General features: G+C 70.7%; 68 protein-coding genes and 3 pseudogenes. 19 read left to right on the forward strand and 52 right to left on the reverse strand.

Annotated elements, in window-relative coordinates:
- Positions 1 to 272 precede the first annotated feature (272 nt).
- The 5 genes and pseudogenes from ACH41F_RS27540 to ACH41F_RS27560 form a co-directional block, all read right to left on the reverse strand.
- Complete coding sequence (locus ACH41F_RS27540) at positions 273 to 1958, reverse strand: RNase J family beta-CASP ribonuclease (RefSeq protein ID WP_391232367.1); 1686 nt, start codon at positions 1956 to 1958, stop codon at positions 273 to 275.
- Positions 1959 to 2111: 153 nt separating this feature from the next.
- Positions 2112 to 3011: a 4-hydroxy-tetrahydrodipicolinate synthase gene (gene dapA, locus ACH41F_RS27545; RefSeq protein ID WP_398837924.1), complete on the reverse strand. Its 900-nt coding sequence runs from the start codon at positions 3009 to 3011 to the stop codon at positions 2112 to 2114.
- Between the two features lie 211 nt (positions 3012 to 3222).
- Positions 3223 to 3672, reverse strand: a pseudogene (gene thyX, locus ACH41F_RS27550) (FAD-dependent thymidylate synthase); the annotation flags it as partial.
- Positions 3673 to 3675: 3 nt separating this feature from the next.
- Positions 3676 to 4602, reverse strand: a pseudogene (locus ACH41F_RS27555) (HNH endonuclease); the annotation flags it as partial.
- Positions 4582 to 4872, reverse strand: a pseudogene (locus ACH41F_RS27560) (FAD-dependent thymidylate synthase); the annotation flags it as partial. The pseudogenes ACH41F_RS27555 and ACH41F_RS27560, both read right to left, overlap by 21 nt.
- Before the next feature lie 200 nt (positions 4873 to 5072).
- Here ACH41F_RS27560 and ACH41F_RS27565 point away from each other — a divergent pair.
- Positions 5073 to 5312: a hypothetical protein gene (locus ACH41F_RS27565; protein WP_391232369.1), complete on the forward strand. Its 240-nt coding sequence runs from the start codon at positions 5073 to 5075 to the stop codon at positions 5310 to 5312.
- Positions 5313 to 5436: 124 nt separating this feature from the next.
- On the forward strand, positions 5437 to 5991 hold the full coding sequence (locus tag ACH41F_RS27570; RefSeq protein ID WP_391232370.1) for a hypothetical protein: 555 nt from the start codon (positions 5437 to 5439) through the stop codon (positions 5989 to 5991).
- A gap of 122 nt (positions 5992 to 6113) precedes the next feature.
- Here ACH41F_RS27570 and ACH41F_RS27575 read toward each other — a convergent pair whose 3' ends face one another.
- The 5 genes from ACH41F_RS27575 to rpsO form a co-directional block, all read right to left on the reverse strand.
- Complete coding sequence (locus tag ACH41F_RS27575) at positions 6114 to 6566, reverse strand: hypothetical protein (protein WP_391232371.1); 453 nt, start codon at positions 6564 to 6566, stop codon at positions 6114 to 6116.
- 7 nt (positions 6567 to 6573) lie between these two features.
- Positions 6574 to 7326 carry a 4-hydroxy-tetrahydrodipicolinate reductase gene (gene dapB, locus ACH41F_RS27580; protein ID WP_391232372.1) on the reverse strand — a complete coding sequence of 251 codons (753 nt, stop codon included), beginning with the start codon at positions 7324 to 7326 and terminating at the stop codon, positions 6574 to 6576.
- 42 nt (positions 7327 to 7368) lie between these two features.
- Positions 7369 to 8748 carry an insulinase family protein gene (locus ACH41F_RS27585; RefSeq protein WP_391232373.1) on the reverse strand — a complete coding sequence of 460 codons (1380 nt, stop codon included), beginning with the start codon at positions 8746 to 8748 and terminating at the stop codon, positions 7369 to 7371.
- A complete protein-coding gene (locus ACH41F_RS27590; RefSeq protein WP_391232374.1) occupies positions 8745 to 10967 on the reverse strand; it encodes a polyribonucleotide nucleotidyltransferase in 2223 nt (740 codons plus the stop codon). Before ACH41F_RS27590 ends, ACH41F_RS27585 begins: the two co-directional genes overlap by 4 nt.
- A 330-nt stretch (positions 10968 to 11297) precedes the next feature.
- A complete protein-coding gene (rpsO, locus tag ACH41F_RS27595) occupies positions 11298 to 11585 on the reverse strand; it encodes a 30S ribosomal protein S15 (protein WP_015657483.1) in 288 nt (95 codons plus the stop codon).
- Between the two features lie 265 nt (positions 11586 to 11850).
- Between rpsO and ACH41F_RS27600 the strand changes: the two genes are divergently transcribed.
- Entirely contained in the window at positions 11851 to 12132 is a 282-nt protein-coding gene (locus tag ACH41F_RS27600; RefSeq protein WP_391232375.1) for a DUF397 domain-containing protein, read from the forward strand.
- A gap of 121 nt (positions 12133 to 12253) precedes the next feature.
- Here ACH41F_RS27600 and ACH41F_RS27605 read toward each other — a convergent pair whose 3' ends face one another.
- Together ACH41F_RS27605 and eccD are read right to left on the reverse strand one after the other, a co-directional pair.
- On the reverse strand, positions 12254 to 13750 hold the full coding sequence (locus ACH41F_RS27605) for a PQQ-binding-like beta-propeller repeat protein (RefSeq protein WP_398837929.1): 1497 nt from the start codon (positions 13748 to 13750) through the stop codon (positions 12254 to 12256).
- Positions 13751 to 14010: 260 nt separating this feature from the next.
- Complete coding sequence (gene eccD / locus ACH41F_RS27610) at positions 14011 to 15522, reverse strand: type VII secretion integral membrane protein EccD (RefSeq protein WP_398837931.1); 1512 nt, start codon at positions 15520 to 15522, stop codon at positions 14011 to 14013.
- Between the two features lie 475 nt (positions 15523 to 15997).
- On the opposite strand from eccD, the gene eccCa reads away from it, so the two are divergent.
- The 4 genes from eccCa (at position 15998) to ACH41F_RS27630 (ending at position 23515) form a co-directional block, all read left to right on the forward strand.
- Positions 15998 to 19978, forward strand: a complete 3981-nt coding sequence (gene eccCa / locus ACH41F_RS27615; protein ID WP_398837933.1) for a type VII secretion protein EccCa — start codon at positions 15998 to 16000, stop codon at positions 19976 to 19978.
- 216 nt (positions 19979 to 20194) lie between these two features.
- The gene (locus tag ACH41F_RS27620; protein ID WP_398837934.1) at positions 20195 to 20641 is read left to right on the forward strand and encodes a hypothetical protein; all 447 of its coding nucleotides are present in this window, start codon (positions 20195 to 20197) and stop codon (positions 20639 to 20641) included.
- A gap of 5 nt (positions 20642 to 20646) precedes the next feature.
- On the forward strand, positions 20647 to 22863 hold the full coding sequence (locus ACH41F_RS27625) for a hypothetical protein (protein WP_398837935.1): 2217 nt from the start codon (positions 20647 to 20649) through the stop codon (positions 22861 to 22863).
- On the forward strand, positions 22856 to 23515 hold the full coding sequence (locus tag ACH41F_RS27630) for a hypothetical protein (RefSeq protein ID WP_398837936.1): 660 nt from the start codon (positions 22856 to 22858) through the stop codon (positions 23513 to 23515). Before ACH41F_RS27625 ends, ACH41F_RS27630 begins: the two co-directional genes overlap by 8 nt.
- A 654-nt stretch (positions 23516 to 24169) precedes the next feature.
- On the opposite strand, the gene ACH41F_RS27635 is transcribed toward ACH41F_RS27630, so the two are convergent.
- From ACH41F_RS27635 to eccB, 6 genes are all read right to left on the reverse strand, one after another.
- Positions 24170 to 24472, reverse strand: coding sequence for a WXG100 family type VII secretion target (locus ACH41F_RS27635; protein WP_391232385.1), 303 nt, complete (start codon positions 24470 to 24472; stop codon positions 24170 to 24172).
- A gap of 76 nt (positions 24473 to 24548) precedes the next feature.
- On the reverse strand, positions 24549 to 24890 hold the full coding sequence (locus ACH41F_RS27640; RefSeq protein WP_391232386.1) for a WXG100 family type VII secretion target: 342 nt from the start codon (positions 24888 to 24890) through the stop codon (positions 24549 to 24551).
- A gap of 95 nt (positions 24891 to 24985) precedes the next feature.
- Positions 24986 to 26080 (reverse strand): S8 family serine peptidase, encoded by a 1095-nt coding sequence (locus ACH41F_RS27645; RefSeq protein WP_398837938.1) that lies wholly within the window; start codon positions 26078 to 26080, stop codon positions 24986 to 24988.
- 1893 nt (positions 26081 to 27973) lie between these two features.
- A complete protein-coding gene (locus tag ACH41F_RS27650; RefSeq protein ID WP_398837940.1) occupies positions 27974 to 28408 on the reverse strand; it encodes a hypothetical protein in 435 nt (144 codons plus the stop codon).
- Positions 28409 to 28818: 410 nt separating this feature from the next.
- The gene (gene mycP, locus ACH41F_RS27655; RefSeq protein WP_398837942.1) at positions 28819 to 30051 is read right to left on the reverse strand and encodes a type VII secretion-associated serine protease mycosin; all 1233 of its coding nucleotides are present in this window, start codon (positions 30049 to 30051) and stop codon (positions 28819 to 28821) included.
- Positions 30052 to 30086: 35 nt separating this feature from the next.
- Positions 30087 to 31610, reverse strand: a complete 1524-nt coding sequence (gene eccB, locus ACH41F_RS27660) for a type VII secretion protein EccB (RefSeq protein WP_398837944.1) — start codon at positions 31608 to 31610, stop codon at positions 30087 to 30089.
- Between the two features lie 198 nt (positions 31611 to 31808).
- Here eccB and eccE point away from each other — a divergent pair, with 198 nt between their 5' ends.
- From eccE to ACH41F_RS27675, 3 genes are all read left to right on the forward strand, one after another.
- Positions 31809 to 33125 carry a type VII secretion protein EccE gene (eccE, locus tag ACH41F_RS27665; RefSeq protein ID WP_398837945.1) on the forward strand — a complete coding sequence of 439 codons (1317 nt, stop codon included), beginning with the start codon at positions 31809 to 31811 and terminating at the stop codon, positions 33123 to 33125.
- Positions 33122 to 33907: a hypothetical protein gene (locus ACH41F_RS27670; protein WP_398837946.1), complete on the forward strand. Its 786-nt coding sequence runs from the start codon at positions 33122 to 33124 to the stop codon at positions 33905 to 33907. The genes eccE and ACH41F_RS27670 overlap by 4 nt, the downstream gene beginning before the upstream one ends.
- A 325-nt stretch (positions 33908 to 34232) precedes the next feature.
- Positions 34233 to 38075 carry an SCO5717 family growth-regulating ATPase gene (locus ACH41F_RS27675; protein WP_398837947.1) on the forward strand — a complete coding sequence of 1281 codons (3843 nt, stop codon included), beginning with the start codon at positions 34233 to 34235 and terminating at the stop codon, positions 38073 to 38075.
- A 99-nt stretch (positions 38076 to 38174) separates the two neighbouring features.
- Here the strand turns inward: ACH41F_RS27675 and ACH41F_RS27680 are convergent, their stop codons facing one another.
- The 9 genes from ACH41F_RS27680 to rimP all read right to left on the reverse strand — a co-directional run bounded on the left by ACH41F_RS27680 (position 38175) and on the right by rimP (position 50422).
- On the reverse strand, positions 38175 to 39122 hold the full coding sequence (locus tag ACH41F_RS27680) for a bifunctional riboflavin kinase/FAD synthetase (protein ID WP_398837949.1): 948 nt from the start codon (positions 39120 to 39122) through the stop codon (positions 38175 to 38177).
- A gap of 124 nt (positions 39123 to 39246) precedes the next feature.
- On the reverse strand, positions 39247 to 42843 hold the full coding sequence (locus ACH41F_RS27685; protein WP_398837951.1) for a serine protease: 3597 nt from the start codon (positions 42841 to 42843) through the stop codon (positions 39247 to 39249).
- Positions 42844 to 43426: 583 nt separating this feature from the next.
- Positions 43427 to 44332 carry a tRNA pseudouridine(55) synthase TruB gene (gene truB / locus ACH41F_RS27690; RefSeq protein WP_391232395.1) on the reverse strand — a complete coding sequence of 302 codons (906 nt, stop codon included), beginning with the start codon at positions 44330 to 44332 and terminating at the stop codon, positions 43427 to 43429.
- Complete coding sequence (gene rbfA / locus ACH41F_RS27695) at positions 44329 to 44775, reverse strand: 30S ribosome-binding factor RbfA (protein ID WP_391232396.1); 447 nt, start codon at positions 44773 to 44775, stop codon at positions 44329 to 44331. Before rbfA ends, truB begins: the two co-directional genes overlap by 4 nt.
- A gap of 33 nt (positions 44776 to 44808) precedes the next feature.
- Entirely contained in the window at positions 44809 to 45102 is a 294-nt protein-coding gene (locus ACH41F_RS27700; protein ID WP_391232397.1) for a DUF503 family protein, read from the reverse strand.
- A gap of 136 nt (positions 45103 to 45238) precedes the next feature.
- Positions 45239 to 48364, reverse strand: coding sequence for a translation initiation factor IF-2 (gene infB / locus ACH41F_RS27705; protein ID WP_398837953.1), 3126 nt, complete (start codon positions 48362 to 48364; stop codon positions 45239 to 45241).
- A 163-nt stretch (positions 48365 to 48527) separates the two neighbouring features.
- Entirely contained in the window at positions 48528 to 48809 is a 282-nt protein-coding gene (locus ACH41F_RS27710) for a YlxR family protein (RefSeq protein WP_398837955.1), read from the reverse strand.
- A gap of 126 nt (positions 48810 to 48935) precedes the next feature.
- The gene (gene nusA / locus ACH41F_RS27715; protein WP_391232401.1) at positions 48936 to 49922 is read right to left on the reverse strand and encodes a transcription termination factor NusA; all 987 of its coding nucleotides are present in this window, start codon (positions 49920 to 49922) and stop codon (positions 48936 to 48938) included.
- Between the two features lie 2 nt (positions 49923 to 49924).
- The gene (rimP, locus tag ACH41F_RS27720) at positions 49925 to 50422 is read right to left on the reverse strand and encodes a ribosome maturation factor RimP (protein WP_391232402.1); all 498 of its coding nucleotides are present in this window, start codon (positions 50420 to 50422) and stop codon (positions 49925 to 49927) included.
- A gap of 217 nt (positions 50423 to 50639) precedes the next feature.
- Here rimP and ACH41F_RS27725 point away from each other — a divergent pair, with 217 nt between their 5' ends.
- Genes ACH41F_RS27725 through ACH41F_RS27735 form a run of 3 tightly spaced genes read left to right on the forward strand, consistent with a single transcriptional unit; the run spans position 50640 to position 52561 of the window.
- Complete coding sequence (locus tag ACH41F_RS27725) at positions 50640 to 51158, forward strand: hypothetical protein (RefSeq protein WP_391232404.1); 519 nt, start codon at positions 50640 to 50642, stop codon at positions 51156 to 51158.
- Positions 51155 to 51640: a DUF4439 domain-containing protein gene (locus tag ACH41F_RS27730; protein WP_391232406.1), complete on the forward strand. Its 486-nt coding sequence runs from the start codon at positions 51155 to 51157 to the stop codon at positions 51638 to 51640. Before ACH41F_RS27725 ends, ACH41F_RS27730 begins: the two co-directional genes overlap by 4 nt.
- Before the next feature lie 24 nt (positions 51641 to 51664).
- Positions 51665 to 52561: an aminoglycoside phosphotransferase family protein gene (locus ACH41F_RS27735; protein ID WP_398837958.1), complete on the forward strand. Its 897-nt coding sequence runs from the start codon at positions 51665 to 51667 to the stop codon at positions 52559 to 52561.
- Positions 52562 to 52734: 173 nt separating this feature from the next.
- On the opposite strand, the gene ACH41F_RS27740 is transcribed toward ACH41F_RS27735, so the two are convergent.
- The 7 genes from ACH41F_RS27740 to ACH41F_RS27770 all read right to left on the reverse strand — a co-directional run bounded on the left by ACH41F_RS27740 (position 52735) and on the right by ACH41F_RS27770 (position 62453).
- Positions 52735 to 54438, reverse strand: coding sequence for a proline--tRNA ligase (locus ACH41F_RS27740; RefSeq protein WP_398837960.1), 1704 nt, complete (start codon positions 54436 to 54438; stop codon positions 52735 to 52737).
- A gap of 268 nt (positions 54439 to 54706) precedes the next feature.
- Positions 54707 to 55273 (reverse strand): GNAT family N-acetyltransferase, encoded by a 567-nt coding sequence (locus tag ACH41F_RS27745; RefSeq protein WP_391232410.1) that lies wholly within the window; start codon positions 55271 to 55273, stop codon positions 54707 to 54709.
- An 82-nt stretch (positions 55274 to 55355) separates the two neighbouring features.
- A complete protein-coding gene (locus ACH41F_RS27750; protein ID WP_391232411.1) occupies positions 55356 to 56204 on the reverse strand; it encodes a GNAT family N-acetyltransferase in 849 nt (282 codons plus the stop codon).
- 215 nt (positions 56205 to 56419) lie between these two features.
- Positions 56420 to 57577 carry a flavodoxin-dependent (E)-4-hydroxy-3-methylbut-2-enyl-diphosphate synthase gene (gene ispG, locus ACH41F_RS27755; RefSeq protein ID WP_391232412.1) on the reverse strand — a complete coding sequence of 386 codons (1158 nt, stop codon included), beginning with the start codon at positions 57575 to 57577 and terminating at the stop codon, positions 56420 to 56422.
- A gap of 170 nt (positions 57578 to 57747) precedes the next feature.
- Positions 57748 to 59040 carry a site-2 protease family protein gene (locus ACH41F_RS27760; RefSeq protein ID WP_391232996.1) on the reverse strand — a complete coding sequence of 431 codons (1293 nt, stop codon included), beginning with the start codon at positions 59038 to 59040 and terminating at the stop codon, positions 57748 to 57750.
- 8 nt (positions 59041 to 59048) lie between these two features.
- On the reverse strand, positions 59049 to 60254 hold the full coding sequence (dxr, locus tag ACH41F_RS27765) for a 1-deoxy-D-xylulose-5-phosphate reductoisomerase (protein WP_398838124.1): 1206 nt from the start codon (positions 60252 to 60254) through the stop codon (positions 59049 to 59051).
- 267 nt (positions 60255 to 60521) lie between these two features.
- Positions 60522 to 62453: an acyl-CoA dehydrogenase family protein gene (locus ACH41F_RS27770; RefSeq protein ID WP_398837962.1), complete on the reverse strand. Its 1932-nt coding sequence runs from the start codon at positions 62451 to 62453 to the stop codon at positions 60522 to 60524.
- A 563-nt stretch (positions 62454 to 63016) separates the two neighbouring features.
- Between ACH41F_RS27770 and ACH41F_RS27775 the strand changes: the two genes are divergently transcribed.
- Positions 63017 to 64030 carry a substrate-binding domain-containing protein gene (locus ACH41F_RS27775; RefSeq protein WP_391232414.1) on the forward strand — a complete coding sequence of 338 codons (1014 nt, stop codon included), beginning with the start codon at positions 63017 to 63019 and terminating at the stop codon, positions 64028 to 64030.
- A gap of 233 nt (positions 64031 to 64263) precedes the next feature.
- Positions 64264 to 66312: a TIM-barrel domain-containing protein gene (locus tag ACH41F_RS27780; protein WP_398837963.1), complete on the forward strand. Its 2049-nt coding sequence runs from the start codon at positions 64264 to 64266 to the stop codon at positions 66310 to 66312.
- A gap of 132 nt (positions 66313 to 66444) precedes the next feature.
- Here the strand turns inward: ACH41F_RS27780 and ACH41F_RS27785 are convergent, their stop codons facing one another.
- From ACH41F_RS27785 to ACH41F_RS27815, 7 genes are all read right to left on the reverse strand, one after another.
- Positions 66445 to 67170 carry a hypothetical protein gene (locus ACH41F_RS27785; protein ID WP_398837965.1) on the reverse strand — a complete coding sequence of 242 codons (726 nt, stop codon included), beginning with the start codon at positions 67168 to 67170 and terminating at the stop codon, positions 66445 to 66447.
- A gap of 42 nt (positions 67171 to 67212) precedes the next feature.
- On the reverse strand, positions 67213 to 69606 hold the full coding sequence (locus ACH41F_RS27790; RefSeq protein WP_398837967.1) for a glycosyl hydrolase family 95 catalytic domain-containing protein: 2394 nt from the start codon (positions 69604 to 69606) through the stop codon (positions 67213 to 67215).
- A complete protein-coding gene (locus ACH41F_RS27795) occupies positions 69603 to 71570 on the reverse strand; it encodes a beta-galactosidase (RefSeq protein ID WP_398837968.1) in 1968 nt (655 codons plus the stop codon). The genes ACH41F_RS27790 and ACH41F_RS27795 overlap by 4 nt, the downstream gene beginning before the upstream one ends.
- Positions 71570 to 73780, reverse strand: coding sequence for a 1,4-beta-glucanase (locus ACH41F_RS27800; protein WP_398837969.1), 2211 nt, complete (start codon positions 73778 to 73780; stop codon positions 71570 to 71572). Before ACH41F_RS27800 ends, ACH41F_RS27795 begins: the two co-directional genes overlap by 1 nt.
- 124 nt (positions 73781 to 73904) lie before the next feature.
- Positions 73905 to 74840, reverse strand: coding sequence for an ABC transporter permease subunit (locus ACH41F_RS27805; protein WP_391232420.1), 936 nt, complete (start codon positions 74838 to 74840; stop codon positions 73905 to 73907).
- Positions 74837 to 75862, reverse strand: a complete 1026-nt coding sequence (locus tag ACH41F_RS27810; RefSeq protein WP_398837970.1) for an ABC transporter permease — start codon at positions 75860 to 75862, stop codon at positions 74837 to 74839. Before ACH41F_RS27810 ends, ACH41F_RS27805 begins: the two co-directional genes overlap by 4 nt.
- 26 nt (positions 75863 to 75888) lie before the next feature.
- Entirely contained in the window at positions 75889 to 77580 is a 1692-nt protein-coding gene (locus ACH41F_RS27815; RefSeq protein WP_391232422.1) for an extracellular solute-binding protein, read from the reverse strand.
- A gap of 328 nt (positions 77581 to 77908) precedes the next feature.
- Between ACH41F_RS27815 and ACH41F_RS27820 the strand changes: the two genes are divergently transcribed.
- Positions 77909 to 80743 (forward strand): glycoside hydrolase family 3 C-terminal domain-containing protein, encoded by a 2835-nt coding sequence (locus ACH41F_RS27820; protein ID WP_398837971.1) that lies wholly within the window; start codon positions 77909 to 77911, stop codon positions 80741 to 80743.
- Positions 80744 to 80952: 209 nt separating this feature from the next.
- Here the strand turns inward: ACH41F_RS27820 and ACH41F_RS27825 are convergent, their stop codons facing one another.
- The 3 genes from ACH41F_RS27825 to ACH41F_RS27835 all read right to left on the reverse strand — a co-directional run bounded on the left by ACH41F_RS27825 (position 80953) and on the right by ACH41F_RS27835 (position 86789).
- Positions 80953 to 82398 (reverse strand): aldehyde dehydrogenase family protein, encoded by a 1446-nt coding sequence (locus tag ACH41F_RS27825; RefSeq protein ID WP_391232424.1) that lies wholly within the window; start codon positions 82396 to 82398, stop codon positions 80953 to 80955.
- Positions 82399 to 82575: 177 nt separating this feature from the next.
- On the reverse strand, positions 82576 to 84222 hold the full coding sequence (locus tag ACH41F_RS27830; protein WP_391232425.1) for a PucR family transcriptional regulator ligand-binding domain-containing protein: 1647 nt from the start codon (positions 84220 to 84222) through the stop codon (positions 82576 to 82578).
- Between the two features lie 149 nt (positions 84223 to 84371).
- On the reverse strand, positions 84372 to 86789 hold the full coding sequence (locus ACH41F_RS27835; protein ID WP_391232426.1) for an ATP/GTP-binding protein: 2418 nt from the start codon (positions 86787 to 86789) through the stop codon (positions 84372 to 84374).
- Positions 86790 to 87053: 264 nt separating this feature from the next.
- Between ACH41F_RS27835 and gabT the strand changes: the two genes are divergently transcribed.
- Together gabT and ACH41F_RS27845 are read left to right on the forward strand one after the other, a co-directional pair.
- Positions 87054 to 88388, forward strand: a complete 1335-nt coding sequence (gene gabT / locus ACH41F_RS27840) for a 4-aminobutyrate--2-oxoglutarate transaminase (protein WP_391232427.1) — start codon at positions 87054 to 87056, stop codon at positions 88386 to 88388.
- Positions 88389 to 88696: 308 nt separating this feature from the next.
- Positions 88697 to 89533 (forward strand): phosphatase PAP2 family protein, encoded by an 837-nt coding sequence (locus tag ACH41F_RS27845; protein WP_398837975.1) that lies wholly within the window; start codon positions 88697 to 88699, stop codon positions 89531 to 89533.
- Here ACH41F_RS27845 and ACH41F_RS27850 read toward each other — a convergent pair.
- The 8 genes from ACH41F_RS27850 to ACH41F_RS27885 all read right to left on the reverse strand — a co-directional run bounded on the left by ACH41F_RS27850 (position 89472) and on the right by ACH41F_RS27885 (position 99174).
- Complete coding sequence (locus ACH41F_RS27850; RefSeq protein ID WP_391232428.1) at positions 89472 to 91265, reverse strand: carbohydrate binding domain-containing protein; 1794 nt, start codon at positions 91263 to 91265, stop codon at positions 89472 to 89474. The two genes, ACH41F_RS27845 and ACH41F_RS27850, sit on opposite strands and share 62 nt — an antisense overlap.
- 88 nt (positions 91266 to 91353) lie before the next feature.
- Complete coding sequence (locus ACH41F_RS27855; RefSeq protein ID WP_391232429.1) at positions 91354 to 91803, reverse strand: hypothetical protein; 450 nt, start codon at positions 91801 to 91803, stop codon at positions 91354 to 91356.
- 143 nt (positions 91804 to 91946) lie between these two features.
- Positions 91947 to 93374: an FAD-dependent oxidoreductase gene (locus ACH41F_RS27860; RefSeq protein WP_391232430.1), complete on the reverse strand. Its 1428-nt coding sequence runs from the start codon at positions 93372 to 93374 to the stop codon at positions 91947 to 91949.
- Between the two features lie 49 nt (positions 93375 to 93423).
- Entirely contained in the window at positions 93424 to 94224 is an 801-nt protein-coding gene (locus tag ACH41F_RS27865) for an ABC transporter permease subunit (RefSeq protein WP_391232431.1), read from the reverse strand.
- Positions 94225 to 95154: an ABC transporter permease subunit gene (locus ACH41F_RS27870; protein WP_391232432.1), complete on the reverse strand. Its 930-nt coding sequence runs from the start codon at positions 95152 to 95154 to the stop codon at positions 94225 to 94227.
- Positions 95154 to 96335 (reverse strand): polyamine ABC transporter ATP-binding protein, encoded by a 1182-nt coding sequence (locus ACH41F_RS27875; RefSeq protein ID WP_391233003.1) that lies wholly within the window; start codon positions 96333 to 96335, stop codon positions 95154 to 95156. The genes ACH41F_RS27870 and ACH41F_RS27875 overlap by 1 nt, the downstream gene beginning before the upstream one ends.
- Positions 96336 to 96337: 2 nt before the next feature.
- A complete protein-coding gene (locus tag ACH41F_RS27880) occupies positions 96338 to 97585 on the reverse strand; it encodes an extracellular solute-binding protein (protein WP_391232434.1) in 1248 nt (415 codons plus the stop codon).
- Positions 97586 to 97638: 53 nt separating this feature from the next.
- Positions 97639 to 99174, reverse strand: a complete 1536-nt coding sequence (locus ACH41F_RS27885) for a gamma-aminobutyraldehyde dehydrogenase (protein WP_398837979.1) — start codon at positions 99172 to 99174, stop codon at positions 97639 to 97641.
- 179 nt (positions 99175 to 99353) lie between these two features.
- On the opposite strand from ACH41F_RS27885, the gene ACH41F_RS27890 reads away from it, so the two are divergent.
- The gene (locus ACH41F_RS27890) at positions 99354 to 99941 is read left to right on the forward strand and encodes an NADAR family protein (RefSeq protein ID WP_398837981.1); all 588 of its coding nucleotides are present in this window, start codon (positions 99354 to 99356) and stop codon (positions 99939 to 99941) included.
- Positions 99942 to 100028 lie beyond the last annotated feature (87 nt).

Raw genomic sequence — 100028 nt, forward strand, 5'->3', positions numbered from 1 at the left:
CTTCGGTCTTGCGTTTCCGACTCTATCAGACCGTTTCCGGTTCCGATTTCCTCGGTGCTTTCCAGGTTCCCGCTCTCGCGTTTCCCTTTCCGGCGGTTCCGACTTTATCAGAACTTCTGAGTCGGAATTCCCGCCCCCTTGGGGACTGGTTCCGGCGCACGAGGCGGCCGGGTTCCCGTTCAGGCGGAGCCGTAAACGTACTGGAGCGGGCCGCCCCGATGCAAATCGAGGCGGCCCGCTCCAGGTTCACGCGTACGGAGTCCGACGGGTCGTCAGACCTCCACCACCACCGGGAGGATCATCGGCCTGCGGCGATAGTTGTCGGAGACCCACTTGCCGAGGACGCGTCGCACCAGCTGCTGGAGCTGGTGGGGCTCGACCACGCCGTCCTGAGCCGAGCGCTCCAGGACTTCCGTGATCTTCGGGATCACGTCGCTGAACGCGGAGTCCTCGATGCCCGAGCCGCGGGCCTGGACGTGCGGGCCGCCCGTGATCTTGCCGGTCGACGCGTCGATGACCACGAAGACCGAGATGATGCCCTCGTCGCCGAGGATCCGCCGGTCCTTGAGAGCCGGCTCGCCCACGTCGCCGACGGAGAGGCCGTCGACGTACACGTAACCCGCCTTGACCTTGCCGGAGATCTTGGCTTTGCCCTCGACCAGGTCGACGACGACGCCGTCCTCGGCGATGACGATCCGGTCGTGCGGGACGCCGGTCATCGCGCCGAGCTCGGCGTTGGCGCGGAGGTGGCGCCATTCGCCGTGCACCGGCATCAGGTTCTTCGGGCGGCAGATGTTGTAGAAGTACAGCAGCTCGCCGGCCGAGGCGTGTCCCGAGACGTGGACCTTGGCGTTGCCCTTGTGGACGACGTGGGCGCCCCAGCGGGTCAGGCCGTTGATGACGCGGTAGACCGCGTTCTCGTTGCCGGGGATCAGGGACGACGCCAGGATCACCGTGTCGCCGTTGACGATGCGGATCTGATGGTCGCGGTTGGCCATCCGGGACAGCGCGGCCATCGGTTCGCCCTGGGAGCCCGTGCAGACCAGGACCACCTCGCGGTCGGGGAGGTCGTCGAGCGTCTTGACGTCGACCACCAGCCCCGGCGGGACCTTCAGATAGCCGAGGTCCCGTGCGATGCCCATGTTGCGGACCATCGAGCGGCCGACGAAGGCGACCCTGCGGCCGTACTCGTTGGCCGCGTCCAGGATCTGCTGGATGCGGTGGATGTGGCTGGCGAAGCTCGCCACGATGATCCGCTTGCGGGCGTTCCCGAAGACCTGGTGCAGGACGTTGGAGATGTCCCGCTCGGGCGGGACGAACCCGGGTACCTCGGCGTTCGTGGAGTCGGAGAGAAGGAGGTCGATGCCCTCCTCGCTCAGACGGGCGAACGCGTGCAGGTCCGTGAGGCGGTTGTCCAGCGGGAGCTGGTCCATCTTGAAGTCGCCGGTGTGGACGACCATGCCGGCGGGGGTACGGATGGCGACCGCCAGGGCGTCCGGGATGGAGTGGTTGACCGCGATGAACTCGCAGTCGAAGGGGCCGATGCGCTCGCGGTTCCCTTCCACCACTTCGAGGGTGTACGGGCGGATGCGGTGCTCCTGGAGCTTCGCCTCGATGAGGGCGAGGGTCAGCTTGGAGCCGATCAGCGGGATGTCCGGCTTCTCGCGGAGCAGGAACGGGACGGCGCCGATGTGGTCCTCGTGGCCGTGCGTGAGCACGATGCCCTCGATGTCGTCGAGGCGATCCCTGATGGACGAGAAGTCCGGCAGGATCAGGTCGATCCCGGGCTGCTCCTCCTCGGGGAAGAGCACGCCGCAGTCGACGATCAGCAGGCGACCGCCGTACTCGAAGACCGTCATGTTCCGGCCGATCTCGCCGAGACCGCCGAGTGGGGTGACCCGCAGGCCGCCTTCGGGGAGCGGCGGCGGCGGACCGAGTTCAGGATGCGGATGACTCAAAAGACTCTCCTCACCACACACGCCACGTACCGGTGGGGCACGTGGCGCGCATGACGTTCGTGCGTGTAGCAGTTGTCGTTGTGGGTGCAGGCCCGGTGGCCTGCTTATTCAGTTGTGAAGTCTGGCGCGCGCCGGGGCGCGCGAAGTCTGTTGTCAGAGCTGTACCCCGCCGGCGGCGAGATCGAGCTTGAGCTGCTGGATCTCCTCGGGGGCGAGTTCCACCATGGGGGCGCGCAGCGGTCCGGCGGGCAGGCCCTGGAGGGCGAGCGCGGCCTTGGTCGTCATGACGCCCTGGGTGCGGAACATGCCCGTGTAGACCGGGAGCAGCTTCTGGTGGATCTCGGTCGCCTTCTGGACGTCGCCGGAGGTGTAGGCGTCGACCAGGGCGCGCAGCTCGGGCGTGACCACGTGGCCGACGACCGAGACGAAGCCGACCGCGCCCACGGAGAGCAGCGGCAGGTTCAGCATGTCGTCGCCGGAGTACCAGGCGAGGCCGGAGCGGGCGATGGCCCAGCTGGCGCGGCCGAGGTCGCCCTTGGCGTCCTTGTTGGCGACGATGCGCGGGTGCTCGGCGAGTTGGACCAGCGTCTCGGTGTTGATCGGGACGCCGCTGCGGCCGGGGATGTCGTAGAGCATGACCGGCAGTCCGGTGGCGTCGGCGAGGGCCGTGAAGTGCCGGTACAGGCCCTCCTGCGGGGGCTTGTTGTAGTACGGCGTGACGACCAGGAGGCCGTGGGCGCCCACCTGCTCGGCTCGGCGGGCGAGTTCGAGGCTGTGGTGGGTGTCGTTGGTGCCGACGCCCGCGACCACGTGGGCGCGGTCGCCGACCGCCTCCAGCACGGCTCGTACGAGGTCCGATTTCTCCGCGTCGCTGGTGGTGGGGGACTCACCGGTGGTGCCGTTGATGATCAGGCCGTCGTTGCCTGCGTCCACCAGGTGGGTAGCGAGCCGCTGCGCGCCGTCGAGGTCGAGTGCGCCGTCCGCCGTGAAGGGCGTGACCATGGCGGTGAGGACCCGCCCGAAGGGGGTCTGCGGAGTCGAGGTCGGAGCCATGGGTAACACGCTACTCGCTGCTCAGGGCCGGGTCTGCCCTCGGGGGGCGGGAAAAGTCATGACAAAGAGGGAGCCCGGCACTGCCTGCTCGGGGGTTCAAGCAGTGCCGGGTCCGTTTGATCAGGCTAGATGAACTTCTCCAAATGCCGCAATACGGACACTTCGCACGACTGACCCGTACATCTGTGCCCGGAGGGAGAACGCGGGGGCGCTACGGCGCCACACGACCGTTCGCGTTGAAGGCCGCGTAGGTGAGCGGCATGAGCTTGGCCCACTCCGCCTCCATCTTCTCGCCGACCATCTCGATCTCCCGCTGTGGGAAGGACGGGACCTTCGCCAGTTCGTGCTGGGTGCGCAGACCGAGGAAGTGCATCAGCGAGCGGGCGTTGCAGGTGGCGTACATCGAGGAGAACAGGCCGACCGGGAGGACGGCGCGGGCCACCTCGCGGGCGACGCCGGCGGCGAGCATCTCCTGGTAGCGCTCGTATGCCTGGATGTACGACTCCTGCATCGAGCGTTCCATGATCTCTTGCTGTGCTTCGGTTCCCGCCACGAACTCGTACTTGCCGGGGCGACCCTGCTGGACCAGCTTGCGATCCTCGCCAGGCACGTAGAAGACCGGCTGCAGTTCCCGGTATCGGCCGGACTCCTCGTTGTACGAGTTGTGTACGACGATTCCGTTCGCCAGGAAGTTGTGCCAGGGGCCCTCCACCGAGAGGTCGTACGTCATCTCCTCGCCGTCCGCCTCGATGGCCACGACGGGGTCCGGAACCGCCTTGGCGATCTTGCCGCCGCGCTGAGCCAGTGCTTGTTCCCCGCCACTCTTGGCGGTGTGGCAGGGCTCGCACGCCGGAGCGAGGTTCTTCTCGTCGAGGGCGCGGGTGAGGTCACCGGCCACCGGAACAACATGGTCCAGGGCCAGCTGTTCGCGCGCGAAGTCCTGCCCGCACAGGTGGCAGGTGTCCGTGTCCTTGATCAACCGCTGGCGCTGCATGGAGGTCCACACGCCGATACCTCGGCGCAGGCTGGGGGGGATCAGCGCCTGGGAGGGGCTGGGGACGGTTCCTTCGGCCATGACGGCGTCACCCACGGCGAGTTCGCCCGCCTTGACCCAGCCGTCAGGCGTGAAAATCGCATGGTCGACCGTGCAGCGCAGAGTCTTCCCGGAGGCGGTCGTGATCTTGATCAGCGGCTTGACGCCCGACTCGATCACGTCGACGATCCTGGCCCGCTGGGCGAGCAGGGTCTCTTCGTCGTAACAACGGACGTGGTTGCGCCGTACCGATTCGAGCTTCCGCAGGCGCGTGCTCGGATGCTGTTCACGGAACTCGGCGACGGCCGACTCCGCCGCCTCCCTGTTGTCGTACAGCCCGAGGTAGTTGTTGGTCTCGCCGCGACGTACCTGAGCCATCCACTTGCCTGCGCGGCTGTGCCAGGTGACGCCGCCCGCGGAGTGAGGGAGGCGGTCCTCGACACCCAGATGCCAGAGCTTGTGGAGTTCGGCGATGGTGTGTCGACGGAGATTGCCCGCCTCGCTCTCCAGCGTGATCTCGGTGTCACCCGCGATGCACCAGCCCACGCGGTGCCGCATGAACTCGCGGAAGACGAAGATGGGGGCGCTGATGAAGAAGGTCATCGAGTTGTGCTCGAACGGGCTGCCGTGCCGGTCCCGCATCAGGTAGTTGATGAGGCCCTTGGAACGCTCGGGGTCCTTCTGGAGCTCCTCGAGGGACTGCTCGCCGGCGGTGGAGACGCGCGCGGCCCACAGCACGTCGGAGTCGGCCGCGGAGTGCTTGACCAGCTCGACGGTCACGTCGCTGCGGAAGCTGGGCTTGAGGTCGTCGGCGGGGGTGTCGGTCACGGCTCGGAGGGTCCTTCCATCACGTCTCTCGGGCGGCGCCCACTCTACGGCCCGGCACTGACATCAGGGCGTTCGGTGCCGGGACGCGACATCTTCGGTGAAGTTCTGTGAATTCGGGGCATCAGGGCACCTTTTGTGGCACTCGTGCGTCTGTACCAACGACAGTGATGCATTCGAGCCCCGAAAGGAGCGTCACCTCGATGTTCCACCGGCGTGAGCCCGTGCCGTTCGCCTTCGTCGCCGAGGCCGACAGGTTCCGCAGCAATGTCGCTCCCCCGCCCCCGGAGAAGGCCTCGGTCGGGCAGATAGCCGGGCGTTGGCTCCTCGGGGTCACCATCATCGCCGCGCTGATCGGGTCCCTGGTGATCGGGATGCCGGCGCTGACGCTGGACCACTCGGCCACGGGCACCCAGGAGTCACAGGCCTCCCAGGGGCGCTGACTCTCCCCCACTGCCCCAAATGGCGTGGGAGGGACCCCCATGGGCGCCCAAGGGTGGCTCCTGAAGACACCGGCGGATAGCCTCACCGGGCACAGCCCACGCATGGAACGAGTGAGGACCAGCCGTGCCCCTGCCCTTCCTGACGGCCGACCGCGCATTCGAGACAGCCGACGACGTCGCGCTGCCCTTCGACGACCGTGAGCACTGGCGGCGCCCCTACCGGCCCGGGCCCTACCGGGTGGGCGCGGCCGCGCTGGTGCTGCTCCTCGCGTCGTACGTGCTGTTCGCGGCGGTCATCATCGCCCTCACCGGTTCCGTGACCGAGGGCGGTGTGGTCTTCGGGATCGCGGTCGCCATGATCGCGGTGGCGCTGCGGCTGCTGCGCATGGGGGTGTGGGTGAGCGCTCGTGGCATCCGGCACGTCGCGTTCCTCCGCACGCGTACCGTGCGCTGGGACAAGGTCGCCGCCGTGCGGACGGTGCAGCAGCCGGTGCGTTGGCTGGGGCTGCCCCGCACGGTGCAGGGCCAGGCGCTGACCGTCGTACGCGGCGACCGGCGGGCCGAGGGTCCGGTGCCGTTGCTGACCACGCACAACGCGGACTTCCTGGCGCGGCCCGAGGCGTTCGACCGGGCGGCGGACTCGGTGGAGGCGTGGGGCGCGGAGTACCAGCGGGGGTGACGCGCCCGTAGAGACGTCGAAGGGGCCGGTCCGCGGGATGCGCGGGCCGGCCCCTTTCGTGTGCGGCGCCTCAGGCCTGGACTCGTGTGCGGCGCCTCAGGCCTGGACGGGTTTGCGGCGCCTCAGGCCTGGACGGGTTTGCCGTCGTGCAGGGCGATCGCGCGCTGCATGGCCTTGCGGGCGCGCGGGGTGTCTCGGGCGTCCTGGTAGGCGATGGCGAGGCGGAACCAGGTGCGCCAGTCGTGGGGCGCGTCCTCCGTCTCGGCCTTGCGCCTGGCGAAGACCTCGTCGGCGGAGTCGCGGTCGATCCGGCCGCTGGGGGTGCGCTTGAGCTCGTCGACGGGCAGGCCGCCCTCGGCGTCAAGTTCGGCGGCGAGGGCGTTGGCCCGGCGGACGAACTGGGTGTTCTTCCACAGGAACCACAGGCCGATGACCGGCAGGATCAGCACCGCCACGCCGAAGGTGACGGTCAGGAGCGTGCCGGACTGGATGAGCATGACACCGCGGCTGCCGACCAGGACGAAGTAGAAGACCAGGACGGCGGCCGTCACGGCGTAGGAGAGCTTGGCGCGCATGGTGTCGTCAGCCCAGGTCCAGGAAGTTTTCCAGGCCGAAGGTGAGGCCCGGGGTGGTGACCACGCGCCGGGCGCCCAGCAGGATGCCCGGCATGAAGCTGCTGTGGTGGAGCGAGTCGTGGCGGATGGACAGCGTCTCGCCCTCGCCGCCGAGCAGGACCTCCTGGTGGGCCAGCAGACCGCGCAGCCGCACGGAGTGGACCGGGACGCCGTCGACGTCCGCGCCGCGCGCACCCTCCAGGCCGGTCTCGGTGGCGTCGGGCGCCGGTGCCGTGCCCGCCTCGGCGCGGGCCGCGGCGATGAGCTGGGCGGTGCGCGTGGCGGTGCCCGAGGGAGCGTCGACCTTCTTCGGGTGGTGGAGCTCGACGACCTCGACCGACTCGAACCAGGGCGCGGCGATCTGCGCGAACTTCATGGTGAGGACGGCCCCGATGGAGAAGTTGGGCGCGATGAGGACGCCCGTCCCCGGGGAGGCGGCCAGCCAGCCGTCCAGCTGCGCGAGGCGCTCGTCGGTCCAGCCCGTCGTACCGACGACGGCGTGGATGCCGTGGCCGACGCAGTACTCGAGGTTGGCCATCACCGAGTCCGGTGTGGTCAGTTCGACGGCGACCTGGGCGCCCGTCTCCGCCAGGGTCTCCAGCGTGTCGCCACGGCCGAGGGCGGCGACCAGCTCCATGTCCTCGGCGGCCTCCACGGCCCTGACCGCCTCGGAGCCGATCCGGCCCTTGGCACCGAGGACCGCCACGCGCAGCTTGCTCATCACTTGCTTCCTTAAAGACGCTTCCGAAGGACAGACGGAGGGTTAGGCCACGGCCTCGTGAAGTCGGGCCGCCTGCTTGTCCCTGAGCGGGCCGATGACCGAAAGCGAGGGCCGCTGTCCCAGGATGTCGCGGGCGACCGCGCGGACCTCGTCCGGGGTGACCGAGGCGATCCGGGTCAGCATGTCGTCGACGGACATCTGCTCGCCCCAGCACAGCTCGCTCTTGCCGATGCGGTTCATGAGCGCGCCGGTGTCCTCGAGGCCGAGGACGGTGGAGCCGCGGAGCTGGCCGATGGCACGGGAGATCTCGTCGTCGGTCAGGCCGTGCTGGGCGACGTGGTCGAGCTCGTCGCGGCAGATCTTCAGCACGTCGTGGACCTGCGAGGGCCGGCAGCCGGCGTAGACGCCGAAGAGGCCGCAGTCGGCGAAGCCCGAGGTGTACGAGTACACGCTGTAGGCCAGGCCGCGCTTCTCGCGGACCTCCTGGAACAGGCGGGAGGACATCCCGCCGCCCAGGGCCGTGTTCAGCACGCCGAGGGCCCAGCGGCGCTCGTCCGTGCGGGCCAGGCCGGGCATGCCGAGGACGACGTGGGCCTGCTCGGTCTTGCGGCCGATCAGTTCCACGCGGCCTGCGGTGCGCAGGGCCCGCCGGCCGTCGCGCGGGGCGATGGGCGTGGCGGTGGTGTTCTTGAGGGCGCCCGCCTTCTCGAAGGCCGCGCGGACCTGTCGTACGACCTTGGCGTGGTCGATGTTGCCGGCGGCCGCCACGACCAGGTGGGTCGGGTCGTAGTGCTTCTTGTAGAAGCGGCGGATGCGGTCGGCGGTGAGGGCGTTGACGGTGTCGACCGTGCCGAGGACCGGGCGGCCGAGGGGGTTGTCGCCGAACATGGTCTGCGCGAACAGGTCGTGCACGCAGTCGCCCGGGTCGTCCTCGGTCATGGCGATCTCTTCGAGGATCGCGCCCCGCTCGACGTTGACGTCCTCTTCGAGGATCAGGGAGCCCGTGAGCATGTCACAGACGACGTCGATGGCGAGCGGCAGGTCGGCGTCGAGCACGCGCGCGTAGTAGCACGTGTACTCCTTGGCGGTGAAGGCGTTCATCTCGCCGCCGACCGCGTCGATGGCGGAGGAGATGTCCAGCGCCGACCTGCGGGTGGTGCCCTTGAAGAGCAGGTGCTCCAGGTAGTGCGTGGCGCCGTTCAGGGACGGCGTCTCGTCCCGGGAGCCGACGTGGGCCCAGATGCCGAAGGTCGCGGAGCGGACCGAGGGCAGGGTCTCGGTGACGATGCGCAGGCCGCCCGGGAGGGTGGTCTTGCGGACCGTGCCGATGCCGTTCTCGCCCTTGATCAGGGTTTGGGTACGGGCGACGGCCCGCGCCTCCGAGGAGGTGCGGGCCGTCGTCGTGGAGCTCTTCGACGTCACTTGTCGGTGTCGTCCTTCTGCTCGTCAGAGGAGTTGTCCTCGCCCTCGATCACGGGGATCAGGGAGAGCTTGCCGCGGGAGTCGATCTCGGCGATCTCGACCTGTACCTTCGCGCCCACGCCGAGGACGTCCTCGACGTTCTCCACGCGCTTGCCGCCGGCGAGCTTGCGGATCTGCGAGATGTGCAGCAGACCGTCCTTGCCCGGGAGCAGCGAGACGAACGCGCCGAAGGTGGTCGTCTTCACGACCGTGCCCAGGTAGCGCTCGCCGACCTCCGGCATGGTCGGGTTGGCGATGCCGTTGATCGTGGCGCGGGCGGCCTCGGCGGACGGTCCGTCGACCGCGCCGATGTAGATCGTGCCGTCGTCCTCGATCGTGATGTCGGCGCCGGTGTCCTCCTGGATCTGGTTGATCATCTTGCCCTTGGGGCCGATGACCTCACCGATCTTGTCCACGGGGATCTTGACGGTGATGATCCGCGGGGCGTTCGGGGACATCTCGTCCGGCGTGTCGATCGCTTCCATCATCACGTCGAGGATGTGGAGGCGGGCGTCACGGGCCTGCTTGAGGGCCGCGGCCAGGACGGAGGCGGGGATGCCGTCCAGCTTGGTGTCGAGCTGGAGGGCGGTCACGAACTCCTTGGTGCCGGCGACCTTGAAGTCCATGTCGCCGAAGGCGTCCTCCGCACCGAGGATGTCGGTGAGGGTGACGTAGTGCGTCTCGCCGTCGATCTCCTGGGAGATCAGACCCATGGCGATACCGGCGACCGGGGCCTTCAGCGGCACACCGGCGTTCAGCAGCGACATGGTGGAGGCGCAGACCGAGCCCATGGACGTCGAGCCGTTGGAGCTCAGCGCCTCGGAGACCTGGCGGATCGCGTAGGGGAACTCCTCGCGCGTCGGCAGGACCGGGACCAGGGCGCGCTCGGCGAGGGCGCCGTGGCCGATCTCGCGGCGCTTGGGGGAGCCGACGCGGCCGGTCTCGCCGGTGGAGTACGGCGGGAAGTTGTAGTTGTGCATGTAGCGCTTGCGGGTCACCGGGGAGAGGGTGTCCAGCTGCTGCTCCATGCGGAGCATGTTGAGGGTGGTGACGCCCAGGATCTGGGTCTCGCCACGCTCGAACACCGCGGAGCCGTGCACGCGCGGGATGGCCTCGACCTCGGCGGCGAGCGTACGGATGTCCGTGACGCCACGGCCGTCGATGCGCTTCTTCTCCTTGATCACGCGCTCGCGGACGAGCTGCTTGGTCAGGGAGCGGTACGCGGCGGAGATCTCCTTCTCGCGGCCCTCGAACTCCGGCAGGAGCTTCTCGGCGGCGAGCGCCTTGACGCGGTCCAGCTCGGCCTCGCGCTCCTGCTTGCCGGCGATGGTCAGCGCGGAGGCGAGCTCCGGGCGGACGGCGGCGGAGAGCGCCTCCAGGATGTCGTCCTGGTAGTCGAGGAAGATCGGGAACTCGCCGGTCGGCTTGGCGGCCTTGGAGGCGAGGTCGGCCTGGGCGCGGCAGAGCACCTTGATGAAGGGCTTGGCGGCTTCCAGACCGGCGGCGACGACCTCCTCGGTCGGGGCCTCGGCGCCGCCCTTGACCAGCTGGATGGTCTTCTCGGTGGCCTCGGCCTCGACCATCATGATCGCGACGTCGCCGTCCTCGAGGGTGCGGCCCGCGACGACCATGTCGAAGACGGCGTCCTCGAGCTCGGTGTGCGTCGGGAAGGCGACCCACTGGCCGTTGATCAGCGCGACGCGGACGCCACCGATCGGACCGGAGAAGGGCAGACCGGCCAGCTGCGTGGACGCGGACGCGGCGTTGATCGCGACGACGTCGTACAGGTGGTCGGGGTTGAGGGCCATGATCGTGGCGACGACCTGGATCTCGTTGCGCAGGCCCTTCTTGAAGGACGGGCGCAGCGGGCGGTCGATCAGGCGGCAGGTGAGGATCGCGTCCTCGCTCGGCCGGCCCTCACGGCGGAAGAAGCTGCCGGGGATCTTGCCGGCGGCGTACATCCGCTCCTCGACGTCCACCGTCAGGGGGAAGAAGTCGAGCTGGTCCTTGGGGTTCTTGGAGGCGGTGGTGGCCGACAGCACCATGGTGTCGTCGTCCAGGTACGCCACGGCGGAGCCGGCGGCCTGCTTGGCCAGACGGCCCGTCTCGAAGCGGATCGTGCGGGTACCGAAGGAGCCGTTGTCGATGACGGCCTCGGCGTAGTGGGTCTCGTTCTCCACTAGTGTTTTCTCCTCGTCCTCGTCCCTCACGCCCGTGTGGCGAGGGGACGGTTGCGGAGAAGCGCTCCGTTCAGTGCGGGCCGGTCTTCGATCGAAGCACCCGGGACTCACTTCCCCCGGGGGCCACTACCGAGGACCGGCGGCGGCGAGGTGCGCTTCTCCTCGTTCGTCTTGTTCTCGTGATGTCGCCTACCCCTGTGGGTAGGGCATATCACTCTGTGTCGTCCGTATTGCGTTGTGCTACCACACTACAAAGAGGCGGTGACACTCCGCACGTACAGCAAAGGGAGCGGCTCCCGAACAAGTGGGAACCGCTCCCTCCACGGCGTCTTACTTGGCGCCCGCCGCACCGCGGCGGATGCCGAGGCGGTCGACCAGCGCACGGAAGCGCTGGATGTCCTTCTTCGCCAGGTACTGGAGAAGGCGACGACGCTGACCCACCAGGATCAGCAGACCACGACGGGAGTGGTGGTCGTGCTTGTGCGTCTTGAGGTGCTCGGTCAGGTCCGAGATCCGGCGCGAGAGCATGGCGACCTGGACCTCGGGGGAGCCGGTGTCGCCCTCCTTCTGACCGAACTCGCTGATGATCTGCTTCTTCGTAGCGGCGTCGAGCGGCACGCGTACTCCTCGTAGTCTTGGTATGGCCACCGAGTGCCCCCGGTCTGTGTCTCGGGGGAGCTTCCGTTACTCGGGAGGCGGGGATCCGCTGGGCGCGACCATCAGAGCGGTGAGCTCCGGGGGTGCGTACACAAACGGCCGTCACTCAGGGTACCAGGCAAAGGTGGGGGCCTTGACCCCGGTCCCGGGAACCCGCCGAACGGCACGGACCGGGCCACTAGGGTGACCGCACAGATGGTACGCACGTCGGAAGGGGTCGCCGGTCATGGCGGAGACGGCAGAGGAGATCAAGGCGCGCAAGGAGCGGGAGCGGGACGAGCTCTACGCGCTCGACATCTCCGGCGTCGAGTGGCAGTGCGCGCCGGGCACCGAGGAGCACGAGGAGCGGGTCGAGATCGCGTACCTGCCCGAGGGCGCCGTGGCCATGCGGTCCTCGCTGGATCCGGACACCGTGCTGCGGTACACGGAGGCGGAGTGGCGGGCCTTCGTGCTGGGTGCGCGGGACGGCGAGTTCGACATCGAGCCGGCGGCGCGCGAGGCGGAGTGACCGTGGCACGCGAGGCCGTGGCGCGCGAGGCGGGAGTGACCGTGGCACGCGAGGCCGTGGCACGCGAGGTGGAGTGACGGTGAGGGGCGGCACGCGTGCGTGCCGTCCCTCAGCGCTCCCGTCAGTGCTTCAGCCCGGCGCTCCCCACGGCCAGGGCCATCAGCACCCCGTAGGTCGGGTACTTGTCGTCGGCGACCAGTTCCCGCCTGCCGAAGAAGATCCGGCCCTGCTGGAAGAGGATGTCCGACTGCTCCGGATCGCTGAGCTTGCCGTCCTCGTCCTCCGGGAGCGTGAAGAACAGGAGCGGGGTCTCCTTGTCGGCCCTCGGGTTCCAGCGCACCACGGCGGCGGGGGCGACGGTGCCCGCACCGCGCCGGTAGATCAGCAGGTCGTCGCCGCTCATCCGCAGCGGATGGACCCGCTGCAGCTCGCGCCCGTCGAACTTGCCGGCCGTCTTTCCCGTCCCCAGGTCGAACGCCACGATCCAGTTCGAGGGCTGGCCGGTGGCGATGTTCTCCTTGCTGCTGACGAAGGCCTGGGTGCGTCCGACGACGAGACCGTCGCAGTTCTCGTACTCGCCGAAGAGCGACAGCCCGAAGTAGCGCTCACCGCACTGCGCCTCGTAGCCGTTGAGCGCGATGGTCGCCCGGTGCTTGCCCTGGCTGTCGAGGGAGATCAGGTCGGTCACCGCGCTGTCGCCCGCCGCGACCGCGAGCACCGGCGGGTCGGACGAGGGCACGTAGACGGCCTGGACGCCGTCGGAGACCTTGTACGTCCACTGCGGCTCGCCCGTGCGCGGATCCAGCCGCTGCACCCGGAAGGTGACGTCGGGCGGCGATCCGCAGCTCAGCAGGGACAGCAGCGCGCGGCCGCCCGCGAAGGCCTTGTCCTCGCACTCCGAGCCGAGGGTGCTGTTCCACAGCTGCTTGCCGGACCTCATGTCGTACGCCACGGAGCCCGAGCCCCACGCGACGGCGACCACACCCTTCGTCAGGGTGAGGTTGGTGTTGGTGACGAAGGCGGTGCCGGCCGCGGGCATCTTCTTCTGCCACAGCTTCTTGCCGGTGTCCAGGTCGAAGAACACCACCTGGTCGCAGACGCCGTCCTTCTCGGACCCCTTGGGCCGCGGGGGCTGGATGACGACGGCGGTACGGCCGTCCGCGGTGACGTGTCGGCTCGTGGCGCATATGTGGCCGTCGAGCTTGAGGGACCAGGCCTTCTCGGTGGCGTCGAGGGCGATGTTGTAGCCCTCCAGACGGTTCGCGACGCCCTTGACCATGACCTTGTCGGTGGCCCAGGTGCCGGGCGCGTAACGGGGCTTGGCGTCGTTGGCCTTGGGGAGGTTCTCCTCGTCGTGCTCGACCATCAGCCGTCCCTCGGGCGAGGCGGGGACCCGCTCGGTCGTCTCCCTGATGTCGTCCGGGCTCTGCGCGACGGTCCGCCGGGCGCCGGTGGGCTCGCTGTCGTCACCGGACGCGAGGAACCATCCGCCCCCGCCGAGCGCGAAGGCCACGACGACAGCCAGCGCGGCCAGCAGTTTCGTACGGCGTCGCTTGCGGGCGGTGTCGGCCGCGCGGGCGGACTGGGTGTAGATCGAGGGAGGTGGACCGAAGCTCACGCTCGTGGGGCCTTTCGTGGTGGGTCGGTGGGGTGTGGGTGCGGCGGGGTTGCGCGGCGCAGGTGCGGCCGGGTGGGTGTGGGCGCGGCGCGGGTGCGGACGGGTGGGCGCAGGTGCGGCCAGGTGGGTGTGGGCGCGATGTGCGTGCGGCCGGGTGGGTGCGGGACGCGACGTGCGTGGGGCCAGGTGGGCGCGGGACCGGCGCGGGTGCGGCCAGGTGGGTGCGGACGCGTGCGTACGGCCAGGTAGGTGCGGCGGGGTCAGCTCGTCATTGAGCGGACCGTCGCGTACACGTCGAAGACGGCCAGCGCGAGTGGCACCAGCGTCAGCAGGACGAAGCCCTCCGCGAGTTCCAGGAAGCGCCCCCAGAAGGGGGTGAGGCCGCTGCGGGGGACGATCAGGCCGACCGCGGTGACGAGCAGGGCCGCGGCCGCGATCGCCGCGACCAGCCAGATCGTACGGATGTCGAGGGCCGTGCGGTCGCCCTGGAGGGCGTCACGGACCAACGGGTCCGGTGGGTTCAGGGCCAGGCCGAGACCGAGCAGCGCGAGAGCCGCGAGACCGGCGACCAGGAGGGGGGCGACCTGGGCGGTGTAGCGGAAGAGGTGCGCGCGCATCAGCAGGGCGATACCGGTCGTGAAGGCGAGCAGCTGTGCCCAGACGTCGTCGGAGAAGCCGAGCACAGCCGAGGCCGCGACCGCGACGATCGCACAGCCGCCGACCAGGCCGACCAGCAGCTCGTGGCCGCGGCGGGCCTGGGCCGCGACCCGCTCGGCGTCGACGGGCTCCTGGGGTGCGGGATCGGCGCCATAGGCGCGGCGCGGGGCCGTGCTCGGCTGGTCGAAGCCGATCGGCAGGCGGGCGAACCGCATCGACAGACCCGGCAGAAAGGCCAGGGCTCCCACGGCCAGCGGGCTGCACAGCGCCGCGATCCCGGCGGGCGTCCAGTGCGCGAGGATCGCGGTGAACAGCACGACCACGCCGATGGCGGACGCGAAGACGAACGCGACGAACGGGCCGTCCCCGCTCGGGGAGCACAGGGTGAGCACGACCGAGGCGAGCAGTACCGCCGCGCAGGCGAGCAGGAACTGCAGCTTGCCGATGCCCTGGCCGTCGGCGAGGGGCAGGAGTCCGGAGCCCGCGACCCCGACGTTGGGCAGCGCGCCGAGTCCCAGGGCGACGGCCGAGGCCCTGTCGTCGTAGATCCGGGCCCGTACGCAGGCGAACACGACCAGGAGCACCCCGACCACCCCGGCGAGGATGCCGGGCAGGTTGTACATGTCGTGGCGCGGGTCGGCCGTCCAGGCCACGAAGGCGAGCAGGGCGGGCAGGACCCCGCCGCCGACGAGGCCCGCGGCGCGGGTGAGGTCGCCGCTCCACAGGGTGTGCTCGCGCGTCACGGCGGAGGCGACCGCGTCGGAGACGTCGTCGAAGACGGCCGGCGGCAGCGACTCGGAGAAGGGGCGCAGGCTGAGCAGTTCGCCGTCGAGAACGCGCTGGGCCGCGAAGGAGCGGGAGCTGTCGAGGACGGTGCCGTCCCGGCGGACGAGGTGGTAGCCGACAGGGGCGCCTTCGGCGGGGCTCTGCCGGGAGAGCCTGAGGATCTCCGGGTAGATGTCGGCGACGGGGATGTCGTCGGGCAGCGCCACGTCGATCCGGCTGTCGGGGGCGACGATGGTCACCCGGCAGAATCCGAGCCCTGCGCCGGTCCCGGACGGGACTCCCGTGCCGGCTCCTCCCCCGGTGGCCGCCGTGGAGGCCGTCATGCTCACCTGCTGCTCCCCCTTCAGTGATGGTGCGGTGTGCTGGTCGTGCGATGGGTGCTGGTTCTGCGTGCTCGCGTACTGGCTCTGTCTGCTGGCTCTGTCTGCTGGCTCTGTCTGCTGGCTTTGCCTGGTGGTCGTGCGTGCTGGTGGTGCGTGCTCGTCGTGCGTGCTGGTCGTGCGTGCTGGTCGTGCGTCAACCGCGTGAAGATCCTGGGGGGTTCCCCGGTCCGGTGTGCCGAGCGGGACGGTGAGGCAGGTTCCGTCGCGCCGTCCGCTGCGCTGCGTACCGCTTCGTACCGCTGCGGATCGCGCGAAATGCGCCACTTTCGTCCAGCTCGATTCACGTGTGCTCACGCGAACATCCGGCACCCTACCTCCCTCTCGTCACGTGTGGTGTCAGTAGGATCACGCGGCGGGCACGCGTCCGCCCGACACGGGGCGGCGGACGAACACTCGGGCCCGGCAAGGGAATTGGTGAGCAGTGAGCCACATCGTCGTGAGGCGCCCGCCGCGGGCGCTGCCGTCCGAGGTGCCCACGGGCGAGATCGTCCTGCAACCTCCGCCCGAACTGCCGCGGGGGCACCAGGAAAGCGTGCTGATGCAGCTGCTGCCGACGCTCGGCATGGGCGGCTCGGTGGTGTTCTTCTTCACGAACGGGCAACCGTTCATGAAGATCATGGGAATGGTCATGATCGCCTCGACCGTGGCCATGTCCATCGCGATGGTGGTCCGCTTCCGCCGCGGTTCCCAGGGGCAGTTGGCGGACCTGCGCCGCGACTACCTGAGCTATCTGGCGCAGACCCGGCACACCGCGCTCGACGCCGCGAGAGCGCAGCGTGACGCGCAGTACTACCTCCACCCCTCCCCCGAGCAGCTGTGGGCCCTGGTCGCCGAAGGCAGCCGGGTGTGGGAACGCCGCCCGGGCGACGAGGACTTCGCCCATGTACGCATCGGCCTGGGCCCGCAGACGCTCGCCACCCCGCTCGTCGCCCCCGAGACCGGCCCGGTCGAGCAACTGGAACCCCTGACGGCGGGTGCGATGCAGCGCTTCCTCGCCGCCCACGGCACCCAGGACGACCTGCCGTTGGCGGTATCTCTGCGCGCCTTCTCCCACGTGACGATCAGCGGTGACCCGCAGTCCGTACGGTCCTCCGCGCGGGCCATGGCCGGCTCGCTGGCCGCGCTGCACTCCCCGGAGGACCTGACGCTCGTGGTGGCGGCGGGCCGGGACGCCCTGCCGGACTGGGAGTGGGCCAAGTGGCTGCCGCACGCGCAGGCGCCGGGTGCGGTGGACGGCGCGGGCAGCCGCCGACTGATCGACAGCGACACCCGCGAGCTGGAGAACCTGCTCTCCTCCCGGCTGACCGGCCGACCGCGCTTCCACCCGAACGCGGCGCCCCTCCCGGAGGAGCCGCACATCGTCGTCGTACTGGACGGCGTCTCGCTGCCGCCGGACTCGGTCCTGGCCAACCCGGAAGGCCTCCAGGGCGTCACCGTCATCGAGGTCGTCGCAGGCGAACTGACCGGTGGAGGCGGAGAGTTGTCCATCGCCGTACACCCCGGGGAGCTGCGGCTGGAATCCGGGCACGGAGTCGTCTACGAAGGGACGCCGGACGTCCTCTCGTACGAGTCCGCCGAGGCCCTGGCCCGGCAACTGGCCCCGCTGCGGGTGGCGTCCGGAGGGGACGACGACGAACCGCTGCTCGCCAACCTGGAGTTCACGGACCTGCTGAACCTGGGGGACGCGGCATCCGTCGACACCAGGCGTACCTGGCGGCCGCGTTCGCTGGCCGAGCGCCTGCGGGTGCCGATCGGCGTGGGCGAGGACGGGCGCCCGGTGATGCTGGACCTCAAGGAGGCCGCGCAGGAGGGCATGGGGCCGCACGGACTGTGCGTGGGCGCCACGGGGTCCGGCAAGTCGGAGCTGCTGCGCACGCTGGTGCTGGGGCTCGCGGTCACGCACTCCTCGGAGACCCTGAACTTCGTCCTCGCGGACTTCAAGGGCGGCGCGACGTTCGCGGGCATGGCCCAGATGCCCCATGTGGCCGCCGTGATCACGAACTTGGCGGACGACCTGACGCTGGTCGACCGCATGGGCGACTCCATCCGCGGCGAGCTCAACCGCCGCCAGGAGATGCTGCGCGACGCGGGCAACTACGCCAACATCCACGACTACGAGAAGGCACGCGCGGCCGGCGCTCCCCTGCGGCCGATCCCCTCGCTGGTGCTGGTGATCGACGAGTTCAGCGAACTGCTCACGGCGAAGCCTGATTTCATCGACATGTTCGTGCAGATCGGCCGGATCGGCCGGTCGCTCGGCGTGCATCTGCTGCTGGCGTCGCAGCGGCTGGAGGAGGGCCGGCTGCGGGGACTGGAGACGTATCTGTCGTACCGGATCGGCCTCAGGACCTTCTCGGCCGCGGAGTCACGCGCGGCGCTGGGCGTGCCCGACGCGTACGAGCTTCCGAACGTCCCGGGATCGGGGTTCCTGAAGTTCGGCACCGACGAGATGGTGCGGTTCAAGGCGGCGTACGTCTCCGGGGCGTACCGCTCGGGTTCGCAGCAAACGGCGCTCGGGGGCGGGCAGTTGCCGGTTGACCGTCGGCCGGTGCTGTTCACCGCGGCGCCGGTCCCTGTGCAGTACGCGCAGATGCCGCAACAGCGTTCGCCGGAGGGCGCCTCGGGTGATCCGGAGGTGGATGACGCCCTCGCGGCCACCGTGCTGGACGTGATCGTGCGCCGCCTGGAGGCGCAGGGCCCGGCGGCGCACCAGGTGTGGCTGCCCCCGCTGGACAGTCCGCCCTCGCTGGACGGACTCCTGCCCGGCCTCACGGCGGTACCGGGCCGCGGGCTCACTCAGCCCGAGTACGAGGGCGCTGGCCGTCTGATCGTGCCGGTGGGTCTGGTGGACAAGCCCTACGAGCAGCGCCGGGACCCGCTGTGGCTCGACTTCTCGGGCGCGGCGGGCCATATGCAGATCCTGGGCGGCCCGCAGTCCGGCAAGTCGACGCTGCTGCGCACCCTGATCTCGTCGTTCGCGCTCACGCACACGCCGTACGAAGTCCAGTTCTACGGACTCGACTTCGGCGGTGGCGGCATGGCGGCGGTGGCCGGGCTGCCGCATGTGGGCGGGGTGGCCTCCCGACTGGACCCCGAGCGGGTGCGACGCACGGTGGCCGAGGTCTACGGCGTGCTGACGCGCCGCGAGGAGTACTTCCGCTCGGCGGGTATCGCCTCCATCGCCGACTTCCGGGCCCGGCGGGCGCGGGGCGACATCGCGGTCACCGACCAACCCTGGGGCGACGTCTTCCTGGTCATCGACGGATGGGGCAACTTCCGCGCCGACTACGAGGCGATGGACCAGATCATCCACGAGATCGCGGCGCGAGGGCTCGGATACGGCGTCCACCTGATCCTTACGGCGTCGAGGTCGATGGAGGTCCGGGCGGCCCTCAAGGACCATCTGATGAACCGCCTGGAGCTGCGGCTCGGCGACACCATGGATTCGGAGCTGGACCGGAAGGTCGCGGCGAACGTCCCTGTGGGCGTACCGGGCCGCGGCCAGTCACCGCAGAAGCAGCACTTCATGGCCGCGGTGCCGCGCATCGACGGTCTGACGTCGGACACGGATCTGGCGGAGGCCACCGCGGCCCTGGCGGCGGAGGTCTCACGGCACTGGCAGGCGCCCGGGGCGCCCGAAGTGCGTCTGCTGCCGCGGCAGTTCGCCGCTGACCAGCTGCCGCCCGGGGATCGCTTCCCCCGTCGGGGCGTGGCGTTCGGGCTCGACGAGGACAACCTTGAGCCGGTGTTCGTCGATTTCGACCAGGATCCGTTCTTCCTGGTGTTCGGGGAGAGCGAGTCCGGCAAGTCGAACCTGCTGCGGCTGCTGATCAAACAGGTGACGGAACGGTATGCGGGCGACGAGTGCAAGCTGTTCGTGGTCGACAACCGGCGTTCGCTGCTGGATGTGACCCCGGCCTCCCATCTCGCCGAGTACATCCCGATGTCCAACGCCATGGACCATCACATGTCCGCCCTCGCGGAACTGATGAAACGCCGGACGCCCACGGCCGAGGTGACGGCCCAGCAGCTACGGGACCGGAGTTGGTGGCGGGGACCGACGGTGTTCGTCGTCATCGACGACTACGACCTCGTAGCCACGTCGAGCGGCAATCCCCTGGCCGGGCTGACGGAGTTGCTGCCGTTCGCCCGGGATGTGGGCGTGCGGTTCATCATCGCGCGGTCCACTGCCGGCGCGGGACGGGCGTCCTACGAGGCGTTCATGCAACGGATCAAGGAGCTGGGGGCGCAGGGAGTTGTCCTTGCCGGTGACCCGAGTGAGGGGGATCTGTTGGGCGGGGTTCGGCCTCGGCCCATGCCCGCGGGGCGGGGGGTCTTCGTGTCTCGGCGGCGGGGGAAGCCGTTGGTGCAGGTGGGGTTGGTGGCGGAGCGGGGGTACTGAGGTGGGCTTCTCAGCGGTGGGGCTGGAGCGGGCTGGCGCTGGGACGGGGTCTGTGGCGGCGTGGTGGAGCCGTGCGGCGGTGAATTGTGGAAAGTAGGGTGAGATTCGTGAATTCAGGTGACCCGATTTCACCTTTTCGTCCTGTTGGCGACGGGGTGGAATTGTCCTGTCTGTTGCAGGGCCGGCTTAACGGGGATACGGGGAAGGGGGTCTCGCATGGCGTGGGATGAGTGGGAGCAGCTGAAATGCCAGGCAGCCGATCAGCAATCCACGCGGATGCAACTCAATCAGTATCCGGCCGACCAAGGCGGGGATGGCACTCAAGGAGACCTCGTAGCGGGTCATCAAGATCTTGAGGCGGTGGGCAAGGCCGCCCATGACCTGTTCGAGAATTTCACGACCTTCAGCGGGCACGCACGCGTGGCCTCGGAGGCTGCCGCAGGTGGGCTCAAGGGAGAAGGGTTTGCTCTCGGGGGCGCGCTGGAGCACGTGACCGAACGCTGGAGCAAGCAGACCAAAACCCTGCTGGACGCCTGCGCTCACATCTCCAACCACCTACGGTTCACCAAGAACCAGCACGCCGCGGACGACTCGCACATCTCCGGCGCTGTCAGCAGCATCGCCCTGCTGGACGAAGGCTTCGATGACCGGAAGGGCCACTGACGCCAATGGACCTCGACGCACTGCGCTACGGCGATTTCTCCAAGCTCGGTGAAGCGGTCACCGACTGGGAACAGATGACGAAGAAGCTCGCGGACCTGCAGAAGGACGCCGAGGAAAAACTCAAAGCCAAGGCAGACAAGGCCAAGTGGGCGGGCGTCAACGCCACCGTCACGCGCGAATTCATCACCAAGACCGCCGCAGAGTTCGCTGACGCGCATACCCAGGCTGACTCCATCACCAAGATCCTCAGAGACACGCGCGATGAGCTCATCAGTTACCGCACCCAAATGAACAATGCGATCTCGCGTGACGAATATCAGAACCTGACCGTGATCGACACCGGAAAGGGCACGTTCACCGTCAGCGGGAACACGAGGCCCGACTGGGCTTCCGACCCCAGTGGAAAGACAGGAGCGGCCGACCAGAAGGCCGTGGACGGTCTTCGCAACGAGATCCAGGAAATCCTGACCAAGGCCACGGAAAGCGACACCACTGCGGCCAAGGTGCTCAAGCTCCTCGTCGACCAGGTGAAGTACGGCTTCGCCGACGCGTCGTACGCCGATCGGGACTCTGCGGCCAAGGCCGTTGCGGCGGCTGAGAAACTGGCGAAGATGGCCAAGAACCCGGCCGACATGTCTCTCGACGACATTGCCGCCTTCAACCGAACCATGGAGCCGTACAACGACGACCCCCTGTTCGCGGAGCAGTTCGCAACGCGGTTGGGTCCCAAGGGGACGCTTCAGTTCTGGACGGAGATGGCCTCCGCGCACGCCGGTGCCAGTGGCTCAGAAATCGACACGATGAAGGACCTTCAGAAGAACTTGAGCCTGACCCTGGCCACGGCATCCTTCTCGGACTCGGACGCCATGCAGGACTGGAAGAAGGACCTCGTCGCCGAGCGCAACACGAACTTCCGCGCCGCGAACTCCACGAGCCCGATCGGCGCCCTCGGCGCTCAGGTCATCAGCAGCCTCATACGGGAAGGCAAGTACGACACCGAGTTCCTCGACGATTATCGGGAGAAGATTTTCAAGGCAGACAAGGGGGCGGGAGACGCTAGCACCGACGACCTGTGGGTCAAGGGCTACGACGGCCTTGACCTGGTCTTCGGTGACGGCAACGGTCGGGACCCGTTGGAGGGGCTGTTCGAGGGCCTTTCTCATAACCCCGAGGCGGCAACGCATGCGTTCGAGTCCAAGTCGGATCTGAACCACATGCTGGGCACAACCATGCGTACGGAGCGGGGAGAGTCCCTCGGGCGTGCCCTGGAAGCCGCCGTCACAGGAGTCGCCAACGGAGACAGCACATCTATGGCTCCGCCGCACAGTGCCGCGCAGGTTGGGATCATGGCCAACATCATGGAGGCCGTAGCACAGCCCGCCGGGGGAGGACTCATGGGCACGAGCTTTGGTGGGTCGGGCGGAGGCTCAGGGCTCGTCGGCACAGGGTTGGGAGACAGCTTCGGGAACATGGCAGCTGCTTACATGCCGGAGATCAGTCAGACGCTGGCCGGCGAAGGCTCGGGATCCATTTTCCTAACGAATAGTGACAGCCCTGACGGCTTGGGGAAAGTTCGCGATGTGGTTAGATTTCTCTCCGCCGTGTCCGAGGACCCTTCAGGAAGGGCAGGCATCGTCCTTGGTGAAGGAATTTACACAAGCGGCCTAATCGAATCACACCTTGCAAATCCTTCCTTGTTCGATGGGCCCGAGGAACAGGTTCTCGAACGAATCGGCAAGAACGCGGGGATCATCGAGGGTATCGTTGGTCACTCAGTGGCTGACGAAGAAGTCCGAACCGCCATCGAGAGCGAGGAATCCTACAACAACGCCTTGAAAGCAAAGGGAGACTTCGCCAAAACCTGGATCGCGGTTGGCGTGACCTTCGTCGAGGTGCCTCCAGCATATGGAGGAGCAGCAATGGGGGCTGTGGTTGGAGGTGGCGTAGGGGCCATCGCCGGAGCAGCCGTTGATCATCTGCTAGAGGGCCAGAAATTGAACGGCGCACGAGACGGGGCTCTGTATACGAGCGCGGGCGATCTGTACGATTCCCGCGATTCGGTTAGCAGGCACACTCAATGGGCCGCACAGGAAAGCATCGAGCAATATCAGGTCAACCTTCCCAGGGAAAGTACCGACGCTCTGATCGGGAATGCAGTGACCGAGGGTTGGGACGCTAGCAGCGAATTTTTGAGCAATACGAAGGAGCGCCCCCATGCCTAGTATCAGCGAACAGAAGGCCACCCAGAGGAGCACCAAGGTGATTCTACTCGGCCTGACAGCTCTATGCCTCGCAGGCGTCATCACCTGGGCCGGATACGTGCAATTTTTCACAGACGATCTCGAGAACCTGCCCACCAAAATTTGTGACGGAAGTGTTGACCGCGACCTAGCCACCAAAGTGTTGCCGCCAGCACGATCAGCAGACGAAGGGTTCAAACGTCAGAACTCAGGAGACGACCTAACATTTTATTGCCACGTTGACACCAGCAATGATTCGTCCCTCTGGAGCGAAGCGAAAGTGCAACCGCTCTCCAAAGCGGATTGGCTCGAAAGCCTACAAGGGAGCAGTGGCAGGGATCGAATCATTCGCACCTCCGTCGATGGCATAGAAGCGGTGGCTAAACTCGATACCGAGCACGCAGCAGTGTATGTTTCCTGCTCGCCTCCCGGCGTCCCTTCTTATAACACCCCTGAGGACTATGCGGTCACCACGCGGGTGGAAGCGAACGGAGACCTGAACATGACAGGCACAGCCCTACGGCAGACGCTGACCGACTTCGCCTATCAAGTCACCAAGCACACCTATGAGCTGGCCGACTGCAAGGGATCCCGGGACTTTCCGAAGGAACTGCCCCGCTATGAGGCGGAGTGATGTCAGACGAGGAAGTCATGCAGCAGTTCGATGGTCGTGGCCTTGTTGAGCTGTTAGTCGGTCGCATCAGCTCAGGGGAGCAGCACAGGATAAGGAAAATCACCCACGAAGTAGCTCGGCGGTGCCGAGAAGCACGGCTGTGAGGTTTCTTTGGCAGCTCTCCCACCAGTCCCTTTTCGCGGTTGCGCCATCTCGGCCAGGGCGTTGGCGTTGGCCCCACAGTCACAGTTGCCGACCAGCGAACGAAGCCTCTCGGTGCTGATGGCGCGCGTATCCGGCTCGTGTGGAGATCTTGCCTCGTCCACACTGAGCAGCCCGGTGACGGCAATCGCTGCACAGTTCACGGGGCCTCGCACTTAAGCGTGCCCCTCAGCTACCGAGCCGGGCTTCTCCGGGTCATCGTCTGCGGTAGTCACCCTCGCCATACCGCGCCCTACCTCGCCGCAGCCTGCGACATTACCGCCGTGCGGCCCACCATGTCCTCGCCTATGTCTGTCGTGGCTGCGGCGGCCCCTGGCGGTTTACGGAGGCCCGCAAACCGAGTGGTGGCACGCACATGCGGGCAATGGCAGGGGCTTAAAAGCCCCGTAGGGGCACAGCACAGGGTGGGCACCTCCCGTGCGTGCCCACCCTGGTTCTGTGACGTGCGGGTTCCTACTGGAAGTAGCTGGCGCCCTTCAGGTCGCCGCCTCGGTAGTCGCCGCCGGCGGTGTGGACCTTCTGGGAGATCTGGACCAGGGCCTGGTGGATGGCTGAGGCGTGGGTGTCCCACTCCTTGGCCTTCTTGGCGAACTCGGCGTGCGCCTCGCCGGCCCAGCCGCCGGAGACGTCGAGGACGGCCTTCTTCAGGGCTTCGAGGTCCTCCTCGAGCTTCTTGGCCTGGTTGCCGAGTTCGGTGGCGAGCGCGTCCATGACGCCGTAGGTGACGGCAAGATCGCCGTAGTGGACTCCGGACATGCTTCCCTCATTTCATTGACGATTTCGACCGGACTGCCCAGCCCGGAAGCAGGGCGGCTCAATGCCGCGTGGGGCTTCAGTAGCTGTTGAGCGCCGAGGTCTTGCCGCCGAGGTCCTCGACCGAGATCTTGGAGATGTCGGCGTGGATCTGGTCCTCAAGGATGTTCTTGTCCCTGGCGTTCAGCTTCACGCCCTCGAGGAAGCCGTCGAGCATTCGGCCGATCGCGGCCATGTGGGTGTTGATTTCCGTCTGCTTCGCGTTGAAGGCGTTGGCGCCTCCGCCGGTCCACGCCTTTTCGATCATGTCGATCGTTCCCTGAAGCTGGGCCAGCGTGTTCCTCACCGAGTCGTATCGATCGATGATCGCCGTCTGAAGGACTTGGGCGTGATCGTCACTGAACTTGCGGTCTACGGCCATTTCAACACTCCTTTTCGTGAGATCTGTGGTTCGTTTCGCGCTTCACCGACTGGAGGCACACTCAGCCGCGTGTCTGAACGGTTGTGCGCGACCAGTCAGTCGGTTGCGCCCCGTCGTGAACGGAACACAGCGAAGGCGCTGCCTCCGATCAGCAGGGCGGCCGCGGCGGCTCCGAGGGCGACCCACATCGTGGTGTTGTCGGAACTCGAACTTGCCGCAGAGGTCTGGCCGCCTGAAGTGCTGTCCCCCGGCGGTGACGAGGCTGACGCGGACGTGGAGGGCGAGTCACTCGGGTCGTCCGTGACGCCCGCCGCGTTCTCCTTGGCCAGCGGGTCGGTGGCGGCCGGGCCGGGGTTGAAGTCGCTGTTCTCCAGCACCTTGCGGGGGCGGATCAGGCCGTAGCCGAGGTATGTGCTCGGGTCGTCCTTCGCCCAGTCGCGGCCGGCTGTGTCGATCAGGCTGGCCAGGACCTGGTTGGCCGTCCAGTCGGGGTGGGCGGACCAGACCAGGGCGGCGGAGGCGGAGGCAATGGCTGTGGCTTGGCTGGTGCCCTGGCCATTGCAATAGGAACGGAAAGTGTTGTCGCACCAAGTGGGGGCATCCAGGCCTGGGGAGGCCAAGTCGACGTAGTTCCCGTAGTTCGAAAACTTTCCGACCGTTCCAGATTTGTCTGCTGCGGCTACGCCCACCACGTAGGGGTAAGAGGCCGGGTACCCGATGACGTTCTTTCCCTCGGCCTCGTTACCCGTGGCGGCAAGCATCAACTTGCCTTTGGATTGGGCATACTTGACCGCCGCTCTCACATCGGGAAAGTCGATGGTGCCACCGAACGACATACTGATGATCTTCGCATCGCTGTCAGCAACGGCCCTGATCACCTTCCCCAGGGTCGGGGCATTCTTCTGTTCTGCCTTGCTCAAGCCTGTCAAAGCAATACGGTAAGGAACGATCTTCGCACCTGGAGCAAGGCCCTTCAGCCCGTCGCCAGCGCCCGTGCCTGCGATGAGTTCAGCCATGCTCGTCCCGTGACCCTTGTAGTCCTCGGTCGCCTTGTAGCCAACGGCTTCAGGAACCTCGCCTACGAGTACCTGGCCCTTGAGAGACGGGGTGTTGGGGTTAACTCCCGTATCGACAACGGCCACCTTGACGCCTTCGCCAGTGCTCACCTTCCACATCTCTTCGGCCTTCATCGCCGACAGGTACCACTGCTGGGACTGGACATCCGCGGCTGTCACACTCGGAGCCAGACCTGCCGAAAGGACGGCCATGGCGCCAAGCGCTGAGCAGACGACGGAAGCCCGTCTGCCGTTCCGTCCCGCGAAGGGCGCGCTCCATCCGCCGCGTCGGCCGATCCCTGACACCATGCCTCTGCCTGTCCTCACTCTTGTCCCGTCAGTCGCTGGTCGACGGCCCGTCACGCCGCTCGTCACGGCGCGAACGGGTCTTGCCGGAACCTTGATTGTCCGCAGGGCCACGAGGCACGCCAACAGCGCCAGACGCGCGCCCGCCGTCCCTGGGCCCATGACTGCGCCCCTTAGGCGTTCCGATGACGCCGTCGGGACTGCCAACGGGACGGCGAGACGTCTGGCCTGTGCCTGCTGCCGCGCTCGAGGCTCCGATCACCCAACGCTGGCCGGGCTTCTCCCCCGTGACACGTGACGTGGGTACGCCCTCGCCTCCAATGACCGCGCCACGCGGAACCCTGGAACCGTTAGCACCAGGGGTCGCCCCGGTGACAGGCTTGCCGCCGACAACTCCATTGGTGGTGCGCCCTATGCCTGGGCGACCGGGATTCGTTGAGCCCATGCCGTTGACAGGCCCCCGGGGGACACCACCGGCCTGCTTGGCCTCCGGGCCCCCGGTCCTCGGTACGCCGCCGACCACGCCTCGTCCCATAGGGCCTGTCGTACGGCCGCCCGCCTGCCCGGGGGCGACAGCTCGTCCCGTCGACCCCATAGGGCCGGTTCCCCCACGCACTGCTGGGGTACTTCCCGTCGCACCACCGGCTCGACCCTGCGCCGAAGCAGGGGCTTTGGTTCCGGGGACACCGCCGAACCTGGAGGTACGCCCGGCCGGCCCACGCACGGCAGGAGGTTCCGCAACGGGGGCAAAGGGAGGGGGCGCTCCCACTGGGGTTGCATGAGGGCCTGCCGTCGACGGCGGTGTGGCGTGCGCCGGCTTCATAGCCTCCTGCGGCGGCAACGTACCGAGGCTGTTGATTTCTGTGCCGACGTGCGGTTCCGGTGAGGTGGCAGATGCACCCGCATTCTTGGGGGACAGCGACTGGTCTCCGGAGTGTGCCCCTCCCACCCCGGCGTCCAGCGTGCCCTTGTGCGTGCCACTTGAATTGCTCAGGGCCGGGATGGATTCCTGTCCAGGGGTCGGCGTCCTCGGGTCGCCAAACTCCGGCGGTGGCTGAGGCACCCCCACATCCGGCATAGGAGGAAACACAGGCTCCTCAGCCCCCCGCATAACCCCCGCGGAGACCGAATAGAACGACGCCAGACGGTACATCTGGTTGATCGCCTCCTGCCGGTCCCCCTCCGCCTTCACAGCCGCCGTGTACTCGGCATTGCCGTCAACCCGCTTGGCCTCGGGAATGTCCGCGACGCTCTTCGGATCCGACCGACCGTCCCGCGGCGGCATAGCCTTACGCACAGACGCGAGGCCGGAACTCGCGGCCATCACCTGCGTCCCCACCGTGTCGGCGTACCCGGCCAGGTCGAGGGCCGTGGTGACCAGGGACATGCCCCACTTGTGGAACGCGCCGTGTGCCTCGCCCTCCCAGTCGACGTGGCCCAGGTTGCGACTCAGCTCGTCGGCGGCTTCGGTGATGGCGTCCCGGGCGTCGATGAGGGCCGTTCCGGCGCTCTCGATGAGCTCCGGGCTCGCGGACTCGACGATGTCGATCATCTGGTTGAGGTCGTGGCCCTCGAAGCTGGTCCTGCCGAAGTGCATGCCCCGGCTGGGCCCGAAGGGACTGATCTTGGTCATATCCATGACCGCGTCGAGGGTGCCGTTCTGGTGCGCGGCGTCCTGGTGCTCCGGCCGGTGGTGACCAGGCCCCTTCTCGTCCCCGCTCATCAGTACCCCGCGTCCGTGTGGTCGGCGTTGTTGCCGCGCTTGATCCGCTCGTCCAGCATCGCCTCGCGCCCCTGGTTGACCTCGGTCCGGATCTCGTGGAACCGGTGGCGAAGCTCCTCTTCGAGGTTGTCGAAGCTGACGTCCACTCCGTGCACGGCGATCCGCATCGCCTCCAACTGGAGCCCCAGAGACTTGGAGAGCGAGGTGATGCGCTCGTGGACGCGTTCGTACTCCAGGTGGAGCGCCTTGGCCTCCGGGAAGTTCCCCATGCCGAACGCCGCCTGGGACAAGCCGTTCGCCGCGACCTTCGACGCGCCACCGGCCGAGCCCTCGAAGGCGGCGAGCAGGTCGTCCACGCGCTTCTTGAACGTCGAGAGGGCCATCAGGCCACGGCGTACGTCGGCGGCACCTCCGCCCATGTCTGCAGGAAGCACGAAGCGTTCCCTCCCCGTTCCCCGTTTGTGAAATCTGTGAAGCCTGTGAAGTCTGCGAGTTCTACGAGTTCTGCGAAGCCTGTAGGAGCCTTGAGTCTGTGAGTGATCGGTCGGCGACCAGGACTTCGGTGAGTGATGCACTCGTCCATCACTGTAGTCATTGTGTAAATCGTGGCCAACTGAGCTCCGTGTGAGGTCAGTTGCGAGATGGTCGAGATATCGTCCGGTTGTCTGCCCGCAGAGCGGCCAAATCGCCCTGAACGAGGCCGAGATGCCCGTACCCCGAGCGAGGAGGCCTTCTTCGGGGGCTCGTCCACGAGGGTGAACTTCAGGCCATAATCAGTCTTTGCTGTGCGAAATCCAGCGGTTGACAACCTCCGGCGCGACGCCCAGCACGTTCCTCGGTTCGGTCAGCGCGTCCGCGCGTCGCCCGCCCGCAGTCTGCGGTTCCTGCGTCGCGCGTCCCGCACCGCGACCCCCGCGCCACCGAGCCCCGCGGCCAGCACCGCCGTCGCCACCGCCACGTACGTGGCGAGCCGGGAGTTGCGCTCGTCGGAGGTCTCGCCGACCTGGAACTCGGCGGCCGCGGGCGCCTCGGCCTCGACCAGGCCCTCCTGAGGGTCGGGGGACTCGATCGGGTGGTCGTCCTCGGTCAAGGCGCGCACCGGGTCCACCACCCCCCAGCCGACCCGGCCGTCGTGCCCCGCGATCGTCCGCTCCGCGGTCTGCTCGATCTGGGCGACGATCTGACGCGCGGTCCACGTCGGATGCTCGGCCTTGATCAGCGCCGCCACGCCCGCCACGTACGGCGCCGAGAAGCTCGTACCGTTGTCGGAGCAGTGGCCGCCCTCGGGGACCGTCGAGATCATGTCGACGCCGGGGGCCGCCACGTCGACGAAGTCGCCGGACTGGGAGAAGGCGGCGCGTTCGTTGTTGCGGTCGGAGGCCGCTACGGCGAGGACGCCCTCGTACGACGCCGGGTAGGTCTTCTTGACCGCGCCGCCGAGGCCGTCGTTGCCCGCCGATGCCACGACCACGATGTCCTGGGCCAGGGCCGCGTCGACGGCCTGCTCCAGGGCTTCGGTCGGTTTCACCGCGTTGGACGTGTCCTGGGAGATGTTGATGACGTCGGCCCCGGCGGAGACGGCGTAGCGGATCGCCTCGGCCAGGGTCTCGGCCGTGCCGTGGCCTTCCGCGTCGTTCTGCTGGAGCGGGATGATCGTCGCCTCGGGGGCGAGGCCCACGAAGCCGGTGCCGTCGGCGGGGCGGGCGGCGATGATGCCGGCGACCTTGGTGCCGTGGCCGACGGTGTCGGTCGTGCCGTTCTCGTTGCCCCGCTCGACGGGGTCGCCGTTGTCGTCCTTCAGGCCCCTGGGCAGGAAGTTGCGGCCGCTGCCCGCGTCCACCGCGTCGGTGAGCTGCGGGTTCTTCACGTCCACGCCCGTGTCGATCACCGCCACACGGATTCCTTCGCCCTTGGAGCGGCTCCACAGTTCGTCCAGGAGGACGCGTTGCAGGGACCAAGGGCGGCCCGGATACAGGCCGTTGGGGAACTGGCACTGGTCCGAGTAGGGCAGTCGGTCCGCGGCCGCTGCCGGGGGCGCGCAAACCGTGGTCGCGGTCAGCAGAGTTGCCACTGACACCAGCGTCGATCGGAACAGCACGGTCGTCCTCCCCCTCACGATCCCTGCGGCTGGCGTGCCGCCGACGTCGACAGACGGGGTCCCGTGGGCAGGAACTTCGACCATGCGGCGGGGATCGGCGTCGGGTCCACGTCGGCGTAACCCAGCCGCGTCTGGGCCTGCTTGGCCTCCTGCTGGAGCCGTTCGCGCTCCTCGGCCGTCGTGTCGAGGACCGCGTCGTCCGTGGCGTTGTCCCCGTTCGACTGCAGTACGTAGCGCAGGCCCGTGTCGGTGACGAGGAAGACGGGGCCGTCCTTGGTCGCCCTGCCCTGGAACTGGCGGTAGAGCTGGCCGGAGCCGGGCGTGACGTAGGCGCTGGAGGAGCCGGTGGGGAGCTTGACCGGGAAGTCCGTGCCCGCCCAGGTGTACAGGGTGGTGGTGCCCGAGTCGGCGTGCACACCGCGCAGGACGTTGCAGACCGTGCTGCGGCCGCCGGCCTTGCCCGTCGCCTCGTTGACGGGCTCGGGGGCCCCGGTCGGCCAGCGGTGCTCGGTGCCGAAGGCCTTGCCCGGGACGATGGCGCCGGGGCTCATCTCCTTGGCGCCGGCCTGTCCCAGAGGGGCCAAGTCTTCGCTGAAGAGCAGGAGTTGGGCGACGAAGGCCGAGACGGGGGCGACCCGGCCGGGCAGTACGACGTAGTACTGGTCCGTGTTGAGGTCGGTCGCCTTGAGGACCATGCCCACCTTGTTGGTGGACGCGTCGAGCTGGCCGGGGGCACCGGCCGCCGTGTTGACCTGGCCGGTGATCTTCGGGAAGCGGATGGCGTCGCCCCGGTGCAGGGTCGCCAGCCACGCGTCGGAGACCTTCTGGGGTGCGCGGCCCGAACCCACGACGGCGCGCAGCAGCAGTTCGTCGTTCCTGCCGATGGGGTACGCCGTCCCGTTCGCGTCCACGACGTAGCGGTTGCCGTCCCGGGCCTCGACGTAGAGGAGTTGACCGCCCGCCAGCTTCTGCCCCTTGCCCTCGGTCGCCTTCATGTCGCGGTCCGCGAGGACCAGGGCGGCCTTCTGGATCGATCCCCCGCCCGCGCTCGGGCGTTCACAGACGGCCCAGCGTTTCGTGCTCGCCGCCTCGGACGGCGAGGGCAGGCGGTCGGGGGCGTAGGGGATGCCGATGGTGACGCCGTGCGGGATCCTGCCGCTGTCGAGGACCGACTCGGCGACGGTCACGACCTCGCCCTGGTTCGCCTCCAGGAGCAGCTTGGCCGAGGCCATGTTGAGGACCGGGTGCAGCTGGACCTGTCCGTCGGTCTTGAGGACGACGTACCGCGTGGTCGACTTGCTGGCGACGATCACCTTGGCGTTGGGGGTGTCCCAGCCCTTGGGCGCGGTGGGTCTGAACATGCCCCAGGCCCCGAACACGGCCATCACGATCACGCCCACGATGACGCCGGGCAGCACCGCGCGCAGCGGCCGGGGTGCCCCCTCCTCGGAGCCGTCCGGCGACGACTGCAGGAAGGCCGCGAGCATCCGTCGCTTCGCGAAGGTGTAGGCGTTGAGCTGGTCCCGCCGAGATGCCATCTGTGACTGTCTCTCCCCGTGTGTACCCGGGTCCGCGCACGTGCCCGGCGTGGCTCCCCGCCGTCGTTGTCGGACCGGCCCCCTACTACGCCTGGTGTCCACAGGCACTTGTGGGACCGGTAGGGTGCCTGGGCCGTCAAAGGCCCTGTGTGGTGCCGAAGTTCCAGCGAGTGGTGAGCAGTACGGGGGGATGCAGTGGTGGCTTCCGGAACGCGTGCCCGGTCCCGCGGCCGGACGCGGTCGCAGGGCTCCTCGGCGCCCCGGCCGGAACCGGCTCGGCAGGCTCCGGCGCCGAGCACGCCTCATTTCAGGACGCGTTCGGGTCGGGGCGGGGCGTTCCGGTTGCAACGTCTGGTGCTCGTGGAGGTCGCGTTCGCCGTCCTGCTGGTCGGCTGGGCCATCGACCCGGTGGCCCTGGTGCCCGCGGCCGTCGTCGCCGTCTGCCTGGTGCTGCTCTCGTTCGTACGTCGCCGAGGGCGCTCCCTGCCCGAATGGCTGGCCACCGCGCGGGCGTTGCGGGCACGGCAGCGACGGGCCGCGAGCACGCGGTTGCCACCGGGCACCGAACCGGGGTTCGCCCCGGCCGTGGAGTGCGATCCGAGCCTGCGGACCTACACCTACGCAAGCCGGGACCGGCGTCCCGTGGGCATGGTCGGGGACGGCACGTTCGTCACCGCCGTCCTCCAGGTGGAGGCCGGTGCCACCGCCCTGCGGGCCGAACGGAGCCGGCACCCGTTGCCCCTCGCGCTGGTGCACGACGCCCTCGAAGTGGACGGAATCCGGCTGGAGTCGGCGCAGATCGTGCTGCACACCCAGCCCGCCCCCGCCATCCATCTGCCCCAGCAGTCCGTGGCCGTCGCCAACTACGCACCCCTGCACGAGCAGACCGGGGCGCCGGCGGTGCGGATCACCTGGATCGCGCTGAAGCTCGACCCGGAGCTGTGCCCAGAGGCCGTGGCCGCGCGCGGCGGGGGCCTCGTCGGGGCGCAGAAGTGTGTGCTGCGGGCGGCCGATCATCTCGCGAGCCGGCTGACGGGTGCCGGGTTCCGTACGAGCGTCCTCGACGAGGAGGAGCTGATCTCCGCCATTGCCACGTCGGCGTGCGCCAACCCGCTGGTGACGGCGGAGGCCGGTCGGACGGAGGCGCGGGAGAGACGGACCGAGGAGTCGGGCCGGAGCTGGCGCTGCGACAACCGCAGGCACACCACGTACTGGATCCGCCGGTGGCCCGCCCTGGGCGGCGAGCGAGCCCCGTCGTTGCCGCAGTTCCTCGCGCTGGTCACCGCCGTCCCGGCGCTCGCCACCACGTTCAGCCTCACCCTCGCGCGCGGGGAGCGCCAGGAGGCCTCGTTCACCGGGCACTTGCGGGTGACCGGGCGCAGCGACGACGAACTCGTGGCCGCCCGTCGCGCGTTGCAGGCCGCCGCCCGACACACAGGCGCCGGGCTCGCCCGCCTCGACCGGCAACAACTGCCCGGCATACTCGCCACCTTGCCGCTCGGAGGTGCCCGATGACGACGGCGACCACACGCCCCGGACCGGCGGCCGACGGTCACGGAGAGCCGCAGCCCGCCGCCCGGCAGCGGGTTCGTGAACTGCTGCGCAGCGGCCTCGGGTTGGTCGGTCCGCGGCACGCACGGCATTCCGTGCCCGTGGAGCAACTGGCCGCCCTCGCGCTGCCCATCGGCGACGACGGCGTCGTCGTAGGTGTCGACGGTGACGGGCAGCCCGCCGTCCTGGGGGTCAATCGGCCGACGCCCTACGACATCCTCCTCATCGGGGGCCTGTGGACCGCGCAGGTCATGGCCCTCAGAGCGGCGGCCACCGGGGCGCGAGTCGCCGTGGAGACGGGGCGACCCGAGGCCTGGCTGCAGATGGTGCATGCCATGGGCGGGGGGCAGAACGGGCTGGCGGTGTACGAGGTCGGCCGGGTTCCTCCGCAAGGGGCCTCGGCCGGTACGCCGGTGCTCGTGGTGCGGGACTGCGGTATGCGGCCGCCTCGGGGACGGGTGGTGTCCGGGCCCTGGCAGTCGGTGCTGACCCTGCTGCCGTATCTCAGCCCCGTCGCCCCGCGGCTGATCCGGCAGGCCAGGCTCGTCGGTGTGCAGCGGATCTCACCGGACGAGGCCGTGGAGCTGGGCCGCACGATGGCACTGCCCCGGACCGAGGTGGAGGCGCTGCCCACCCTCGCCGACGGTGTCACGCTGTGGTGTGCCGACCGTGACCGGCGGTATGTGGTGACGCGGCCGACCGACACCGAGATCGGATTGTTGGGCACGCCGCGGCGAATGGACTGAACCCGCGCGCATCCGGCCGGTATTGAGCGGTTACCACCGTTTCACCCCTCTCTTTGCATGGGCCCGCGCACGATTCCCTCTCCCCTATGTACCGATTTGACGGTCGGCATGCCGGACGCGCGTACCGATTTCGGTCGACGTGTGACGCATTGGTCGGACGCGGAGGGGTGGACGGGCCTGCCGGGGTGGGGCCCCTGGTGATTAGGCTGGTACCGGGTGCGACGCCAGACCCGTGGACCAGGCGTCGCCGATCCCAGGGGGAGAGCCGGTGGATCGGACGACCTCGAACGACTCAGACGACAAGTAATGGTCGCCCCGGCACGGCATGACGGTGCTCGACCAACCAGGAGGAATTGTGAGCAGCGATCGGGACGGGACCCGCGGGGGCTGGGCCACACCCGGCGACGACCAGCCCGATGAGGAGTCCGCCGTCGAGGTGACGGGCGAGTTCACCATCGACTACGCCCCGCCTGCCTGGTACACCCAGAACGCGACGCAGAATTCGGGCGACGCGGAGAGTTCGCGTGGCTCGGCCGCGTCGTCGGCTGGGGCGGGCTCGTCCGGTACGACGGACTCGGCCGCCCCCGGTTCGCCGACGCCCGCAGCGACACCCGCTCCCGTGGACTGGTCCACCTCCTCGCTGCCGGGTCTGACTCCGCCGCCGCACGTGCGTCCCCAGGGTTCCACCACGGGGCCCGGCGCGCCCTTCACGCCGCCGGCGCCTGGTCCGGGGGCCCCGTTCACGCCACCGGCGCCGCCCGCCGCCTATCCCGGTGCTGCCTTCCCGCCGCCGGCTCCGGCTCCGGCTCCGGGTACGCCGTTCCAGCCGCCGGCTCCGGCTCCTGCTCCCGCTCCCGCGAGCGAAGGGCCGGGTGCGCTGCCCAGGCTTCCGATGGGGAGCGGGTTCGAGCCGCAGCCGCCGCAGTCCGACGCGTCGGCCGGGGATACCGCGTCACCGACCGGTGTCCCGGGCTCGCAGTCCCCGTGGGGCGCCCCGACGTCGTCGCCCTCGGGCTTCACGCCGCCCGCGACCCCGCCGACCGCCGCGACACCGGACTCCGACCCCACCCCGGCCGCACCGCCGGTTGCCCCTCCGACGAGCTTCACCCTGCCCGCGGCCACGCCGCTACCTGAGGCAGCCGAGTCCCAGCCCGAGACCCCGGCTTCCGCGACCCCGCTGGCCGAGGAGGCGGATGCCGGAAACGGCGATCTGGAGAGCGGCGCCACCATGCGGTTCTCCCCGGTCGCCCTCCAGCGCGAGATGGCGGAGCGTGAGGCGGAGGCCGAGGCCGAGGCCGAGCCGACGTCGGTGGACGAGGAGGACGGTACGGCCGCCGACCCTGCCGATGACGAGACCGAGGGCGCCGTCGCCGAGCCCGAGCCCGTTGCCGGAGACGGCCAGGCGGACGGGGAGTCGGTCGACGTGGACGAACCGGAGGCACCTGGCGCGAACGGGACCGACGAACCCGTCGTCGCCCCCGACACCCACGTCGACTCCGACTCCGACGAGACGGATGCCGCGCCGCTTCTGGACGCCGCAGACGACGCCGAGGCTTCGCACGCGGAGGCTTCCGACACCGACGCCGACGCGGGCGCGGAGAGCGACACGGAGGGCCAGGGTACGGCTGACGAGGCCTCCCCCGCCGAGGACTCCGGCCTCGACGCGGATGCCTTCAGCGACGTCCCGTTCACCGAGGACGCCGACTCGGAGAGCGCGAAGCCGTCGGCGGGGGAGCCGGAAGACGCGGAACTGACGGACGCCGAGCCAGTCGACGCGGAACCGCTGGACGCCGTAACCACCGACGCCGAGCCCGCAGACGCTCCCCCTGCCGACGCCACGCCCGCGGCCAACGCACCGCAGGACGACGCCCCGCAGGACACCGCGCCTGAGGACACCGCCCCGCAGGACAACCCCCCTCAGGCCCCCGCCCCCCAGGACGCGCCCCCCGCCTGGACTCCCCCGCCCGCCCCGCAGGCGGAGATGCCGCCACTGCCCCCGTCGTACCAGCCCGCGGCTCCCGCCCCGGCGGCCCAGTGGCCGGCGCAACCCCAGCCCGAGCCCCAGCAGTCGGACCCGGCAACACCCTCACCGCAGCCGACGGCTGCCCAGCCTCACCCGCCGGTACCGCAGCAGCAGCCCCCCTTGCAGCCGCAGGCCCCGCAGCCCGCGCCCGCCGCCTGGAACCAGCCGCCCGCGCCCCCGGCCCCCGCGCCTGTCGCACCGCAGCCCGGCGCTCCCGCTCCGGCGGCCCAGCAGCCGGCCACCGCGCCCGGTCCGCAGGACGGCTATGGCTTCCCGCACCCCGGCGCCGCCCAGCCCACCCCTCAGCAGCCCCCGGCCCCCAACTCCCAAGCCGGCTACGGCTTCCCCCCTCCGGGACAACCCCAGCCCGCACCCGGCACCCCGCAGCCCCCGGCCCCCCACGCAGAGGCCGGCCACGGCTTCCCGCACCCCGGTGGAGCCCCCACGCCCCACCCCCAAGCCGGCTACGGCTTCCCCCAACCCGGCACCCCCAACACCCCCCAGCCCGGCTACGGCTTCCCGCATCCGGCCGCCGCCCAGCCCACGTCCCCCCAGCCCACGCCCACGCCCACCCCCGGCACCCCCCACCCCCCCTCCCCCACCTCCCCCCAGCCCCCCGCCCCCAGCGGCTACGGCTTCCCCCAGCCGGGCGTACCGCAGGCCCCGCAGGGCGCCGCCCCGCAGGGTGCCGCACCGCAGGGCTTCCCCCCGCAAGCCCCCCAGGCACACCAGCTGCCCCAGGCACCGCAGGCACACCAGCCGCCCCAGGCGCCCCAGGCACCCGCCCCCGCCCAGCCCCCCGTCGACCCCCGCACCGGCACCGCCTGGCCGCAGCCCATCCGGCACGACCAGCGGCAGATGACCAACCCCGGTGCGGCGCCGCTCGGTTACACCGCCGCGGTGGAGCTGTCGTCGGACCGGCTGCTGAACAACAAGAAGCAGAAGGCGAAGAGCGGCCGTCCCGCCGCGCAGCCCTCGCGGTTCAAGATCGGTGGGAAGAAGGAGGAGGCCGAGCGGCAGCGGAAGCTCGAACTCATCCGCACGCCCGTGCTGTCCTGCTACCGCATCGCGGTGATCAGCCTCAAGGGCGGGGTCGGCAAGACCACGACGACCACCGCGCTCGGCTCCACGCTCGCCACCGAGCGGCAGGACAAGATCCTCGCCATCGACGCCAACCCCGACGCCGGTACCCTCGGGCGGCGCGTGCGGCGCGAGACGGGGGCCACCATCCGTGACCTCGTCCAGGCGATCCCGTACCTCAACTCGTACATGGACATCCGCCGGTTCACCTCACAGGCGCCGTCCGGTCTGGAGATCATCGCCAACGACGTCGACCCGGCCGTGTCCACGACGTTCAACGACGAGGACTACCGGCGCGCGATCGACGTGCTGGGCAAGCAGTACCCGGTCATCCTGACCGACTCCGGCACCGGTCTGCTCTACAGCGCCATGCGCGGGGTGCTCGACCTGGCCGACCAGCTGATCATCATCTCGACGCCGTCCGTGGACGGTGCGAGCAGTGCCAGTACGACGCTGGACTGGCTGTCGGCGCACGGGTACGCGGATCTCGTCTCGCGCTCCCTCACCGTCATCTCCGGTGTCCGCGAGACCGGCAAGATGATCAAGGTCGACGACATCGTCAGCCACTTCGAGACGCGCTGCCGCGGGGTCGTGGTCGTGCCCTTCGACGAGCATCTCGCCGCCGGTGCCGAGGTCGACCTCGACATGATGCGGCCGAAGGTGCGGGAGGCGTACTTCAACCTCGCGGCGATGGTCGCCGAGGACTTCGTACGCCACCAGCAGATGCACGGCCTGTGGACCAGCGACGGCAATCCGCCCCCGGTGGCGGCCCCGCCGCTGCCCGGCCAGCCGATGCCGGGCCAGCCCTACCCGCAACAGGGCTACCCGCAACAGCCCCAGCCAGGACAGCCGTACGTCCCCCAGCCGGGACAGCCGTACCCCCAGCAGGGCCACCAGCAACCTGCCCAGCCCCACCCGCAGCAGCCCCAGCACCCCCAGCACCCCGGCCAGCCGCACCCGCCCCAGCCGGGACAGCCGTATGCCCCACAGCCGGGCCAGCCGGCACACCCGGGACAGCCAGGTCAGCCGGGCCAGCCCTACCCGCCCACTCCCCCACAGCAGTAACCCACGCGACGAAGGGCGGCCGGTGCTCGCGCACCGGCCGCCCTTCGTCGTCACAGGACCGCACCCGTCAGCCCGGGTCCGCCGGGCGGCCCGAGGCGGCTACTCCGCCGCGGCCACCAACTCCCGGCAGCGCTTGACGTCCTCGGCCATCTGCTCCAGCAGGGCCTCCAGGGACTCGAACTTCGCCTGGCCGCGCACGTACGCGAGGAAGTCCACGGCCACGTGCAGGCCGTACAGATCCAGCCCCACGCGGTCGATGGCGTAGGCCTCCACCGTGCGCTCGGTGCCGTCGAACTGGGGGTTGGTGCCGACGGAGATCGCGGCCGGCATGGCCTCGCCCTGGGCGTGCAGCCAGCCGGCGTAGACGCCGTCGGCGGGGACGGCGGTGTGCGGGAGGGTCTCCACGTTGGCCGTCGGGAAGCCGAGTTCGCGGCCGCGCTGCGCGCCCCGGACGACCACGCCCTCGACGCGGTGCGGGCGGCCCAGGATCTCGTGGGCGCCCTCGAGGTCGCCCGCGGCGACCAGGCGGCGGGTGAGGGTGGAGGAGAACGGCTCGCCGCCGCCCGCCTCGCCCGACACGAACAGGTCGATGACCTCGACCTCGAAGTCGTAGACCTTGCCCTGTTCGGCGAGGAACTCCACGTTGCCGGCGGCCTTGTGGCCGAAGCGGAAGTTGGGGCCCTCGACGACCGCCTTGGCGTGCAGCTTGTCGACCAGGACCTTGACGACGAACTCGGCCGGCGAGAGCTTCGAGAACTCGGTGGTGAAGGGCAGGATGAGGATCGCGTCCACACCCAGCTCCGCCATCAGCTCCGCGCGGCGGTGGTGCGGGGCCAGCAGCGGCGGGTGGCTGCCGGGGCGCACGACCTCGCTGGGGTGCGGGTCGAAGGTGACGACGACGGCGGGAACGCCCAGCTCACGGGCGCGGTCCACGGCATGCCGGATGATCAGCTGGTGTCCGCGGTGGACCCCGTCGTAGGAGCCGATGGTGACGACGCTGCGTCCCCAGTCCTCGGGGATGTCCTCCAAGCCACGCCAGCGCTGCACTGTGACCGCTCCTCGCCGAACCCGTGTCCGTGTGTAGGGCTTATCTCTTACGCAGGTCTAAGGGTGCCATGCCGTGTCCTTCCCGCCCGCATCGGCATGGGCGCTGTGACCCGACGCACGCGGATCAGGCGGGGACGCGGACGCCGGCCAGGTTCTCGATCATCCGCCGGGTGCTGGGGCCGACCACCGCCGACCATCGCTGCGGCGCGTCGGTGAGCCAGGTCGCCACCCGCGCGGCGAAGCCGGGGACCTGGCGGCCGAGGTCGACGAGCGCGCGGTCGAAGCGGGCGGCGCCGTCCGGGGTGCGCACGAGCAGCAGGCCGGTGCGGTGGACGAGGTCACACAGACCGTCCTGGGGGTGGCGGGCGGCGGTCCGCAGCAGGGTGTCCAGGACGGCCGGGGCGTGCTCGTGGTCCAGCAGGAAGGCGAGCAGTTCACGGCGGAGAGGGCGGGAGGCGGGGCTGCCGGGAGGTGCCAGTACGGCGGCGAGAGCGGCCCGCACCTCCTCCGAACCGCCCTCCAGCAGGCCGGTGACCAGCGGAAGGAGCACGGCCCGCGCTCCCGGCCCCTGGTCGAGCCGCCGGTCGACGTACGCGGCCACGTCCGCCGCGGTCTCCGGACGCTGTTCCACCGCCTCCCGTACGAGGGCGGCGATCCGGCGGGCGGGCGTGGGCGTGGTGACGTCGGCGAGGGTGCGCAGCGCCTCTCCGGCGCCGGGGCGGCGCAGCCGGGCGCGGAAGGCGTCGAGGACCGGCTCGGGGTGGGTGGCCAGGGCGGCGACCAGCGCGCTCGGCGGGAACTGCGGATCGCCCGCCCTGAAGTGACCGAGGGCCTGCGGGAGATGACGGGCACGCGTGCGGGGGTCGCGTACGAGCAGGGCGAGCGCGCCGCCGTGCAGGGTGCAGTCGGCGGGGCGGGCGAGCAGGGTGAGCGCGGCATAGCGCAGCAGCTCGCGGTCGGCCTCGGTGCGCACGTGCGGGGCGGCGCGCAGGCCGTACGTCACCGCCGCGACCCGCCGGTCGGGGCGCTCGTCGTGCGCCCAGCGGTCCACGGCCCGGCACACCGCCGAGGGCTCGTCCTCCGCGAGTACGGCGAGCAGTTCGTCGGCCCGCCGGTGCGCGCGGTCGACGAGCAGCTCCGTCAGGTCGTCGAGCGCCAGCCGCCGATGCGTGTGCAGCAGCGCCTGCGCGGCCTTCGCGACGGTCGCGTGCGGGGTGGCGGGCAGCGGACGCTCGTCGTCGAACCAGCCGGTGAGATGCGGTGCCACGGCGGCGGGATCCGCGGCGAGCAGCCGGGACGCCGCGTCGAGGAATCGGGGGGCGGTGTCGTGCGCGGGGCCGTCGGCGAGCACGAGCCGGCGCAGCAGGTCGAAGAGGGTGACCGCAGGGAGCGGGAGGGCGAGCCAGAAGTCGGGGGCGAACCGGGCCGAGCGAGCGGGCACTCGGGCACTGTCCTGCGCGTCCTGCCCCGCCCTTGTCCGCCGCCGCCACTCCACCACCCGGTCCGCGAGAAGGCGCAGCACACCTGTGTACGGCGTCGCGTCGGGCACCCGGAGCAGGCACTCGGTGAGCAGCCGGGCCGCCCACCAGGAGTCCGGGTCGGTGTCCAGGGCCTGGATCAACTCCTCCAGGCGGGCGGCGAGTCGGGGGGTGCCGTGCTGGCGGGACAGCAGGAGCAGGGCCTGGACGACCGGGCCGATGCGGTGGTGCGGGACCGGGTAGGGGTGCGGGCTGCGCCGGTGGACCAGGGCGCGCAGGGCCTCGTCCAGATCGAGGTGGGTGCCCTGGATCCAGTCGGCGAGCTCCTCCTGGGCGAAGCGGTAGCCGCTTCCGGCGGGGACCAGCAGGCCCTCGGTCAGGACGGCGGACGCCCAGCCCGTGCCGCCGCCGAGCCGTGCGGGGGCCGGGCCCCACGGGAACACCGCCTCGAACGACTCGCGGTCCAGCTCACCCTGGCCCGGTCCGAGGCTGCGCCGGGCGGCCTCGTGCACCTGGCCGGAGACCTTCGCGGCGAGTCGCCGTACGGCGGTGCCGCGCAGTCCGTTCTCGGCGGCGAGGCGGACGGCGACGCGCAGGCACATCAGGTCGAGGTGGGCGGCGAGGACGTCGTGGCGGTCCAGGCGGGTGGGGGCGTCGTCGGCGTCGGGGAGCGCGGCGCGGACCTCGGACAGGAGGCGGAGGGTGAGGGGGTGGCGGGCGTCGCCGGCGGTGAGGGCGTGATCGGGGATGCCGTAGCGGGCCCTTGCCTCGTGTGCCTCGTCCTCGCGCAGGTCGGTCAGGTGGACGCAGGGCATCTCACCGCCCCTGCCCGTCCCGTCGCCCCCGGACCCCTCTTCGGCCTGCGCCGCCTCGTCCTCGGACGCCGGTGGCGCCGAAGGGCGTGGGCTGTGGAGCATCCCCGCCGGGAACCCCTTCCCCGCCCCCTCCCAGTACTCCCCCCGGCACGCCACCACCAGCCGCGCCCCCGTCTCCCGCAGCCAGGTCGCGGTCCCGTCGGTCCATTCGTCGAGGCGGTGGGCGAGGACCGGCGGCATCTCCTCGGGGCCATCGAGGAGGAGCAGCAGGTCGCGGCCCTCGGCGTGGGACAACCGGGCGAGGCGTTCGGGGGTGACGTTGCCCATGTCGGCGACGTCCGCCGACCGGGACGCCGCGAGGATGCGTGCCGCCCGGTTCAGCGCCCGGCGCGCCGCGTCGGCGACCGAGGTGTCCTCGTCCCGCAGGTCGGCGCCGCGCAGCCACAGCGTGGGGGCGGGGCGGGAGCCCCGGTTGCGGCGGGCGGCGAGCAAGGCGAGTTCCGTCGTACGTCCGCTGCCGGGTGAGCCGACGAGGGCGAGAACGGCGGCGGGGCCGTCGGTGAAGGCGTCGAACTCCGCTGTCGTGGCCGCCCGTTCGACCGGGGCGACCGCTCCCGGGGTGCCGGTGGTCGCCCTGCCGACATGGCCCGCCAGCGCACCCGGCGGGCCGTCCTGTCCGACCGAGGTGGCCGTGAGTTCCAGTACGCCCGCGAGGTTGAGGTCGACGCCGTAGGCGGGCACGGTCGCCGCGTTCTCGGCGAGGAGGTCGGCGAGCGGACCGGTGCGGGCCGGGAGGAGAGGCACGGCGAACCCGGCGTCCCGGCCGCCGCCCTGGAGCGCGGTGCCAAGGACCGCGAGCACCGCGCCCGTCCCGGCGTCGAGCACCGGGCCGCCGGCCGCCCCGCCGCCGAGCCGCAGCGCGTCCCGCCCGGCGGTTCCGATCGCCAACTCCAGTACACCGTCCAGGTGATGGAACCGGTCCGTGGCCGTGTAGGTCGCCGGGGCCGCCCCCAGCACCCGAGCCTCGCGCCAGCACCCGGCGGCGATCCGCACGTAGGCGCCGGTGTCGATCCGGTCCCGCACGGTGACTGGGAGCGGGTCGAGGCCGAGGCCGTGGGTGCGGACCAGGGCCAGGTTCAGCTCGGGCAGCGGGGTCACCGCGTCGGCGGTGACCACGCAGTGGCGGTCCTCAGCGGCGTACAGCAGAAGCCTGGGGAGGCCGTCGACGGTCTCATGGCTGGTGATCACGGTGCCGTGGTGGTCGGCGGCGAAGCCGGTGCCGCGGGGGCGGCCGGCCAGGTCGAGGACGCGGACGAGCGCGGCGTCGCGCGCGTGTCCCGGACCGGACGCCGCTTCCGGGGCGGCGCTGGGCCCGTCCTCACCGGCGCGACTGCGGCCGCTCGCGCCCCGCGGGCTCCGTCCCGCCATGGTCGAACCTCCCGCCGTGCACCGTGCCTGTCTTCGACGGTAGGCACCGGGTGATCGGCGGGACAGATAGCGCGGTGAACGCGCCCCCTTCCGCTCCCCTGGTTCACTCCGAGCGCCTGCCCGGTCGGGTGAATGGGCGGGGAGCGTTGGATACACCCTAGGGGTGGGGGAACCGAGGGGGGACCGTGGAGCGGCGGACGACTCCGTGACCGCCGCTCCACGGGCGGAGGACCGCAGCCGCCGACGGCCTCGGCGGCAGCCGCCTCACTCGCGGACGCGTCGGTCGCAGCGCCTCGGTTCGAGGACGGCCTCGGCCTCGGCCGTAGAGGCGTTGGTCAAGGACGACCGGCCCCGGCCGCAGACGCCTCACTCGCGGACGCCTCCGCCGCAGACGCCCCGGTTCGAGGACCGCCTCGGCCTCGGCCGCAGCGTCGTCGGTCAAGGACGACCAGCCCCGGACGCAGACGCCTCACTCGCGGACGCCTCTGCCGAAGACGCCCCGGCTCGAAGACAACCTCGGCCTCGGCCGCAGCGGCGCCGGTCAAAGACAACCGCCCCCGGCCGCAAACGCCCCGCACACCCCTCAGTTGAAGACGGCGAGGCTCTTCGCCTTGCCCTTGTGGTCCTCGACCAGGGCGAGGACGCGGCCCTCGGGGTCGAAGACGGCGACCGCGCCGCGGCCCGCGTACTCCTCGGGCATTTCCAGGCGTACCCCGTTGACGAGCAGCCGGGCCCGCTTGGCGTCCACGTCCCAGCGCGGGAACGCGGCCGTGGCGGCCTCGGCGATCGGCATCACCGTCAGCTCCTGCTGGAGCTCCTCCAGGGTCTTCGCCGCGTCCAGCTTGTAGGGGCCGACGCGGGTGCGGCGCAGCGCCGTCAGATGGCCGCCCACTCCCAGGTCCGCGCCCAGGTCCCGGGCGAGCGCCCGGATGTAGGTGCCGGAGGAGCAGACCACCGAGACGACCAGGTCCAGGACGGGGGTGCCGTCCTCGGCGACGGCGTCGCGGACGTCGTACACCGCGAAGGACGAGATCCGTACCGGGCGGGCGGGGATCTCGAACTCCTCGCCGTCGCGCGCCCGCTTGTAGGAGCGCACGCCGTCGATCTTGATGGCGCTGACCTTGGACGGCACCTGCATGATGTCGCCGCTGAGTTTGGCGATCCCGGCGTCGACGGCGTCGCGGGTGACCTTCGAGGCGTCGACCGACCCCGTGATCTCGCCCTCGGCGTCGTCGGTCAGGGTCGTCTGGCCCAGACGGATGGTGCCCAGGTACTCCTTCTCGGTCAGCGCGAGATGGCCGAGCAGCTTGGTCGCCTTCTCGACGCCGAGGACGAGCACGCCCGTCGCCATGGGGTCGAGGGTGCCGGCGTGGCCGACGCGGCGGGTCCTGGCGATCCCGCGCATCTTGGCGACCACGTCGTGCGAAGTGAAGCCCGACGGCTTGTCGACGATGACAAGCCCGTCGGGCGTCTGGTTCTTCTGCGTCATTCGGCGGAGTCGTCCTCGTCCTCGCCCGGCTTCTTGTACGGGTCGGCGTCACCGGCGTAGGCCGCGCCGGCCGAGACCTCGCGCACCTTCTCGTCGGACTGGCGGGCCTTGTCGAGGAGGTCGTCGATGGTCTTGGCGGTGTCGGGCAGCGCGTCGGCCACGAAGGTCAGCGTCGGGGTGAACTTCACCCCGGCCGCCGCGCCGACCGCGGAACGGAGCACGCCCTTGGCGCTCTCCAGTCCGGCGGCCGCGGCCGCCCGCTCCTCGTCACCGCCGTACACCGTGTAGAAGACGGTCGCCTCCCGGAGGTCACCCGTGACCCGGGTGTCCGTGATGGTGACGTGTGAGCCGAGCCGCGGGTCCTTGATCCCGCGCAGCAGCTTCTGGGCCACCACCTCTCGGATGAGGTCCGCCAGCCTCTTGGCGCGCGCGTTGTCGGCCACTGGTCCGTCTCCTTAAAGTACTTGCTTCTTGCTTCAGTCTTCGTCGCTGTGGAGCCTGCGTCGAACCGAGAGCAGTTCCACCTCGGGCCGCGCGGCGACCAGCCGCTCGCAGCGGTCCAGTACCTCGCTGAGGTGTCCCGTGTCCCCGGAGACCATCGCCAGCCCGATCTCGGCCCTGCGATGGAGGTCCTGGTTGCCCGTCTCCGCCGCGCTCACCGCGTACTTGCGCTGGAGCTCGGCCACGATCGGGCGGACGAGAGAGCGTTTCTCCTTCAGCGAGTGCACGTCGCCGAGGAGCAGATCGAAGGACAGAGTCCCCACATACATGTGTGTGTCCGGATGTCCCGCCGGTTCGGGGTATGGGCGTCGCGTCGACGCCGATACAGGAACCGTACACGCAACGGCCGGGGCCGATCGACGGATATTACGTCCGCCGACCGGCCCCGATCGCGTGCTGTGACAATCAGCCGCGCGGCTTCTCGCGCATCTCGTACGTCGCGATGACGTCGTCGACCTTGATGTCGTTGAAGTTGCCGAGGTTGATACCGCCCTCGAACCCTTCGCGGATCTCGGTGACGTCGTCCTTGAAGCGACGCAGACCGGAGATGTTGAGGTTCTCCGCGATGACCTTGCCGTCGCGGACGAGTCGAGCCTTCGTGTTGCGCTTGACCTCGCCCGAGCGGACCAGGACACCGGCGATGTTGCCCAGCTTGGACGACTTGAAGACCTCGCGGATCTCCGCCGTGCCGAGCTCGACCTCCTCGTACTCCGGCTTGAGCATGCCCTTGAGGGCCGCCTCGATCTCCTCGATGGCCTGGTAGATCACCGAGTAGTACCGGACGTCGACGCCCTCGCGCTCCGCCATCTGCTGCGCACGGCCGGCTGCCCGGACGTTGAAGCCGATGACGATGGCGTCGGAGCCGGTCGCCAGGTTGATGTCGGACTCGGTGACCGCACCCACACCGCGGTGCAGGACGCGGATGTCGACCTCGTCGCCGACGTCGAGCTGGAGCAGCGAGGACTCGAGAGCCTCCACCGAACCGGACGCGTCGCCCTTGATGATGAGGTTGAGTTCCTGCACCAGACCGGCCTTGAGGGCCTCGTCCAGGTTCTCCAGGGAGAACCGGACACCCCGGCGGGCGAAGTTGGCGTTGCGCTCACGCGCCGCGCGCTTCTCGGCGATCTGGCGGGCCGTGCGGTCCTCGTCGACGACGAGGAAGTTGTCGCCGGCGCCCGGGACGTTGGTGAGACCCAGGACCAGGACGGGGGTCGACGGACCCGCTTCCTCGACGTTGTTGCCGTTGTCGTCGAGCATCGCCCGGACTCGGCCGTACGCGTCGCCGACCACCATGGTGTCGCCGATGCGCAGCGTGCCTCGCTGGACGAGGACGGTCGAGACCGCACCGCGGCCACGGTCGAGGTGGGACTCGATCGCGATGCCCTGCGCGTCCTGCTCCGGGTTGGCCCGCAGGTCGAGCGAGGCGTCCGCGGTCAGGACCACGGCCTCGAGCAGCTGGTCGATGTTCAGACCCTGCTTGGCGGAGATGTCGACGAACATGGTGTCGCCGCCGTACTCCTCGGCCACCAGGCCGTACTCGGTCAGCTGACCGCGCACCTTGGTCGGGTCCGCGCCCTCGACGTCGATCTTGTTGACCGCGACGACGATCGGCACGTCGGCCGCCTTGGCGTGGTTGAGCGCCTCGACCGTCTGCGGCATGACGCCGTCGTTGGCCGCGACGACCAGGATCGCGATGTCGGTCGACTTCGCACCACGGGCACGCATGGCGGTGAACGCCTCGTGACCCGGGGTGTCGATGAAGGTGATCTTGCGTTCTTCGTCGTTGACCTGGGTGGCGACCTGGTAGGCACCGATGTGCTGGGTGATGCCGCCGGCCTCGCCCGCGACGACGTTCGTCTTGCGGATGGTGTCCAGCAGTCGGGTCTTGCCGTGGTCGACGTGACCCATGACGGTGACGACCGGCGGACGGACCACCAGGTCCTCCTCGTCGCCCTCGTCCTCGCCGAACTCGATGTCGAAGGACTCGAGCAGCTCGCGGTCCTCCTCCTCCGGGCTGACGATCTCGACGACGTAGTTCATCTCGCCGGCGAGCAGCTGGAGGGTCTCGTCGGAGACGGACTGCGTGGCAGTGACCATCTCGCCGAGGTTCATCATCACGGCGACGAGCGACGCCGGGTTGGCGTTGATCTTCTCCGCGAAGTCGGTGAGGGACGCACCGCGCGACAGGCGGACGCTCTGTCCGTTGCCGCGAGGCAGCATCACGCCGCCGACCGACGGGGCCTGCATGGCCTCGTACTCCTGGCGCCTCTGCCGCTTCGACTTGCGACCGCGACGCGCGGGACCGCCGGGACGACCGAAGGCGCCCTGCGTGCCACCACGGCCACCGGGACCGCCGGGACGACCACCGAAGCCGGGACGACCGCCGCCGCCACCGGGACCACCCGGACGGCCGGCGAAACCGCCGCCACCGCCACCGGGACCACCGGGACGACCGGCGAAACCGCCACCGCCGCCACCGGGACCGGCCGGACGGCCGGCGAAGCCGCCGCCACCGGGACGACCGCCGCCGCCACCGCCCGGGCGACCGGCGCCACCGGGACCGCGGCCACCGGGGCCACCGCCGCCGGGACGCGGGCCGGCAGCCGGACGCTGCGGCATCATGCCGGGGTTGGGCCGGGCGCCGCCGGGGCCGCCGCCGGGACGGGGACCGCCCTGCGGACGGGGCATGCCGCCCGGGGTCGGACGAGCGCCACCGGGAGCCTGCGGACGGGGACCGCCCGCCGCACCCTGGGGACGGGGACCGCCCTGGCCCTGACCCTGCGGACGCGGGGCGCCGCCGGGAGCGCCACCGGGGCCACCCTGGCCGCCGGGACGCGGGGCACCGCCCGGACGGGGCGCCTGCGGGCGCGCCATGCCGGTGGAGCCACCAGAGGTGAAGGGGTTGTTGCCCGGACGGGGACCGGCCGGACGAGCGCCGGGACGGGCACCCTGACCACCCGGACGCGGGGCGCCGGGACGGTCGCCGCGCTCACCGCGGCCCTGACCGCCCTGGCCGGGGCCACCGGCGGGACGGGGGGCACCCGGGCGCGGGGCCTGCTGGCCGGCCGGACGCGGGGCGCCCGGACGCGGGGCGGAGCCCTGGGCGGGCGCGGCGGGAGCCGCCGGCGGTGCCGTGAACTCGGGCGTGGTCGGAGCCGGCGACGCCGGCGCGGGGCGCGGCGCGGGCTTCGGGCCCGGGGTGGGACGGGGGCCGGGAGCGGCCGACGCGGCGGGAGCCGCGGGCGTCTCGGCTGCGGCCGGCTTGGGGGCCGGCGGGCGCGGGGCGGCCGGACGGGCAGCCTGCGCCGGAGAGGGGGCGCCCGGCTTGGCCGGGGCAGCCTTGCGTGCGGGGGCGGGCTTGCCGCCTCCGCTGCCCTGCTGGAGGGCGTCCGTCAGCTTGCGGACGACGGGCGCTTCGATGGTCGAAGACGCCGAACGGACGAATTCACCGAGTTCCTGGAGCTTGGCCATGACGACCTTGCTCTCTACTCCGAACTCCTTGGCGAGTTCGTATACCCGGACCTTAGCCACTTCGCTCCTTTTAGGTCCGGGTTGCGTCCGGACCGTCGCTACTTCATGGGCGTACTCATCGCGTGCTCATCGAGTGCTCATCGCAATCTCGACCTACTTCCAACTCGCGGGGTACCAGGGCCGCGCGGGGGTTCCGCGCGACGCTTCTTACGGTGTTGCCTGCTCAGCAACTGTCTGTCTGCTCGACGTATTGGCGCAACGCCTTTACGTCAAGCGCTCCCGGGGCGCGAAGCGCCCGCGTGAACGCCCGGCGGCGTACCGCCTGGTCCAGACAGACCAGGGCGGGGTGCACGTACGCACCCCGGCCGGGCAGCGTACCGCTTGGATCAGGAACGCACGCGTCCTTGATCGCCACGGTACGCAGCAGATCGGTCTTGGCCGCTCGCTGCCTGCACCCCAGACAGGTGCGTTCAGGGCATGCGCGGGCTCGCGTCCGGCCAGACACTACTAAGTCTACCTCCCCGTACCGACCTCACCCCTTTGGGGCAGGAATCGAACGGTTGTTGTCGTGATCTCAGCCAACTGCGGCTTGGATCTATTCCCCGATCGTGACCCAGGCCCGACCGGGAGGCTATTCGGCGGGCTGCTCGGTGTCCGGGCGGATGTCGATCCGCCAGCCGGTCAGCCGGGCGGCGAGGCGGGCGTTCTGCCCCTCCTTGCCGATCGCCAGCGACAGCTGGTAGTCCGGCACCGTCACGCGCGCGGAGCGGGCCGCGAGGTCGACGACCTCCACCTTGGAGACCCGGGCCGGCGAGAGCGCGTTCGCCACCATCTCGGCCGGGTCGTCCGACCAGTCGACGATGTCGATCTTCTCACCGTTGAGCTCGCCCATGACATTGCGCACCCGGCCGCCCATGGGGCCGATGCAGGCGCCCTTGGCGTTCAGGCCGGAGCGGGTGGACCGGACCGCGATCTTGGTGCGGTGGCCGGCCTCACGGGCGATGGCGGCGATCTCGACGGAACCGTCGGCGATCTCCGGCACCTCCAGGGCGAAGAGCTTCTTCACCAGGTTGGGGTGCGTCCGGGACAGGGTCACGGACGGGCCGCGCACGCCGCGGGCCACCCGGACGACGTACGACCGCAGCCGCATGCCGTGCGGGTAGGTCTCGCCCGGGACCTGCTCCTGCACCGGCAGGATGGCCTCCAGCTTGCCGATGTCCACCAGCACGTTCTTCGGGTCGCGGCCCTGCTGGACCATGCCCATGACGATGTCGCCCTCACGGCCGGCGTACTCGCCGAGCGTCGCGTCGTCCTCGGCGTCGCGCAGCCGCTGCAGGATGACCTGCTTGGCGGTGGTGGCGGCGATACGGCCGAAACCGGACGGGGTGTCGTCGAACTCGCGGGCCTCCTGGCCCTCCTCGAGGTCCTCGGGGTCCTCCTTCGCCCACACCGTCACGTGGCCGGTCTCCCGGTTGAGCTCCACGCGCGCGTGACGGCGGCTTCCCTCGGTGCGGTGGTAGGCGATGAGGAGGGCCGACTCGATCGCCTCGACCAGCAGGTCGAAGGAGATCTCCTTCTCCCGTACCAAGCCCCGTAGGGCGCTCATGTCGATGTCCACGGCTACGCCTCCTCTTCCTTCTTGTCCTTGCGGTTGAACTCGACCTGGACGCGCGCCTTGTCGATCTCGGAAAAGGCCAGTCTGCGGCTCGTCGCCTTGCGGCCCTTCACTCCCGGCACCTCGACGTCCAGTCCGTCGTCGTCGACCTTCAGGATCCGTGCGACCACCTCGTCGCCCTCGGCCAGCTGGAACCTCACCAGCCGGTCGATGGCGCGTACGTAGTGCCGGTGCTCCTTGAGGAGGCGCTCAGCGCCCGGGGTGCCGACCTCGAGGGTGTACTCGCCCTCGCCCATCGCGTTCGTCTCGTCGAGCTTCGCCGAGAGCGCGCGGCTCACATCGGCGATCTGGTCCAGGTCCGCCCCGGTGTCGGAGTCGACGACGACGCTCAGCACCCGCTTGCGTCCTACGGAGTCCACTGAGATCTCCTCGAGATCCAGTCCCTGGGAGCTGACGAGCGGTTCCAGGAGCTCTCGCAGCCTTTCGCTCTGGGTGGTGCTCATCCGGGTGACTCCTCGGCCGCGTGTGCTGTTGTGGGTAGGTCGCGTGTCTGGTCAAAGGGTATCGGGTCCCGGGAGGTGTTGCCGTCCACGTGCCCTCCGGGGCGGGCGCGGGCGTCGAGCCGGTGACGCGAGGCGGCGGGTGGCGCGGGTACCGTGATCACGGCGGGGCCGCCGTTCCCGCCCGTGTGTTCGTACGAGCCCTCCGAGGACGACTGCCGTGCCGTACTCCCCACCGTCGCGCACCCCCTCGGGGCCGCGTCGAAGAACCCTCCTCGCCACCGCCGCCGGGGCCGCCCTGCTGGCGGGCTGCTCCTCGGGGACCGACGACGCAGGGGAGGGCACCGGAGGCAGCCCCTCGCTCGCGGAGCGGGCACGCACGCGTGCGGCGCGGGACAGCCGAGGCATCGTCGAGCGGTACGACGCGGTGATCGCCGCGTATCCCGGGCTCGCCGAGCGGCTGACGGTGCTGCGGGCGGAAGCCGTGCGGCACGTCCAGGCGTTCGGGGGCACGACGGTCGGCACGACGTCCTCCGCCACCCCCGGCTCCCCCGCGCCCTCCGTCGTACCGGGCACCGAGAAGGACGCCCTCGCCGGGCTCGCCACCGCCGAGCGGTCGCTCGCCGACGCGCGGGCCAAGGCCCTGCTGGAGGTGCCGGGCGAACTGGCCCGCCTGCTGGCCTCGGTGGCGGCGGCCGGCGCCACGCACGCGTACCTGCTGACGGAGGCGGCCAAGTGAGCGACGAGCAGGACGAGCGGGAGCTGACCGCGCTCCAGGCGGCACTGGCCGCCGAGCACGCGGCCGTGTACGGGTACGGGGTCGTCGGCGGGCAGATCCGCGAGGGCCGTCGTACGGAGGCGAGGTCGGCCTACGACGCCCATCGCGCCCGGCGCGACACGCTGGCCCGCGAGGTGCGGGACCTGGGCGGCAAGCCGGTGGCGGCGGCGGCCGGGTACGCGCTGCCCTTCCCGGTGCCGGACTCGGACGCGGCCGTACGGCTGGCCGCCGTGCTGGAGGACCGGATCGCCGGGGTGTACTCCGACCTGGTACGGGCAACCGTGGACGGGCGGCGTTCCATGGCCGCCGAGGCGCTGCGGGAGGCGGCGGTGCGCGCCGTGCGCTGGCGCGGGGAGAGCGTAGCCTTCCCTGGTCTCGCCGAACGGGCGGCGACCAAGTCGGCTCCGTCGTCCTCGCCGGCCTCGGCGACGCCCACGGCGTAAGCACGGGAAGGGAACGACTCGCGTATGGCTTTCGAACCGCCGCGGCGTCTGGTGAGGGCGCTCGGTGAGACGGCACCGGACGGTGACGGCTGGTTGGAGAAGCTGCCCGAGGCGGCTCAGGAGGCCGTCGCGCTACGCGAGTTGACCGTGGAGCGGGTGCAGGAGCCGGGGGGCCGCAGCAGCCTGGTGATGCTGGTCCGGCGCGCCGACGGCACCCCGGCCGTGCTCAAGCTGGCCCCGCCGCGGTCCCGGCCGGCGGCCGAGCGGGCGGCACTGGCGCACTGGGGCGGGCGGGGCGCCGTACAGCTGCTCGACGACGAGCCCGTCACCGAGGGTGTGCTGCTGCTGGAGCGGCTGCACCCCGATGTGTCGGTGCGGTCGTTGCCGGAGGCCAAGGCGCTGCTGGAGGCGGCGGGGACGCTGCGGCGGCTGTGGGTGGAGCCGCCGGGCGGACACGACTTCGAGACGGTGGCCGAGCGGACCGGGCGACAGGCCGAGGCGATGCGGGCGACCGGGGGCGCGGAGGTGGCCGAGCTCGTGACCGCGGCTCTCAGCGCCCGCGAGGAGCTGCTGGTGGCGCCGCCGGAATCGCGGCTGCTGCACGGGACGTTCCGGCAGAGCAAGGTGCTGGCGGGTGAGCGGTCCCCTTGGCTGGCGGTCGGGCCGGACCCGGTCGTCGGTGAGTGTGCCTTCGACCTGGCTCGGCTGGTGCGGGACCGGGTGGAGGATCTGATCGCGCAGCCGTCGGGCCCGGCGACCACACGGCGGCGGATCAAGCGCCTGGCCGAGTCGCTGGACGTCGATCAGGAGCGGCTGCGGGGGTGGACGCTCTTCCGGGCCGTGGAGTCGGGGGTGCGGGCTCTTCGGGTCGGGCGCGCGAAGGACTCCGAGCTGCTGCTGGAGTTCGCCGGCTGGCTCTGAGGCGGGGGGCCGGGGCGGCGGGCGCCCGCGGAGTGCCGGTCAGGACGCCCACGTGTGCCGCCGTAGGCGCGTTCATGGGTGCGACGACCCAAGGGTCCCCAGAGGCCCGAGGAGGTCCCAGGAAACGTCTCCGAGCCCTGGAGCGGGCCCGGTGACGTCCCTGAGGTCTCTCCCTACGCGCTGAGGCGGGCGATCGCCTCGTCGACGGTCAGCTCCTCGCGCTCGCCGCTCCTGCGGTCCTTGAGCTCCAGGACGCCCTCGGCCGAGCGGCGGCCCGCGACGAGGATCTTCGGGACGCCGATCAGCTCGGCGTCCGTGAACTTCACGCCCGGCGAGACCCCGGCCCGGTCGTCGACCAGGACGCGCAGGCCGGCCGCGCGGAGCTTCTCGGAGACCTCCAGGGCCAGTTCGGTCTGGAGGGCCTTGCCGGCGGCGACGACGTGCACGTCGGCCGGGGCGATCTCGGCGGGCCAGCACAGGCCCTGCTCGTCGGCGGTCTGCTCGGCGAGTGCGGCGACCGCGCGGGTGACGCCGATGCCGTAGGAGCCCATGGTGACGCGGACCGGCTTGCCCTGCTGGCCCAGGACGTCGAGCTTGAGGGCGTCGGCGTACTTGCGGCCGAGCTGGAAGATGTGGCCGATCTCGATGGCGCGGTCCAGCTTGAGGCCGGTGCCACACTGGGGGCAGGGGTCGCCCTCCTGCACGACGACGACGTCGACGTACTCGCCGACCTCGAAGTCACGGCCCGCGACGACGTTCTTGGTGTGTGTGTCCGCCTTGTTGGCGCCCGTGATCCACGCGGTGCCCGGCGCCACGCGCGGGTCGGCGATGTACCTGACCTTCTCGCCCAGCCCCTGCGGACCGACGTAGCCGCGCACCAGGTCCGGGCGGCCCGCGAAGTCGGCCTCGGTGACCATCTCGACGGTCGCCGGGGCGAAGTGCGCCTCGACCTTGTCCATGTCGACCTCGCGGTCGCCGGGGACGCCGACGGCGACGATCTCGCCGTCGACCTTGACGAGGAGGTTCTTCAGGGTGGCGGAGGCCTCGACGCCGAGCTGGGCGGCGAGGGTCTCGATGGTGGGGGTGTCCGGGGTCGGGATGTCCTCGGCCGCGGGCACGCCGGTGGCGTCCACCGGCTTGAGCTCGTACGAGATCGCCTCGGTGTTCGCCGCGAAGTCGCAGTGGGGGCAGTCGGCGAAGGTGTCCTCACCGGCGGCGGCCGGGGCCAGGAACTCCTCCGACTTCGAGCCGCCCATCGCGCCCGCGGTCGCGGCGCAGATGCGGTAGTCGAGGCCGAGGCGCGTGAAGATCTTCTGGTAGGCCTGACGGTGCAGCGCGTAGGACTGGGCCAGGCCCTCGTCCTCGGTGTCGAAGGAGTACGAGTCCTTCATGAGGAACTCGCGGCCGCGCAGGACGCCGGCCCGCGGACGGGCCTCGTCGCGGTACTTGTTCTGGATCTGGTAGAGGATGACCGGCAGGTCCTTGTAGGAGGACGCCTGGTCCTTCACCAGCAGGGTGAAGATCTCCTCGTGGGTGGGGCCGAGGAGGTAGTCGCCGCCCTTGCGGTCCTGGAGGCGGAACAGCTCGGGACCGTACTCCTCCCAGCGGCCGGTCGCCTCGTAGGGCTCCCGCGGCAGGATGGCGGGGAGCAGCACCTCCTGGGCGCCGATCGCGTCCATCTCCTCACGGACGACCCGCTCCACGTTGCGCAGGACCCGCATGCCGAGCGGCAGCCAGCTCCAGATGCCGGCCGCGGTGCGGCGGACGTAGCCGGCGCGGACGAGGAGCTTGTGGCTGAGGACCTCGGCGTCGGCCGGGTCGTCGCGCAGCGTCTTCGCCATCAACTGGGACATGCGCTGGACCGGTGCGTTGGCCATGGTTCTCGTACTCCTGCCGGGTAAGGGTGGTGGCTGGGGGTGCCTGACACATTCCCGTCGTCCGCCCGCAGGGCGGGCCTGGCGGCGTCCGGTGCTCCCCCAGAGGGGGTACCCCCAGATCGCAAGGCGCCGGAGCGCTCGCGTGGCGGAGCCACGTGGGCGGTTCGGCAACGCGGCGAGCGTGCGGGCCGGGCGTCGCCAGGCAGGCGGGAACGTGTCAGGCACCCCCAGGGAGGTTAGCCGGGGGCCCGGTTGTGGTGGAAATCGGTTAACGGCGGCGCAGGGGCAGGGGGGCGCCCATCACCGCGTACGGCTTCGGGGCGCTCGGGAACAGGACCTGGCGGGCGAGGTCCTGGTACCCGAGGGAGTGGTAGAGGCCGCGGGCCGGGCTGTCGATGTCGATCGCGGAGAGGATCGAGCGGGGTTCGTCGGCGCCGTCCGTGATCGTGGTGATCAGGGAGCGGCCGATGCCGCGGTTCTGGTAGCCCGGGTGGACGTGGAGCTCGGTGATGACGAAGGAGTCGTCCAACCAGATGTCGTGGCCCTGGGCGCGCAGGTAGGGCTCCACGACCGTGGACCACCAGTGGGTGCGGTCGTTGGGCATGCCGTAGACGAACCCCACGAGGCGCTCGGCCGTGGTGGCGCCGAGGGCCCTGGCGCCCGGGTAGGTCATATGGCGCAGGACGATCTGGCGGCGGACCGCCACCTCGTCGGATCCCAGCCCGAAGGCGACGGCCTGGACGGCGAGGGCTTCGTCCACCCTCGCGGCGAGGTCCAGCGGTCCGATCACGATGTCGTCGGGGTGGCGGCGGTGTCCGTGACCGGGAAAGCGCATGTGGGGAGCGTACAGGGGGGCGCGTGGTGTGTGTCGGGTGCGCGTGCGACGGGTTCGGCCCCGCGGCTCGTCGGGGCGGGTCTCAGAACAGGACGCTCATGAACGCGCCGACCTCCTGGAAGCCGACCCTGGTGTACGTCCTTCGCGCCGCCGTGTTGAAGTCGTTGACGTAGAGGCTGACCACCGGGGCCACGTCCGCGAGGGCGTAGCGCAGGACCGCGGCCATGCCGGGGGCCGCCAGGCCCCTCCCCCGGTACTCCGGGGCCACCCACACGCCCTGGATCTGGCAGGCGTGGGTCGTGGCCGCGCCGATCTCGGCCTTGAAGACGACCTTGCCGTCGCCGTCGAGGCGGGCGAACGAGCGGCCGGAGCCGACGAGTTCGGCGACGCGGGCCTGGTAGAGGAGGCCGCCGTCGCCGGCGAGGGGCGAGACCCCCACCTCCTCGGTGAACATCGCCACGCACGCCGGCATGATCGTCTCTATCTCGTCCTTGCGGATGCGGCGGAGGTAGGGATCCGGGGCGACGTCGGCGGGCATGCGGTCGGTGACCATGAGGGGCTGGCGGCTGCGGACCTCCCGTGCCGGGCCCCAGCTGGGTTCGAGCAGGCGCCAGAGTTCGGCGGTGGGCTCGGCCGGGCCGACGATCGAGGAGCAGCGGCGGCCGGCCCTGCGGGCACGGTCGGCGAAGGCGCGTACGGCCCGGGGGGTGGCGCAGATCGGGACCAGGTTGGCGCCCGCGTAGCACAGGGAGGTGAGCATGCCGTCCTCGTACCAGCCCCACATCTCGCCGCCGAGGCGCCAGGGGTCGAGGCCGGCCACCTGGACCCGGGACGTCACGAAGGCGTTCGCCACCGGCTCGCGGTCGAGGACGGCGAGCGCGGCGTCCAGGTCGCTCGGTTCGAGGACCCGGGAGGTCGTCTGGGTCAACACGGGCGGGGCCTCACACTGGGGACTGCTGATCTCCGCACTGTACCTGCGGAAGCTGAGCAGCGTCGCCCTGTGAGAGTGCCGCCGGCTTCGAGGTGCCCGGCGTCTGCGGTGCCGGGCGCCCGAGAACTCGGGGGGTCCGTGTTGTTCGCGGGTGCGGGTCGTGTGTGGCTGGTCGCGCAGTTCCCCGCGCCCCTGAGGGGGCCTTCGGCCCCTTCTCAGCCGGCCACCGCCACCGACGGCTCGCCCGACGCCACGCCGTCCGCCTCCATCTGTTCGGCCAGCTTCATGGCCTCCTCGATGAGGGTCTCGACGATCTTGGACTCGGGGACGGTCTTGATGACCTCGCCCTTGACGAAGATCTGGCCCTTGCCGTTGCCGGAGGCGACGCCGAGGTCGGCCTCCCGGGCCTCGCCGGGGCCGTTGACGACGCAGCCCATGACGGCGACGCGGAGGGGGACCTCCATGCCGGTCAGACCCGCGGTGACCTCCTCGGCCAGCTTGTAGACGTCCACCTGGGCGCGGCCGCAGGACGGGCAGGAGACGATCTCCAGGCCGCGCTGCTTGAGGTTGAGGGACTCCAGGATCTGGTTGCCGACCTTGACCTCCTCGACCGGAGGGGCGCTCAACGACACGCGGATGGTGTCGCCGATGCCCTGGGAGAGGAGGGCGCCGAAGGCCACCGCGCTCTTGATCGTGCCCTGGAAGGCGGGGCCCGCCTCCGTGACGCCGAGGTGGAGGGGGTAGTCGCACTGGGCGGCGAGCTGCTTGTACGCCTCGATCATGACGACCGGGTCGTTGTGCTTCACCGAGATCTTGATGTCCCGGAAGTCGTGCTCCTCGAAGAGGGACGCCTCCCACAGGGCCGACTCGACCAGGGCCTCGGGGGTCGCCTTGCCGTACTTCTGGAGCAGGCGGCGGTCCAGGGAGCCTGCGTTCACGCCGATGCGGATCGGGGTGCCGTGGTCGCGCGCGGCCTTCGCGATCTCCTTGACCTTGTCGTCGAACTGCTTGATGTTGCCGGGGTTCACCCGGACCGCGGCGCAGCCGGCCTCGATGGCCGCGAAGACGTACTTGGGCTGGAAGTGAATGTCGGCGATGACCGGGATCTGGGACTTCCTGGCGATGGTCGCGAGGGCGTCCGCGTCGTCCTGCGTGGGGCACGCCACGCGGACGATCTGGCAGCCGGAGGCCGTCAGTTCGGCGATCTGCTGGAGCGTCGCGCCGATGTCGGACGTACGGGTCGTGGTCATCGACTGGACCGAGACCGGGGCGTCGCCACCGACCGCGACGGAGCCGACCTGGATCTGCCGGCTCTTCCGGCGCTCGGCAACCCTGGTCGGAACGGACGGCATGCCGAGAGAAATCGCAGTCATCTGCTGTGCAACCCCAAGTCGTGGATCAAGGTCCGGTTCCCGTACGCAGCGGGCTCCAGGCTTCGAGATTACGGCACGCGCCCAGCCCCCGGCACATCCCGCCGACCCAAGCCACACGAACGAGGACGGCCCGGCACACAGCGTGCCGGGCCGTCACGAATGCCGTACGGCTAGGAGATTCTCACCGGGTTGACCACGTCCGCGATCAGGACGAGGACGGTGAAGCAGATGAAGATCCCCGCCACCACGTAGGCGACCGGCATCAGCTTTGCGACGTCGAAGGGGCCCGGGTCCGGGCGGCGCAGCACCTTCGCCACGTTGCGGCGCAGCGACTCCCACAGGGCGCCCGCGATGTGGCCGCCGTCGAGCGGGAGGAGGGGGAGCATGTTGAAGAGGAACAGGGAGAGGTTGAAGCCGGCCAGGAGCATCACGAACATCGCCAGTTGCTGGGATGCGGGGATGTCGAGGGTGGCGATCTCGCCGCCCACCCGGGCCGCGCCGACCACGCCCATCGGGGAGTCCGGCTCGCGCTGGCCGTCTCCGAAGGCGGCGTCCCACAGGGCCGGGATCTTGGAGGGCAGGGCGGCGAGGGAGTCGACCGCGTCGCCCACCCGGTCGGTCATCCAGACCACCGAGTCGCCGAAGTCCTGTTTGACGACCCCGGTGGCGGCGCTGAAGCCGAGGAAGCCGGCCTTGACGTACTCGCCCTGGACGTAGGCCCCGTTGCCGTCCTTCTTGGCGACGAGGTTGGTGGCGATCCTGGCCTGGAGGGGGACCTCCTTGCCGTCGCGGTCGACGACGATCGGGACGGTCTTGCCGGCGCTGTCGCGGATCAGGTCGGAGAGGGTGCCCCAGTCCTCGGTGCGCACGCCCGCGAAAGAGACGATCGTGTCCCCGGCCTTCATGCCCGCGGCAGCGGCCGGGGACCGGGGGTCGGACTTCTTGCACTCGTCGCGGTTCTCGCTCTGCGAGATCACGCACGGGGAGACCGAGCTGACCGTGGTGGTCTGCTGCTGGATGCCGAAGCCCATCAGGACCGTCAGGAACAGGGCGACCGCGAGGATCAGGTTCATGAACGGGCCCGCGAACATCACGATGACGCGTTTCCAGGGCTTGCGGGTGTAGAACATCCGGGACTCGTCACCCGGCTTGAGCTCCTCGTAGGCGGCCGAGCGGGCGTCCTCGATCATGCCGCGCCAGGGTGAGGTGGAGCGGGCCTCCAGCTTGCCGTCGGGCCCGGGCGGGAACATGCCGATCATGCGGATGTAGCCGCCGAACGGGATGGCCTTGACGCCGTACTCGGTCTCGCCCTTGTTCCTCGACCAGATGGTCGGGCCGAAGCCGACCATGTACTGCGGCACGCGGATGCCGAAGAGCTTGGCCGTGGACAGGTGGCCGAGCTCGTGCCACGCGATCGAGACCAGCAGGCCGAGCGCGAAGACCGCTATGCCGAGGATGAACATCAGGGTCGTCATGCACGGGCCTCCGCCGTCTGTGCTGCCAGTTCCCGGGCCCGGGTGCGCGCCCAGGTCTCCGCTTCGAGGACGTCCGACACGGTGAGTGAGGTTCCCGTGACGGGCGTGCCGTGTTCGTCCACCACGCGGGTCACGGTCTCCATGATGCCGTTGAACGGCAGTGCGCCGGTCCGGAAGGCCTCCACGCACTCCTCGTTGGCGGCATTGAACACCGCCGGGGCCGTGCCCGCGAGCTGCCCCACGTGTCTCGCCAGGTCGACCGATGGGAACGCGTCGTTGTCGAGCGGGAAGAACTCCCACGTCGAGGCCCTGCTCCAGTCGAACGCGGGGGCCGCGTCGGGGACGCGTTCGGGCCAGCCGAGGCCGATGGCGATCGGCCCGCGCATGTCGGGGGGCGTCGCCTGGGCGATCGTGGATCCGTCGGTGAACTCAACCATCGAGTGGACATACGACTGGGGATGCACGACCACCTCAATGCGGTCGAAGGGAATGTCGTAGAGGAGGTGCGCCTCGATGACCTCCAGGCCCTTGTTGACGAGGGTCGCGGAGTTGATCGTGATCACCGGTCCCATGGCCCAGGTGGGGTGGGCGAGGGCATCCTCGACGGTGACGTTCGCGAGTTCTTCCTTGGTACGGCCGCGGAAGGGGCCGCCGGAGGCCGTGACGACCAGTTTCCGTACGTCCGCGCGCGTGCCGGAGGCCAGCGACTGGAACAGTGCGGCGTGCTCGGAGTCGACCGGGATGATCTGGCCGGGCTTGGCGAGGGCCTTGACCAGCGGGCCGCCGACGATGAGCGACTCCTTGTTGGCGAGCGCGAGGGTGCGGCCCGCCTCCAGGGCGGCGAGGGTCGGGGCGAGGCCGATGGAGCCGGTGATGCCGTTCAGCACGGTGTGGCAGTCGGAGGCGGCGACCTGGGCGGCCGCGTCGGGTCCGGCGAGGATCTCCGGGAGCGGCTCGCCGGCCCCGTACCGGCTCGTCAGGGCCTCGCGCAGCTGCGGTACGACGTCCTGGCGGGCGACCGCGACGGTGCGCACCCCCAGCCGGTGGGCCTGCTCGGCGAGGAGGTCGACGCGGCCGCCGTTGGCGGACAGGGCGGTGACCCGGAAGCGGTCCGGGTTGCGCAGCACGAGGTCGATGGCCTGGGTGCCGATCGACCCGGTGGAGCCGAGGATCACCACGTCCTTGGGGCCGTCGCCCGCCACCGGGTCGTAGACGAGGTGCGGGTCGGCGAGGGCGTGGGCCGGGAGCCCCGTCGTCCGCCCGGCGGGCGGTGCCTGCGGCGTCAGGTGAGTGTGTGCGTGGCGTCGCGGGGCAGGCGGGGCTTCCGGCCCGCGCCCTCGGAGGGCTGGACTGTCGCTCATCCCCCCATTGTTGCCGTAAGGACGGCGTGTGAGGACAGCGCGTCCCCCGAAGGGGGTTCGCCGGAACCTCCGAGCGATCCTCCGGGGGGCGGGGCTGTCATGGGCGGGTCAGCGGATCGGGCGGTGGACGTTCTCCCGTTCGCTCGGGCCGGGGGTGGCGTCGGCGATCCAGGGGCCCTCGCCCGAGGGGTCGACGATGCCGTGCTCCAGCCATTCGTAGGTGCCGGACATGACACCCTTGACGACCTTGCGGTCGAGGTCGTCGGTGTTGGTCCACAGGCGGCCGAAGAGTTCCTCCACGCGGATGCGGGACTGGTGGCAGAAGGCGTCGGCGAGTTGGTAGGCCTGGCGGCCGTGGTCCTCGGTGGTGCGCAGGAGTTCGGCGCGGACGCAGACCGCGCTCATCGCGAAGAGTTCGGCGCCGATGTCGACGATCCGGCCGAGGAAGCCCTGCTTGGTCTCCATGCGGCCCTGCCAGCGGGACATCGCGTAGAAGGTGGAGCGGGCGAGTTTGCGGGCCGTGCGCTCGACGTACCGGAGGTGGCCGGAGAGGTCGACCTCGCGTTTGAACTCGCTGTAGGAGTTCGGGAGTTGCCCCGGGCCCGCGACCAGTTTCGGGAGCCACTTCGCGTAGAACACGCCGGCCTGGGCGCCCGCCTTCGCCTTGTCCGAGAGGGTCTTCTCCGGGTCGATCAGGTCGCCCGCGACGGAGAGGTGGGCGTCCACGGCCTCGCGGGCGATCAGCAGGTGCATGATCTCCGTCGAGCCCTCGAAGATGCGGTTGATGCGGAGGTCGCGCAGGACCTGTTCGGCCGGGACCGCCCTCTCACCGCGGGCCGCGAGCGACGCCGCTGTCTCGAAGCCGCGGCCGCCGCGGATCTGGACCAGTTCGTCGGCGATGAGCCAGCCCATCTCGGAGGCGAAGAGTTTGGCCAGGGCGCCCTCGATGCGGATGTCGTTGCGGTCCTCGTCGGCCATCTGGCTGGAGAGGTCCAGTACGGCCTCCAGGGCGAAGGTCGTCGCCGCGATGAAGCTGATCTTCGCGCCGACGGCCTCGTGCTGGGCGATCGGCTTGCCCCACTGCTCGCGGGCCGCGGACCACTCGCGGGCGATCTTCAGGCACCACTTGCCGGCGGCGACGCAGGAGGCGGGCAGGGAGAGGCGGCCGGTGTTGAGGGTGGTCAGCGCGATCTTGAGGCCGGCGCCCTCCGGGCCGATGCGGTTCGCCGCGGGGACCCGGACCTGGTGGAAGCGGGTGACGCCGTTCTCGATGCCGCGCAGGCCCATGAAGGCGTTGCGGTTCTCCACGGTGATGCCGGGTGAGTCGGTCTCGACGACGAAGGCGGTGATGCCGCCCTTGTGGCCCTCGGACCTGGGCACGCGGGCCATGACGACCAGCAGGTCGGCGACGACGCCGTTGGTGGTCCAGAGCTTCACCCCGTCGAGGATGTAGTCGTCGCCGTCGGGGACGGCCGAGGTCGCGAGCCTGGCCGGGTCGGAGCCGACGTCCGGTTCGGTGAGGAGGAAGGCGCTGATGTCGGTGCGGGCGCACCGGGGCAGGAAGGCCTCCTTCTGCTCCTGGGTGCCGAACAGCTTCAGCGGCTGGGGGACGCCGATCGACTGGTGGGCCGAGAGCAGGACGCCGATCGCGGGGCTGGCGGAGCCCGCGAGGGCCAGCGCCTTGTTGTAGTACACCTGGGTGAGTCCGAGGCCGCCGTACTTGGTGTCGATCTTCATGCCGAGGGCGCCGAGTTCCTTGAGGCCCGCGATGACCTCGTCGGGGATCCGGGCCTCGCGTTCGATCAGCGCGCCGTCGACCTTGGTCTCGCAGAAGTCGCGGAGCCGGGCGAGGAACTCCTCCCCACGCCGGGCGTCCTCGTCGGGGGGCATGGGGTGGGGGTGGATGAGGTCGAGGCGGAAGCGGCCGAGGAACAGTTCCTTGGCGAAGCTGGGCTTGCGCCAGTCCTGTTCCCGGGCCGCCTCCGCGACCTCGCGGGCCTCACGTTCGGTGACGACGGGCTTGTGTTGTGGTGCGGACATGAGGGCCACCTCACCGCGAATCGGGATCATGGTTACCGACCGGTGCTACCCGATCGTATGTACCCGATACCGAGCGTGCCCACCACCCCTGGGACGCGTCCGGTCACCCGATGTCGACGGAACACGCCTTGGTGTCGAGGCGTCCGGGGCCCTTGAGGACCTCGCGCCGCGAGGTCGTCCGGCGCCCCTGAAGACCTTGCGCCGCCGAGGCTGACGGGGGTCGCCCCGGACGCCCTGCGTGCCGGTGGCCTTCCCCGATTCCGGGCATGGTTGTTGACGTAGTCCGTGCCGGGCGTGATCGTGTCGAAGTCCGTACGCTTCCTGCTCCCGCCGTGGGCGCCGGCCGGTCGAAGGTTGCCGTCGGCGGTTCGGGGCGGGGCCCGGTAGCCTCACGGGATGCCGCCCCCGAAAAGAGCCGTCGGGAGGCTCGCCCGAACTTGATGTCGAAGCGCTTCGACAACCTATGGACACCCACCTTCGCTGCGGCTACTGTCGAACCACCCTCACCCGCCCCTATTCGCACTGCGCACTGTCGAAGCGCTTCACAAAGCTTGGAGAGCTGGATGGTCACCCTCGCCGAGGTCGCCCAGCACGCCGGAGTCTCGGCGAGCACGGTGAGCTATGTCCTCAGCGGCAAGCGGTCCATCTCCGGTGCCACCCGGCAGCGGGTGGAGCAGAGCATCCGCGAGCTGGGCTACCACCCGAACGCGGGCGCCCGCGCCCTGGCCAGCAGCAGGTCGAACATCATCGCGCTGATGGTCCCGCTGCGCACCGACATGTACGTGCCGGTGATGATGGAGATCGCCATCGCGGTGGCCACCACGGCCCGGCTCCACGGCTACGACGTCCTGCTGCTCACCGGTGAGGAGGGCCCCGACGCGGTGCGCCGGGTCACCGGCAGCGGGCTCGCCGACGCGATGATCCTCATGGACGTCGAACTCGACGACGAGCGGCTGCCGTTGCTGCGCGGCACCGACCAGCCGTCCGTGCTCATCGGCCTCCCCGCCGACATCTCCGGACTCACCTGCGTCGACCTCGACTTCCGGGCCACCGGCGCGCTCTGCGTCGAGCACCTGGCGATGCTCGGCCACCGCGACATCGCTGTCATCGGCGAGGCCCCGGCGGTCTACGAGCGGCACACCGGCTTCGCCGAGCGCACCCTGGACGGACTGCGGTCGCGGGCCCAGGAGTTGGGCGTACGACTGCTGCACCGGCCGTGCGAGGGCGGGTACGACGCGATGGCGGTGACCCTCGCCCGGATCCTCGACGAGCGCCCGTCCACCACGGGCTTCGTCGTGCAGAACGAGTCGGCGGTCGAACCGCTGCTCGCCCTGCTGCGCCAGCAGGGCCGGGCCGTGCCCGAGGACGTCTCGGTGCTCGCGGTCTGCCCCGACCAGGTCGCCATGCAGGCCTCGGTGCGGCTGACCTCGGTCGCCATCCCCGCGCAGGAGATGGGCCGGCACGCGGTGGAGCGGCTGGTGGCCAAGCTCGACGGGCACGGCAAGGACGAAGTCGTGCTCATCGCACCCGAGTTGACCATCCGGGCGAGCACGGGCCCGGCGCCGTCGGCGCACTGACGCACCGTCGCGCACCCTGCTTCCGCAGCTCGCTCCGCACGATCTCCCTGCCCTGATCTCTCCGCACCTACCTTCCTGCCCCGAACTCTCGGCACCGACCTTCCTGTCTCGAACCCTCGGCACCGACCTTCCTGCCTCGAACCCTCGGCACCGATCTCCGTACCGATCTTTCTGCACCGAGCAGCCCCCGCTGGGGTACCCCCTGTCTCCACTCGCCTCCAGGAGCACGCCTCGTGACTCAGCCTGCCGAAAATCAGCCCCAGCAGGGCACTGTCAGCCTCGCCCAGTCCTCCCCCACCGTCGGCACGTTCCGCGAGCGGGACGGTGCCCTGGAGTGGAGCGGCCGCCAGGAGACCCTCCGGATCGAGCCCTGGGGGCCGGACGCCGTCCGGGTGCGTGCCCGGCTCGGCGGACCGATCCTCGAGGGACTGCCCGGCGCCCTTCTGGACACACCGCCGGCCACCGAGAGCTCGGTCAAACTGGGCGACGGTGAGGCCCAGTTGACCGTGGGGGCCCTGACCGTCCACGTCGACGCCGAGGGCCTGGTCCGCTATCTGCGCACCGACGACTCCAGCGAGCTGCTGTCGGAGGCCCGCGCCCACTTCTGGTGGCCGGGCTCCCGGCTCTACACGGCCGTCGGCAACGGCCACCACCGGCTGGAGCAGCGCTTCGCCGCGTACGACGACGAGAAGCTGTACGGCCTCGGCCAGCACCAGCACGGGCGCCTGGACCAGAAGGGCCTGGTCCTGGACCTGGTGCAGCGCAACGCCGAGGTCGGCATCCCGGTGCTGACCTCCAGCCGCGGCTACACGCTGCTGTGGAACAACCCGGCGATCGGCCGTGTGGAACTCGCCCACAACGGCACCCGCTGGGTGGCCGACTCGGCCCGGCAGATCGACTACTGGATCACCGCCGGCGCCCCGGCCGACGCCCAGCGCCGCTACTCCGCCGCGACCGGCCGGACCCCGATGATGCCGGAGTGGGCGGCCGGCTTCTGGCAGTGCAAGCTGCGTTACCGCACCCAGGACGAACTCCTCGCCGTGGCACGGGAGTACAAGCGGCGAGGGCTGCCCATATCGGCGATCGTGTGCGACTTCTTCCACTGGACGCACCTGGGCGACTGGAAGTTCGACCTCAGCGAGTGGCCCGACCCCGCGGCGATGGTGCGCGAACTGGAGGAGCTGGGAATCAAGTTGGTGGTCAGCGTCTGGCCGTCGGTGTCCCCGCTGAGCGAGAACCACCAACTCATGGAGCAGCGCGGGTACTTCATCGGCACGCAGTACGGTCCGATGGCGCACGCCGACTGGCCGGACAAGGAGGTCGCCTCCACCGTCCAGGTCGCCTTCTACGACGCCACGAACCCCGAGGCCCGCGACTTCATGTGGTCGCGCGTCCGTGACAACTACCTGACCCCGTACGGGATCACGGCGTTCTGGCTGGACGCCTGCGAGCCGGAGCTCAAGCCGGGCTTCCCGGAGAACCTGCGCTACTGGGCGGGCCCCGGCCTGGAGGTCGGGAACAGCTACCCGGCGGAGAACTCCCGCACCTTCTACGAGGGCCTGCGGGCCGAGGGCGAGGAGGTCATCACCCTCAACCGCTCGGCGTGGGCGGGCAGCCAGCGCTACGGCGCCGCCCTGTGGTCCGGCGACATCGGCACCGACTTCCCCACCCTGCGCCGCCAGATCGCGGCCGGCCTCAACACCGCCCTCTCCGGCATCCCCTGGTGGAACACGGACATCGGCGGCTTCCACGGCGGCGACCCGGACGACCCGGCGTACCAGGAGGTCATGGTCCGCTGGTTCCAGTTCGGCACGCTGTCCCCGCTGATGCGGCTGCACGGCTTCCGCGACCCGGGCATGCCGCTGGGCCCGGAGATGACCGGCGGCCCCAACGAGGTGTGGTCGTACGGCGAGGAGGCGGGCGCGATCCTGGAACGCTACCTTCGTCTGCGGGAGCGCCTGAAGCCGTACGTGCTGCGGGTGATGCGGGAGGCCCACGAGGAGGGCCTGCCGCCCATGCGCCCGCTGTTCCTGGAGTTCCCGGACGACTCCGCGACCTGGACGGTGGACGACGCCTACCTCTTCGGCGGCGACCTGCTGGTGGCCCCGGTGCTGACGGCGGGCGCCACGGTCCGCACGACCTATCTGCCGGCCGGCGCGACCTGGACGGACGCGTGGACCGGTGAGACGTACGAGGGCGGGACGACCGTGACGGTCGACGCCCCGCTGGACCGCATCCCGCTGTTCCTGCGGGACGGGGCGCGCCTGCCCGTGGCGGAGTAGGCACGCCGGTGCGGCCGGTCCCGCATAGGGGAGGGGACCGGCCGCACGCGCATGCCGGGACGCGGAAAGCGGCCGGCGCACAGCAAGGGCGGGGCCGCGCACGGGTTCTCCGTGCGCGGCCCCGCCGGTTGGTCAACTGCTGCTGACGGTGAGGTTGTTGGTGGTGAAGTTCAGGCCGCCGGAGGAGCTGGTGATCTCGTAGCCGAACTGGACGTCGCCGATGGTCTCGTTGCGCGACATCCAGCGCTTGGTGTCCGCGATCCAGGTGAGGATCGGCTTGATGTTCACGGAGCCGGAGCTGGAGTCCGAGGTGCGCAGGAACGAGAACACCTCGTTGACGCCGTTGCTGCCCTTGTAGACGTTCCAGGTGTGGCCGCCCAGGGTGACGGAGCCCTGCGAGGTGCCGAGCGGACCGACGGCCCCGTTGTAGTTGACCCAGAGCATGATCTCGTAGTCGTAGTCGGTGTCCCAGATGTCGTACGACGTGTTGTACGCGCCGGACGACGGGACCGTGACGTTGTAGTTGCTGGTGAGCGAGCCGAGGGAGGCGATGGTCTTGTTGACCACCTTCTTGGAGTTCGGGTAGGACTTGATGCCGCCGGTGTTGGGGTGGTTGGCCCAGACGCCCCAGTTGGTGCCGGAGTTGGCCCAGACGCACTGGCTGCCGGCGCCGGAGCCCCAGATGTTGTTGTAGAGCGTGTAGCCGTTCAGGCTCGTGCTGCCCCACTGGTCGCAGGAGTTCCAGACGGCGGCGGAGGCGGGGGCGGAGGCGAGGCCGACGGTGGCCCCGAGGGCCATCGCCGGGGCGAGCACGGCCATGGTGACCTTGCGGAGGGTGTTCTTCCTGCTCTGTGCCATGGTGTTCGTTCCTTCCATGGGTGGGGGGAATCGCGCGGGTGACTACCACGCCCCGAGCATCAGGACGTGGTCCTCCCCGGCGACGAGGTCGAGCTCTCGCGCGCCGGAGGAAGTCCGGAGTTCGACGCGGTGGCTGCGGGTGGGGCGCAGTACCGCGGTCGCTTCGTGCGGGGTCCAGCTGAGGTCGAGTTCCGCCCCGAACCGGGTGCGCAGACCCGTGACGCGTCCCGACGGACAGGCCGCGGGCACCGCCGGCAGCAGCACCAGCCGGTCCGGGGTGGACTGCACGAGCGCCTCGACGAGGACGGCCGGGAGGGTGTGCGCGGCGTCCGCGTTGTAGACGTCGCGGTTCGGGTAGTGGGCGCTCATCAGGGAGGCGTGGAAGAAGTCGCCCTTGAGTACCTGGCCGAGCGCGTGCCCGACCCGTTCCCCGTCGCGCAACCGGGCCGCGATCAGGGCGTGGTGGAGGTGGCCGTGCGCCGAGTCGTTCTCGGCACCGCGCAGTTCGAGGGCGCGGGCCGCCGCGGCGGCGAACTCCGGGGTGTCGTACGGGGTGATCTCGTCCAGCGGCCAGACGCCGTAGAGGTGGCTGAGGTGGCGGTGGTCGTAGGTGTCGTCGAGGCCGGGCCAGGCCCATTCGGCGAGGGCGCCGTCGTCGTTGACCCGGTGGGGCGGGAGCCGGTCGGCGAGGGCGCGCCAGCGGTCGGCCTCCGGGGTCCCGGGGTGGTGGGCGGCGGCCGTCAGCAGCGCGTGCCGGGCCGCCGAGAGGTCCATGGCCGCGTTGATCGCGCCCCAGCTCGCGTTGGCCGGACGGTTCTCGGGTGAGTAGGACGGCACGACGATCACGTGCCCGTCGGCGTCGGTGCGGGTGAGGAAGTCCTCGTAGAACCGGGCGACCTCGGCGAGGGCGGCGGCGGTGCGCGGGTCGCGGACACCGCGCGTCTCGTCGTGGTCGACGAGCGGCTTGAGCAGCCAGTCGGCCCCGGCCGTCCACAGGTGCAGCGGGTACTCGCGGCTGAAGTGGTACGTCAGTCCGGACTCGCCGTCGCTGTGCGGCGGGGCGACGATCCCGCGGGCGCCGAAGATCGTGCGGGCGTTCTCCCGCCAGTCGGACAACTGGCCGTGGATCAGGGCGGCGTGGGCCTCGATGACCTCGGGGAGGGCCGCGGCCGCCGCGGAGGCGGTCTGGAGGTTGAGGTTGGCGTCGTTGGTGAACGCCCCCGCCCAGGCCGTGTCCCAGTCGCCGGTCCACAGGCCGGTGAGGCGGGGCGGGAACAGACCGCTGGCGGAGAGCAGGTGGTAGCGGCCGGCGGCGAAGAGGCGTTCCAGGAGGGCGGGGCTCTCCGGGCGGGCCAGCAACTCCGTGCCGGGCAGGGCGCGTTCGGCGGGGTCCGCGTCCAGGTCGAGGGTGACGCGTTCGTAGGCGGTGCGGTGCAGGGCGGTGTGCGCGTCCAGCAGGGCGGCGTGGTCGGGGCCGAGGTCGCGCAGGGCGCGGGCCTGCTCCATGACGTCCAGTTCGCCGGTGTGCCGCTGGACGCGGGTCAGCAGCAGGACCGACTGTGCGCCGGTGACGCGCAGCCCGGGAGGCGTGAGGGTGACGGTGCCGCCGGTGACGTGGGCCAGGGTGATGCCGGTGTAGGCGCGGTCGCTGCCGGGGTAGCGGGCGCGCAGGGTGAGCAGGGCGCCCTCGGGGGTGAGGACCGCGCCGTGGCCCACACCGAGGTCCTTGGGGGCGCCGGGGAGCCGGTGGTCCAGGGCGATGTCGAGGTCGCCGGCGCAGACCTGCTGGACGATGACGTCGTCGGCGCGGGAGACGAAGACACGGCTGCTCCAGCCGTCGTGCTCGGTGTGGACGACTCCGGTGGTGAAGGCGACGGAACGGGTGTAGCGGGCCCTGCGTCGGTCCGCCCCGCCGCGATCCGCCCTGCCCCGGTCCGCCCCGCCTCGGTCCGCCTCGCCCCGGTCCGCTCCGCCACGGCCCGCCCCGCCCGTGTGGTCGTCGGACGTGCGGCCGTCGGACGTGCGGACGGCGGACGTGCCCCGCAGCCGGATCTGGAAGGCCGGGTGGAAGGGCTGGACCCACTGGAGGGCGCGGCCGTCCGTGAAGCTCTCCGCCGCGTCCCGCTCGCCGGCGAGCAACCGGTCCTGGAGGGCGGGGAGTTCGGCGGCCAGGTGGGGCGGCCGGGCGTGCTCGGCTCCGTTGGGGCGGACGAGGGTGTGATGGGTGACGATGACGCGCTCGTCGTTCGGCTCGCCGAACACCAGAGCCCCGTGGTGGCCGTTGCCGCTGAGGAAGCCGTCCTCCCAGCGGGTGGCGGGCCGGGGTTCCCAGGTGCCGTGCACCACGCCGGTGTCCGTCTTCACGGGGGCGTCGGTGTCCGTGTTCACGGGCGCACCGATGTCCGCGTTCGCGGGCGCGCCGATGTCCGTGTTCATGGGCGCAGCACCACCACGCCGTACCGGTCCAGGGTCAGCTCGTCCGTGACGGTGGCCCCCGTCAGCAGGTCGCGGTGGGTGCCGGGCACCTCGACGGTCACGGTGTCACGGGAGTGGTTGAGGACGAAGAGCAGCTCGCCCCGGCGTACGGCCTCGACGCTCGCCGGCAGTCCGTCCAGCACCGGACGGACACCGGCCTCGGCGGCGAACCGGGCGAGCAGGGCGCGCAGTTCGGGCCCCTCGGGCAGGGTCGCGAGGTACCGCGTCCGTCCCCTGCGGAGCACCGCGGGCAACCCGTCGAGCTCGCCGCCCTTGAACGCGGCCTCCGCCACCGCGTCCTCGTCCTTCTCGATCTCCTCCGACCACAGAGTCCCCCGGAACCCGTCGCACTCGACGCTCTCCCCCGCGTCCAGCGGCCACCACTCGTGCAGGGTGCGGATGCCGAAGAGCTCCCTCAGGCGCGCGTCCATGCCGCCGGGGCGCACCCGGTCGTCCTCGTCGGCGATCCCGGTGAGGAAGCCGGACACGAGCGTGCCGCCGCCCCGGACGTAGGCCAGGAGGTTGTCGATCGCCGTGTCGCTCAGGGAGTACAGCTGGGGGACGACGATGAGCTTGTACGCGGTGAGGTCGTGCTCGGGGTGGGCGAAGTCGGTGGCGAGGTGAGCCTCCCACAGGGCCCGGTGCCATGTGGTGAGGACCTGCGCGTAGTCGACCTCGGTGGAGAGGCGGCCCTCGTGGGCACCGGCCCACCAGGAGTGCCAGTCGTGCAGGATCGCGATGTCACCGGCCGTGTGACGTCCCGTCACCTCAGGTGCGATCCGTGCGAGTTCCGCGCCCAGCCGCTTGACCTCCTGGTAGGTCCGCCCGCGCTCCCCCGCGTGACTGACCATCCCGGAGTGGAACTTCTCCGCGCCCTGGCGTGACTGCCGCCACTGGAAGTAGCAGACGGCGTCGGCGCCGCGGGCGACGGCCTGGAGGGACCAGAGCCGGTTCAGGCCGCGGGGCTTGGGGTGGTTGACGCCCCGCCAGTTGACCGGACCGGCCGCCTGCTCCATGAGCATCCACGGGCCGCGGGCCTGCGAACGGGTCATGTCCTGGACGAGCGCGCCGGACTGGGCGCCGAAGGGGTCCCGGGGGTCGGGGTAGAGGTCGACGGAGACGACGTCCTCCTCCCGGGCCCACCGCCAGGCGTCCTGGCCGACCCACAGCGGCATGAAGTTGGTGGTGACCGGGAGGTGCGGGGAGTGCCGCCGCACGATGTCCCGCTCGGCCAGGTAGCACTCCAGGAGCATGTCGGAGGTGAACCGCTTGAAGTCCAGCACCTGGGCGGGGTTCTTCATGTAGTGGGCGTGTCGCGGGGTGTGCACCTCGGCCCAGTCGCCGTAGCCCTGGCTCCAGAAGGCGGTGCCCCAGGCCTCGTTGAGGGCGTCGAGGGTGCCGTACCGGCCGCGCAGCCAGTCACGGAAGCGGGCGGCGGCCTCGGGGCCCCAGTCGTAGGTGCAGTACTCGTTGTTGATGTGCCACATCGTCAGGGCCGGGTGGCCGGCGTACCGGGCCGCGAGGTCCTCGGTGATGGCGGCGGCGTAGCGGCGGTAGACGGCGCTGGAGTGGGAGAAGTGCTGGCGTCCGCCCCACCACTCGGTGCGCCCGTCCTGGTCGACGGGGAGGGTGTCGGGGTGCAGATGGCCCATCCAGGGCGGCGGTGAGGCGGTGGGGGTGGCGAGGACGACGCCGATGCCGTTCTCGTGCATCAGGTCCATGAGCCGGTCCAGCCAGCCGAAGTCCCGCTCCCCCGGCCGGGGTTCGAGCTTCGCCCAGGAGAAGACGCCGAGGGTGACGGAGTTGACCCCCGCCTCCCTCATGAGCCGGACGTCCTCGTGCCAGGTCTCCTCGGGCCACTGCTCGGGGTTGTAGTCGCCGCCGAACAGCAGGCGGCCGTCGGTGACGGTGCTCAGGTCGGGCATCAGACGGGCTCCCCGTACTGGATGCCGCGCCCGTTGGTGCCGAGGTAGACCCGGCCGTAGACGCGCGGGTCACCGGTGATGACCTCGCCGGTCCAACCCCATTGATGGCGGTCGTCGTTGATGCGCACCCAGCTCCTGGCCTCGTCGTCCGAGCGATGGACGGCGGTGACGGTCCCGGTGGATCCGACCATGTAGATCGCCGGGTAGTCGGCGCCCTTGGCGGCCTTGCCGAAGCCGAGGGTGTACGAGGCCTCGCAGCCGGCCACCTTGGCGAAGGTCGCCCCGCCGTCGGTGGACCGGTGGAGCCCGTTGCCCTTCACGCTGAGCCAGAGGTGGCCGGTGCGCCCGGGTGCGGCGACCAGCTCGAACTGGCTGTCCCCGGAGGGTAGTCCGGTCGCCCGCGCGGTGAAGGTCAGGCCGCTGTCGGTGCTGGCGAACAGCGTGCCCGTGGCGGTGTCGAACGCGTAGAACAGCGTCGGGTCGGCCGGGTCGGCGACCGGCGTGGCGCCCTTGGGGAAGGAGGGGACCTCGCTCCAGGTGGCGCCGTTGTCGGCGGAGCGGTGGGCCGGGTACGTGCTGCCGTCCCAGTGCACGAAGACCCACAGCAGCACGCTGCCGTCGGCGTTGGTGGCGATCGGCCCGGGCGCGTCCTTGGCGAGGGAGGGCTGGCTCGCGAAGGGCGCCCAGGTCCGCCCGCCGTCGCGGGAGTACGCCCCGTTGCCGTGGTCGCCCCACCCGGTGCGCACGACGTACGCCGGCTTCAGCGCGGCCTGCGCGAGTCCCGTCGCCGTCCCGAACACGGGGTTCGTGGCCATGCCGCGCGAGGGGGAGGCGGTGAGCCGCTCGTGGTACATCACGCCGATGTCCCCGAGCCCGCTGATCAGGTGCGCCTGCCCGACCGGGGGCGAGATCAGCTGGCGTACGGAGGTCTCCTCCAGGCCGCGGATCTGCGGGGCCCAGTGCTTCAGGTCCCGGGTGCCGTAGAGGGTGGCGCCGGTGCCGTAGACGACGTGCCGGGAGTCGTACGGGTCGAGTGCCAGCGCCTGGATCCACCAGCCGAACTTGGGCTTGTCGTTGCCCCAGGCGAGATAGGGGGTCTCGGACACGTCGAGGACGGCGGTGTCCTTCAGGGAGGTCCAGTGGCGACCGCCGTCGGTGGACCGGAACACGGTGTCGATGTCGGCCCAGCGGTTGTTGGTGGAGACGACGAGGGTGCCGGGCCTGCGGGCGTCCACGGCGACGCCGCCGTAGCCGAAGGTGTCGGAGGACCCGTCACTCGTGGTGCCGCCGGACTTGACCGGGGTCACCTCGGTCCACTTCCCGTTGGCCGTGCAGAGCTTGTGCACACTGCCGTCGGACTGCCCGTTGGGGCCGGGCGCGTTGGCGTACGTCACGTACAGCTCGCGGGTGTTCTTGTCGTACGCCGCCCTGATCGGCACCTTCGCGGCCGTCCCGGAGGGCTGCCCGGGCACCGCCTCCCACCTCGTGCCGTCGGTGGTGCGGTACAGGTTGGCGGTGATGCCGTCCGAGTCGCCCCAGCCCGCGTAGAGGGTGCGCCCGGCGGCGACCAGCAGGGTGACGCCCTGCCCGGAGGCGCTCGGGGTGCCGGGGAACCCGGCGGCGGCGGCCCAGGTGGCGCCGCGGTCGGTGGACCTGAGCAGTCCGTCGTGCCGGGTCCCGAGCCACAGGGTGTCGCTGTCCCGGGGGTCGACGAGCAGCCGCTCACCGCAGCCGCGCCCGTCCTCGTTGGCCCCGAGCTTCACGGTGAGGTCGGTCCGGGTCCAGGTGGCGCCGCGGTCCTCGGAGCGCAGGACGGCTCCGTTGCCGGCCCAGGACTGCGCGTAGGTGCCGAGCGCGAGATACACCCGGTTCGGGTGGGCCGGGTCGACGGCGATGGCCTCCACGCCGAGGAGGTTCCAGTCGTCCCAGCCGAGGTGGTCGGTGAGCGGCACCCAGGCGGAGGCCTTGCTGTCCCACCGGTAGGCCCCGCCGATGTCGGTACGGGCGTAGGCGAGCCCACGGACGGTGGGATGGAAGAGGACCCCGGTGACGAACCCGGTGCCCCCGATGAAGACGTTGCGCCACCGGTAGGAGGATGCGGCGGTTTCAGCGGCATGGGCCCGGGCCTGCGTGACAGGAAGGGCGGTGAGCGCGGCGGCGGCAGCGGTCCCGGCAAGAACGGCACGACGGCTCGGACCAGACGTAGGCATGACATACCTCGTTTTGTGAAAGGGGGTAATGGGAGACACCTAAGGGGCGCGGGGAACTGCGCGACCAGCCACGAACAACCCGCAGCCGCCGACGATCCGAAGCACCCCGTTCAGTGGGCGCCGGTCAGCCCTTCACCGCGCCCGTCAACATGCCCTTCTTGAAATGCCGCTGCACGAACGGCGAGAGCACCGCCACCGGCAGCAGCGCCATCACCATGACCGCCATCTGCACGGCCAGCCCGGAGAGTTGACCCGTCTTGATCGCCTGTCCCAGGCCGACCGGGGCCTCCTGCTTCTGCACGAGCTGGATCATGACGTTCTGCAGCGGCATCATGTCCTGGTCGTTGAGGTACAGGGACGCGTTGAACCACGCGCTCCAGTACCCGACCGCGTAGAACAGCGTGATCACCGCGAGGACGGCCCGGGACAGCGGCATGATGATCTGCCACAGGATCCTGAGGTCCCCCGCTCCGTCGATCCGCGCGCTGTCGGTCAGTTCGGGCGAGATGCCCATGAAGAACCCGCGCAGCACCAGGATGTTGAAGACGCTGATCGCACTCGGCAGGATCAGGGCGAGATAGCTGTCGGTCAGGCCGAGGGTCTGCACCAGCAGATACGTCGGGATGAGTCCGGCGCTGAAGAACATGGTCGCCAGCAGGATCATCAGGATCCACCGGTGCCCCACCGACCCGGACCGCGACAGACCGTAGGCGCAGAGCACCGAGACGGTCATGGAGAAGGCGGTGCCGACCAGGGTGACCAGGACGGAGATGATCGTCGCCCGGGTCACCTGCCCGCCGCTGAGGAGCTCCTGGTAGGCGATGAAGGTGATGCCCTTCGGCACCATCACCAGTCCGCCGGCCTCGTCGATGGTCTTGCGCGAGGAGAGGCTGGTGACGACGACGATCCACAGGGGGAACAGGATGGCGAGGCAGGCGATGCCCAGCACGAGCCCCTTGCCGGCCAGTCCGACCTTGGAGGGTTCCTCCTCCCAGACGGGCCGGGGCGGCGCGCCCCAACGTCCGGGTTCGCGTACGGGTTTGTCGATCACGGCGGTCATTTCTTGTACACCCCCTGCTCGCCCATGAGATGGGCCACCTTGTTCGCGGCCAGGACGAGACCGATGCTGATGACGCCCTTGACGAGGCCGGCCGCGGCCGCGTAGCCGAAGTCCTGGTTGCGGACGCCGTTCCACCACACGAAGGTGTCCAGCACTTCCGCGGCGCCCGGTCCGACGGCGTCCCGTTGGAGGAGGATCTGCTCGAAGCCGACGGTCAGCGCGTCGCCGACGCGCAGCACCAGCAGCAGGGCGATGACCGGGCGCAGCGCGGGCAGGGTGACGTGCCACATCCGGCGCCACCGCGAGGCCCCGTCCATGGCGGCGGCCTCGTAGAGGTCCGGGCTCACGGAGGCCAGCGCGGCGAGGAAGACGATGATCCCCCAGCCCGCGTCCTTCCACACCGCCTGCGCGGTGACCAGGAACTTGAAGGTGCTCGGGTCGGTCATGATGTTGATGCCGTCGTAACCGTGGTCGCGCAGCAGCTGCGAGAGCAGCCCGGCGCCGCCGAGCAGCTGCTGGAAGACCGCGATCACCAGCACCCAGGAGAAGAAGTGCGGCAGGTAGAGGACGGCCTGCGCGAACGCCCGCACCCGGGGCCTGAGCACGCTGTTGATGAGCAGCGCGAGCAGGATCGGGATCGGGAAGAACAGCAGGAGCTGGAGGAAGAACAGCACCAGGGTGTTGCGGACGGCCTGCCAGAACGCGGAGTCCGCGAAGATCCGGTCGAAGTTCTCCAGGCCGACCCAGGGGCTGTGCAGCATGGACACGACGCCGTTGTCACTGATGTACGGGTCGTAGTCCTGGAAGGCGACCACGTTGCCGAGGATCGGCACGTAGTTGAAGAGCAGGACCAGCACGACGGCCGGCAGCGTCATCAGGAGCAGGACGCGATCGCGTCTGAGCCGGAGCCGAAGACTCAGCTTGCCCGAGACGGGTTTTCCGGGAGTGCCGCCGGAGGTGTCCGGCGACTTCTCCGTCGTGTCGGCCTCGGTCCTGCTCCGAGGCACTGTGCTGTGGGACACGGCCGTTCTCCTTGCCTCGGTAGGGGTCAGCCGGCCGCGGAGCCGTTCTCGTCGAGGATCTGCTTGTACCAGTCGCGGAGCTTGTCGCCGCCCTTGCTCTTCCAGTCGGAGACGGCCTGCTGCATGTCACTGATCTTCTTGCGGCCGCGGACGATGTCGTCCTCCAGCTGCTCGAAGTCGTTGGAGAGGTTGGTGTAGCGGCCCGGCTCGGTGATCTGCATGCCCCAGAAGGAGGACTTCTTGGCGAAGGCGCCCATCCGCTGCTGCCACTCGACCTGGCCCTTGGCGACCTCGGGGAAGTCGGGGTGCGCGGTGGTCGGGGCGGGGCTCGCCACCATGACGTAGGCGTTCATCACGTCGAGGTTGCCCTGGTCGGTCTTGGTGGGGACGCCGTCCTTGACGGTGTAGTGGGTGCCCTCCACACCGTAGTTGGTCATCATGTACTCCTTGGTGCCGTACGGCGCCGCGGTGACGTTGGCGACGGCGAGCACGTCGCGGACGACCGACTCGGAGGCCTTCTTGTTGACGAAGGCGAAGATGCCGGCGGGCTGTTCGGCCCACAGGACCGGGGTGCCGCCGTCGTGGCCCCAGAGGTCCATGCCCCAGATCTTGAAGTCCGGGTTCTGGACCGCCTGTTCGGCGGTGCGGCCCCACCACTGCGAGATGTTGTTCGGGTAGATCAGGAACTCGCCCTTGGCGAACTTGGGGCCCGGGTCGGGGGCGTTCTTGCCCAGCGCGGAGTCGGGGTGGACGACGCCGGCGGCGAAGAGCTTGCGGGACCACTCCAGGGCTTCGAGGAACTCCTCGGTCTCGATGCGGTTGATCATCTTGCCGTCGACGAGGTTCCAGCCGAGCGGCTTCTCGGCGCCCGAGAGCACCCCGAAGGCCTGGAAGGCGGTCCACTTCATGTCGAGGCACGCCCAGCGCCTGGCCCGGGCGTTGGTGATCTCCTTGGCCAGGGCCATGAACTCGTCGCAGGACTTGGGGAGTTCGTAGCCCTCCTTGTCGAAGATGTCCTGCCGGTACAGGGGCACCATCGAGGGGGCGGACGGTGCCGGCATCGGCAGGCCGCGCAGCTTGCCGCCGAAGATGGAACGCTGCCAGGCGCCGGTCGGGATGGCCGCGAGGTTCGGGTAGTCCTTGACCCCGTCCCCGGAGAGGTAGGGGCCGAGGTCGGCGAACTTGCTGATGATGGCGCTCGGTATCTTGCCGCCCATGTTCCAGCCGGGGACGACCACCACGTCCGGGACGTCACTGGAGGCGAGGACCGCGCCGAGCTTCTGGTCGTAGGTGTTGCCGTCCTGGTTCTGCCAGCGGACGTCGACGCCGATCAGGGCGTTCATCGCCTTGTAGTAGGCGTTGCCGGCCTTGGGCGGGGAGCCCCAGAACGGCGACATGATGGTGACCCGGCCGCCCTTGCCGAGCTTCTTGGGCACCGAGGTCTTCAGGCCGGCCAGGTCCAGCTTGCTGGTGAAGCCGACCGGGGAGCCGTTCTTGGACGGGATGTCCGGCGTGACGACGTTGCTCGCCACATACGCCGGGAGGATCTTCTTCGCGTCCTTGCTCGACGTGGTGCCGTCACGCGACCCGTTGTCCGACCCGCCGCAGGCGGCGAGCAGCGGCATCCCGCCGGCCACCGCTGCGGTGGCGACCGCCGAGGAGGCGAGGAAGCTTCTCCTGCTCGGTCCGGAAGCGGCGGAGGAGGCGTTCGGCGTCATTGCGTCAACCCTTCGTGGCGCACCAGGACACCCGGCGGTAGGGCCGTCGGCTGCGGTGTCTTGAGTGGAACTGGCTGAGCTGAAGCGCTGCTCCGACGCGTTCGGTCGAGGACCGCAGTCGAAGCGCTTCGATGTTGCTGTGAGGTTAAGTGAAGCCCTGTGGGTGCACAAGGGTCGTTCCCAATATTCCTCCGAGGTGCGAGGGGCCACCTTTTCTTATGCACTGCCTGAAGTCGAGGCGTAGGTCTCTTGACACCCACCCCCGGGTCGAATGAGCATCGAAGCGCTTCGAAAGCGCTCCGCAGCTCCACTCCAAGGGGATCCCCAGGTGACCGCACAGACGCCGCCCACGCCGCCTTTCCGCGATCCGCATCTGCCGTTCGCGAAGCGCATCGACGACTTGTTGTCGCGGCTGACCCTCGATGAGAAGACCGCGTTCCTGCACCAGTTCGCGCCCGCCGTGGAGCGCCTCGGCATCGCGGCCTTCCGCACCGGCCAGGAGGCCCTGCACGGGGTGGCCTGGATGGGCCCGGCGACGGTGTTCCCGCAGGCGGTCGGCCTGGGCGCCACCTGGAACCCGGATCTCGTGCGCAGGGTCGGCGAGGCGGTCTCCCAGGAGGTCCGCGCGATGCGGGCCCGCGACGACCGCGTCGGCCTCAACGTCTGGGCCCCGACCGTCAACCTGCTGCGCCACCCCCTGTGGGGCCGCAACGAGGAGGGCTACTCGGAGGACCCGAAACTCACCTCGGCGATCGCCGTCGCCTATACCCGGGGCCTGCGCGGCGACCACCCGACGTACTGGCGCACCGCGCCCGTCCTCAAGCACTGGCTCGCCCACAACAACGAGACCGACCGGGCCACCTCGTCCAGCTCGGTGCGCCCGCGCGTGCTGCACGAGTACGATCTGCGCGCCTTCCGCGAGACCGTCGAGGCCGGCGCGGTGGCCGGTGTGATGCCCGCGTACAACCTGGTCAACGGCCGCCCCAACCACGTCTCCCCGTACCTGCGCGAGCACCTGCGCACCTGGACCGAGGAGGACCTGCTGGTCTGCTCGGACGCGGGCGCGCCGTCGAACCTGGTCGACCACGAGCACTACTACGACACCCACGAGGAGGCCACCGCCGCCTCCCTGCTGGCCGGTGTCGACAGCTTCACCGACCACGGCACGGACAGCTCGCAGATGATCGACCGGATCAAGGGGGCCTACGCCCAGGGCCTGTTGACCGAGGCCGACATCGACGCCGCGGTCCGCCGCCAGCTCTCGGTCCGCTTCCGCCTCGGCGAGTTCGACCCGCAGGACGACCCGTCCGCCCGCACCGCCGACTTCGACACGCCGGCCCACCGCGCCCTCGCGCGGGAGGCCGCCGAGCAGGCGGTCGTGCTGCTCCGCAACGACGGCGTGCTGCCCCTCGCCGCCGACACCCGGCTCGCGGTGGTCGGGCTGCTCGCCGACGAGTGCAAGCTCGACTGGTACAGCGGTACGCTGATCCACCGCTCCACCCCGCTGGAGGGCCTGTACGAGCGGTTCGGCGCCGACCGCGTGCAGTTCGCCGAGGGGGTGGACCGGGTCCGGCTGAAGACCTCGGACGGCACCTTCCTGTCCGTGCCCGAGGCGGACGTCGAGGACGCGGTGCGCGGCGCGGAGGGCGCCCTCGACCCGGCCCTGCTGGCGGGCCGCACCGATCTCCCGCCGCTCACCACCGACCCGGTCGGCACGGAGTTCGCCCTGGTCGACTGGGGCGAGGGCGTCCTGACCCTGCGCGCGCCGGACGGCCGCTACGTCTCGGTCGCCGAGGACGGCGCGCTGCGCGCCTCCGCCGACCAGCCCGGAGGCTGGGTCGTCCAGGAGACGTTCCGGCTGGAACCCCACGGACACGGACACCTCCTCAGGCACGTCGGCACGGGTCGCCACGTCTGTGTCGGCGCGGACGGAGTAAAGGTTGCCGACGAAAACGCGGAAATCTTCGAGCTGATCATCGCCGAGCGCGGCGAGGACGCGGTGGCCAGGGTCGCCGCCGAGGCGGACGTGGTCCTGGTGGTCGCGGGGAACGACCCGCACATCAACGGCCGTGAGACCGAGGACCGCACGACGCTCGCGCTGCCCGGGCACCAGGAGCGGCTGCTGCGCGCGGCCCGCGCCGCCAACCCGAACACGGTGCTGGCGCTGGTCTCCGCCTACCCCTACGCCTTCGAGCCCGGCCCGCTGCGCGCGGCGCTGTGGACGGCGCACGGCGGCCAGGCGGCCGGCACCGCGCTGGCCCGGGTCCTGGCCGGTGACGTCTCCCCCGCGGGCCGCCTCCCGCAGACCTGGTACGCCGACGACGCCGACCTGCCGGACCTGCTCGACTACGACGTCCTCGGGAGCCGCCAGACCTACCTGTACTACGAGGGCACCCCGCTGTTCCCCTTCGGCCACGGGCTGTCCTACGCGTCCTTCTCCTACGCGGACCTGAGGTCCCGGGTGTCGGAGCAGGCGGTGCACGTCTCGTTCACGGTCACGAACACCGGGGACGTGCCGGCCGACGAGGTCGCCCAGCTCTACACGCGCGCCGCGGACCCTTCGGTGCCGCGTCCGCGCCGCGAGCTGGCGGCCCACGAGCGGATCACCCTGACGCCCGGCGAGACGAAGGAACTCTCCTTCGAAGTCCCCCTGGCGGCCCTGGAGTTCTGGGACGTGGCGCACGGCCGGTGGCGGCTGGAGCCGGGCCCGTACGAGCTGTTGGTCGGCGCCTCCAGCGAGGATGTGCGGTTGCGCACGACGGTGATGCTGGAGGGTGAGCCGGGCGGCCCACGCCCGGTCCTCGAACGCGGCCTGGACGGGGCCGACTTCGACGAGCACAGCGGCGTCGCGATCGTCGACCGTACGAAGACGGCGGGGGACGCGGTGACTCCGGCGCACAGCGGGGCGGCCGAACTGGTCTACCGCGCCTGTGACTTCGGGACGGGGGTCAGCGAGGTGACGGTGACCGTGGCCGGCGAGGGCTCGGTGGAGGTCTCGCTCGACGGCGCCCCGGCGTCGGCGGCGCTGTCACCGGCGGCGCCCACGTCCGGACCGTACGACCATGTGACGCTGCGCGCCCCGCTCACCGCCTCCGGCGTGCACGACGTCCGCCTCAGGCTGCGGGGCCCGCTGCGGCTCGCGCACGTCGGCTTCTCCGGTTGAGGGTCCGGAGGAGACCGGCACAGTGAAGGGGCCCGGCACCGGAAGGCATCGGTGCCGGGCCCCTTCGGGTCAGCGAGCCGGCGTCGCTGCCGCGACCTTACCTGAAAATGGTTCCCATTAGCTAGGGGTCGCGCGAGGACCGTCGGCCGCCGTGACGACGGCCGGAGCCCCCGCACAGCGGGCTCCGGCCGTCGGTCCTTTTCAGGGGGTCAGAGCGCGAGCCCCGTGAGGACGAGCACCCGCTCGTAGGTGTAGTCGTCCATCGCGAACTTCACGCCCTCGCGGCCCACACCGGACTGCTTGGCGCCGCCGTACGGCATCTGGTCCGCGCGGTAGGACGGCACGTCGCCGATGACGACACCGCCGACCTCCAGCGCGCGGTGGGCGCGGAAGGCGGCCTGGAGGTCATGGGTGAACACACCCGCCTGAAGGCCGTACTTGGAGTCGTTGACCGCCGCGAACGCCTCGGCCTCGCCCTCGACCTTCCGCACGGTGAGGACCGGTCCGAAGACCTCCTCGCAGGAGATCGTCGTGTCGGCCGGCACCTCGGCGAGGACGGTCGGCGCGTAGGAGGCGCCGTCGCGCTCGCCGCCGGTGAGGAGGGTGGCGCCGGCCTCGACGGCCTCCTTGACCCACGCCTCGACGCGGATCGCGGCGTCCTCGCTGACCAGCGGTCCGACGTCGGTCTTGTCGTCGCTCGGGTCACCGGTGACCTGGGCCTCGACGGCGGCGACGATCCGCGGCAGCAGCCGGTCGTACACCGAGGCGTCCGCGATGACCCGCTGCACGGAGATGCAGGACTGCCCGCCCTGGTAGTTGGAGAAGGTCGCGATCCGGGTCGCGGCCCAGTCGAGGTCGGCGTCGGAGGCGTAGTCGCCGAGCACGACCGCCGCGCCGTTGCCGCCGAGCTCCAGCGTGCAGTGCTTGCGGGGCACCGAGTCCATGATCGCGTAGCCGACCTTCTCGGAACCGGTGAAGGAGATCACGGGCAGCCGCTCGTCCTGGACGAGGGCGGGCATCTGGTCGTTCGGGACCGGCAGAATGCTCCAGGAACCCGCGGGCAGCTCGGTCTCGGCCAGCAGGTCGCCGAGGATCAGCCCGGAGAGCGGGGTCGCGGGGGCCGGCTTCAGGATGATCGGCGCGCCGGCCGCGATCGCCGGGGCGACCTTGTGGGCGCACAGGTTGAGCGGGAAGTTGAAGGGCGCGATGCCGAGCACGACGCCCTTGGGGAAACGCCGGGTGAGGGCGAGCCGGCCCTGGCCACCGAGGTCGGTGTCGAGCCGCTGCGCCTCGCCGCCGTTGAACCGGCGGGCCTCCTCGGCGGCGAACCGGAAGACGGAGACGGCCCGGCCGACCTCGCCGCGGGCCCACTTGATCGGCTTGCCGTTCTCGGCCGAGATCAGCTGCGCGATCTCCTCGGTGCGCTCGGCGAGCCGACGGCTGACGTGGTCGAGGGCGGCGGCGCGCACATGCGCGGGCGTGGCGGCGAACTCGTCGCGCACGGCGTACGCGGCGGCGACGGCCTCCTCGACCTGCGCGGCGCTGGGCACGCTGACCTTGCCGACGACCCGCCCGTCCCACGGCGAGCTGACGTCGAAGCTGTCCTCGCCGGTGACCTGGCGGCCGGCGAGCCAGAAGGCGTGGGTGGAAGTCATATGCGGGTTCCGGCCCTTCCGCGTTGGGGATGTGGTGCGTGGCTTTCGGGTCCACGGTAGGGCCGGGCGGAGGGACGGGCGTTTGTCCGAGTCGTAGTGATCGGACCCGCGGTTGCGCCTCTTTGGCGTACGCCTGCTCCGCGGACGCCGTACGCCTGCTCCGTGCCCGTCGTACGGCTACGGCGTGGACGTCGCCTTCAGCGCCAGCCACAGCTCCATCCGTACGTCCGGGTCGTCCAGCGAGCGTCCCAGGATCTCCTCCACGCGCCGCATCCGGTACCGCAGGGTGTGCCGGTGCACCCCGAGGTCGGCCGCCGCCGCGTCCCACTGGCCGTGTCGCGACAGCCAGGCCCGCAGCGAGGCGACCAGGTCCCCCCGGCCGGTGGCGTCGTGCTCGCGCAGGGCGCGCAGCAGCCCGTCGGCGAACGCCCGCACCGCGTCGTCGGCGAGCAGCGGCAGCACGGAACCGGAGGCCAGCTGCTCGTGCTCGACGTACACCCGCCCCCGCCGCCGCGCGACGGACAGCGCCTGGTCGGCCTGCTTGTACGCGGCCCCCGCGGCGACCGGACCCACCGGCGCCGACACCCCGACGACCAGCTCGCACTCCTCCCCCGCACCGCCCTGCTCGGCGCCCCGCCCGGCCTCCAGGGCGGCCGCGTACTCCTCGCACGCCCCGACCGCCGCGCCCCCGTCCGCGCCCAGCACCACCAGCCGCTCCCCCTCGGGAACGACGAGCACCGCCTCCCCGGCCCGTGCCGCGGCGGACTCCACCACCTCGGTGAGCGCGCCCAGCGGATCACCGCCGGAGTCGGCCGGCGCCGCGGCCGAGGGCTTCCCCGCGGGTCGGGCCGGCGCCTCCTCGCCCGGCATCCGCACCGCCGGCACCGCCTCCGCGACGAGCACCCGGAACGGGGCGTCCAGCAGCGCCCCGTACAGATCCCCGGCCACGGCCCGGGCGTGGTCCGGCTCCCCCGCCAGCAGCATCCGCAGCACCGCCGCCCCGAGCCGCTGCTCGGCGGCGTGCAGCGACCGGGAGCGTTCGGTGGTCAGGGTCAGCAGGGCGATCGCCGAGTGGACGGCGTACCGCTCGGCCGTCCCCGGTGCCGCCGCCGTCCCCACCGCGAGCGCGGCGCGGGTCCGTCTCCCGGTGCCCAGGGAGTGCAGCTCGACGCGGTCCTCGTTGTCGGGCGCGCCGACCACGGAGGAGGCGGGCGCGGGCCGCTCGCGCAGCCGTGCCACGTCCGCGGTGAGCCGCGCGGCCCGCCGCCCCGCCCACTCGGGCGCGGCGGCGACGACGGCGCCGGACGCGTCGTACAGCGCCGCCCACCCGTCCACCTGCGAGGCGAGCGCGGCGAGCAGCCCTTCCGGCCCGTGGGTCAGCGCCTGTCTGGTCAGCTCCCGCTGCGCCGCGAACCCGGCCGTCACCGCGCGGTACTGGTCGGCGGCGATGGCGGCGGAGACCTCCTTGCTGATGGCGAGGAAGGGGGTGCGCCGGGGCACCTCCAGCAGCGGCAGCCCCTCCGCCTCAGCCGCCTCGACCAGCGCCTCGGGAACGGTGTCGTAGTTGACCCCGACCGCGAACCCGAGCCCCACGACCCCGGCCCCGACCAGCCGCTTCACATACCGCCGCATGGCCTCGGGATCCTCCGCGTCCAGCTTCAGCGCGGTGATCAGCAGCAGTTCCCCGCCCTCCATGTACGGCACCGGGTCCGCGAGCTCGCTGACATGCGCCCAGCGCACGGGCACGTCGAGCCGGCCCTCGCCCGCCCGCACGGTCAGCTTGAGCGCGGAGTGGTGGACGAGCGAGGCGAGCGTGGGGGGCATGGGGCCTTCAGGTCTACGAGGATCAGCGGAGACTGGTGATCATTTGGCCGTGGTGTATGAACGGCCTGTGCCGATTCTGCCTCACCGTACGGTCCCCCGGTGACCGCAGATCCTCGCCGTACGGTCCCCCGGTCACCGCACGTCCCGGCCTAACCTCGCAGGTCCACCAGCAGCGGCGGCGCGTGCTCCCCCTCGACCCCGGTCAGCGACAGCACCGCGTGTCCCGGCGGCACGGCGTGCGCCAGCTCGGACGCGGACCAGCGCTCCCGCTCGACCTGGCGGACGGTCACGGCCTCCGTGGTCACCGCCTTGCCGGTCACCAGCTTGCGCAGGGCGTGCATGGCCCGGGTCATCGGCTGGTCGGCGAAAACGGTGTGCTGGGCGACGTCCTTGGTCTCCACCCACTCGGTGCCCCAGGCCTCCGCGAAACGGCTGCCGTCCCAGGTGGTGACCCCGGACAGCGCCATCCGGCAGCCGACCGCCCCGAACAGCGGCCCGTGCAGCGCCTCGGGGACGTCGGAGACCGTGCGCAGCGCGAGCACGACGCCCGCGTTCTGCGAGCGCAGCCGCTGGATCCGCCGTACCGAGCCCGGGGTCACGGTGCCGGTGGCGTCGTCGAGGACGAGGGCGGCGAAGTGCTCGCGCGCCCCGTCCCGGACGACCTCGCCGAACTGCGCCAGGACCAGCCGGGCGATGAGCCGGGACGCCTCCTCGTGGCCGTGCGCGGGCAGGTCGACGCGGACCCGCAGGGGGTGGTGGGCGAGGGCGCGCAGGGAGAACGGCCGGACCGTGTCGGCCGCCGGACCCGCGGAACCGAAGAACCCGGCGAACGCGGGCCGGTCGAGGAGCGCGAGCCGGTCGGCGAGCAGGGGGCCCGGGTCGCCGGGGCCGCCGCTCTGCCGGGCGCGCGCGTCGAGCTCGCGGCGCATCACCGCCTGCCGCCCGTCGTACCCCTCCCCGGCGAGCCGCTCGCGCAGCTCCGCGAGGGCGGCCGGGTCCCCATCCAGCAGGTCGCGCAGGACGGGCAGCGGCGGGAAGTGCCCGTAAGCGGTCCGGTAGGGGCCGAGGAGCTGGGCGAGCGCCCGCGCCGCGCGCTCGGGGCTCACGGTGTCGAGGTCCCCGGCCAGCGCCTCGGCGAGGAGGGCGGCCGCCTCGTCGGGGTCCTCGGCCTCCGCGTACGGGTCGAGGTCGTGCAGGGAGGCCGGGTCACCGACCCGCACGACGACGTCGTACGACGCGTCCGGGCCGAGCGGTGTGCCGGCGCCGCACACCGCGACGACGGCGCAGCCGCCGGTGAGCGCCTGGAGCGCGAGGGACTCGACCACAGGGGCGATGACCTGCCGGGTCTTCCCGGCGCCCGAGGGCCCGACGACCAGCAGCGAGGTGGCGAGGGTGCCCGGCCCGAGCGCCGCGCCCACGCCGCCGTAGGCCCGTGGGGTGCGCTCGGAGGCGGCCCAGCGGCCGATGCGGACCTGGCCGGTGAGCAGGTCGTGCCGGGCGGTGCGGCCGGGGAGGTCACGGGCGCCGGAGGGGTGGGTGAGCGCGGCGGCGCCCTGGCGCAGGACGGTGTCCGTGAACGCGGCGAGCCGGCCCTGACCGCGCGCCCGGTGCCAGGCGCGCTCGACGCGGGCGCAGTCCACGTCGTTCATCCGCCCGGCCAGCACCTCGGCGGTGAGCAGGTCGGCGGCTTGGTGCTGCCCGGCCTCGCGCAGCTCGGGCCAGCGGGCGCGCGGCTGCTCGGCGACGGGCGCGGGGTCCTGTCCCTGAGCGGCGCGACGCCGGGCGGCGAGCTGGGCGCGGGCCAGGGACCACCAGCCGCCGATCCGGGCGAAGGGCCACAGGACGAGGACGGTGATCAGGGCGTAGAGCGCGTCCGTCGCCCAGGGCGAGGTGTAGACGCCGTAGCCGCCGCTGAGGAGAGCGATGAGGGAGAACAGCGGGTTCACCACGGGCAGCGCGTCCCAGCCGACGCCGGGGAAGGCGTCCGGGAAGACGAAGGCGAGGGTGACCAGGGCGCCCAGGGCGGCCACCAGGGCGCGGGCGGGCTGGGGCCTGCGGCGCACGAGGTGGCGTACGACGGCCGGCCAGCTGCCGAGCCGGCCCGCCACGTAGAGGAGCACGGCGAAGAAGAGGCCGCTGTAGACCTCCAGGGCCTCCACGCCCGGGTACTCCAGCGACTGGCCCTCCAGCCGCTTCGGGGAGGCGAGCGTGCCGCCCCACCACCAGTCGTCGGGGGTGAAGAGCCGCAGCAGCGTGTACTGGTACGGCAGGGCGCCGCGCCGCCAGAAGGACCACATCACGAGCGCCAGGACGAACGGGATGAGCATGCCGGCGACGGTCACCGGATTGAGCCGTTCCGTCCTGGTCGCGGCCTTGGGCAGCCGGTAGCCGAAGCGCCAGATGCCGGGCTCGGTCTTCGGCCGGGGCTCGTTGAGCCAGTCGGCCACGGACGCTCCCGGCGCGTGGGCCGGGCGCGGCGGCGCGTTCGGCACGTCCGGTGGCCCCGCCGGCCGCGGCACAGGACTCGCATGCGTACCCCGCGCGTCCCGCGTCCCGTCGCTGTCCATCGCCTTCGCTCCCTGACCAGCCGTTCCGTCCACCGTCAGCGGCCAATCTAACGCCCCCACAAGGGGAGTTCACCGCTTACGCGGCCGTCGCCCAGGGGCGGTCCCCCGCGCCGCGCACACCCGCGCCATGTCCACCGCGGACAAACCTGCCCCCCGGACCACGCCCACATGGAGCATGCCCACCTCCCGCCCGCCGTCCTAGCCTGCGAGAAAAGAAGAGAAGCATCCGCACAGACCTCGTTCGCACCACCCCAGGAGCCCCTCATGAGCGCACTTCCGCAGGAGCGCCGGATCGTCACCGCCATCCCCGGCCCGAAGTCGCAGGAGCTGCAGGCCCGCCGCCTCGACGCGGTCGCGCAGGGCGTGGGCTCGGTGCTGCCGGTGTTCACCGCGCGGGCCGGCGGCGGCATCATCGAGGACGTCGACGGCAACCGTCTCATCGACTTCGGCTCCGGCATCGCCGTGACCAGCGTCGGCGCCTCCGCCGAGGCCGTCGTACGCCGGGCCGCCGCCCAGCTCGCCGACTTCACCCACACCTGTTTCATGGTCACGCCGTACGAGGGCTACGTGGAGGTCGCCGAGGCCCTCGCCGAGCTCACCCCGGGTGACCACGCCAAGAAGTCCGCGCTGTTCAACTCCGGCGCCGAGGCCGTCGAGAACGCCGTCAAGATCGCGCGTGCGTACACCAAGCGCCAGGCCGTCGTCGTCTTCGACCACGGCTACCACGGCCGTACGAACCTGACGATGGCGCTGACCGCGAAGAACATGCCGTACAAGCACGGCTTCGGCCCGTTCGCGCCCGAGGTCTACCGGGTGCCCGTGGCGTACGGCTACCGCTGGCCGACCGGCCCGGAGAACGCCGGCCCCGAGGCCGCCAAGCAGGCCATCGACCAGATCAGCAAGCAGGTCGGCGCCGAGAACGTCGCCGCGATCATCATCGAGCCGGTACTGGGCGAGGGCGGCTTCATCGAGCCGGCCAAGGGCTTCCTGCCGGAGATCGTGAAGTTCGCCAACGACAACGGCATCGTCTTCGTCGCGGACGAGATCCAGTCCGGCTTCTGCCGGACCGGGCAGTGGTTCGCGTGCGAGGACGAGGGCATCGTCCCGGACCTGATCACCACCGCCAAGGGCATCGCCGGCGGTCTGCCGCTCGCCGCCGTGACCGGCCGCGCCGAGATCATGGACGCCGCGCACGCCGGTGGCCTGGGCGGCACGTACGGCGGCAACCCGGTCGCCTGCGCCGGCGCGCTCGGCTCCATCGAGACGATGAAGGAGCTCGACCTCAACGCCCGGGCGAAGAACATCGAGGCGATCATGAAGGCCCGCCTGGGCGCCATGGCCGAGAAGTTCGACATCATCGGTGACGTGCGGGGCCGCGGCGCCATGATCGCCATCGAGCTGGTCAAGGACCGCGCCACCAAGGAGCCGAACGCGGAGGCGACCGCCGCGCTCGCCAAGGCCTGCCACCAGGAGGGCCTGCTGGTCCTGACCTGTGGCACGTACGGCAACGTGCTGCGCTTCCTGCCGCCGCTGGTCATCGGCGAGGACCTGCTGAACGAGGGCCTCGACATCATCGAGCAGGCCTTCGCGCGGATCTGAACGGGCTCGGCACCTAGCTGAGCGGGCCTTCGCGCGGGTCCGAGGCGGTCTTCGCGCGGGTCCGAGAGGGCCTGCGCGCGCTGTCCGACGCCCCGGGGAGCACACCGGGCGCCCCCGCCCCGGGTCACTCCCGTCACACCCGCCCCAGCCCTGGATCCACAGCGGATTCCGGGTCTGGGGCGGTCGCCGTCAGAGCGTGTGAAGAACGTGTGCGAGGTCGTTGTCGGGTTTCGATTCCGGCTGTCCTGGACCCATCGGCTGCCGTAGGTTCTACCCAGATGAGAGATACACCCCGCCCACAGGGGACTGTGGGCGACATCAGGCCGGGGCCTCCCCAGCTTCGACCTGGTCGTGCCCTCGCGCACACAACCGGAGCCTCCGGCTCTGGATCTCCTCACCGATCGGACGGTCGCCCGCCCCAAACCCCCCGGGGCGCGCGACGATCCGGTCCGGTCGGCCGCCCCGGAACCACCCCCCCTGTTCCGGGGCGGCCGACCTCCTTCCTCCTTCTCAGGCTGCCCGCCCTGCTCTTTGCGCTGATCACCTGGCAGGTCGTCGTCGACGGCCCCCTGGTGACGCTGGACGAACGGGTCAGCAAGGCCCTCGTCCACCCCGACCGCGCCTCGGAGCTCCTCGCCGATCTGGGCAATGTCCAGGTCGCGGTCCCGGTCCTGGCGATCGCGCTGGTGTACGCCGCACTGCGGGCCCGCCGCACCGGCACCGACCGGTGGTGGCTGCCCTCCCTCGCGGCGGCCGTGCTGATGGCCCTGGTCCCGGCGCTGATCGTCCCGCTGAAGGTGCTGACCGACCGCCCCGGCACCCCCGTCGTACCGCCCGCCACCGGCTACTTCCCCTCCGGCCACACGGCCACGGCGGCCATCGCGTACGGCGCCGCGGCCCTCCTCCTCGCCCCCTGGCTCCCGCGGGCCCGCGGCGCGCTGATCCTCCTTGCCGCGGCCCTCGTCCTCGGCGTCTCCTACGGTCTGGTCCGGCGCGGCTACCACTGGCCACTGGACGTGGTGGCCAGTTGGTGCCTGTCGACGGTGCTGCTGACCGCGTTCGTCCTGTTCGTCAGCCTCTTCGTCAGCCGAAGTAGCCGTCGAACGTCTTCTGGAACTCCCCGTTCCCGTACCGGTCCCAGTTGATCGACCAGGTCATCAGTCCGCGCAGTGCGGGCCAGGTGCCGTGGGGGGTGTACGAGCCGCAGTTCGTCCTCTTCGTCAGGCAGTCCAGGGTCCTGGTGACCTCGGCGGGGGCCACGTGTCCGTTGCCGGCGTTGGGGGAGGCCGGCATGCCGATGGCGATCTGGTCGGGGCGCAGGGGCGGGAAGACGTTGCTCGCGTCGCCCGCGACCGGGAAGCCGGTGAGCAGCATGTCGGTCATGGCGATGTGGAAGTCGGCGCCGCCCATGGAGTGGTACTGCTGGTCGAGGCCCATGATCGGGCCCGAGTTGTAGTCCTGGACGTGCAGCAGGGTGAGGTCGTCGCGCAGCGCGTGGATGACCGGGAGGTAGGCGCCCGCCCTCGGGTCCTGGCCGCCCCACTTGCCGGTGCCGTAGTACTGGTGGCCGAGCTGGACGAAGAAGGTCTCGGGGGCCATCGTCAGCACGAACCGGGAGCCGTACTTCGCCTTCAGTGTCTTCAGCGCCGAGATCAGGTTCACGATCACCGGGGTCCTCGGGTTCTTGAAGTCGGTGTCGTCGGCGTTCAGGGAGAGCGAGTGGCCCTCGAAGTCGATGTCCAGGCCGTCGAGCCCGTACTCGTCGATGATCTTCGAGACCGAGCTGACGAAGGCGTCCCGGGCCGCGGTGGTGGTCAGCTGCACCTGGCCGTTCTGGCCGCCGATCGAGATGAGCACCTTCTTGCCGGCCGCCCGCTTGGCCTTGATCGCCGCCTTGAACTCGGCGTCGCTCTCGACGTTCGGGCACTCGGTGACCGGGCAGCGCTCGAAGCGGATGTCCCCGGAGGTGACCGAGGTCGGCTCGCCGAAGGCCAGGTCGATGACGTCCCAGCTGTCGGGCACGTCGGCCAGGCGCGTGTAGCCGGAGCCGTTGGCGAAGCTCGCGTGGAGGTAGCCGACGAGGGCGTGGGCGGGCAGGTCGGTCGAGCCGCCCGAGCCGGTGGTGGTGGTCGCGGTGACGGTGGCCGATCGCGCGGACTCACCGGCGTCGTTGAGAGCGGTGATCTGGAAGGCGTACGCGGTCGACGGGGTGAGCCCGGCGATCGTGGCCGATGTCCCGTTCACCGTCTGGGCCCTGGTCCCGTCCCGGTACACGGCGTAGCTCGTGGCGCCGGTGACCGGCGGCCAGGACAGGGCCACGCTGGAGGAGGTGACCGTGCCGACGACCGGAGCGGCGGGCGTGGCGGGAGGCTGACCGGCGTCGACGCCGGGGCCGGTGAGCGAGATGTCGTCGGCGTGGTAGGCGCCCGTGCCGTACCAGCCGTGGGTGTAGATCGTGACCCGGGTGGTGGCGGGGCCGGTGCGGAAGGTCGTGGTGAGCTGCTGCCAGGTCGGGGCGGACTGGGTCCAGGTGGAGACGTCCGTGGTGCCGGTGCCGCTCGCGCCGAGGTACACGTACGAGCCGCGCACATGGCCGGTGAGCGTGTACTGGGCGCCGGGTTTCACGGTCACGGTCTGGGCGCACCGGGCGTTGTCGCCACCGGCGGGGGTCGCCTGGAGGGCCCGACTTCCGCTGCGCACCGGGCTGTTGACCGGGGTGCCGGCCGAACAGGCCCAGCCGTCGAGGCCGGCCTCGAAGCCGCCGTTGCGTGCGAGGTCCGCGTCGGCCGCACGGGCGGCCGACGAGAGCGCGGTGACGCCGCCTGCGGCCAGGAGTGTGGCCGTGAGGGCGGCGACGACAGGTCTGGTGCGGTCCACAAGTGCCTCCGGAGCTGGGGGAATTGGAGGGTGGAGCGCACCCAATTTGGTCCAGACCAATCAGGTTGTCAAGACCTCGGACAACCGCCTATCCGTCCTCCTCCGCCAGGCCCGCCGCCGCCTCGTGCATCGCCAGTTCGAGGAGTGCCGGATCGGTCAGGGTGCCGGAGCCGTCCGGCGGGACCAGCCAGCGGACACCGCCGGTGGAACGGCCCGGGTACGGCACGACGATCCAGGTCCCCGCACCGGCGGTGCGGATCCCCGTGCCGACCCAGCGCGCGGCCGTGCCCGGCGGCACCAGGAAACCCATCCGGGCGTCGCCGAAGTCGGCCAGCACCGGGCCCGGTTGGTCGATGATGCGGGTGAGGACGTCGAGCGTGGGATAGCCCAGCTCGCCCGGCAGGATGAGCACGTCCCAGGCCTTGCCGGCGGGCAGCAGCGCGACCCCGAGGGGATTGCGCTCCCATTCCCAGCGGCAGGCCTCGGGATCCGGAGCCACCGATGCCAGCCACTCGACCGCCGTCTTCGCCCCAGTCATGAGAAGACCTCCCTGTTCCTTCGTGGACGCGGGTCGCGTCACGAGGGAGAGGGAGGTCCGTGCGGGAGCATTACGCGGGTTCCGGGACCCCGTTGGAGTGAACCGGATCACACCCGGAGCGTCCGAGGCCCACCGCACAGGGTTCAGCTGTCGAAGCCGAGCCCCAGCCTGTCCATCGCCTTCAGCCACAGGTTGCGCCGCCCGCCGCGGGAGTCGGCCCGGGCCAGTGACCACTTGGTCAGCGCGATGCCGGTCCAGGCGAACGGCTCGGGCGGGAACGGCAGCGGCTTCTTGCGGACCATCTCCAGCGAGGTCCGCTCGGTGACCTCGCCGTCGAGCAGGTCCAGCATCACGTCGGCGCCGAACCGGGTCGCGCCGACGCCGAGGCCCGTATAGCCCGCCGCGTAGGCCACGTTGCCGTGGTGCGCGGTGCCGAAGAACGCCGAGAAGCGCGAGCAGGTGTCGATGGCGCCGCCCCACGCGTGCGTGAAGTGCACGTCCTCCAGCTGCGGGAAGCAGGTGAAGAAGTGCTCGGCGAGCTTGGCGTAGGTCTCCGGCCGGTCGTCGTACTCGGCGCGGACGCGACCGCCGTACGGATAGACCGCGTCGTAACCGCCCCACAGGATCCGGTTGTCGGCCGACAGCCGGAAGTAGTGGAACTGGTTCGCCGAGTCCCCCAGTCCCTGCCGGTTCTTCCAGCCGATCCGCGCGAGCTGCTCGCCGCTCAGCGGCTCGGTCATCAGCGCGTAGTCGTAGACCGGGACGGTGTACGGGCGCACCCGCCGGACCAGGTTGGGGAAGATGTTGGTGCCGAGCGCGACCTTGCGGGCGCGGACCGAGCCGTAGGGGGTGCGTACGCCCATGCCGGCGCCGTACTGCTTCAGCGTCAGGGCGGGGGTGTGCTCGTGGATCCGGACGCCGAGGTCGAGGCAGGCGCGCTTGAGGCCCCAGGCCAGCTTGGCCGGGTTGAGCATCGCCACGCCTCGGCGGTCCCACAGGCCGCCCTGGAAGGTCGGTGAGTCGACCTGTTCGCGTACCGCCTCCGCGTCCAGCCATTCGACGCCCTCGGCGAGGCCCTCGCGCTCCATCTCCTCGTACCAGTCGCGCAGTTCCCACGCCTGGTACGTCTCGGTGGCGACGTCGATCTCGCCGGTGCGCTCGAAGTCGCAGTCGAGGGAGTAGCGGGCGACCGCCTTCTCGATCTCGTCGAGGTTGCGGGCGCCCAGCTTCTGCAAGGTGTGGATCTCGTCCGGCCAGCGGGTCAGCCCGTTGGGCAGCCCGTGGGTGAGGGAGGCGGCACAGAAGCCCCCGTTGCGGCCCGAGGCGGCCCAGCCCACCTCGCGGCCCTCCAGCAGGACCACGTCCCGCCCCGGGTCGCGCTCCTTGGCGAGGAGCGCGGTCCACAGTCCGCTGTAGCCGCCGCCGACGACCAGCAGGTCGCAGGTCTCGGGGCCGGTGAGGGCGGGTTCCGGGTCGGGCTTGCCGGGGTCGTCCAGCCAGTACGGGACCGGCCGCGCTTCGGAGAGTGCCTTGATCGGATGACTGCCACGGCTCATGGCGCTCGGGGCCATGATTTCAACTCCCTACCAGGGTTTTTCGCAAAGGGCCGGACCGGTGAGGCTAGGCCTTTTGCTTGTTACGGCGATTGCTGACGACCATAGAGGTCAGGACGAGAAGGACGGCGACCAGGAACATGGCCGTGCCGATCACGTTGATCTGAACGGGTGTGCCGCGCTGCGCCGAACCCCAGACGAACATGGGGAAGGTGACGGTCGAGCCCGCGTTGAAATTGGTGATGATGAAATCGTCGAAGGAGAGCGCGAAGGCGAGCAGCGCGCCCGCCGCGATCCCGGGGGCCGCGATCGGCAGGGTGACCCGGACGAAGGTCTGGAACGGGCCGGCGTAGAGGTCCTGCGCGGCCTGCTCCAGCCTCGGGTCCATGGACATCACCCGCGCCTTGACGGCCGTGACGACGAAGCTGAGGCAGAACATGATGTGGGCGATGAGGATCGTCCAGAAGCCCAGCTGCGCGCCCAGGTTGAGGAACAGGGTGAGCAGCGAGGCGGCCATGACGACCTCGGGCATCGCCATCGGCAGGAAGATCAGCGAGTTCACGGCGCCGCGCGCCCGGAAGCGGTAGCGGACCAGCGCGAAGGCGATCATCGCGCCCAGGACGGTGGCGCCGATCGTCGCCCAGAACGCGATCTGGAGACTGAGCGACAGCGAGTCGCACATGCCGGCGACCCCGCACGGGTCCTTCCAGGCGTCCAGGGAGAACTGCTGCCATTCGTAGTTGAAGCGCCCCTTCGGATTGTTGAAGGAGAACACCGTCACGACGATGTTGGGCAGCAGCAGATATCCGAGCGTGAGCAGTCCCGCGATGACGACGAATTTGCGCTTGAGCCAGTTGACGAAGGCCATTTAAACCAGATCCTCCGTTCCGGACCTGCGGATGTAGACCGTGACCATGACGAGGATGGCGGCCATCAGGATGAAGGAGAGCGCCGCCGCCGTCGGATAGTCCAGGATCCGCAGGAACTGGGACTGGATGACGTTCCCGACCATGCGGGTGTCCGTCGAGCCGAGCAGGTCGGCGTTGACGTAGTCACCGGCGGCGGGGATGAACGTCAGCAGCGTGCCGGAGACCACACCGGGCATCGACAGCGGGAAGGTGACCTTGCGGAAGGTCGTGACCGGCTTGGCGTACAGGTCGCCCGCGGCCTCGTGGAGACGGGTGTCGATGCGCTCCAGGGAGGTGTAGAGCGGCAGGATCATGAACGGCAGGAAGTTGTACGTCAGACCGCACACCACCGCCATCGGCGTGGCCAGCACGCGGTCGCCGGTGGTCCAGCCGAGCCAGCTGGTGACGTCCAGGACGTGCAGGGTGTCGAGGGCGCCGACGACCGGGCCGCCGTCCGCGAGGATCGTCTTCCAGGCGAGGGTGCGGATCAGGAAGCTGGTGAAGAAGGGGGCGATCACCAGGATCATGATCAGGTTCCGCCAGCGGCCCGCCCGGAAGGCGATGAGGTAGGCCAGCGGGTAGCCCAGGATCAGGCACAGGATCGTCGCCGAACCCGCGTACAGGATCGAGCGCAGGTACTGCGGCCAGTACTCGGACAGCGCGTCCCAGTAGGTGGCGACGTGCCAGGTGACCTTGTAGCCCTCCTCCAGGGACCCCGTCTGCACGGACGTGGAGGCCTGGTAGATCATCGGCAGCGCGAAGAACACCAGCAGCCACAGGATGCCGGGCAGCAGCAGCCAGTACGGCACCAGGCGGCCACGCCTGCGCGGGGGCTTCTTCTCGGGCGCCGTCGGGGAGAGGGGCGGCGGCGCCTCGGTGAGCGTGGCCATCAGGCGACCTCTTCCTCGACACCGGCGTCGATGTCCTGGGAGGCGTCGAGGCCGAAGGTGTGCGCCGGGCTCCAGTGCAGGACGACGTCGGCGCCGGGCACCAGCCGGGGGTCCCGCTCGATGTTCTGGACGTAGACCTCGAACTCGGGGCAGACCGCGCTGTCGATGACGTACTGCGTGGAGACGCCGATGAAACTGCCGTTGGCGATCGTGCCGGTGATGCGGTTGCGGCCCTCGGGGATCTGGCCCGCGTCGTCGGCGTGGGTGAGGGAGATCTTCTCCGGGCGGACCCCGACCAGCACCTTGCCGCCGGTCCGGGTGGGCGCCGAACATCGCGACTCGGGCAGGACGAGCTTGCCGCCGCCGGCCTTCAGGACGATGTCGTCGCCGCTCTTCGCGTCGACCTCCGCCTCGATCAGGTTCGAGGTGCCGAGGAAGTTCGCGACGAACGTCGTCCGCGGGTTCTCGTACAGGTCGGCCGGCGAGCCGAGCTGCTCCACGCGGCCCGCGTTCATCACGGCGACCGTGTCGGCCATGGTCATGGCCTCCTCCTGGTCGTGCGTGACATGGACGAAGGTGATGCCGACCTCGGTCTGGATGCGCTTGAGCTCCAGCTGCATCTGGCGGCGCAGCTTGAGGTCGAGGGCGCCGAGGGGCTCGTCGAGGAGGAGCACCTTGGGGGTGTTGATCAGCGCGCGGGCGACCGCGACTCGCTGCTGCTGGCCGCCGGAGAGCTGGTGCGGCTTCTTGCGCGCCTGCTCACCGAGCTGGACCAGCTCCAGCATGTCCTCGACCTGCTTCTTCACGCTCTTGATGCCGCGCCGGCGCAGGCCGAAGGCGACGTTCTCGAAGATGTCGAGGTGCGGGAAGAGGGCGTAGGACTGGAAGACCGTGTTCACCGGCCGCTTGTAGGGCGGCAGCCGGGTCACGTCCTGCTCGCCGAGCGAGACGGTGCCTGTGGTGGGCTCCTCGAGGCCCGCGATCATCCGCAGGGTGGTGGTCTTGCCGCAGCCGGAGGCGCCGAGCAGGGCGAAGAAGGAGCCCTGCGGCACGGTCAGGTCCAGCGGCTGTACGGCGGTGAAGCCGTTGTCGTACGTCTTGCTGATGCCCGAGAGGCGGACGTCACCGGTGGTGTCGGTCTTGTCGGTGTTGCCGTTCTTGGCGGTCTTGTCGGTCACGATGGTCACGCCCCAGTCAGCTTCGCGAACTTCACTTCGAACTCGGTCTCTTCCTTCGAGCTCAGCGAGCGGAAGGCGTGGGACTTCGCGGCCATGGCCTTGTCCGGGATGATCAGCGGGTTGTTCGCCGCGTCCGGGTCGAGCTTCTCCAGCTCCGCCTTCACCCCGTCGACGGGCGTCACGTAGTTGATGTACGCGGCGAGCTCGGCGGCCGGCTTCGGCTCGTAGAAGAAGTCGATGAGCCGCTCGGCGTTCGTCTTGTGCCGGGCCTTGTTGGGGATGAGCATGTTGTCGGTCGACGTGATGTAACCGCTGTCCGGGATCAGGAAGTCGATGTCCGGGCTGTCGGCCTTGAGCTGGACGACGTCACCGGCCCAGGCGATACAGGCCGCGAAGTCGCCGCTGCTCAGGTCCGAGGTGTAGTCGTTGCCGGTGAAGCGGCGGATCTGGCCCTTGTCGACGGCCTTCTGGATACGCGCGATCGCGGCGTCGTAGTCGTCGGCGGTGAAGTTCGCCGGGTCCTTGCCCATGTCGAGCAGGGTCATGCCGACGCTGTCGCGCATCTCCGACAGGAAGCCGACCTTGCCCTTGAGCTTGGGGTTGTCGAGCAGATCCGAGACCGACCTGACCTCGACGCCGTCGAGCGCCTTCTTGTTGTAGGCGATGACGGTGGAGATGCCCTGCCAGACGTAGGAGTAGGCCCGCCCGGGGTCCCAGTCGGGGTTGCGGAACTGCGCCGACAGGTTGGTGTACGCGTGCGGCAGGTGGGACGGGTCCAGTTTCTGGACCCACCCGAGCCGGATGAGCCGGGCGGCGAGCCAGTCGGTGAGGACGATGATGTCGCGGCCGGTGTCCTGGCCGGCGGCGAGTTGCGGCTTGATCTTGCCGAAGAACTCGACGTTGTCGTTGATGTCCTCGGTGTACTTGACCGAGATGCCGGTGCGCCGCTTGAACTGGTCGAGCGTGGGGTGGTGCTTCTCGCTCTCGTCCACGTCGATGTACTCGGTCCAGTTGGAGAAGCTGACGGTCTTCTCCTCGGCCGAGTGGTCCTCCGCGGAGACGCCGCCCTTGGTGTCGCCCGCAGCGGGGATGCCGCAGCCGGTCAGCGCCCCGAGACCGCCGACGGCGAGCGCGCCGCCCGCCGAGGCGCGCAACACGGACCGCCGGGTCATGGCGGCCCGGCCGCCCTGGAAGCTGCGCCGCATGGCGGCCACTTGGGCCGGGCTCAGGCGGTCGGGCTCGTACTGCTCCATGCGCGTGGTGCCCTTTCGGGAGTGGTCGGCCGCGGGTCGGGCGGCCTGAGCTGCTATCGGTCCCCGAAGATCGTGCGGTGCCAGTCCTTCCTGACGACCGCCGTATTGTCGAACATGACGTGCTTGATCTGCGTGTACTCCTCGAACGAGTACGAGGACATGTCCTTGCCGAAGCCGGACGCCTTGTATCCGCCGTGGGGCATCTCGCTGATGATCGGGATGTGGTCGTTGACCCACACGCACCCGGCCTGGATCTCGCGTGTCGCCCGGTTCGCCCGGTAGACGTCCCGGCTCCACGCGGAGGCGGCGAGCCCGTACGGGGTGTCGTTGGCGAGCCGGATGCCCTCGTCGTCGCTGTCGAAGGGCAGCACCACGAGGACGGGACCGAACAGCTCGGACTGGACGATCTCGCTGTCCTGGGCGGCGTCCGCGACCAGGGTGGGCCGATAGTACGCGCCGCTCTTGAGGTCTCCCTGAGGAGCCTCGCCGCCGGTCACCACGCGCGCGTAGGCACGCGCGCGGTCCACGAAGCCGGCCACCCGGTCCCGCTGGACGTGCGAGATGAGCGGGCCGAGGTCGGTACCGGGGGCGAAGGGGTCACCGAGGCGGACCGACTCCATCAACGCGGCGGTCTTCTCGACGAACGCCTCGTAGAGGGGCCGCTGCACGTACGCGCGCGTGGCCGCCGTGCAGTCCTGGCCGGTGTTGATGAGCGCGCCCGCGACGGCACCGTTGACGGCGGCGTCGAGGTCGGCGTCGTCGAAGACGACGAAGGGCGCCTTGCCGCCGAGTTCGAGGTGCAGCCGCTTGACGGTCGCCGTCGCGATCTCGGCGACCCGCTTGCCCACCGCCGTCGACCCGGTGAAGGAGGTCATGGCCACGTCGGGGTGTCCGACGAGGTGCTCGCCCACGTCCTTGCCGGTGCCGTTGACGATGTTGACGACCCCGTCGGGGATCCCGGCGTCGGTGGCGGCCCGGGCGAACAGCAGCGAGGTCAGCGGGGTGAGCTCGGCGGGCTTGAGCACGATGGTGTTGCCCGCGGCGATCGCCGGGAGGATCTTCCACGCGGCCATCTGGAGGGGGTAGTTCCAGGGCGCGATGGAGCCCACGACACCGATCGGCTCGCGCCGCACGTACGAGGTGTGGTCGCCGGAGTACTCCCCCGCCGACTGGCCCTGGAGGTGCCGGGCGGCACCCGCGAAGAAGGCGGTGTTGTCGATGGTCCCCGGCACGTCGAACTCACGGGTGAGCTTGAGCGGCTTGCCGCACTGGAGGGACTCGGCGCGGGCGAAGTCCTCGGCGCGGTCGGCGAGCACGGCGGCGAAGCGGTGCAGCGCGTCCGAGCGCTCGCCCGGGGTGGTGGCCGCCCAGCCGGGGAAGGCCTCCCGGGCCGCGGCGACGGCCGCGTCCACGTCGGCGGTGCTCGCCAGCTCGTAGGTGTACACCTCCTCGCCGGTCGACGGGTCCACGACCGCGTGCGTACGCCCCGAGGTGCCCTGGGTGAGGCGGCCCGAGATGTACTGCGCACCGTCCGCGAAGCGTTCCTGCGCGGGGAATCGGTCCGGGGTGACGTTGCCCGGCTTGTGCATGTCGCTCTCCTCCGCCGCCGGCCCACGTTCCCGTGGACGGATGCGTAGCTCCAGCTCGATTTGAGTGCCGATCCTGACAGAGCAAGTGGCGTCCGACAAGGGATTCCGTTGTTGCCTTTTAGTTACGCGACGGAATCTGTCGACCAGGTGTCGAGCCGACATGGAAAAGCCAGGACGGAATGTCAGTGGTGGCTGCCAGACTCGCATGCATGACGACGATCGATTCTCGGGACACCCTGGTCAGGACGGTCCGAGCGGGGGCGAGGGTCAAGTACCTGTCCTTCTGGGGACACCGCCCACTGCCGGACGGCCGGCTCGGCGCGAGCTGTCTGAGCCAGTGGTGGCCGTCGCCGTTCGTGGTGGACGGGGTGACGTACGCGACCGCCGAGCACTGGATGATGGCGGGCAAGGCGCGGCTCTTCGGGGACGCGGAGGCGGAGCGGCGGGTCCTGGCCGCGGACCACCCGTCGCTCGCCAAGAAGGAGGGGCGCCTGGTCCGGGGCTTCGACGACGCGACCTGGGAGCGGGAGCGCTTCGGCATCGTCGTCGAGGGCAGCGTCCACAAGTTCGGCTCGGACGACGGGCTGCGGTCGTTCCTCCTGGGCACCGGAGAGCGAGTGCTGGTGGAGGCCAGTCCGGTGGACCGGGTGTGGGGGATCGGGCTCGCAGCCACGGACGAGGGGGCACTGGATCCGGAGCGGTGGCGGGGGCCGAACCTGCTGGGGTTCGCGCTGATGGCGGCGCGGGAGCGGTTGCGGGGGGTTTGAGAGGTTCGGGTCTGCGGCGCCCCACCCCGTCCTGAACGTCGTCACCCCGAACACCCGATCTCCGAGCGGCCCCCTCCCCACACCCCC

Source organism: Streptomyces sp. NPDC020489 (assembly GCF_044386545.1).
Taxonomy (GTDB): Bacteria; Actinomycetota; Actinomycetes; order Streptomycetales; family Streptomycetaceae; genus Streptomyces.

Excerpts from the sequence above, each read along its gene's own strand:
- dapA (WP_398837924.1), bottom strand. The coding sequence starts at position 3,011 with ATGGCTCCGACCTCGACTCCGCAGACCCCCTTCGGGCGGGTCCTCACC.
- ACH41F_RS27565 (WP_391232369.1), top strand. The coding sequence starts at position 5,073 with ATGTTCCACCGGCGTGAGCCCGTGCCGTTCGCCTTCGTCGCCGAGGCC.
- ACH41F_RS27575 (WP_391232371.1), bottom strand. The coding sequence starts at position 6,566 with ATGCGCGCCAAGCTCTCCTACGCCGTGACGGCCGCCGTCCTGGTCTTC.
- dapB (WP_391232372.1), bottom strand. The coding sequence starts at position 7,326 with ATGAGCAAGCTGCGCGTGGCGGTCCTCGGTGCCAAGGGCCGGATCGGC.
- ACH41F_RS27600 (WP_391232375.1), top strand. The coding sequence starts at position 11,851 with ATGGCGGAGACGGCAGAGGAGATCAAGGCGCGCAAGGAGCGGGAGCGG.
- ACH41F_RS27620 (WP_398837934.1), top strand. The coding sequence starts at position 20,195 with ATGGCGTGGGATGAGTGGGAGCAGCTGAAATGCCAGGCAGCCGATCAG.
- ACH41F_RS27625 (WP_398837935.1), top strand. The coding sequence starts at position 20,647 with ATGGACCTCGACGCACTGCGCTACGGCGATTTCTCCAAGCTCGGTGAA.
- ACH41F_RS27630 (WP_398837936.1), top strand. The coding sequence starts at position 22,856 with ATGCCTAGTATCAGCGAACAGAAGGCCACCCAGAGGAGCACCAAGGTG.
- ACH41F_RS27635 (WP_391232385.1), bottom strand. The coding sequence starts at position 24,472 with ATGTCCGGAGTCCACTACGGCGATCTTGCCGTCACCTACGGCGTCATG.
- ACH41F_RS27640 (WP_391232386.1), bottom strand. The coding sequence starts at position 24,890 with ATGGCCGTAGACCGCAAGTTCAGTGACGATCACGCCCAAGTCCTTCAG.
- ACH41F_RS27645 (WP_398837938.1), bottom strand. The coding sequence starts at position 26,080 with ATGAAGGCCGAAGAGATGTGGAAGGTGAGCACTGGCGAAGGCGTCAAG.
- eccB (WP_398837944.1), bottom strand. The coding sequence starts at position 31,610 with ATGGCATCTCGGCGGGACCAGCTCAACGCCTACACCTTCGCGAAGCGA.
- ACH41F_RS27670 (WP_398837946.1), top strand. The coding sequence starts at position 33,122 with ATGACGACGGCGACCACACGCCCCGGACCGGCGGCCGACGGTCACGGA.
- ACH41F_RS27675 (WP_398837947.1), top strand. The coding sequence starts at position 34,233 with ATGACGGTGCTCGACCAACCAGGAGGAATTGTGAGCAGCGATCGGGAC.
- ACH41F_RS27685 (WP_398837951.1), bottom strand. The coding sequence starts at position 42,843 with ATGGCGGGACGGAGCCCGCGGGGCGCGAGCGGCCGCAGTCGCGCCGGT.
- truB (WP_391232395.1), bottom strand. The coding sequence starts at position 44,332 with ATGACGCAGAAGAACCAGACGCCCGACGGGCTTGTCATCGTCGACAAG.
- ACH41F_RS27700 (WP_391232397.1), bottom strand. The coding sequence starts at position 45,102 with ATGTATGTGGGGACTCTGTCCTTCGATCTGCTCCTCGGCGACGTGCAC.
- rimP (WP_391232402.1), bottom strand. The coding sequence starts at position 50,422 with ATGAGCACCACCCAGAGCGAAAGGCTGCGAGAGCTCCTGGAACCGCTC.
- ACH41F_RS27735 (WP_398837958.1), top strand. The coding sequence starts at position 51,665 with ATGGCTTTCGAACCGCCGCGGCGTCTGGTGAGGGCGCTCGGTGAGACG.
- ACH41F_RS27740 (WP_398837960.1), bottom strand. The coding sequence starts at position 54,438 with ATGGCCAACGCACCGGTCCAGCGCATGTCCCAGTTGATGGCGAAGACG.
- ACH41F_RS27745 (WP_391232410.1), bottom strand. The coding sequence starts at position 55,273 with ATGCGCTTTCCCGGTCACGGACACCGCCGCCACCCCGACGACATCGTG.
- ispG (WP_391232412.1), bottom strand. The coding sequence starts at position 57,577 with ATGACTGCGATTTCTCTCGGCATGCCGTCCGTTCCGACCAGGGTTGCC.
- ACH41F_RS27760 (WP_391232996.1), bottom strand. The coding sequence starts at position 59,040 with ATGTTCATCCTCGGCATAGCGGTCTTCGCGCTCGGCCTGCTGGTCTCG.
- ACH41F_RS27770 (WP_398837962.1), bottom strand. The coding sequence starts at position 62,453 with ATGTCCGCACCACAACACAAGCCCGTCGTCACCGAACGTGAGGCCCGC.
- ACH41F_RS27775 (WP_391232414.1), top strand. The coding sequence starts at position 63,017 with ATGGTCACCCTCGCCGAGGTCGCCCAGCACGCCGGAGTCTCGGCGAGC.
- ACH41F_RS27785 (WP_398837965.1), bottom strand. The coding sequence starts at position 67,170 with ATGGCACAGAGCAGGAAGAACACCCTCCGCAAGGTCACCATGGCCGTG.
- ACH41F_RS27790 (WP_398837967.1), bottom strand. The coding sequence starts at position 69,606 with ATGAACACGGACATCGGCGCGCCCGCGAACGCGGACATCGGTGCGCCC.
- ACH41F_RS27795 (WP_398837968.1), bottom strand. The coding sequence starts at position 71,570 with ATGCCCGACCTGAGCACCGTCACCGACGGCCGCCTGCTGTTCGGCGGC.
- ACH41F_RS27800 (WP_398837969.1), bottom strand. The coding sequence starts at position 73,780 with ATGCCTACGTCTGGTCCGAGCCGTCGTGCCGTTCTTGCCGGGACCGCT.
- ACH41F_RS27805 (WP_391232420.1), bottom strand. The coding sequence starts at position 74,840 with ATGACCGCCGTGATCGACAAACCCGTACGCGAACCCGGACGTTGGGGC.
- ACH41F_RS27815 (WP_391232422.1), bottom strand. The coding sequence starts at position 77,580 with ATGACGCCGAACGCCTCCTCCGCCGCTTCCGGACCGAGCAGGAGAAGC.
- ACH41F_RS27825 (WP_391232424.1), bottom strand. The coding sequence starts at position 82,398 with ATGACTTCCACCCACGCCTTCTGGCTCGCCGGCCGCCAGGTCACCGGC.
- ACH41F_RS27830 (WP_391232425.1), bottom strand. The coding sequence starts at position 84,222 with ATGCCCCCCACGCTCGCCTCGCTCGTCCACCACTCCGCGCTCAAGCTG.
- ACH41F_RS27835 (WP_391232426.1), bottom strand. The coding sequence starts at position 86,789 with ATGGACAGCGACGGGACGCGGGACGCGCGGGGTACGCATGCGAGTCCT.
- gabT (WP_391232427.1), top strand. The coding sequence starts at position 87,054 with ATGAGCGCACTTCCGCAGGAGCGCCGGATCGTCACCGCCATCCCCGGC.
- ACH41F_RS27855 (WP_391232429.1), bottom strand. The coding sequence starts at position 91,803 with ATGACTGGGGCGAAGACGGCGGTCGAGTGGCTGGCATCGGTGGCTCCG.
- ACH41F_RS27860 (WP_391232430.1), bottom strand. The coding sequence starts at position 93,374 with ATGGCCCCGAGCGCCATGAGCCGTGGCAGTCATCCGATCAAGGCACTC.
- ACH41F_RS27865 (WP_391232431.1), bottom strand. The coding sequence starts at position 94,224 with ATGGCCTTCGTCAACTGGCTCAAGCGCAAATTCGTCGTCATCGCGGGA.
- ACH41F_RS27870 (WP_391232432.1), bottom strand. The coding sequence starts at position 95,154 with ATGGCCACGCTCACCGAGGCGCCGCCGCCCCTCTCCCCGACGGCGCCC.
- ACH41F_RS27880 (WP_391232434.1), bottom strand. The coding sequence starts at position 97,585 with ATGGAGCAGTACGAGCCCGACCGCCTGAGCCCGGCCCAAGTGGCCGCC.
- ACH41F_RS27885 (WP_398837979.1), bottom strand. The coding sequence starts at position 99,174 with ATGCACAAGCCGGGCAACGTCACCCCGGACCGATTCCCCGCGCAGGAA.
- ACH41F_RS27890 (WP_398837981.1), top strand. The coding sequence starts at position 99,354 with ATGTCAGTGGTGGCTGCCAGACTCGCATGCATGACGACGATCGATTCT.